102 protein-coding genes, 1 tRNA gene and 4 pseudogenes (2 of these 107 only partly in view) are annotated in these 111,918 nt (G+C 70.2%); 45 read left to right on the top strand and 62 right to left on the bottom strand.

Annotated features, from left to right (window positions below; translation table 11 throughout):
* The 6 genes from FNV62_RS28505 to bldG all read right to left on the bottom strand — a co-directional run.
* A protein-coding gene (locus tag FNV62_RS28505) for a serine/threonine-protein kinase (RefSeq protein ID WP_143627524.1) crosses the window boundary here: on the bottom strand, positions 1 to 71 show its 5' portion. Its footprint begins 2,158 nt before the window's first position; the window shows 71 of its 2,229 coding nt (coding positions 1-71); its start codon is at positions 69 to 71; its stop codon lies beyond the left edge, outside the window.
* 157 nt (positions 72 to 228) lie between these two features.
* Complete coding sequence (locus FNV62_RS28500; RefSeq protein ID WP_388148747.1) at positions 229 to 1,758, bottom strand: methyltransferase; 1,530 nt, start codon at positions 1,756 to 1,758, stop codon at positions 229 to 231.
* 387 nt (positions 1,759 to 2,145) lie between these two features.
* The gene (locus FNV62_RS28495) at positions 2,146 to 2,730 is read right to left on the bottom strand and encodes a hypothetical protein (protein WP_054237422.1); all 585 of its coding nucleotides are present in this window, start codon (positions 2,728 to 2,730) and stop codon (positions 2,146 to 2,148) included.
* A gap of 212 nt (positions 2,731 to 2,942) precedes the next feature.
* The gene (locus FNV62_RS28490; protein ID WP_054237421.1) at positions 2,943 to 5,348 is read right to left on the bottom strand and encodes a sodium-translocating pyrophosphatase; all 2,406 of its coding nucleotides are present in this window, start codon (positions 5,346 to 5,348) and stop codon (positions 2,943 to 2,945) included.
* A 299-nt stretch (positions 5,349 to 5,647) separates the two neighbouring features.
* Entirely contained in the window at positions 5,648 to 6,082 is a 435-nt protein-coding gene (locus FNV62_RS28485; protein ID WP_054237420.1) for an ATP-binding protein, read from the bottom strand.
* Positions 6,083 to 6,199: 117 nt separating this feature from the next.
* Positions 6,200 to 6,541 (bottom strand): anti-sigma factor antagonist BldG, encoded by a 342-nt coding sequence (gene bldG, locus FNV62_RS28480; protein ID WP_010986038.1) that lies wholly within the window; start codon positions 6,539 to 6,541, stop codon positions 6,200 to 6,202.
* A gap of 80 nt (positions 6,542 to 6,621) precedes the next feature.
* On the opposite strand from bldG, the gene FNV62_RS28475 reads away from it, so the two are divergent.
* Positions 6,622 to 9,075, top strand: coding sequence for a DEAD/DEAH box helicase (locus tag FNV62_RS28475; protein ID WP_164331776.1), 2,454 nt, complete (start codon positions 6,622 to 6,624; stop codon positions 9,073 to 9,075).
* Here FNV62_RS28475 and FNV62_RS28470 read toward each other — a convergent pair.
* The 7 genes from FNV62_RS28470 to ssd all read right to left on the bottom strand — a co-directional run bounded on the left by FNV62_RS28470 (position 9,041) and on the right by ssd (position 14,147).
* Positions 9,041 to 9,487 (bottom strand): Rv3654c family TadE-like protein, encoded by a 447-nt coding sequence (locus FNV62_RS28470; protein ID WP_097285650.1) that lies wholly within the window; start codon positions 9,485 to 9,487, stop codon positions 9,041 to 9,043. The genes FNV62_RS28475 and FNV62_RS28470 overlap by 35 nt on opposite strands.
* Positions 9,484 to 9,963 carry a TadE family type IV pilus minor pilin gene (locus FNV62_RS28465; protein WP_143627518.1) on the bottom strand — a complete coding sequence of 160 codons (480 nt, stop codon included), beginning with the start codon at positions 9,961 to 9,963 and terminating at the stop codon, positions 9,484 to 9,486. Before FNV62_RS28465 ends, FNV62_RS28470 begins: the two co-directional genes overlap by 4 nt.
* A complete protein-coding gene (locus tag FNV62_RS28460; protein ID WP_054237417.1) occupies positions 9,950 to 10,156 on the bottom strand; it encodes a DUF4244 domain-containing protein in 207 nt (68 codons plus the stop codon). Before FNV62_RS28460 ends, FNV62_RS28465 begins: the two co-directional genes overlap by 14 nt.
* 61 nt (positions 10,157 to 10,217) lie before the next feature.
* Positions 10,218 to 11,000: a type II secretion system F family protein gene (locus tag FNV62_RS28455; RefSeq protein WP_143627516.1), complete on the bottom strand. Its 783-nt coding sequence runs from the start codon at positions 10,998 to 11,000 to the stop codon at positions 10,218 to 10,220.
* On the bottom strand, positions 10,997 to 11,830 hold the full coding sequence (locus FNV62_RS28450) for a type II secretion system F family protein (RefSeq protein ID WP_225900879.1): 834 nt from the start codon (positions 11,828 to 11,830) through the stop codon (positions 10,997 to 10,999). Before FNV62_RS28450 ends, FNV62_RS28455 begins: the two co-directional genes overlap by 4 nt.
* A 32-nt stretch (positions 11,831 to 11,862) precedes the next feature.
* A complete protein-coding gene (locus tag FNV62_RS28445; RefSeq protein ID WP_143627512.1) occupies positions 11,863 to 13,056 on the bottom strand; it encodes a TadA family conjugal transfer-associated ATPase in 1,194 nt (397 codons plus the stop codon).
* Positions 13,053 to 14,147 carry a septum site-determining protein Ssd gene (gene ssd, locus FNV62_RS28440; RefSeq protein ID WP_075033559.1) on the bottom strand — a complete coding sequence of 365 codons (1,095 nt, stop codon included), beginning with the start codon at positions 14,145 to 14,147 and terminating at the stop codon, positions 13,053 to 13,055. The genes FNV62_RS28445 and ssd overlap by 4 nt, the downstream gene beginning before the upstream one ends.
* 596 nt (positions 14,148 to 14,743) lie before the next feature.
* Between ssd and FNV62_RS28435 the strand changes: the two genes are divergently transcribed.
* Complete coding sequence (locus FNV62_RS28435; protein WP_097285646.1) at positions 14,744 to 15,577, top strand: HAD family hydrolase; 834 nt, start codon at positions 14,744 to 14,746, stop codon at positions 15,575 to 15,577.
* Between the two features lie 359 nt (positions 15,578 to 15,936).
* Here FNV62_RS28435 and FNV62_RS28430 read toward each other — a convergent pair whose 3' ends face one another.
* Complete coding sequence (locus FNV62_RS28430; RefSeq protein ID WP_143602465.1) at positions 15,937 to 16,761, bottom strand: oxidoreductase; 825 nt, start codon at positions 16,759 to 16,761, stop codon at positions 15,937 to 15,939.
* A gap of 101 nt (positions 16,762 to 16,862) precedes the next feature.
* Here FNV62_RS28430 and FNV62_RS28425 point away from each other — a divergent pair, with 101 nt between their 5' ends.
* Positions 16,863 to 17,843: an ATP-binding protein gene (locus FNV62_RS28425; RefSeq protein WP_054237410.1), complete on the top strand. Its 981-nt coding sequence runs from the start codon at positions 16,863 to 16,865 to the stop codon at positions 17,841 to 17,843.
* Here FNV62_RS28425 and FNV62_RS28420 read toward each other — a convergent pair.
* Positions 17,833 to 19,101 carry a hypothetical protein gene (locus FNV62_RS28420; RefSeq protein WP_054237409.1) on the bottom strand — a complete coding sequence of 423 codons (1,269 nt, stop codon included), beginning with the start codon at positions 19,099 to 19,101 and terminating at the stop codon, positions 17,833 to 17,835. The genes FNV62_RS28425 and FNV62_RS28420 overlap by 11 nt on opposite strands.
* A 334-nt stretch (positions 19,102 to 19,435) precedes the next feature.
* Between FNV62_RS28420 and FNV62_RS28415 the strand changes: the two genes are divergently transcribed.
* The 6 genes from FNV62_RS28415 to FNV62_RS55865 all read left to right on the top strand — a co-directional run bounded on the left by FNV62_RS28415 (position 19,436) and on the right by FNV62_RS55865 (position 28,131).
* On the top strand, positions 19,436 to 21,859 hold the full coding sequence (locus FNV62_RS28415) for a bifunctional SulP family inorganic anion transporter/carbonic anhydrase (RefSeq protein ID WP_144315688.1): 2,424 nt from the start codon (positions 19,436 to 19,438) through the stop codon (positions 21,857 to 21,859).
* Between the two features lie 422 nt (positions 21,860 to 22,281).
* Positions 22,282 to 24,282 carry an acetate--CoA ligase gene (gene acs, locus FNV62_RS28410; protein ID WP_181360910.1) on the top strand — a complete coding sequence of 667 codons (2,001 nt, stop codon included), beginning with the start codon at positions 22,282 to 22,284 and terminating at the stop codon, positions 24,280 to 24,282.
* A 505-nt stretch (positions 24,283 to 24,787) separates the two neighbouring features.
* Positions 24,788 to 26,188, top strand: coding sequence for a Na+/H+ antiporter NhaA (gene nhaA / locus FNV62_RS28405; RefSeq protein ID WP_143602462.1), 1,401 nt, complete (start codon positions 24,788 to 24,790; stop codon positions 26,186 to 26,188).
* A 189-nt stretch (positions 26,189 to 26,377) separates the two neighbouring features.
* Positions 26,378 to 26,854 (top strand): phage holin family protein, encoded by a 477-nt coding sequence (locus FNV62_RS28400; protein ID WP_054237407.1) that lies wholly within the window; start codon positions 26,378 to 26,380, stop codon positions 26,852 to 26,854.
* Entirely contained in the window at positions 26,851 to 27,801 is a 951-nt protein-coding gene (locus FNV62_RS28395; RefSeq protein WP_054237406.1) for an alpha/beta fold hydrolase, read from the top strand. The genes FNV62_RS28400 and FNV62_RS28395 overlap by 4 nt, the downstream gene beginning before the upstream one ends.
* Positions 27,802 to 27,951: 150 nt before the next feature.
* Complete coding sequence (locus tag FNV62_RS55865) at positions 27,952 to 28,131, top strand: hypothetical protein (protein WP_075033566.1); 180 nt, start codon at positions 27,952 to 27,954, stop codon at positions 28,129 to 28,131.
* A 60-nt stretch (positions 28,132 to 28,191) separates the two neighbouring features.
* On the opposite strand, the gene FNV62_RS28385 is transcribed toward FNV62_RS55865, so the two are convergent.
* The 3 genes from FNV62_RS28385 to nth all read right to left on the bottom strand — a co-directional run bounded on the left by FNV62_RS28385 (position 28,192) and on the right by nth (position 31,406).
* Complete coding sequence (locus FNV62_RS28385) at positions 28,192 to 29,391, bottom strand: MarP family serine protease (protein ID WP_097289113.1); 1,200 nt, start codon at positions 29,389 to 29,391, stop codon at positions 28,192 to 28,194.
* Between the two features lie 13 nt (positions 29,392 to 29,404).
* Positions 29,405 to 30,064 carry an NUDIX hydrolase gene (locus tag FNV62_RS28380; RefSeq protein WP_054237516.1) on the bottom strand — a complete coding sequence of 220 codons (660 nt, stop codon included), beginning with the start codon at positions 30,062 to 30,064 and terminating at the stop codon, positions 29,405 to 29,407.
* A gap of 280 nt (positions 30,065 to 30,344) precedes the next feature.
* The gene (nth, locus tag FNV62_RS28375; protein WP_097285641.1) at positions 30,345 to 31,406 is read right to left on the bottom strand and encodes an endonuclease III; all 1,062 of its coding nucleotides are present in this window, start codon (positions 31,404 to 31,406) and stop codon (positions 30,345 to 30,347) included.
* 303 nt (positions 31,407 to 31,709) lie between these two features.
* Between nth and FNV62_RS28370 the strand changes: the two genes are divergently transcribed.
* Positions 31,710 to 32,384, top strand: coding sequence for a Crp/Fnr family transcriptional regulator (locus FNV62_RS28370; protein ID WP_006382668.1), 675 nt, complete (start codon positions 31,710 to 31,712; stop codon positions 32,382 to 32,384).
* A 166-nt stretch (positions 32,385 to 32,550) separates the two neighbouring features.
* Here FNV62_RS28370 and FNV62_RS28365 read toward each other — a convergent pair whose 3' ends face one another.
* The 4 genes from FNV62_RS28365 to FNV62_RS28350 all read right to left on the bottom strand — a co-directional run bounded on the left by FNV62_RS28365 (position 32,551) and on the right by FNV62_RS28350 (position 34,985).
* Entirely contained in the window at positions 32,551 to 33,381 is an 831-nt protein-coding gene (locus FNV62_RS28365; protein ID WP_054237403.1) for an MBL fold metallo-hydrolase, read from the bottom strand.
* Positions 33,378 to 34,247: an NUDIX hydrolase gene (locus FNV62_RS28360; RefSeq protein WP_097285640.1), complete on the bottom strand. Its 870-nt coding sequence runs from the start codon at positions 34,245 to 34,247 to the stop codon at positions 33,378 to 33,380. The genes FNV62_RS28365 and FNV62_RS28360 overlap by 4 nt, the downstream gene beginning before the upstream one ends.
* A 109-nt stretch (positions 34,248 to 34,356) precedes the next feature.
* Positions 34,357 to 34,827 carry a RidA family protein gene (locus FNV62_RS28355; protein ID WP_054237401.1) on the bottom strand — a complete coding sequence of 157 codons (471 nt, stop codon included), beginning with the start codon at positions 34,825 to 34,827 and terminating at the stop codon, positions 34,357 to 34,359.
* The gene (locus tag FNV62_RS28350) at positions 34,824 to 34,985 is read right to left on the bottom strand and encodes a DUF4177 domain-containing protein (protein ID WP_143608830.1); all 162 of its coding nucleotides are present in this window, start codon (positions 34,983 to 34,985) and stop codon (positions 34,824 to 34,826) included. Before FNV62_RS28350 ends, FNV62_RS28355 begins: the two co-directional genes overlap by 4 nt.
* A gap of 94 nt (positions 34,986 to 35,079) precedes the next feature.
* Here FNV62_RS28350 and FNV62_RS28345 point away from each other — a divergent pair, with 94 nt between their 5' ends.
* Together FNV62_RS28345 and FNV62_RS28340 are read left to right on the top strand one after the other, a co-directional pair.
* Entirely contained in the window at positions 35,080 to 36,057 is a 978-nt protein-coding gene (locus FNV62_RS28345) for an ArsA family ATPase (protein ID WP_054237400.1), read from the top strand.
* A complete protein-coding gene (locus tag FNV62_RS28340; protein ID WP_143602460.1) occupies positions 36,054 to 37,487 on the top strand; it encodes an ArsA family ATPase in 1,434 nt (477 codons plus the stop codon). Before FNV62_RS28345 ends, FNV62_RS28340 begins: the two co-directional genes overlap by 4 nt.
* Before the next feature lie 234 nt (positions 37,488 to 37,721).
* Here the strand turns inward: FNV62_RS28340 and wblA are convergent, their stop codons facing one another.
* The gene (gene wblA / locus FNV62_RS28335) at positions 37,722 to 38,060 is read right to left on the bottom strand and encodes a transcriptional regulator WblA (protein ID WP_028799159.1); all 339 of its coding nucleotides are present in this window, start codon (positions 38,058 to 38,060) and stop codon (positions 37,722 to 37,724) included.
* Between the two features lie 408 nt (positions 38,061 to 38,468).
* Between wblA and FNV62_RS28325 the strand changes: the two genes are divergently transcribed.
* Entirely contained in the window at positions 38,469 to 40,772 is a 2,304-nt protein-coding gene (locus FNV62_RS28325) for a transglycosylase domain-containing protein (protein WP_054237398.1), read from the top strand.
* Between the two features lie 199 nt (positions 40,773 to 40,971).
* On the opposite strand, the gene FNV62_RS28320 is transcribed toward FNV62_RS28325, so the two are convergent.
* Positions 40,972 to 41,436 carry a GatB/YqeY domain-containing protein gene (locus tag FNV62_RS28320; protein ID WP_060901596.1) on the bottom strand — a complete coding sequence of 155 codons (465 nt, stop codon included), beginning with the start codon at positions 41,434 to 41,436 and terminating at the stop codon, positions 40,972 to 40,974.
* 154 nt (positions 41,437 to 41,590) lie between these two features.
* Between FNV62_RS28320 and FNV62_RS28315 the strand changes: the two genes are divergently transcribed.
* The 3 genes from FNV62_RS28315 to FNV62_RS28305 all read left to right on the top strand — a co-directional run bounded on the left by FNV62_RS28315 (position 41,591) and on the right by FNV62_RS28305 (position 43,717).
* Positions 41,591 to 42,517, top strand: a complete 927-nt coding sequence (locus FNV62_RS28315; RefSeq protein ID WP_097285638.1) for a metallophosphoesterase — start codon at positions 41,591 to 41,593, stop codon at positions 42,515 to 42,517.
* A gap of 297 nt (positions 42,518 to 42,814) precedes the next feature.
* Positions 42,815 to 43,615 carry a Pr6Pr family membrane protein gene (locus FNV62_RS28310; protein WP_143627508.1) on the top strand — a complete coding sequence of 267 codons (801 nt, stop codon included), beginning with the start codon at positions 42,815 to 42,817 and terminating at the stop codon, positions 43,613 to 43,615.
* Positions 43,616 to 43,643: 28 nt separating this feature from the next.
* A tRNA-Pro gene (locus FNV62_RS28305) sits at positions 43,644 to 43,717 on the top strand.
* Positions 43,718 to 43,809: 92 nt separating this feature from the next.
* On the opposite strand, the gene FNV62_RS58050 is transcribed toward FNV62_RS28305, so the two are convergent.
* The 9 genes and pseudogenes from FNV62_RS58050 to FNV62_RS28260 all read right to left on the bottom strand — a co-directional run bounded on the left by FNV62_RS58050 (position 43,810) and on the right by FNV62_RS28260 (position 53,247).
* A complete protein-coding gene (locus tag FNV62_RS58050) occupies positions 43,810 to 44,469 on the bottom strand; it encodes a transposase family protein (RefSeq protein ID WP_225900878.1) in 660 nt (219 codons plus the stop codon).
* A gap of 774 nt (positions 44,470 to 45,243) precedes the next feature.
* Positions 45,244 to 45,729, bottom strand: a pseudogene (locus tag FNV62_RS55860) (L-tyrosine/L-tryptophan isonitrile synthase family protein); the annotation flags it as partial.
* 115 nt (positions 45,730 to 45,844) lie between these two features.
* Complete coding sequence (locus tag FNV62_RS28290) at positions 45,845 to 47,608, bottom strand: ABC transporter ATP-binding protein (RefSeq protein WP_143602456.1); 1,764 nt, start codon at positions 47,606 to 47,608, stop codon at positions 45,845 to 45,847.
* A gap of 1 nt (position 47,609) precedes the next feature.
* Complete coding sequence (locus FNV62_RS28285; RefSeq protein WP_143627506.1) at positions 47,610 to 47,921, bottom strand: hypothetical protein; 312 nt, start codon at positions 47,919 to 47,921, stop codon at positions 47,610 to 47,612.
* Between the two features lie 33 nt (positions 47,922 to 47,954).
* Positions 47,955 to 48,908 carry a hypothetical protein gene (locus FNV62_RS28280; RefSeq protein WP_143627504.1) on the bottom strand — a complete coding sequence of 318 codons (954 nt, stop codon included), beginning with the start codon at positions 48,906 to 48,908 and terminating at the stop codon, positions 47,955 to 47,957.
* On the bottom strand, positions 48,905 to 49,639 hold the full coding sequence (locus FNV62_RS28275) for a flavoprotein (RefSeq protein WP_107309102.1): 735 nt from the start codon (positions 49,637 to 49,639) through the stop codon (positions 48,905 to 48,907). The genes FNV62_RS28280 and FNV62_RS28275 overlap by 4 nt, the downstream gene beginning before the upstream one ends.
* Before the next feature lie 4 nt (positions 49,640 to 49,643).
* Entirely contained in the window at positions 49,644 to 50,624 is a 981-nt protein-coding gene (locus tag FNV62_RS28270; protein WP_054237392.1) for an LLM class flavin-dependent oxidoreductase, read from the bottom strand.
* Positions 50,621 to 51,940, bottom strand: a complete 1,320-nt coding sequence (locus FNV62_RS28265; RefSeq protein WP_143602453.1) for a M16 family metallopeptidase — start codon at positions 51,938 to 51,940, stop codon at positions 50,621 to 50,623. Before FNV62_RS28265 ends, FNV62_RS28270 begins: the two co-directional genes overlap by 4 nt.
* The gene (locus FNV62_RS28260) at positions 51,937 to 53,247 is read right to left on the bottom strand and encodes a M16 family metallopeptidase (protein ID WP_054237390.1); all 1,311 of its coding nucleotides are present in this window, start codon (positions 53,245 to 53,247) and stop codon (positions 51,937 to 51,939) included. The genes FNV62_RS28265 and FNV62_RS28260 overlap by 4 nt, the downstream gene beginning before the upstream one ends.
* A gap of 189 nt (positions 53,248 to 53,436) precedes the next feature.
* Here FNV62_RS28260 and lxmK point away from each other — a divergent pair, with 189 nt between their 5' ends.
* The 5 genes from lxmK (at position 53,437) to FNV62_RS28235 (ending at position 56,527) form a co-directional block, all read left to right on the top strand.
* Entirely contained in the window at positions 53,437 to 54,594 is a 1,158-nt protein-coding gene (lxmK, locus tag FNV62_RS28255; protein WP_054237389.1) for a class V lanthionine synthetase subunit LxmK, read from the top strand.
* The gene (locus FNV62_RS28250; RefSeq protein WP_143602452.1) at positions 54,591 to 55,568 is read left to right on the top strand and encodes a T3SS effector HopA1 family protein; all 978 of its coding nucleotides are present in this window, start codon (positions 54,591 to 54,593) and stop codon (positions 55,566 to 55,568) included. Before lxmK ends, FNV62_RS28250 begins: the two co-directional genes overlap by 4 nt.
* A gap of 11 nt (positions 55,569 to 55,579) precedes the next feature.
* Positions 55,580 to 55,903, top strand: a complete 324-nt coding sequence (locus tag FNV62_RS28245; protein WP_143627502.1) for a hypothetical protein — start codon at positions 55,580 to 55,582, stop codon at positions 55,901 to 55,903.
* A gap of 114 nt (positions 55,904 to 56,017) precedes the next feature.
* Positions 56,018 to 56,218: an LxmA leader domain family RiPP gene (locus tag FNV62_RS28240; RefSeq protein WP_079089964.1), complete on the top strand. Its 201-nt coding sequence runs from the start codon at positions 56,018 to 56,020 to the stop codon at positions 56,216 to 56,218.
* Between the two features lie 108 nt (positions 56,219 to 56,326).
* Positions 56,327 to 56,527: an LxmA leader domain family RiPP gene (locus FNV62_RS28235; protein WP_054237385.1), complete on the top strand. Its 201-nt coding sequence runs from the start codon at positions 56,327 to 56,329 to the stop codon at positions 56,525 to 56,527.
* A 258-nt stretch (positions 56,528 to 56,785) separates the two neighbouring features.
* On the opposite strand, the gene FNV62_RS28230 is transcribed toward FNV62_RS28235, so the two are convergent.
* Positions 56,786 to 57,106, bottom strand: a complete 321-nt coding sequence (locus FNV62_RS28230) for a transcriptional regulator (protein ID WP_054237384.1) — start codon at positions 57,104 to 57,106, stop codon at positions 56,786 to 56,788.
* Positions 57,103 to 57,546, bottom strand: a complete 444-nt coding sequence (locus FNV62_RS28225) for a hypothetical protein (RefSeq protein ID WP_143627500.1) — start codon at positions 57,544 to 57,546, stop codon at positions 57,103 to 57,105. The genes FNV62_RS28230 and FNV62_RS28225 overlap by 4 nt, the downstream gene beginning before the upstream one ends.
* A gap of 495 nt (positions 57,547 to 58,041) precedes the next feature.
* Here FNV62_RS28225 and FNV62_RS28220 point away from each other — a divergent pair, with 495 nt between their 5' ends.
* Genes FNV62_RS28220 through FNV62_RS28210 form a run of 3 tightly spaced genes read left to right on the top strand, consistent with a single transcriptional unit; the run spans position 58,042 to position 60,687 of the window.
* On the top strand, positions 58,042 to 58,443 hold the full coding sequence (locus tag FNV62_RS28220; protein WP_225900408.1) for a helix-turn-helix domain-containing protein: 402 nt from the start codon (positions 58,042 to 58,044) through the stop codon (positions 58,441 to 58,443).
* A 28-nt stretch (positions 58,444 to 58,471) separates the two neighbouring features.
* Positions 58,472 to 59,485, top strand: coding sequence for an ABC transporter ATP-binding protein (locus FNV62_RS28215; protein WP_143627498.1), 1,014 nt, complete (start codon positions 58,472 to 58,474; stop codon positions 59,483 to 59,485).
* On the top strand, positions 59,482 to 60,687 hold the full coding sequence (locus FNV62_RS28210; RefSeq protein WP_097285628.1) for an ABC transporter permease: 1,206 nt from the start codon (positions 59,482 to 59,484) through the stop codon (positions 60,685 to 60,687). Before FNV62_RS28215 ends, FNV62_RS28210 begins: the two co-directional genes overlap by 4 nt.
* Positions 60,688 to 60,797: 110 nt before the next feature.
* On the opposite strand, the pseudogene FNV62_RS28205 reads toward FNV62_RS28210, so the two are convergent.
* The 4 genes and pseudogenes from FNV62_RS28205 to FNV62_RS28190 all read right to left on the bottom strand — a co-directional run.
* A pseudogene (locus tag FNV62_RS28205) lies at positions 60,798 to 60,953 on the bottom strand (aminopeptidase P family protein); the annotation flags it as partial.
* Between the two features lie 1,338 nt (positions 60,954 to 62,291).
* Complete coding sequence (locus tag FNV62_RS28200) at positions 62,292 to 62,750, bottom strand: hypothetical protein (protein ID WP_054237379.1); 459 nt, start codon at positions 62,748 to 62,750, stop codon at positions 62,292 to 62,294.
* Positions 62,747 to 67,063: a DUF6531 domain-containing protein gene (locus FNV62_RS28195; RefSeq protein ID WP_225900407.1), complete on the bottom strand. Its 4,317-nt coding sequence runs from the start codon at positions 67,061 to 67,063 to the stop codon at positions 62,747 to 62,749. Before FNV62_RS28195 ends, FNV62_RS28200 begins: the two co-directional genes overlap by 4 nt.
* Positions 67,047 to 67,409, bottom strand: a complete 363-nt coding sequence (locus tag FNV62_RS28190) for a hypothetical protein (protein ID WP_054237378.1) — start codon at positions 67,407 to 67,409, stop codon at positions 67,047 to 67,049. The genes FNV62_RS28195 and FNV62_RS28190 overlap by 17 nt, the downstream gene beginning before the upstream one ends.
* A 57-nt stretch (positions 67,410 to 67,466) precedes the next feature.
* Here FNV62_RS28190 and FNV62_RS28185 point away from each other — a divergent pair, with 57 nt between their 5' ends.
* Positions 67,467 to 67,676: a hypothetical protein gene (locus FNV62_RS28185; protein ID WP_143627495.1), complete on the top strand. Its 210-nt coding sequence runs from the start codon at positions 67,467 to 67,469 to the stop codon at positions 67,674 to 67,676.
* Positions 67,677 to 68,293: 617 nt separating this feature from the next.
* Here FNV62_RS28185 and FNV62_RS28180 read toward each other — a convergent pair.
* A pseudogene (locus FNV62_RS28180) lies at positions 68,294 to 69,246 on the bottom strand (LacI family DNA-binding transcriptional regulator); the annotation flags it as partial.
* On the opposite strand from FNV62_RS28180, the gene FNV62_RS28175 reads away from it, so the two are divergent.
* Complete coding sequence (locus tag FNV62_RS28175; protein ID WP_225900406.1) at positions 69,173 to 70,213, top strand: serine/threonine-protein kinase; 1,041 nt, start codon at positions 69,173 to 69,175, stop codon at positions 70,211 to 70,213. The pseudogene FNV62_RS28180 and the gene FNV62_RS28175 overlap by 74 nt on opposite strands.
* A 278-nt stretch (positions 70,214 to 70,491) precedes the next feature.
* On the opposite strand, the gene FNV62_RS28170 is transcribed toward FNV62_RS28175, so the two are convergent.
* A complete protein-coding gene (locus FNV62_RS28170) occupies positions 70,492 to 70,656 on the bottom strand; it encodes a hypothetical protein (RefSeq protein WP_164331770.1) in 165 nt (54 codons plus the stop codon).
* Positions 70,657 to 70,776: 120 nt separating this feature from the next.
* Between FNV62_RS28170 and FNV62_RS28165 the strand changes: the two genes are divergently transcribed.
* Positions 70,777 to 71,247 carry a GNAT family N-acetyltransferase gene (locus FNV62_RS28165; RefSeq protein ID WP_225900405.1) on the top strand — a complete coding sequence of 157 codons (471 nt, stop codon included), beginning with the start codon at positions 70,777 to 70,779 and terminating at the stop codon, positions 71,245 to 71,247.
* A gap of 98 nt (positions 71,248 to 71,345) precedes the next feature.
* Here the strand turns inward: FNV62_RS28165 and FNV62_RS58045 are convergent, their stop codons facing one another.
* Positions 71,346 to 71,420, bottom strand: coding sequence for a 50S ribosomal protein bL37 (locus FNV62_RS58045; RefSeq protein ID WP_101896790.1), 75 nt, complete (start codon positions 71,418 to 71,420; stop codon positions 71,346 to 71,348).
* Between the two features lie 233 nt (positions 71,421 to 71,653).
* Between FNV62_RS58045 and FNV62_RS28160 the strand changes: the two genes are divergently transcribed.
* The 3 genes from FNV62_RS28160 (at position 71,654) to FNV62_RS28150 (ending at position 73,242) form a co-directional block, all read left to right on the top strand.
* Positions 71,654 to 72,067 (top strand): cytidine deaminase family protein, encoded by a 414-nt coding sequence (locus FNV62_RS28160; RefSeq protein WP_097285625.1) that lies wholly within the window; start codon positions 71,654 to 71,656, stop codon positions 72,065 to 72,067.
* 332 nt (positions 72,068 to 72,399) lie between these two features.
* Positions 72,400 to 72,669, top strand: a complete 270-nt coding sequence (locus tag FNV62_RS28155) for a hypothetical protein (RefSeq protein WP_063818465.1) — start codon at positions 72,400 to 72,402, stop codon at positions 72,667 to 72,669.
* A 219-nt stretch (positions 72,670 to 72,888) separates the two neighbouring features.
* A complete protein-coding gene (locus FNV62_RS28150) occupies positions 72,889 to 73,242 on the top strand; it encodes a hypothetical protein (RefSeq protein ID WP_143627491.1) in 354 nt (117 codons plus the stop codon).
* A 39-nt stretch (positions 73,243 to 73,281) separates the two neighbouring features.
* Here the strand turns inward: FNV62_RS28150 and FNV62_RS28145 are convergent, their stop codons facing one another.
* The gene (locus FNV62_RS28145) at positions 73,282 to 74,556 is read right to left on the bottom strand and encodes a glycoside hydrolase family 3 protein (protein ID WP_164331768.1); all 1,275 of its coding nucleotides are present in this window, start codon (positions 74,554 to 74,556) and stop codon (positions 73,282 to 73,284) included.
* Positions 74,557 to 75,417: 861 nt separating this feature from the next.
* Here FNV62_RS28145 and FNV62_RS28140 point away from each other — a divergent pair.
* Positions 75,418 to 75,810: a hypothetical protein gene (locus FNV62_RS28140; protein WP_097289108.1), complete on the top strand. Its 393-nt coding sequence runs from the start codon at positions 75,418 to 75,420 to the stop codon at positions 75,808 to 75,810.
* 112 nt (positions 75,811 to 75,922) lie between these two features.
* On the top strand, positions 75,923 to 77,869 hold the full coding sequence (locus FNV62_RS28135; RefSeq protein WP_144078815.1) for an NAD(P)-binding protein: 1,947 nt from the start codon (positions 75,923 to 75,925) through the stop codon (positions 77,867 to 77,869).
* A 461-nt stretch (positions 77,870 to 78,330) separates the two neighbouring features.
* Here FNV62_RS28135 and FNV62_RS28130 read toward each other — a convergent pair whose 3' ends face one another.
* Positions 78,331 to 80,205, bottom strand: a complete 1,875-nt coding sequence (locus FNV62_RS28130) for a S9 family peptidase (RefSeq protein WP_143627490.1) — start codon at positions 80,203 to 80,205, stop codon at positions 78,331 to 78,333.
* A gap of 152 nt (positions 80,206 to 80,357) precedes the next feature.
* Here FNV62_RS28130 and FNV62_RS28125 point away from each other — a divergent pair, with 152 nt between their 5' ends.
* The gene (locus FNV62_RS28125) at positions 80,358 to 81,263 is read left to right on the top strand and encodes an SURF1 family protein (protein ID WP_143627488.1); all 906 of its coding nucleotides are present in this window, start codon (positions 80,358 to 80,360) and stop codon (positions 81,261 to 81,263) included.
* On the opposite strand, the gene FNV62_RS28120 is transcribed toward FNV62_RS28125, so the two are convergent.
* From FNV62_RS28120 to FNV62_RS28105, 4 genes are all read right to left on the bottom strand, one after another.
* On the bottom strand, positions 81,233 to 82,456 hold the full coding sequence (locus FNV62_RS28120) for a hypothetical protein (protein WP_225900404.1): 1,224 nt from the start codon (positions 82,454 to 82,456) through the stop codon (positions 81,233 to 81,235). The genes FNV62_RS28125 and FNV62_RS28120 overlap by 31 nt on opposite strands.
* On the bottom strand, positions 82,453 to 83,028 hold the full coding sequence (locus tag FNV62_RS28115) for a SigE family RNA polymerase sigma factor (protein ID WP_054231405.1): 576 nt from the start codon (positions 83,026 to 83,028) through the stop codon (positions 82,453 to 82,455). Before FNV62_RS28115 ends, FNV62_RS28120 begins: the two co-directional genes overlap by 4 nt.
* Positions 83,029 to 83,698: 670 nt before the next feature.
* On the bottom strand, positions 83,699 to 84,757 hold the full coding sequence (locus FNV62_RS28110) for an aspartate-semialdehyde dehydrogenase (RefSeq protein ID WP_097285618.1): 1,059 nt from the start codon (positions 84,755 to 84,757) through the stop codon (positions 83,699 to 83,701).
* Between the two features lie 34 nt (positions 84,758 to 84,791).
* Complete coding sequence (locus FNV62_RS28105) at positions 84,792 to 86,069, bottom strand: aspartate kinase (RefSeq protein WP_054231382.1); 1,278 nt, start codon at positions 86,067 to 86,069, stop codon at positions 84,792 to 84,794.
* A gap of 298 nt (positions 86,070 to 86,367) precedes the next feature.
* Here FNV62_RS28105 and FNV62_RS28100 point away from each other — a divergent pair, with 298 nt between their 5' ends.
* Together FNV62_RS28100 and FNV62_RS28095 are read left to right on the top strand one after the other, a co-directional pair.
* Entirely contained in the window at positions 86,368 to 87,165 is a 798-nt protein-coding gene (locus tag FNV62_RS28100; RefSeq protein ID WP_225900402.1) for a response regulator transcription factor, read from the top strand.
* Positions 87,162 to 88,457 (top strand): sensor histidine kinase, encoded by a 1,296-nt coding sequence (locus FNV62_RS28095; protein WP_097285617.1) that lies wholly within the window; start codon positions 87,162 to 87,164, stop codon positions 88,455 to 88,457. The genes FNV62_RS28100 and FNV62_RS28095 overlap by 4 nt, the downstream gene beginning before the upstream one ends.
* On the opposite strand, the gene FNV62_RS28090 is transcribed toward FNV62_RS28095, so the two are convergent.
* On the bottom strand, positions 88,423 to 88,923 hold the full coding sequence (locus FNV62_RS28090; RefSeq protein WP_143627486.1) for an SgcJ/EcaC family oxidoreductase: 501 nt from the start codon (positions 88,921 to 88,923) through the stop codon (positions 88,423 to 88,425). The genes FNV62_RS28095 and FNV62_RS28090 overlap by 35 nt on opposite strands.
* 208 nt (positions 88,924 to 89,131) lie before the next feature.
* Between FNV62_RS28090 and FNV62_RS28085 the strand changes: the two genes are divergently transcribed.
* The gene (locus tag FNV62_RS28085; RefSeq protein ID WP_144316525.1) at positions 89,132 to 89,839 is read left to right on the top strand and encodes a sulfite exporter TauE/SafE family protein; all 708 of its coding nucleotides are present in this window, start codon (positions 89,132 to 89,134) and stop codon (positions 89,837 to 89,839) included.
* A gap of 219 nt (positions 89,840 to 90,058) precedes the next feature.
* On the opposite strand, the gene FNV62_RS28080 is transcribed toward FNV62_RS28085, so the two are convergent.
* Complete coding sequence (locus FNV62_RS28080; protein ID WP_054231379.1) at positions 90,059 to 90,583, bottom strand: MarR family winged helix-turn-helix transcriptional regulator; 525 nt, start codon at positions 90,581 to 90,583, stop codon at positions 90,059 to 90,061.
* Positions 90,584 to 90,678: 95 nt separating this feature from the next.
* On the opposite strand from FNV62_RS28080, the gene FNV62_RS28075 reads away from it, so the two are divergent.
* Positions 90,679 to 91,146: a cupin domain-containing protein gene (locus FNV62_RS28075; RefSeq protein WP_060899735.1), complete on the top strand. Its 468-nt coding sequence runs from the start codon at positions 90,679 to 90,681 to the stop codon at positions 91,144 to 91,146.
* A gap of 41 nt (positions 91,147 to 91,187) precedes the next feature.
* The gene (locus FNV62_RS28070; RefSeq protein WP_060899734.1) at positions 91,188 to 92,084 is read left to right on the top strand and encodes an alpha/beta hydrolase; all 897 of its coding nucleotides are present in this window, start codon (positions 91,188 to 91,190) and stop codon (positions 92,082 to 92,084) included.
* A 13-nt stretch (positions 92,085 to 92,097) separates the two neighbouring features.
* Here the strand turns inward: FNV62_RS28070 and FNV62_RS28065 are convergent, their stop codons facing one another.
* The 3 genes from FNV62_RS28065 to FNV62_RS28055 are packed head-to-tail and all read right to left on the bottom strand — an operon-like array spanning position 92,098 to position 93,748.
* Positions 92,098 to 92,757, bottom strand: coding sequence for a DUF5063 domain-containing protein (locus FNV62_RS28065; RefSeq protein ID WP_060899733.1), 660 nt, complete (start codon positions 92,755 to 92,757; stop codon positions 92,098 to 92,100).
* Positions 92,750 to 93,349, bottom strand: coding sequence for a recombination mediator RecR (gene recR, locus FNV62_RS28060; protein WP_054231375.1), 600 nt, complete (start codon positions 93,347 to 93,349; stop codon positions 92,750 to 92,752). The genes FNV62_RS28065 and recR overlap by 8 nt, the downstream gene beginning before the upstream one ends.
* A gap of 57 nt (positions 93,350 to 93,406) precedes the next feature.
* Entirely contained in the window at positions 93,407 to 93,748 is a 342-nt protein-coding gene (locus FNV62_RS28055; protein ID WP_075033091.1) for a YbaB/EbfC family nucleoid-associated protein, read from the bottom strand.
* A gap of 316 nt (positions 93,749 to 94,064) precedes the next feature.
* Here FNV62_RS28055 and FNV62_RS28050 point away from each other — a divergent pair, with 316 nt between their 5' ends.
* Positions 94,065 to 94,805, top strand: coding sequence for an SLATT domain-containing protein (locus FNV62_RS28050; protein ID WP_143602438.1), 741 nt, complete (start codon positions 94,065 to 94,067; stop codon positions 94,803 to 94,805).
* Positions 94,806 to 95,040: 235 nt separating this feature from the next.
* On the opposite strand, the pseudogene FNV62_RS28045 reads toward FNV62_RS28050, so the two are convergent.
* The 4 genes and pseudogenes from FNV62_RS28045 to FNV62_RS28030 form a co-directional block, all read right to left on the bottom strand.
* Positions 95,041 to 95,352, bottom strand: a pseudogene (locus FNV62_RS28045) (phosphate ABC transporter substrate-binding protein); the annotation flags it as partial.
* 119 nt (positions 95,353 to 95,471) lie between these two features.
* Positions 95,472 to 97,424 (bottom strand): serine/threonine-protein kinase, encoded by a 1,953-nt coding sequence (locus FNV62_RS28040; RefSeq protein WP_143602437.1) that lies wholly within the window; start codon positions 97,422 to 97,424, stop codon positions 95,472 to 95,474.
* A gap of 84 nt (positions 97,425 to 97,508) precedes the next feature.
* Positions 97,509 to 97,997, bottom strand: coding sequence for a MarR family winged helix-turn-helix transcriptional regulator (locus FNV62_RS28035; protein ID WP_054231371.1), 489 nt, complete (start codon positions 97,995 to 97,997; stop codon positions 97,509 to 97,511).
* A complete protein-coding gene (locus FNV62_RS28030) occupies positions 97,994 to 98,650 on the bottom strand; it encodes a type 1 glutamine amidotransferase family protein (protein ID WP_225900401.1) in 657 nt (218 codons plus the stop codon). The genes FNV62_RS28035 and FNV62_RS28030 overlap by 4 nt, the downstream gene beginning before the upstream one ends.
* A gap of 200 nt (positions 98,651 to 98,850) precedes the next feature.
* Between FNV62_RS28030 and FNV62_RS28025 the strand changes: the two genes are divergently transcribed.
* From FNV62_RS28025 to FNV62_RS28015, 3 genes are all read left to right on the top strand, one after another.
* Entirely contained in the window at positions 98,851 to 100,206 is a 1,356-nt protein-coding gene (locus tag FNV62_RS28025) for an aspartate aminotransferase family protein (protein WP_143627482.1), read from the top strand.
* Between the two features lie 353 nt (positions 100,207 to 100,559).
* The gene (locus FNV62_RS28020; RefSeq protein WP_075033086.1) at positions 100,560 to 101,255 is read left to right on the top strand and encodes a GntR family transcriptional regulator; all 696 of its coding nucleotides are present in this window, start codon (positions 100,560 to 100,562) and stop codon (positions 101,253 to 101,255) included.
* Between the two features lie 158 nt (positions 101,256 to 101,413).
* Entirely contained in the window at positions 101,414 to 102,064 is a 651-nt protein-coding gene (locus tag FNV62_RS28015; RefSeq protein ID WP_054231368.1) for a hypothetical protein, read from the top strand.
* Between the two features lie 160 nt (positions 102,065 to 102,224).
* On the opposite strand, the gene FNV62_RS28010 is transcribed toward FNV62_RS28015, so the two are convergent.
* A complete protein-coding gene (locus FNV62_RS28010; RefSeq protein WP_097285611.1) occupies positions 102,225 to 104,057 on the bottom strand; it encodes a bifunctional metallophosphatase/5'-nucleotidase in 1,833 nt (610 codons plus the stop codon).
* 380 nt (positions 104,058 to 104,437) lie between these two features.
* Positions 104,438 to 105,721, bottom strand: a complete 1,284-nt coding sequence (locus FNV62_RS28005; protein WP_054231366.1) for an adenylosuccinate synthase — start codon at positions 105,719 to 105,721, stop codon at positions 104,438 to 104,440.
* Between the two features lie 191 nt (positions 105,722 to 105,912).
* Between FNV62_RS28005 and FNV62_RS28000 the strand changes: the two genes are divergently transcribed.
* A complete protein-coding gene (locus FNV62_RS28000; protein ID WP_205523163.1) occupies positions 105,913 to 106,863 on the top strand; it encodes a diacylglycerol kinase in 951 nt (316 codons plus the stop codon).
* A 195-nt stretch (positions 106,864 to 107,058) separates the two neighbouring features.
* Here the strand turns inward: FNV62_RS28000 and eutC are convergent, their stop codons facing one another.
* Positions 107,059 to 107,799 carry an ethanolamine ammonia-lyase subunit EutC gene (eutC, locus tag FNV62_RS27995; RefSeq protein ID WP_225900400.1) on the bottom strand — a complete coding sequence of 247 codons (741 nt, stop codon included), beginning with the start codon at positions 107,797 to 107,799 and terminating at the stop codon, positions 107,059 to 107,061.
* A 14-nt stretch (positions 107,800 to 107,813) separates the two neighbouring features.
* Complete coding sequence (locus FNV62_RS27990) at positions 107,814 to 109,208, bottom strand: ethanolamine ammonia-lyase subunit EutB (protein WP_143627478.1); 1,395 nt, start codon at positions 109,206 to 109,208, stop codon at positions 107,814 to 107,816.
* Between the two features lie 217 nt (positions 109,209 to 109,425).
* Between FNV62_RS27990 and FNV62_RS27985 the strand changes: the two genes are divergently transcribed.
* Positions 109,426 to 110,946 (top strand): APC family permease, encoded by a 1,521-nt coding sequence (locus FNV62_RS27985; protein ID WP_143602432.1) that lies wholly within the window; start codon positions 109,426 to 109,428, stop codon positions 110,944 to 110,946.
* Positions 110,947 to 110,986: 40 nt separating this feature from the next.
* Here the strand turns inward: FNV62_RS27985 and FNV62_RS27980 are convergent, their stop codons facing one another.
* Positions 110,987 to 111,502 carry a GbsR/MarR family transcriptional regulator gene (locus FNV62_RS27980; RefSeq protein WP_054231361.1) on the bottom strand — a complete coding sequence of 172 codons (516 nt, stop codon included), beginning with the start codon at positions 111,500 to 111,502 and terminating at the stop codon, positions 110,987 to 110,989.
* Positions 111,503 to 111,576: 74 nt separating this feature from the next.
* On the opposite strand from FNV62_RS27980, the gene FNV62_RS27975 reads away from it, so the two are divergent.
* On the top strand, positions 111,577 to 111,918 hold the beginning of the coding sequence (locus FNV62_RS27975; RefSeq protein WP_275902436.1) for an ABC transporter ATP-binding protein. Its footprint extends 624 nt past the window's final position; only the first 342 of its 966 coding nucleotides appear in the window; it begins with the start codon at positions 111,577 to 111,579; its stop codon lies beyond the right edge, outside the window.

The following is a 111,918-nucleotide window of genomic DNA, read 5'->3' as shown; positions in this document are numbered from 1 at the left end:
AGCGTCCGCAGCAGCCGGTACCGGCCGCCGATGATCCTGCCCTCGCCCTGATCCGGCGTCTCCCCCGCCATGGCGCCTCCCCCGAGACAGCGCGCCTCCCCCCGAGGACGCATGGAACTTGTCTCTTGAAGGTAGCTTCGCACGCACCACTGACAGGAGCCCTTTTACCGACCAATCCTGATCAATATTGCGCAATCCCGTCAGAACAGGCACATGCGACTCAGCCCTTCACTCCGCGGGCTCGAGGAACCCCTGTTCCACCAGCAGCCGGATCTGCGCGGGCGTCCGGTCACGCAGCAACACCGGGTCCTCGCCGACCAATTGGGCGATGGCGTCCAGGATCCGCCCGGCGCTCAGCGTGCCGTCGCACACGCCCGCGAAGCCCGCGCCGACCGTGTCCACCTTGGTGGCCCGGCGCATCCCGCGGTGCTGGCGCAGCACCACGTGCTCCGGGTCCTCGGCGCCGGGCAGCCCGACCTGCTCCTGGACGACTTCGGCCACGAGCCTGAAGTGCCCGTCGAGCAGGGCAGCGTCGTCGCTCGCCCGCAGGTAGTCGACGCGGTCGAAGTGCGCGCGCACGGTCTCGCCGAGCGGCTGCTCGATGGAGTGCGGCCACTCCTCGACCGTGATCGAGGGCTCGGCGGCCGCCGTTCTGCGCAGCGTGATCCATCCGAAGCCCACGGCCTTGACCTTGCGGGCCTCGAACTCGTCCAGCCAGGCGTCGTACCGCGCCTGGTACTCGGCGGGGTCGTCGCGGTGGTCGCCCGCGTCGCGCAGCCACAACTCCGCGTACTGCGTGACGTCCTGCACCTCGCGCTGCACGATCCAGGCGTCACAGCCGCGCGGCACCCAGGAGCGCAGCCGGTCCTGCCACTCCTCGCCCTCCACGTGCTGCCAGTTGGCCAGGAACTGCGCGTACCCCCCGTCGCTGAGCCGGTCCCCCGCCTGCTGAACGAGCGTGCGGCACAGATCGTCCCCGCCCATCCCGCCGTCGCGGTAGGTGAGCCGGGCGCCGGGCGAGATCACGAAGGGCGGGTTCGAGACGATCAGGTCGTACGTCTCGTCGTCCGCGATCGGTTCGAAGAGGGAGCCCTCGCGCAGATCGGCCGCCGGGGCACCGGAGAGCGCGAGGGTGAGCGCGGTGATGTGCAGGGCGCGCGGGTTGAGGTCGGTCGCGGTCACCCGCGTGGCGTGCTGCGCGGCGTGCAGGGCCTGGATCCCGGAGCCGGTGCCGAGGTCGAGCGCGGAGGAGACGGGTGTACGGACGGTGATGCCGGCCAGGGTCGTGGACGCGCCGCCCACACCCAGGACGACGCCCTCCTCCCGGCTGCCGATGCCGCCCGCGCCGCCGACGGCGCACCCCAGGTCGGACACGATGAACCAGTCCTCGCCGCCGGGCCCTCCGTACGGCCGGATGTCCACGGTCGCGGCCACCTCGTCCGCGCCCGCCCGGGTCAGCCAGCCGCTCTCCAGGCAGTCCTGCACCGGCAGCACGTCCGCCACGCGCGCGTGCGGCACGGGCTGCTGGAGCAGGAGCAGCCGTACGAGCGTCTCCAGCGGTGCGTCCCCGCGGGTCGCCCGGAGCGCGGGCACGGTCTCGCTGCGCGCCAGCGCCGCGTATGCGGGGGCGCCGAGCAGGTCGAGCAGGCCGTCGGCGGTGAAGGAGGCGCCGAGCAGGGCGTCCCGCAGCCTGGCGGCGACGTCGGCGCGGTCGGACGAGGGCAACGGTGACAGGCTGGTGTGACTCACGTCCCCCATTGTGTCCGTTCCCGCCGAAAGCGACGTACATCTGTGGACAGAGCCCGTGCGAATGTGGACAAGCCCGCACGAGGAGCCCTGGGGGCTTTGCAGGGGGAGTCCTGGGGACTCTGCAGGGGAGCCGTGGGGCGCTTTGCAGAGGAGCCGTGGGGCGCTTGTGCAGGGAGCCGTGGGGCGCTTGTGCAGGGAGCCGTGGGGCGCTTGTGCAGGGAGCCGTGGGGCGCTTGCGCAGGGAGCCGTGGGCCATGCGTCGCCGAGAGCCGTGGGCTTGTGCCGGGAGCCGTGAGGCACGCGCCACGGGCCCGGTACGCGCGCGTACCGGGCTCTTTCCGGGTGCCGGACCGAATCCCGCTCTGCGGTCGCTCTCCGGGCGCTCCTCGGGGGGGGTCAGCCCTGGGTGGTCGCCGGCGAGGCTGACGCGGAGGCGGACTTGCAGCTCACCTGCTTGGCCATCGCCTTGCCGACGTCGCCCGCTTCGAGCTCCTTCAGGGCGTCGGTCCCGGTCTTGCTGAGCTTCTCAAGCTGCTTGGCGACGCCGTCGAGGCCGTCCGCGAACTTCGCCTGGTCCTTCGTGTTCAGCGCGTCGGACTGCTTCCCCAGATCGGCGTAGGAGGCGGAGAGGGCGTTGAGCTCCTTGACCGCGTTCTCCTGCTTGGTCTTGCCGCTGTCCACGTCCGGCGGGCCGGCCTTCTCGATGGCGGCCGCCATCGCCTTGTAGGCGTCGGAGATGTCCTGGAAGCCCTTGGAGTCGGCCTTCTGCACGTCCGCCGGTGCGCTCTGGTCCGTGGTCTCCTTCTGGATCGCGGTGTTGGCGGCCGCGATCTTCTGGACCTGCGGGTGCACCGCGTCACAGACCTGCTTCGCCCAGGGGTCCAGCTTGTCGTCCTTGCTACTACTACCGCTGCTGCATGCCGACAGCGCCAGCACCAGTACCGCACCGCCGGACAGTGCGGCCGTGAGCTTCTTGTTCACCGGTTTGGTCCCTTCCGTGGCTCTCGGCCCCGGAACTTACACGTCGCATGGGCGCCGCCCCTATGGCGAATTTCCGATTTAGCCCCTATTGCAGCTATTTGCGCCATGCGAGAGAAGGCTCACGACATAGGCGTCAACACACCCGAACGACGGGCGGACGGCACGTCGCTGCGTGCCGCCCGCCCGTGGGGACCTGCCCAAAGACCCGAACGCTACGAAACCACCGCGGCGTCGTGAGACTTGGACACTCGTTCCGCGTTGCCTTCGTCACCCACGGCGATCCCGCGCCGCTTGGAGATGTACACCGCGCCCACGATCACGAGGATCGAGAGTGCCGCGATCAGGATGCGCATACCGAGGTTCTTGTCGTTGCCGTACGAGAACTTCACGACCGCGGGTGCGATCAGCAGCGCCACCAGGTTCATCACCTTGAGGAGCGGGTTGATCGCGGGGCCCGCGGTGTCCTTGAAGGGGTCGCCGACGGTGTCGCCGATCACCGTGGCGGCGTGGGCCTCGCTGCCCTTGCCGCCGTGGTGGCCGTCCTCGACGAGTTTCTTCGCGTTGTCCCACGCACCGCCGGAGTTGGCGAGGAAGACCGCCATCAGCGTGCCGGTGCCGATCGCGCCCGCCAGATACGAACCGAGCGCGCCGACGCCGAGCGTGAAGCCGATGGCGATGGGCGCCAGGACGGCGAGCAGGCCCGGAGTGGCCAGCTCCCGCAGGGCGTCCTTGGTGCAGATGTCCACGACCCGCCCGTACTCCGGCTTCTCCGTGTAGTCCATGATCCCGGGGTGCTCGCGGAACTGCCGCCGCACCTCGTAGACCACGGCCCCCGCGGACCGGGACACCGCGTTGATCGCGAGGCCCGAGAACAGGAAGACGACGGCCGCGCCCGCGATCAGGCCCACGAGGTTGTTGGGCTGCGAGATGTCCATCATCAGGTTCAGCGGCGCACCAGGACCGGAGACCTTCTCGCCCACGTCGTTCGCGGCCGTGAGGATCGCGTCCCGGTACGAGCCGAAGAGCGCCGAGGCCGCGAGGACGGCCGTGGCGATGGCGATGCCCTTGGTGATGGCCTTGGTGGTGTTGCCCACCGCGTCCAGGTCGGTGAGCACCTGGGCGCCCGCGCCCGTGACGTCGCCGGACATCTCGGCGATGCCCTGCGCGTTGTCGGAGACCGGACCGAAGGTGTCCATGGCGACGATGACGCCGACCGTGGTGAGCAGACCGGTTCCGGCGAGCGCCACCGCGAACAGCGCGAGGATGATCGACGTACCGCCGAGCAGGAAGGCCCCGTAGACGCCGAGGCCGATCAGCAGGGCGGTGTAGACGGCCGATTCCAGGCCGATGGAGATACCGGCCAGGACGACGGTGGCCGCGCCGGTGAGCGAGCTCTTGCCGATGTCCCGTACGGGACGACGGGTGGTCTCGGTGAAGTAGCCGGTCAGCTGCTGGATGAGCGCGGCCAGCACGATGCCGATGGCCACCGCGATGAGCGCAAGAATCCGCGGATCGCCGTCCTTCGCCTTGATCGCCGCGTCCGTGACGCCGTCGAGGTCGGCGTACTTCCCCGGCAGGTAGACGAAGACGGCCACCGCCACCAGCACCAATGAGATCACCGCGGAGATGAAGAAGCCGCGGTTGATCGCGGACATGCCGCTGCGGTCGGAGCGTCGGGGTGCCACCGCGAAGATGCCGACCATCGCGGTGAGGACGCCGATCGCGGGCACGATCAGCGGGAAGGCGAGCCCTGAGTCGCCGAACGCCGCCTTGCCGAGGATCAGCGCGGCGACGAGCGTGACGGCGTACGACTCGAAGAGGTCCGCGGCCATGCCGGCGCAGTCGCCGACGTTGTCGCCCACGTTGTCGGCGATGGTCGCGGCATTGCGCGGATCGTCCTCCGGAATGCCCTGCTCGACCTTGCCGACCAGGTCGGCGCCGACGTCGGCGGCCTTGGTGAAGATGCCGCCGCCGACACGCATGAACATGGCGATCAGCGCCGCGCCGAGACCGAAGCCCTCCAGGACCTTCGGCGCGTCGGCCGCGTACACCAGCACCACACAGGAGGCGCCCAGCAGACCGAGCCCCACCGTGAACATGCCGACGACGCCACCGGTGCGGAAAGCGATCTTCATGGCTTTGTGCGAGACGGCGGTGAGATCCTTTTCGGGTTCGCCCTTGGCCGGAGTCGCTTCCCTTGCCGCGGCGGCCACGCGGACGTTGCTTCGTACGGCGAGCCACATGCCGGTATAACCGGTGGTCGCCGAGAACACCGCGCCGATCAAGAAGAAGATCGATCGTCCGGCGCGCTGATTCCAGTCGTCCGCGGGCAGCAGCATGAGCAGGAAGAACACCACGACGGCGAATACACCGAGCGTGCGCATCTGCCGCCCCAGGTAGGCGTTCGCGCCTTCCTGGACCGCCGCCGCGATCTTCTTCATGCTGTCGGTGCCCTCGCCGGCCGCGAGCACTTGCCGTACCAGCACCCCGGCGACCGCCAGGGCCGCCAGGGCCACGGCACCGATGACCATCACGATCAAGCGATTGTCATTGGTCAGTACTGCGGCTGCGAAGGTTGTGGGATGGTCAAACTGATGAGGGGTAGAAAGCCCCGCCATTCGTCCTCCTTGACGCCTGTGCTGAGCTCAAGATGTGGACGGATTGTAGGTACCGGAACCTGATCAAAACAGTGCCCGGTAAACGGAATTCGCCTTCACATGCCCATCAGCAAATGATCGACGGGCTTCCATGGGACCCAAAAGAAGTAATGCCCCAAAAGCGTTGACGCTTGATCCAATAATCGCTTGATTGATCGTGAATCAATTCACGAAAAGGCGGGAGCGGGTCCCGGCCGGGAGCGGGCATACAAAAAGGGCCCTGCCGAGCAGGGCCCTTCGAGTGTGTTGCGGGGGTGCGATCAGGGAACGAGCGCGGCCGGCGGCGTGGTCGGCCAGCTCATCTTGATCACTCCACCATGCTCACCGGCGGTGACTTCGACATCGTCGACGAGGCCACTGATGACCGCGAGGCCCATCTCGTCCTCCTCGGCATCCATGTCCGGATCACCCGAGGCACCGGGCGCCGTCTCACCGGGCGCCGAACGCGGCGCCTCGTCGCCGACCTCGATGGAGAACTGCTTCTCCTCCTCGATCAACGTCACCCGCACCGGCGCCGAGATGCCGCTGCTCTGGTGCAGTCCGACGGCACGAGTACAGGCCTCGCCGACGGCGAGTCTGACCTCGTCGAGGACGGCCTCGTCCACTCCAGCCCTGCGCGCCACCGCTGCCGCCACCAGTCGGGCGGTCCTGACGTGCTCGGGCAGCGCGCTGAAGCGGAGTTCAACGGTGGCCATGCATCCCCCTCAACTACGGGCGTGCTGTCAGGGGGCCGGGCCGCCGAGGCCCGGTCCCCCGTCCATTGCTTCTACCGTCTCGGACGCCACATCACTCGTGATGCCCAGAAGACGGGGTCAGTCGGTGGCCGCTACCGCTTCCTCGACCGAGGTGTGGATGGGGAACACCTTGGTGAGACCGGTGATGCGGAAGATCTTCAGAATGCGCTCCTGGTTGCAGACCAGTCGCAGCGAGCCCTCATGGGCACGCACACGCTTCAGGCCGCCCACCAGCACGCCGAGCCCGGTGGAGTCGAGGAAGTCCACGCCCTCCATGTCGACGACAAGATGAAAATTGCCGTCGTTCACCAGCTCGACCAGCTGCTCGCGCAGCTTGGGCGCGGTATATACATCGATTTCGCCACCGACCTCGACGACCGTACGATCGCCGACGGTACGGGTCGACAGGGACAGGTCCACGGATCCTCCAGCACCTTGCTATCGAGCGGTCATCCCAAGGGACACCTCGGCAGAGCCCCCGGGACGGTTCGCCAGCCGCGATGGCATTCAATCACTTACCGGCAGGCGTGCACGACGCCTTGGCCCCATTGTCCGTCACGCCAGTGACACACTCGGTGCCGATGGCCAAGAATCATCGATCCGATCGACCCTCGACGGACACCGCTTCCCGCCCCGATCCGGGCACTGTCCTGGACCGGCTCGCCTCGGGGCCGAGCCGGGCTTCGCGCATCACTCATACGGAGCACTTGCCCCCGCGGGCGGGTCGCCATGCCGTGTGGCCCGACCGGATCCGTCCAGAGGTCATCGCCGCGGTGCAGGCCGCGGGCATCGAACACCCCTGGGCCCACCAGGCGCTGGCCGCCGAGCACGCCCTGGACGGCGACTCCGTGATCGTCGCCACCGGCACCGCCTCGGGAAAGTCCCTGGCGTACCTCACACCGGTCCTGACGGCCCTTCTGGACGGCTCCGAGGCTCCGAACGGCCGGGGGGCCACCGCGCTCTATCTGGCCCCCACAAAGGCCCTCGCAGCCGATCAGCGCCGTTCGGTGAAGGAACTTTCACAACCTTTGGGCAATGCGGTTCGCCCAGCCGTGTACGACGGCGATACTCCGTTCGAGGAACGCGAGTGGGTACGGCAGTACGCCAACTACGTCCTGACCAACCCCGACATGCTGCATCGCGGGATATTGCCCTCCCATCCCCGCTGGTCCTCCTTCCTCCGCGCCCTGAAGTACGTCGTCATCGACGAGGTCCACACCTACCGCGGCGTCTTCGGCTCCCACGTGGCCCAGGTACTGCGCAGGCTGCGCCGCCTGTGCGCCCGCTACGGCTCCTCCCCCGTCTTCCTGCTGGCCTCCGCGACCGCCGCGGAGCCCTCGGTCGCCGCCCGTCGGCTGACCGGTCTCCCGGTCGTCGAGATCGCCGACGACGCCTCCCCTCGCGGCGAACTCGTGTTCGCCCTCTGGGAGCCCCCGCTCACCGAGTTGCACGGCGAGAAGGGAGCACCCGTTCGGCGTACCGCCACCGCCGAGACGGCCGACCTCCTCACCGACCTGACCCTCCAGGGAGTGCGCTCCGTCGCCTTCGTACGATCCCGCCGCGGCGCCGAGCTGATCGCGGTGATCGCCCAGGAGCGCCTCGCCGAGATCGACCGCTCACTGGCCCGGCGCGTGGCCGCCTACCGCGGCGGCTACCTCCCCGAGGAACGCCGCGCCCTGGAGCGCGCCCTGCACTCCGGAGAACTCCTCGGCCTCGCCGCCACCACGGCCCTCGAACTCGGCATCGACGTCTCCGGCCTGGACGCCGTCGTCATCGCGGGCTACCCGGGAACCCGGGCCTCCCTGTGGCAGCAGGCGGGCCGCGCCGGCCGCTCGGGGCAGGGCGCACTCGCCATCCTCGTCGCCCGCGACGACCCGCTGGACACCTTCCTCGTGCACCACCCAGAGGCCCTGTTCGAACAGCCGGTGGAATCCACCGTCCTCGACCCCGACAACCCGTACGTCCTCGCCCCGCACCTGTGCGCCGCCGCCTCCGAGATCCCCCTCACCGAAGAGGATCTGGAGCTCTTCGGCCCGGCCGCCGCGGATCTGCTGCCACAGCTGGAGGCCGCGAAGCTGCTGCGCCGGCGAACCACGGCGTGGCACTGGACCCGTCGGGAGCGGGCCGCCGACCTGACCGACATCCGCGGCGAGGGCGGCAGTCCGGTGCAGATCGTCGAGGCCGGGACCGGGCGGCTGCTCGGCACGGTCGACGCGGGCTCCGCGCACACCACGGTCCACGAGGGCGCGGTCCACCTCCACCAGGGCCGTACGTACCTGGTGAAGCATCTGGACCTGGAGGACTCCGTCGCCCTGGTCGAAGAGGCCAACCCGCCGTATTCGACGGTCGCCCGCGACACGACGTCCATCTCCGTCCTGGAGACGGACATCGAAGTCCCCTGGGGCGATGGCCGGTTGTGCTACGGCTCCGTCGAAGTCACCAACCAGGTCGTCTCCTTCCTGCGTCGTCGTGTCATCACCGGTGAAGTGCTGGGCGAGTCGAAGCTCGACCTCCCTCCTCGTACGCTCCGCACGCGCGCCGTCTGGTGGACGGTCACCGAGGACCAGCTGGACGCGGCCCGGATCAGCCCGGAGATCCTCGGCGGCGCCCTGCACGCCGCCGAGCACGCGTCGATCGGCATGCTCCCGCTGTTCGCCACCTGCGACCGCTGGGACATCGGCGGCGTGTCCATCCCGCTGCACCCTGACACGCTCCTGCCCACGGTCTTCGTCTACGACGGCCACCCGGGCGGCGCGGGGTTCGCGGAGCGCGCCTTCCACACCGCCCGCGCCTGGCTCATCGCCACCCGGCAGGCCATCGCGTCCTGCGAGTGCGAGGCCGGCTGCCCGTCCTGCATCCAGTCCCCCAAGTGCGGCAACGGGAACGAGCCGCTGCACAAACGAGGCGCCGTGCGGCTTCTCACGGAGCTGCTGCGGGGCGCGCCGGAGGGCTAGGCGCCGGCTCCTGTGGTCTCGCGGGACCGGCTCTGGACCTGACCTCCACGTCGAAGGGGCCGCCGCCCGACGCGGCCGTGACGTCCGAGATCTCGCCCTCCACGGCGCACCGCACCAGCCGGGCACGCTGGGCCCGCGCCACCCGGTCCGCCTGGGCGCAGGCCGCCGTGCCGCCGTCCGCCCAGTGGTCCGCCGCGGCGAGCGCGGCCAGGTCGGCCGCCCCCGCCGCGCGGTGCCGGACCACGACCGCCTGTCCCATGGCCAGGACGGCCCCGAACACGACACACAGCACGGCGATCGCCCCGACGGTCCAGACAGTGGCCGATCCTCTGTCCGAGCAACGGATCCGGTAGGTGTGCCATCTGTTCCGAGCGGCCGTCCGCGCGACGTGACCGCGGCTCCAGGCCGTCATCCCCTCACCACCCCCACCGTCTCCTCCGCCAGCGCCACGGCCTCGTCGCTGAGCTCCAGCGACAGTCCGTCCGGTCCCGGCGCGCTCGCCTCGACCGTGACCCGGACGAGGTCGCCCTCCCGGGTCACCGTGACCCTGGCGCCGCGCGGTGCCGCGCGGCGGGTCGTCGCCAGCACCGTGTCCGGCGGGTCCTGGCGGGCCGCCGCGCGGGCGCCCGCCCTGGCCGCGTCCACGCACTGGATCTGCGCCGACGCGGCGAGCAGGGCCCAGACGAGCGCCATTCCGACGAGCACCAGCGAGGGCAGCACCACGGCGGCCTCGGCGGTCACGAATCCCCTGTCCCCGCTCCGGTCCCAACTCCGACTCCGGTCCCAACTCCGACTCCGACTCCGGCTTCGGTCCCGATCCCGATCCCGATCCCGATCCCGATCCCGGTCCCGGTCCCGGCCCGCCGTCCCGCGTTCACATCGGCGCATTGAGCGCCCGCCCCACGATGCCCTGCAACTCCTCGCCTACCTGGCCGCTCGTCACCACCTTGTAGAGCACCGCCGCGAAGGCCACCGCCGCGAGGACACCCACCGCGTACTCGGAGGTGACCATTCCCGCGTCCCTGCGCGCCGCCAGACCCAGCAGCCACGCCCGCATCCGTACGCCCACCGTCTTGCACATCCCAACCCCCGTAAGGTTCGAACCTGTTGATCGTCCGTCGTTCACCGCACGCCGCCGCCCGTCATCCGCCACCCCCTCCCAACACCCCGTCCGCCAGCCCGATCACCACGGGCAGGACGCCCATCGCGAGGAACGCGGGAAGAAAGCACAGCCCCACGGGCGCGGTGACCATGACGGCCGCCCGGCGCGCCCGCGCCGTCGCGGTGCGGCCCCGCTCGGCGCGGGCCTCCATGGCGAGCCGCCCGACCGGCACGGCCGCCGGTACGCCCGACTCACCCGCCCGTTCCAGCAGCCGTGCCAGCGCCCCAGCGCCCGGGAGCGACGCCAACCTCCGCCATGCCTCGACCGGTTCGCCCCCGAGCCGAACCTCCGCCGAGCCCCGCGCGAGCCGCTCCCCCACCGGTCCGCCCAGGGCCTCACCCACCGCCTGCGCCGCGACCACGGGGTCCGCCCCCGCCGCGATGCAGGCGGCGACCAGGTCGGCCGCCAGGGGGAGTTGCCGGGCAGCCAGCGCCACGTCGTACTCCTCCACCGGCCCCGGTCTGCGTCGCTGCCGCCACCGCCAGGCCCCGAACCCGGCCAGCAGCCCCACCACAACCCCGGCAAGACCCCCGACCAGCACCCAGCCGGCGCACCCCGCGCCCGCCACCGGCAGCCACCGCCGCACGACGTCCCGGACCGCGAAGTGCCGCCTCTCGGACATCCTCTCCAGCGCCAGCAGCTCGGTCAGCCTTCTGCGCGCCCGTCGCTCACGCCGCGCCGCGCCGAGCGCTCGCGGCAGCCACCCCACCGCCAGCGCCCCGCACACGAGCGCCCCCAGCCTGTGGACAGCTTCCGTGCTCATGCCGCCTCCGCTCCCCTCACGATGCGCAGCGCCCACCACAGCCCCACGCCCTCCAGCACCCCACCGACCACCAGACAGCCCAGGCCCGGCCCGCTGTGCAGCAGCACGTGCAGCGGATCTGCGCCCAGCGCGGTACCGAGCAGAAGGCCCAGAACCGGCAGTCCCGCGAGCATCACCGCCGTGGATCGCGATCCCGCCAATTGGGCGCGCAGATCGGCCCGTTGGTCCCGCTCCGCGCACAGGGCCCCTTCCAGGCGGTCAAGCCCCGCCGCCAGGCCCGCGCCCCGGTCCACCGCCACCCGCCAACACGCGGCGAGCCCCACCAGCCCGTCGGCCCCCGGCTGCCATGCCGCGTCGGTGAGCGCGCCCGGCACATCACCGCCGAACCTCGCCGCCGCCAGCACCACCGCCTGCGCCTCGCCGAGCCCGCCCGAGTCGTGTGCGGCTCTCCGCAGTGCCTCGCCCGGCTGATGCCCGGCCCGCACCTCGCCGGCCAGTGCCCCGCACAGGGCGATCACCGCCTCACCCCGACGCTCCCCCGCGCGCCGCGTCTCCCCGGCCCGCCGTACTCGGCGGAGCAGCGGCATCCCGGCCGCCCCGAGGAACAGCGGCACGACGGACGCGCCCAGTACCGCGATCACCAACCCGGCGACCAGTGACCACCCTTCGGGACGCAGCCGCGCGCGCAGTCGCCGCCACTCGGCCCGTGCCCGCTCCCGCGCCGGCGGTCCGGTGGCCACCACCCCGCCACCCGCGCACAGCAGCCGTGCCCTACGTGTCCCCGCGTCCCAGCCGCCCATCAACCAGGCCGCCGCCCCGGCACACGCCATGGCCGCCCCCACCGAGATGTCACCGGCCCCCGTCACAGCCCACTCCCCTCGGTCCCGTCCCGGAGCAGCCCCCGCAGCCGCTCCCACCCCCGCTCGTACGCGAACGCCTCCGCGCCCCATCGCAGCGCGGGCACCGTCACCACCAACCCCGTCGCATCGCGCTCCAGGACATGCACCTCGGCGATCCGCCGCCGCCCGGCCCGGTCTCGTACGAGATGCAGGACCACGGACAGCGCCGCCGCCAACTGGCTGTGCAGCGCGGCCCTGTCGAGCCCTGCCGCGGTACCCAGGGCCTCCAGACGGGCCGGTACCTGCGCCGCCGCATTCGCGTGCACCGTGCCGCAGCCACCCTCATGGCCGGTGTTGAGCGCCGCCAGGAGCGACACGACCTCGGGTCCGCGCACCTCGCCGACGACCAGCCGGTCCGGTCGCATGCGCAGGGCCTGGCGGACCAGATCCTGCAGCGCCACGAGTCCGACGCCCTCCTGGTTGGCCGGCCGCCCCTCCAGCCGCACCACATGGGGATGGTCGGGCCGCAGCTCCGCCGAATCCTCGGCCAGCACGATCCGCTCCCCGGCACCGACCAGCCCCAGCAGCGCGCTCAGCAGGGTCGTCTTGCCGCTTCCGGTGCCACCGCTGATCAGGAACGACAGCCGGGCGTCCAGCAGGGCTCTGAGTACCCGGTCCCCGCCGGGCGGGACTGTTCCCGCCTTCACCAACTCGTCGAGGGTGAAAGCGCGCGGCCGTACGACCCGCAGCGACAGGCAGGTGGAGCCGACGGCCACCGGGGGCAGCACCGCGTGCAGGCGGGTGCCGTCCGGAAGCCGGGCGTCGACCCAGGGACGGGCGTCGTCGAGCCTTCGCCCGGCCACGGCCGCGAGGCGCTGCGCGAGGCGTCGTACGGCCGCCGCGTCCGGAAAGGACACGCTCGTCAGTTCCAGGCCACCGCCCCGGTCCACCCACACCCGGTCCGGCGCGGACACCAGGACGTCGGTCACCGACGGGTCGGCGAGCAGTGGTTCCAGCGGCCCACTGCCGACCAGCTCGGAGCGCAACCGCTCGGCGGCGCCGAGGACTTCGGCGTCGCCGAGCACTCGCCCCTGCTCGCGCAGGGCCTGTGCCACGCGCGCGGGTGTCGGCTCCGACCCGCTCTCGGCGAGCCACTGCCGTACGCCGTCCAGCAGTCCCGTGCCGGACCCCACGCCCGTGCTCGCCTCCCGGCTCATACGCCCCCGCCTTCCACCGGAACCCGCTGCCAGAAGGCCGTGCAGAACCGGGCGAGCGGTCCCCGCGCCGCTCCCCCGGGTGGCACACCGGCGTCCAGCGGCGCGGATTCCGCGGGCACCTCGCCGACCAGCGGCAGTCCGAGCAGGCGGGCCACCTCGCGGTCGTCGAGGCCCGGCGCATAGGGGCCGCGGACCGCGACACGCAGATCGCGCAGGACCATGCCGACCACGGACGCCACCCGTTTGGCCGCCGCGACGGCACGCAGATCGGCGGGAACGACCAGCAGTCCGAGGTCGAGCTGGGCGAGGGCTTCCGCGACTCCTTCGTCGACGCGGCGGGGCAGGTCGACGACCACGGTGCCGCCGCGCCGTCTGGCGGCGGCCAGGACCGCGCGGACGGCCTGCGCCGGGATGGTGACGGAGTCGCCGCGGTCCCAGCTGAGGACGCGCAGCGCGTGCAGCTCGGGAAGGGACTCCTCCAGGGCGCCGCCGCCGACCCTGCCGCGGGAGGCGGCGAACGCCGGCCAGCGCAGGCCTTCGGCGGCCTCTCCACCCAGGAGTACGTCGAGTCCGCCACCCAGGGGATCCGCGTCCACGAGCAGGGTGCGGCGTCCCTCGCGCGCAGAGGTGACGGCGAGCGCGCAGGCCAGCGTGGAGGCTCCGGCCCCGCCGCGGCCGCCGATCACGCCGACGGTGAGCGCGGGTCGGCCGACTCCCTCGGCCACGTCGGCGATGCGGTCGACGAGCCACTGCTCGCCGTCCGGAAGCATCAGGACGTGGTCGGCTCCGATCTCGACAGCCCGTTTCCAGACGCCGGAGTCGTCCTGGTCCCGGCCGACCAGCACGACTCCGCGTCGGCGCGCTGCTCCGCGTACGCGCCGCGCCGCGTCGTCGCCGACCAGGACGAGGGGTGCCGCCTCCCAGCTGCCGCGGCCCTCAGGCACCCCGTGGTGGACCTCCGGCCTCGCGCCCGCCGCGGCGCACAGGCGCAGCAGGTCGTCGAGGAGTTCGGCGTCCTCCGTGACGATCAATGGTCCGCCCTGCCGCCCGTCGGCGGCGGGTGGCAGGTCGTGTGTGATGGCTCCCGCCACGATCTCCAGCCCCCTTCGCTGCTCCTTGCGCGGAGCTCGCAAGGTCCTCCGCGGACCCGCGATTCCCGCTCGTGTGAAGAACCGGCACGCGGCCTCCATATGAACGGCCGATACGAACCGGCCAAACGCGTCCGACAAACGGAACCCGCCATGAACTTGCCGCGAGGAACTCGCCGCGAGCGGGACGCGCTGGAATCACGGTGCAGCGATCCAGAAAATCGTGTGGATCTTGGTCGATAACTGTGGACAACTCAGTGGTTGTGAATATCGCCTTCACCCATACCGGTGAGTCGCCTGTGACTTCCGCAGAGCAGCCTCACGGATACGCAGAGTGACGAATCACGGGCACGCGGAAGGAACGGCCACAGCGGTGACAACGGGGTCCCGGGGCCGTGCGAAAGAGGGGAAAAACCCATCCGGACATGCGACGACCCCCGCCGGGGGGGAGAGCGGGGGTCGTCCCCACGGCCGACTCGGGGGGGGAGGAGCCGGACCGGGTTAGCACGGTCGCGAACGATCCGTGACTTCCATGGTGTACCCGAGAGCCCTCTCAGGCAAACCCACGCGCCCCACACTAGCCCGAATGGTGGGCGCATATGCTCGGGCTCGTGGAAAACCACTCCTTGCCTCGCACGGCAGCCTTCTTTGACCTGGACAAGACGGTCATTGCGAAGTCGAGCACGCTCACGTTCAGCAAGTCGTTCTACCAAGGCGGGCTGATCAACCGAAGGGCCGTGTTGCGCACCGCATATGCCCAGTTCGTGTTCATGGCGGGCGGCGCGGACCACGATCAGATGGAGCGGATGCGCGCATACCTGTCCGCGCTGTGCCGGGGCTGGAACGTCCAGCAGGTCAGGGAGATCGTCGCCGAGACGCTGCACGACCTGATCGACCCGATCATTTACGACGAGGCCGCCTCCCTCATCGAGGAGCACCACAGCGCCGGGCGCGACGTCGTGATCGTCTCCACGTCCGGGGCGGAGGTGGTCGAGCCGATCGGAGAGCTGCTCGGCGCGGACCGGGTGGTGGCCACGCGCATGGTCGTCGGCGAGGACGGCTGCTTCACCGGGGAAGTGGAGTACTACGCGTACGGTCCGACGAAGGCCGAGGCGGTCAAGGAGCTGGCCGCGTCCGAGGGGTACGACCTCGCGCGCTGCTACGCCTACAGCGACTCCGCGACCGACGTTCCGATGCTGGAGGCCGTCGGCCATCCCCACGCGGTGAATCCGGACCGTGCGCTGCGGCGCGAGGCGCTTGCCCGCTCGTGGCCGATTCTGGACTTCCACCGGCCGGTCCGGCTCAAGCAGCGGCTGCCCGCGCTGTCGGTGCCGCCGCGTCCGGCGCTCGTCGCTGCGGCCGCGATAGGAGCGGCGGCGGCCACGGCGGGGCTCGTCTGGTACGCGAGCAAACGGCGCACGACGGTGGTGTGAGCGCGTCACGCGTGTGCGTGCGGCACATCTACGTCCCGATTCACTCCCATTTGAACCTAAAAGTAAAGAAGTGCAGTCAGGGGTTCCGCTTCCTCTGGACCAGGAGTAGAAAGGGTTTAACGGCCCGCGAGACCAAGGATATCCGAAAGGATCACCTTCAAACGCAACCAAGGCCCCACGGACCGCGCATGGACATCGAGCACCCACGCGACGTCGACCCGTCGATTACGGGCCAGCCGCACCAGGTGACGGGCAGGAGTTCCCGACCTGATGGGCAACATATCGAGGACGCTTGGTAACCCGGTGAGCATGCCAGCGGCGGTACGAAAACTCGTACCGCCGCAACCCTGTCCGGGGACTTACGCCGCGCCGCGCTGAAGCGCCTCGCAGACGGCTGTCGACTCCCTGGCTCCCAGTTCAATCGCTCTGCCGCAGTGGGCGATCCAGGTCGCCATGCCCTCCGGGGTGCCGGAGACATAGCCTTCCAGTGCCGCCAGGTAGGCCGCGCGGCCCGGCTCGGCGTGACCGACCTCCGCCGGGCAGACGGATTTGGGGTCGAGGCCGCTGCCGACCAGGACGATGCGCTCGGCCGCGCGTGCAACCAGGCCGTTGTGGGTGCCGAAGGGGCGCAGGGCGAGCAGTTCGCCGTGCACGACGGCAGCCGTCACCAGGGCCGGCGCCGAACCACCCGCGATGATCAGCTGCGAGAGCCCTTCGAGTCGGCCGGCCACCTCGGTCGCGTCCGGCAGGGGCAGGTCGACGAGCGGCTCGTCGACCGGTTCGCCGTCCTGGCGGGGCCGGCCGACGGTGTCCTCCTCGCCCGCCGCCGCGACGAGGTGCAGCCGGGCCAGCACCCGGAGGGGCGACTGTCGCCAGATGGACAGGAGTTGGCCCGCCTCGGCGGTCAGCCGCAGGGCCGCGCCGACCGTGCGGGCCTCGTCGTCACCACTGAAGTCGGTGCGGCGGCGTACCTCTTCGAGGGCCCAGTCGGCACCGGACAGCGCCGCGGAACCACGGGCGCCCCGCAGTGCGGCCTCGGAAGTGATCTCGTTGCTGCGGCGCCGCATGATCCGGTGTCCGTAGACCCGGTCCACCGCTTTGCGGACGGACTCGACGGATTCGGCCACGCCGGGCAGCGAGCCCAGGGCCGCGAGCGGATCGGCGGTCGCGCCTGTCGTACTCATGAGTACGACCCTACGCACCCCGGCGGCCCACCCCACGAAGGAGTGGTCTTCTTCACGTCACCAGGGCACTGTGCGCAATCACCCCACTACCCTTGGTGAACATGAAAATTGCTTTCGTAGGGAAGGGCGGCAGCGGCAAGACGACCCTGTCCTCCCTCTTCATCCGCCACCTCGCGGCCTCGGGATCGCCGGTCGTCGCGGTGGACGCCGACATCAACCAACACCTGGGGGCCGCCCTCGGCCTCGACGAGGCGGTGGCCGCCGGGCTGCCCGCCATGGGCCCGCGGCTAAAGCTGATCAAGGACTACCTGCGCGGCTCCAATCCACGGATCACGTCCGCCGAGACGATGATCAAGACGACCCCGCCCGGTGAGGGGTCCCGCCTGCTGCGGGTGCGCGAGAACAACCCGGTGTACGACGCCTGCGCACGGCCGGTGGAACTCGACGGCGGTGCCGTCCGTTTGATGGTCACCGGCCCGTTCAGCGAGGCCGATTTGGGAGTGGCGTGCTACCACTCCAAGACCGGTGCAGTGGAGCTCTGCCTGAACCATCTCGTGGACGGCCAGAGCGAGTACGTCGTCGTCGACATGACGGCGGGCTCCGACTCCTTCGCGTCCGGCATGTTCACCCGCTTCGACATCACGTTCCTCGTCGCCGAGCCGACCCGGAAGGGGGTCTCCGTCTATCGGCAGTACAAGGAGTACGCCCGCGACTTCGGAGTCATCCTGAAGGTCGTCGGCAACAAGGTGCAGGGCCAGGACGACATCGACTTCCTCCGCGCCGAGGTCGGCGACGACCTCCTGGTCACAGTCGGGCACTCGGACTGGGTGCGTGCCATGGAGAAGGGCCGCCCACCACGGTTCGAGCTCCTGGAGGACGCCAACCGCCGCTCCCTGCGCACCTTGCAGACCGCCGCCGACGCCACGTACGAGCTGCGGGACTGGGAGCGCTACACGCGCCAGATGGTGCACTTCCACCTGAAGAACGCGGGCAGTTGGGGCAACGAGAGGACCGGGGCCGACCTGGCGGCGCAGGTCGACCCCGGTTTCGTGCTGGGAGAGGGACTGGTGGCTACGGCTTGAGGGCCGGCGCCCCGGGGATGCCCTTCGGGGCCGGGGCGGGGCGGCCCGACAGGAAGGACGCCCAGCCCTGCTTCGGGACCTCTCCGACGTTGAGGCCGCGCAGCCTGTCCAGCGTGGCCGGGTCCTGGGCGTCGAGCCAGTCGGCGAGTTGCCGGAAGGAGACGCAGCGGACGTCGGGCTTGTTGCAGACGTTCTCCACGACCTGGTCGATGGCACGCATGTAGGTGCCGCCGTTCCAGGACTCGAAGTGGTTGCCGATGATCAGCGGCGCGCGGTTGCCGTCGTAGGCGCGGTCGAAGCCCTTCAGCAGGCCGTCACGCATTTGGTTGCCCCAGTACTCCTGCTTGTCGGGGTCGCCCTGGGTCCGTGTACCCGACTGGTTGACCATGAAGTTGTAGTCCATGGTGAGCTGCTCGAAGGTGTGCCCGGGGAAGGGGACCAGCTGCATCGACAGATCCCACAGGCCGTTCTTCTTCTTGGGCCATACCTGGTTGTTGACGCCGCTGGTGTCATAGCGGAAGCCCAGCTGCCGGGCCGCCTTCATGAAGTTCTTCTGGCCCTCCAGGCACGGGGTGCGGGCGCCGATGAGCTCCTTGTCGTAGTCGAAGGGCAGCGGAGCCGCGTTCTTCATGGCCGCGTTGGTCTTCCAGGACTTCACGAACGCCTTCGCCTGGGCGATCTCGCTCTTCCACTCGGCGACCGACCACTCGCCGACACCGCCGTCCGCGCCACAGAAATGGCCATTGAAGTGCGTGCCGATCTCGTTGCCCTCCAGCCACGCACCGCGTAGCTGCTCGACGGTGTCCCTGATGCCCTTCTCGTCGTTGAAGCCGATCTCCGAGCTACCCGGCGAGTGCTCCGGCGGCTTGTACAGCTCGCGCTTGTCCTCCGGCAGCAGGTACACGCCGCTCAGGAAGTACGTCATCGTCGCCCCGTTGGCCTTGGCGACGTTGCGGAAGTGCGAGAAGAGCTTCTGACTGTCCTCGCCGGCGCCGTCCCACGAGAAGACCACGAACTGCGGGGGCTTCTGACCGGGCTTCAGCCGCTCGGGCTTGGGCAGATGCGGCTGCGCTCCGGTGTACGCGGTGGAGCCGTCGCCGATCAGGCGGACCGCGCTCTGGGGCGCCGGCGCCCCCGCCTCGTTCGCGCCGTGCGCGCCTTCGTTGGAACCGGTGGTGCCGGTGGCGCAACCGGCGAGCGCCGTGGCGCAGGCCGCGGCGACTGCTGCGCCCGCGGCGATCCTCTGGGTGGTGGCCATCTCCGCCCACCTTCTTCCTTCTGTCAGAGCAACGCCACTTTGGGCGTTCTAGGGTGCTGTGCGGTGAAATGCCGACAGCGCCGTCAAGGTCGCACGAGGCCGAGATCGAATAAATACGACAAGCCGATAAAAAGCTCGCTTCACCCACGTGAGTGATTTACTGCCCCATTTGCCACTAAAGTCCGCACATGGGCTTTACTCTGGATTACGATCCGTTTACCGAGCGTTGAAAGTCCCGCCACTGCACGCCGTGACCCACGGCCGCGATCTGCCCCCGTCCTCCCTGGACGGGGACCACCTGTTCCGCGACCGCGCTGCCCCGGAGGAGACGGGAATGTCTGCCTGCGTCCCCACCCGCGCCGCCGACTCGACTCGGCCCAGGCGCACCCACCAACCCCACAGCCCCCCGCCGACCCCGCCCCGCCGATTCCGTATCGCGGGCGCCGATCTGTCAGCCTCGATCGCGGTCTTCCTGATCGCCCTGCCCCTGTCCCTCGGCATCGCGCTCGCCACCGGCGCGCCGCTCCAGTCCGGCCTCGTCGCCGCCGCCGTGGGCGGAATCGTCGCCGCCCGGCTCGGCGGCTCACCGCTCCAGGTGAGCGGGCCCGCCGCCGGGCTCACGGTCGTCACCGCCGAGCTCATCCACCGCTACGGGTGGCGTGCGACCTGCGCCATCACCGTCCTCGCCGGAGTCGCCCAGCTTGGTCTGGGATGCCTGCACGTGGCCCGCACGGCGCTCGCCGTCAGCCCCGCGATCGTGCACGGCATGCTCGCCGGCATCGGTGTGACCATCGCCGTCGCCCAACTGCACATCGTGCTGGGCGGCACCCCACAGAGCTCCGTGTTCAACAACCTGCGCGCGCTACCCGCCCAGTTGGTGCACGTTCACCCCGCGGCGGTCTCGATGAGTGTGCTGACACTGACGCTCCTCTTCGCCTGGCCACGGATTCCCGGACGGGTCGGACACGTCCTGCGTACCGTGCCGGCCGCGCTCGTCGCCGTCGCGGGGGCCACCCTGACCGCCTCACTCACCGGGCTGGTCCTGCCCAAGGTCGACCTGCCGTCCTGGAGCAGTCACGCCCTGGCCGGGCTGCCCGAGGGGCCGGTGCTCGGGATCGCCGCCGCCGTCCTCACCGTCACGCTGGTGTGCAGTGTGCAGTCGCTTCTCGGCGCCGTGGCCGTGGACAAGCTGGTGGCGAGGCGGCCCGCGCAGCAAACCCGGGTGGGCCGCTCCGACCTGAACCGGGAGTTGCTCGGTCAGGGCGCCGCCAATGTCATCTCCGGCGCGCTCGGCGGACTGCCCGTCGCCGGGGTCGCCGTGCGCAGTTCGGCGAATGTGCAAGCCGGTGCCGTGAGCCGGAACTCCACGATGCTGCACGGCGTTTTCGTAGTAGTTGCCGCGCTGCTGATGGTCCCGATCCTGGAGCTGATCCCCCTCGCATCGCTCGCCGCCCTGGTGATGGCCGTCGGCATCCAGATGGTGTCCCTGCACCACATCCGCACGGTCACCCGCCACCGCGAAGTGCTGGTGTACGTAGTCACCACGCTCGGCGTCGTGTGCCTCGGTGTTCTCGAGGGTGTGGTGTTGGGGGTCTCCGTGGCCGTCGCCGTCGCCCTGCACCGGCTCGCCCGCACGCGCATCACGCATGAAGAGAGAGAAGGAGTCCATTACGTACGAGTGCGAGGGCAGTTGACGTTCCTCGCGGTGCCTCGGCTCAGCCGCGCCCTGCACCTGGTACCTCAAGGGACGCATGTGGACCTGGAGTTGGACGGCTCGTTCATGGACCACGCGGCATACGAGTCCCTGCAGGACTGGCAGAACGCGCATGTCGCGCGAGGTGGCTCGGTCGAGTTGACCGGGCGATCCGGCACCCGGATCGCCGAGCCCGCGGGCCCCTCCCACTGCCGCTGCCGCCCCTGGACGCCATGGCGCAACCACCACTGCGAACCCTCCGCCGGTCCGCAGCCCGCATCCGGCGACGACCGGTCGGATGGGGCGGGCCCGGCAGACGGGTCGGAGGGGCCGGACGGTGCGGCCGGTGCATCCGGAACCACCGGGCGCGATGGCCGCAGCGGGCAGAGTGGGCATCAACTGGCGCGTGGAATCAGCGCGTTCCAGCGCAACACCGCGCCCCTGGTGCGGGGTGAGCTGGCACGGCTGGCGCGGGAAGGGCAGCGGCCGTCGCAGCTGTTCCTGACCTGTGCCGACTCGCGGCTCGTCACGTCGATGATCACCTCCAGTGGTCCGGGCGACCTGTTCGTCGTACGCAACGTGGGCAACCTCGTGCCGAAGCCCGGGGAGGAGAGCGGGGACGACTCGGTGGCCGCGGCGATCGAGTACGCGGTGGACGTGCTGCATGTGCGATCCATCACGGTCTGCGGGCACTCCGGATGCGGGGCCATGCAGGCCCTGTTGAACGCGGAGCCCGGCGGGGCGCAGACCCCGCTCAAGCGGTGGCTGCGGCACGGGGTGCCCAGTCTGGAGCGGATGGCCGCCAAGGACCGTCCCTGGGCCCGGCTCGCCGGGCGGGCGCCGGCCGACGCGGTGGAGCAGCTGTGTCTGACCAACGTGGTGCAGCAGTTGGAGCATCTGCGGGCGCACGAGTCCGTGGCACGGGCCCTGCGGGAGGGCGCGCTCGAACTGCACGGGATGTACTTCCACGTCGGAGAGGCGCAGGCGTATCTGCTCGTCGAACGCGACGACGGCGAGCTGTTCGATCACGTGGGGGCGACGGAGGATCTACGGCACCCCGCCTGACCTCGCCACCCGTGTGACCTCGGCGTGGTGCGCGGCCCCGCTCGGCGGGGGTGCGTGCCACGCCGTGCGTAGGGATGCGGTGGGTGCAGTGGGTGCATGGGCGCGGGGCACCCTTGCCGGGAGCGGGAAGCCGAGAGCCGGGTGCGGGGGCCTGGCGTGGGGGGCCGGGCGTGAGGGGTGGATGTAGGGGGCCGTACGTTAGGGGCCGCGACACGCCCGGGCGTCTCGTGTGTCACGGCATCCACGTGGGGGGCGGTCGCGGGAATGGTTACCGGGTGAACCCGCGAGCCCGTCCGTACGTGGCTCGGAGTGCGTACCCCATGCGTGCCTGGTGCGTACCTCTGAAGGGACCTCAGCTCCTCGATAGGTCTAAACCAATTTGAGGTCGGCCCTTGTCATCGAGGCCCCCGGTCTGATGAGCTGTGGCCTGGGACACAACGGACACCCTGGGAAAGGGAGATGTCGTGAGCAACGAAAGCCTGGCCAACCTGCTGAAGGAAGAGCGCAGGTTCGCGCCGCCCGCCGACCTGGCGGCGAACGCCAATGTCACCGCGGAGGCGTATGAGCAGGCCAAGGCTGACAGGCTCGGCTTCTGGGCCGAGCAGGCCCGCCGGCTGACCTGGGCCACCGAGCCGACCGAAACGCTGGACTGGTCGAACCCGCCGTTCGCGAAGTGGTTCGCCGACGGGAAGCTGAACGTCGCGTACAACTGCGTCGACCGGCATGTGGAGGCCGGGAACGGCGACCGGGTCGCCATCCACTTCGAGGGCGAGCCCGGTGACAGCCGGGCGATCACCTACGCCGAGCTCAAGGACGAGGTGAGCAAGGCCGCCAACGCACTGATCGAGCTGGGCGTCGGGAAGGGCGACCGGGTCGCCGTCTATCTGCCGATGATCCCCGAGGCCGTCGTCGCGATGCTGGCGTGCGCACGGATCGGTGCGGCGCATTCGGTCGTCTTCGGCGGATTCTCCGCGGACGCGATCGCCACGCGCATCCAGGACGCGGACGCCAAGCTGGTCATCACCTCCGACGGCGGTTACCGGCGCGGCAAGCCGTCCGCGCTCAAGCCGGCCGTCGACGACGCGGTGAGCCGGGTCGACGGGGTCGACAAGGTGCTGGTGGTCCGCCGTACCGGCCAGGAGGTCGACTGGACCGAGGGCCGCGACGTGTGGTGGCACGAGATCGTCGAGCGGCAGCCCGCCGAGCACACGCCGGAGGCTTTCGACGCCGAGCAGCCGCTGTTCATCCTCTACACCTCCGGGACCACGGGGAAGCCGAAGGGCATCCTGCACACCTCGGGCGGGTACCTCACCCAGGCCTCGTACACCCACCACGCCGTCTTCGACCTCAAGCCGGAGACCGACGTGTACTGGTGCACGGCCGACATCGGCTGGGTCACCGGGCACTCGTACATCACGTACGGGCCGCTTTCGAACGGTGCGACGCAGGTGATGTACGAGGGGACGCCGGACACGCCGCACCAGGGGCGGTTCTGGGAGATCGTGCAGAAGTACGGGGTGACGATTCTCTACACGGCGCCCACCGCGATCCGTACGTTCATGAAGTGGGGGGACGACATCCCCGCGAAGTTCGATCTCAGCAGCCTGCGGGTGCTGGGGTCCGTGGGCGAGCCGATCAACCCCGAGGCGTGGGTCTGGTACCGCAAGCACATCGGCGGTGACCGGACGCCCATCGTGGACACGTGGTGGCAGACCGAGACCGGCGCGATGATGATCTCGCCGCTGCCGGGAGTCACCGAGACCAAGCCGGGGTCGGCGCAGCGGCCGTTGCCGGGTATCTCGGCGACCGTGGTCGACGACGAGGCGCGGGAGGTTCCCAACGGGGGTGGCGGGTACCTGGTGCTCACCGAGCCGTGGCCGTCGATGCTGCGCACGATCTGGGGCGACGACCAGCGGTTCCTCGACACGTACTGGTCGCGGTTCGAGGGGAAGTACTTCGCCGGGGACGGGGCGAAGAAGGACGACGACGGGGACATCTGGCTCCTCGGGCGGGTCGACGACGTGATGCTCGTGTCCGGGCACAACATCTCGACGACCGAGGTCGAGTCGGCGCTCGTCTCGCATCCTTCGGTCGCCGAGGCGGCGGTGGTCGGTGCGGCGGACGAGACGACGGGGCAGGCGATTGTCGCGTTCGTGATTCTGCGGGGGACCGCTTCCGCGGAGGATGCCGGACTGGTGGCGGATCTGCGGAATCACGTGGGGGCGACGCTGGGGCCGATCGCCAAGCCGAAGCGGGTGTTGCCGGTGGCCGAGCTGCCCAAGACTCGGTCCGGGAAGATCATGCGGCGGTTGTTGCGTGACGTGGCGGAGAACCGGGAACTGGGGGATGTCACGACGTTGACGGACTCCACGGTGATGGATCTCATCCAGGCGAAGCTGCCGGCGGCGCCGAGCGAGGACTGAGGGTTTTCCTCACCCACGCGCCTCTTGGGGGTGTGGGGGCCCTACGCGCCCCCGCACCCCCACCTTGCACCCTGCGGGGCTCCGCCCCAAACCCTGCAGAGCTCCGCCCCTGCGCCCTGCCCGGAGTTCCGCCCTGCCCCCCCAACGCAGCGGTGCCGCCATCCCTGGGCCCCCGCGCCCGCACCCCACGCCGGGCTCTGCCCTTGCACCCACAACGCTGCCGTGCCCCTAGCGCTGGGCCCCCGTCGGCGCCTCATCGTGGGAGGTCTCGGCACGGCCGTGAGCCAACGCGTCCAGCCTCGTCGGTGCCGAGGCGCGCCCCCGCGCGTCTGCGCGACCGCTCACCCCTCTTGCGCACCATATGTCCGTAACACGAAATATCTCGCCGTAATGGCAAGGTAAAGTAGTGGCCTCAGGGTGTGCCGGGAAGTCTGGTCGGCGGCGTCGTCAGCGATCCCGCGTGACGGCCGTCAGCAAACAGCCGTAACGACCCGGAGGTCCCGCCGTGGCGACGACGCCCAGCGCCAACAACCGCAAGCTCCTCGGACGGCTGTCCCTGCCCGAGCGGAACTTCGTCGCGGAGGCGTTGCGGACCGAGACCGTCGGTGGGGTGCTGTTGCTCGTCGCGGCGGTTGCCGCGCTGGTGTGGGCCAACACGCCGCTGCGGGACAGCTACGCGAGCGTCAGCCATTTCCACCTCGGGCCCTCCGCGCTCGGGCTGAACCTGTCCGTTCAGCACTGGGCGGCGGACGGACTGCTGGCCGTGTTCTTCTTCGTCGCCGGTATCGAACTCAAGCGCGAGCTGGTGGCGGGGGATCTGCGCGATCCGAAGGCCGCGATACTGCCCGTCGTCGCGGCCGTGTGCGGAATGGCCGTGCCCGCGCTGGTCTACGCCCTCACCAATGCGATCGGGGGCGGATCCCTCGGCGGGTGGGCAGTCCCCACCGCCACCGACATCGCCTTCGCCCTCGCCGTACTGGCCGTGATCGGCACCTCCCTGCCGTCCGCCCTGCGCGCTTTCCTGCTCACCCTCGCCGTCGTCGACGACCTGTTCGCGATTCTCATCATCGCGATCTTCTTCACCGACCACATCGACTTCGGCGCGCTGGGCGGGGCCGTCGTCGGGCTCGGCGTGTTCTGGGTACTGCTGCGCAAGGGCGTACGCGGGTGGTACGTGTATGTGCCGCTCGCTCTCGTCATCTGGGGGCTGATGTACAACAGCGGCGTCCACGCCACCATCTCCGGCGTCGCGATGGGGCTCATGCTGCGCTGCCACCCGCACGAGGGCGAGGAGCACTCACCCGGGGAGCACATCGAGCATCTTGTCCGGCCCCTTTCCGCCGGGCTCGCCGTGCCGCTGTTCGCGCTCTTCAGCGCCGGGGTCGTCGTCTCCGGCGGGGCGATCGGTGACGTGTTCACGCGCCCCGAGACACTCGGTGTCGTGCTGGGGCTCGTCGTCGGGAAGGCCGTGGGCATTTTCGGGGGGACCTGGCTGGCCGCCCGGTTCACCCGGGCCTCGCTCAGTGAGGATCTTGTCTGGCCCGACGTCTTCGCCGTCGCGTCCCTCGCCGGAATCGGCTTCACCGTCTCCCTCCTCATCGGCGAACTCGCCTTCAAGGACGACCCGGTACTCACCGACGAAGTGAAGGCCGCGGTACTGATCGGCTCGCTCATAGCCGCCGTACTCGCCACGACGCTGCTGAAGGTACGCAACGCCAAGTACCGTGCGCTGTACGAGGCCGAGGAGCTCGACGAGGACAGCGACGGCATCCCCGACATCTACGAGCAGAACAACCCGGCGTACCACCTGCGGATGGCCGAGATCTACGAACGGAAGGCCGCCGAGCACCGAAGGCTTGCCGAAGTGGCAGCCGGGGCAAGCGAGGAGAACGACGGTCCGGCATGATCTGAGCAGAGCCGGATGGTCAGGACTCGACGGTGAGGGCCGGATGGTCGGGGCCGGATGGTCGGGGCCGGGCGGTCCGCAGTAGACGGTACGGGCACTGGAGCAGCCAGGCCGTGCCGGCACCGTTGGCAGCCGGACCGTACAGAGCAGCCCGTACACAGCAGGCACATACAGAAGAGGGAGTCCGCGATGAGCGCACCCGACGGCAGCCCGGTCGGCGCCGAACGCAGCATCGGCCAGTTGTTCGCCTCGGCGACGACCGAGATGTCCGCACTGGTGCACGACGAGATCGCGCTGGCGAAGGCGCAGCTCAAGCAGGACGTCAAGCGCGGCGCGGTCAGCGGCGGCGCGTTCTCCGCGGCCGGAGCGGTGCTGATCTTCTCCCTCCCGATGCTGAACTTCGCCCTGGCGTACGGCATCCGGACCTGGAGCCACTGGAATCTCGCGATCTGCTTCGTCCTGTCGTTCGCCGCGAACGTGCTGGTCGCCGGCTTCCTCGCGCTGATCGGCCTGGTCTTCGCGAAGAAGGCGAAAAAGGGCAAGGGCCCGCAGAAGGTCGCCGCCTCGGTCAAGGAGACCGCGGGTGTGCTCCAGAACGCCAAACCCCACCCCCGGACCGCCCCTGTGAGTGATGCGGTCGAGGTTGTGGCACGCTCGACGTCATGACGGACCCCGCCACCCCTTCGGCGCAACCCACCTCAGTCGTGCGGCTCGACGTCCCCGGCGGGAGAGAAGTGACCCACCGGGACGTCGCCGCCAACGGCGCGCGCTTCCACATCGCCGAGATGGGCGACGGGCCGCTCGTCCTGCTGCTGCACGGCTTCCCACAGTTCTGGTGGACCTGGCGCCGGCAGATGGTGGCGCTCGCGGACGCGGGCTTCCGGGCCGTGGCCATGGATCTGCGCGGCGTCGGCGGCAGCGACCGCACGCCGCGCGGTTACGACCCCGCCAACCTCGCGCTCGACATCACCGGGGTCGTACGGTCCCTCGGTGAGCCCGACGCCGCGCTGGTCGGACACGACCTGGGTGGCTATCTGGCGTGGACGGCGGCCGTGATGCGCCCCAAGCTCGTCCGCCGCCTCGCCGTGTCGTCCATGCCGCACCCTCGGCGCTGGCGCTCGGCCATGCTCTCCGACGTCAAGCAGTCGGCGGCGGGTTCGTACATCTGGGGTTTCCAGCGGCCCTGGATCCCGGAGCGCCAACTCGTCGCCGACGAAGGCGCTCTGGTGGGTCGTCTGGTGCGGGACTGGTCGGGGCCGCGACAGCCGGACGACGAGGCCGTGGAGACGTACCGCCGCGCCATGTGCATCCCGTCGACGGCGCATTGTGCGATCGAGCCCTATCGGTGGATGGTCCGTTCGATGGCACGACCGGACGGGATCCAGTTCAACCGCCGTATGAAGCGGCCGGTTCGGGTGCCGACGCTGCATCTGCACGGATCGCTCGATCCGGTGATGCGGACGCGGAGTGCGGCCGGTTCCGGGGAGTACGTCGAAGCGCCCTACCGTTGGCGACTGTTCGACGGTCTCGGACACTTCCCCCACGAAGAGGACCCGGTGGCGTTTTCGACCGAATTGGTCAACTGGCTGAAGGATCCCGAGCCTGACCGGTGACCCGTCGGTGACTGTCCGATTGCGGCCCGTGGCCCGCCCGGTATGCGGACGCGAACGCCTGTCCTACGAACAGCCAAATGCCTCGCGCATAGGCCAATTGGGGGGCTTGGGCGAGGTTATCGACCTTGGGGCAGGGGCAGACGTCGAGGTATGGGCTGGACGCACGACTACAGTGACGCACCACGCAACCGCCGCTCGGCGACGGGCCTGAGCTCCCATCAGAGGGGCACCCCGCAGTTGCCGGGCGCGGACCCCCAAGTGGGGATCCCGCGCATTTTGCGCCGCCGGGCCCGCTGGGTTTCGGTACGGCTGCGTCACCCACGAGGCTGAGGCCCCGCACACCGGCGCTCGTCACCCTTCGCTCTCAAAGCGGCCCGTCACCCTTCGCTCTCAGAGCGCGCAGCTGTCGCTGTTCACCTGCTGATCGGCCGCACGCCCCTTGGTGGCGTCCGGCTGGACCTCGTCCGCGGTGAGCGCGTACCCGGTGTTGGCGTCGTCGAGGGACTTCGCGAAGACCACCCCGTACACCTTGCCGTCGGGCGTGAGCAGCGGGCCGCCCGAGTTGCCCTGGCGCACGGTCGCGTAGAGCGAGTAGACGTCGCGGCGCACGGTTCCGCGGTGGTAGATGTCCGGGCCGTTGGCCGTGATGCGGCCGCGCACGCGCGCGGGCTGGACGTTGTACGCGCCGTTCTGCGGGAAGCCGGCCACGATCGCGTTGTTTCCGCTGGTCGCGTCCTTGGCGGTGAACTGGAGGGCGGGCGCGTCCAGGTTCGGTACGTCGAGTACGGCGATGTCGCGCTCCCAGTCGTACAGGACGACCTTGGCGTCGTACTTCCTGCCCTCGCCGCCGATCTGGACGGTGGGCTCGTCGACCCCGCCGACCACGTGCGCGTTGGTCATCACGCGGCGGTTGCCGAAGACGAAGCCGCTGCCCTCGAGGACCTTGCCGCAGCTCTGCGCGGTGCCCATCACCTTGACGATGGACTTCTGGGCGCGGATGGCGACGGGGCTGTTCGCGAGCGCCGGGTCGGGGGGCTGGACGTCGGTGATGGGTTCGTTGGCGAACGGGCTGAAGACCTGCGGGAAGCCGTTCTGCGCGAGGACCGAGGAGAAGTCGGCGAACCAGGTGTCGGCCTGGGAGGGCAGGGCGCTGGAGACGCCGTGGAGCACCTTGGAGCCGCGGACCTCCTTGCCGAGCGTCGGCAACGTCGTGCCCGCGAGGGCCGAACCGATCAGCCAGGCGACCAGGAGCATCGCGACGACGTTGACGAGGGCGCCGCCGGTCGCGTCCAGGGCGCGGGCCGGGGACCAGGTGATGTACCGGCGCAGTTTGTTGCCAAGGTGGGTGGTGAGGGCCTGGCCGACGGAGGCGCAGACGATCACGACGATCACCGCGACCACGGCGGCGGTCGTACTCACCTTGGAGTCGTCTGTCAGGGCACCCCAGATGACGGGGAGCAGATAGACGGCGACGAGGCCGCCGCCCAGGAAGCCGATCACCGACAGGATGCCGACGACGAAGCCCTGGCGGTAGCCCACGATCGCGAACCACACGGCGGCGACCAGCAACAGGATGTCCAGCACGTTCACGGGGGCCACCCTGTCATGCGCGCCAGTCGAGCGGGACCTGGTTCTCGCGGTCCCAGGGCAGCTCCCAGCCCGCGTAGTGCAGCAGACGGTCGATGATCCCCGCGGTGAAGCCCCAGACCAGGGCCGATTCGACCAGGAATGCCGGACCTCGGTGGCCGCTGGGGTGCACGGTCGTCGCGCGGTGGGCGGGGTTCGTGAGATCCGCCACGGGGACCGTGAAGACCCGGGCCGTCTCGGCCGGATCGACCACGCCGACCGGGGTCGGCTCGCGCCACCAGCCCAGGACCGGGGTGACCACGAAGCCGCTCACCGGGATGTAGAGCTTCGGCAGCACGCCGAAGAGCTGGACGCCGCTCGGGTCGAGTCCGGTCTCCTCCTCGGCCTCCCGCAGCGCGGCCCGCAGCGGCCCGTCGGCCTTCGGGTCACCGTCCTGCGGGTCGAGGGCGCCGCCGGGGAAGGAGGGCTGCCCCGCGTGCGAGCGCAGCGAGCTGGCGCGCTCCATCAGCAGCAGCTCGGGACCGCGGGCGCCCTCGCCGAAGAGGATGAGCACGGCGGACTGCCGCCCCGCGCCGTTCGCCGGCGGCAGGAAGCGGCTCAGCTGGAGCGGTTCCACGGTCTCCACGGCGTGCACCACCGGGTCGAGCCAGGCGGGCAGACCGTCCTTGGTCACCACGACCCGGCCGTTCTGCGAGTCGGGGCCTTCGTGTGTGCGGTGGTGTGCGCCGGGGCCGTCGTACGTGCGGTGTGAGCCCTTCTCGTTCCGTGTGCTGTGCGTACCCGTCTCGTTCTGCGTGCCGTGCGTGCCGGGTTCGATCTGTGTGCCGTGCTTGCCCGTCTCGTTCTGCGTGCGGTGTGTGTCCGGCTCGTCGTGCCTGCTGTGCGTGTTGCTCGCGTGCGTCATCGCCACCCCCGTTCTGCTCTCCCCAACGCCGGGCGGCGCCGTGTTCGTTCCGTCATCCGGCGCCCAGTGGGGGTGCCGGGATGCCGCCCGCGTCCAGGTAGGACTGCGGCGGGTTGAGGCGCTGGCCTGGGAAGCCGCCCTTCTCGTACTTCAGGAGCTTGCGCGCCTTCTCCGGGTCCGTCTCGCCCTCCCCGTACGCGGGGCAGAGCGGGGCGATGGGGCAAGCGCCGCACGCGGGCTTACGGGCGTGGCAGATGCGGCGGCCGTGGAAGATCACGTGGTGCGAGAGCATCGTCCACTCGCTCTTCGGGAAGAGCGCGCCGACGGCGGCCTCGACCTTGTCCGGGTCGGTCTCGTCGGTCCACTGCCAGCGGCGCACGAGCCGGCCGAAGTGGGTGTCCACGGTGATACCGGGGCGCCCAAAGGCGTTGCCCAGGACGACGAAGGCGGTCTTGCGGCCCACGCCGGGGAGCTTGACGAGGTCTTCGAGGCGGCCGGGGACCTCGCCCCCGAAGTCCTCCGCCAAGGCCTTGGAGAGCCCTATCACCGACTTGGTCTTGGCCCGGAAGAAACCGGTCGGACGGAGGATCTCCTCGACCTCCTCCGGATTCGCCGCGGCGAGGTCCTCGGGCGTGGGGTACTTGGCGAAGAGCCCCGGGGTCGTCTGGTTCACCCGCAGGTCGGTCGTCTGGGCCGACAGGACCGTGGCGATCACCAGCTGGAAGGGGTTCTCGAAGTCCAGCTCCGGGTGGGCGTACGGGTACACCTCGGCGAGCTCACGGTTGATGCGGCGGGCGCGGCGCACGAGAGCGGCGTGGGACTCGACGATCGCCTTCTTGGGAGCGGGTTGGGCGGGGGCGACCTTCTTGGCCACGGTCTTGGCAGGCGCCACTTTCTTGGAAGCGGCCGTCTTGGCAGGTGCCGCCTTCTTGGCGACCGTCTTGGCAGGCGCCGCCTTCTTGGAAGCAGCCGCCTTCTTGATCGTGGCCGTCGCCTTCTTGGCCACGCCTGTCGCCTTCCCGCTCGCGGCTGTCGCCTTTTGGGCAGCCTTCTTCGCGGCCTTCTTCGCGACCGGCTTCACCGGTGTCGATTTTGCCGCTTTTGTCGTTTTCATACCTTCGGCGGAACTCTGTTCGCCCACAGCGGAATCGCGACGTACAACCACCCGCCCAGCCCCCTTGGCCTGTGCTCTCACCGGCGATTTGGACACCCGGCCAGCCTAAAGCCCCCCACCGACATCCGCCCCGGACCCAGAAGATCAGCCCCCAATTGGCCCCCTGCCGCACTGCCCGGCACGCCAGTGCGGCAGACTTGTGACTGATCACACTGTTTGGACCGTCCAGCAAGATGGGGAGCACGCTCCCCTGGTATCACGGGGGAGCAAGATCCCCTGAGCAGGTCGACAAGGAGAGAACTCGTGGACGACGTTCTGCGGCGCGCCCCGCTCTTCGCGGCGCTCGATGATGAGCAGGCCGCGGAGCTCCGCGCCTCCATGAGTGAGGTGACCCTCGCACGCGGCGACGCTCTCTTCCACGAGGGCGACCCCGGGGACCGCCTTTACGTGGTCACCGAGGGCAAGGTGAAGCTCCACCGCACCTCACCCGACGGCCGCGAGAACATGCTGGCCGTCCTGGGCCCCGGTGAGCTCATCGGCGAGCTGTCGCTGTTCGACCCGGGCCCGCGCACGGCGACCGCCACCGCGCTGACCGAGGTCAAGCTGCTCGGCCTCGGGCACGGCGACCTCCAGCCCTGGCTGAACGCGCGGCCCGAGGTGGCCGCCGCGCTGCTGCGCGCCGTCGCCCGGCGGCTGCGCAAGACCAACGACCAGATGTCCGACCTGGTCTTCTCGGACGTGCCCGGCCGCGTGGCCCGCGCGCTCCTGGACCTCTCCCGTCGCTTCGGCGTGCAGTCGGAGGAGGGCATCCACGTCGTGCACGACCTCACGCAGGAGGAGCTGGCCCAGCTGGTCGGCGCGTCCCGCGAGACGGTCAACAAGGCCCTGGCCGACTTCGCGGGCCGCGGCTGGCTCCGACTGGAGGCCCGCGCGGTCATCCTGCTGGACGTGGAGCGCCTCGCGAAGCGCTCGCGCTGACCGCACCGCGCGCCGGCTTTCGACGCACCTGAAGGGCCTCGCCGCACAGCGGGGCCCTTCTCGTATCCCCGGCATCCCCGGTTCTCGTAGGGCCGATTCTCGTAGGGCCGGTTCTCGTCACCCACCGCCCGGACGCCCCCGGACGCTCCTGGACGCCCCCAGGCGCCTAGATGAGGCCGTGTTCCCGGAGGTAGTCCATCTGCGCCCGGACCGACAGCTCCGCCGCCGGCCACAGCGAGCGGTCCACGTCCGCGTACACGTGCGCGACGACCTCGGCCGGCGACCGGTAGCCGTTCTCGACCGCCGTCTCGACCTGGGCCAGGCGGTGGGCCCGGTGGGCGAGGTAGAACTCGACGGCGCCCTGGGCGTCCTCCAGGACGGGCCCGTGCCCCGGCAGCACGGTGTGCACGCCGTCGTCCACGGTGAGGGACCTGAGCCGCCGCAGCGAGTCCAGATAGTCGCCCAGACGGCCGTCGGGGTGGGCCACGACGGTCGTACCGCGGCCGAGGATGGTGTCACCCGTCAGGACGGCCCGATCGGCCGGGAGATGGAAGCACAGCGAGTCGGCGGTGTGACCCGGGGTCGGTACGACACGCAGTTCGAGCCCGCCCACGGCGATGACGTCCCCGTGCGCCAGCCCCTCGTCCCCGAGCCGCAGCGCCGGATCCAGCGCCCGCACCTTCGTGTCCGTCAGTTCCGCGAACCGCCCGGCGCCCTCGGCGTGATCGGGGTGCCCGTGCGTCAGCAGGGTCAGCGCCACCCGCTTCCCCGCCTTCTCGGCGGTGTCCACGACATTGCGCAGATGTACGTCGTCCAGGGGCCCGGGGTCGATCACCACCGCCAGGTCGGAGTCCGGCTCGGAGACGATCCAGGTGTTGGTGCCGTCCAGGGTCATCGCGGACGCGTTGGGAGCGAGCACGTTGACGGCGCGCGGGGTGGCGGAGCCGGAGAGGACCCCGCCTCGCGGCTGGCCGGGGAGGGCTGCGGCGTCGGTCATGCGGGGGCTCCACCGGTCGGGATGTGCTTGGTGAACTCGTCGTGGCCCGGCCAGGCGAGGACGACTTCGCCCTTCTCCAGGCGGGCCTTGGCCAGGACGGGGGTCAGATCACGGGCGGGCGCGGCGGCGAGGACGTCGGCGGCGCTGTCGTACGGGATGAGCTGGCGCAGGGTCGCGACGGTGGGCGGCATCATCAGGAGCTCGCCCTTGTCGTACCCGTCCGCCGCGTCCGCGGGGCGGATCCAGACCGTGCGGTCGGCCTCCGTGGAGGCGTTGCGGGTGCGCTGGCCCTCCGGGAGTGCGGCCACGAAGAACCAGGTGTCGTAGCGGCGGGTCTCGAACTCTGGGGTGATCCAGCGGGTCCAGACGCCCAGGAGGTCGGACCTGAGCACGAGTCCGCGGCGGTCGAGGAACTCGGCGAAGGAGAGGTCACGGGCGACCAGGGCCGCGCGCTCCGCCTCCCAGTCCTCGCCGGTGGTGTCGCCGACCACGGTGTCCGGGGTGGGCCCGGCCAGCAGGACACCGGCCTCCTCGTACGTCTCGCGGACCGCCGCGCAGACGACGGCCTGGGCGGACGTCTCGTCGGTGCCGAGCCTGTTCGCCCACCACGCGCGCGTGGGGCCCGCCCAGCGGATCTGGTGCTCGTCGTCGCGTGGGTCCACGCCGCCGCCCGGATACGCGTACGCGCCTCCGGCGAAGGCCATGGAGGCGCGTCTGCGCAGCATGTGCACCACGGGGGTGGTGGGGGTGTCCTTGAGCAGCATGACGGTGGCCGCGCGCTTGGGGGGTACCGGGATCAGGGTGCCCTCCGCGAGCGCGCGGATCCGCTCGGGCCACTCCGGTGGATACCACTGCCCATTCGCCATGGCCGGAGGCTATCCCGAGCCGGGCGAATGTTCGAGGGGCCCATGGGGATCCCCGGGCCGGGGGGTGGGGGCGGCGGGGGCGAAGAAAACCGCCACCGGTCCCGACCGCCTACGCCTCCGTCAGCTCCACCTGGATCTCGACCTCGACCGGGGCGTCCAGCGGGAGGACGGCCACGCCGACCGCGCTGCGGGCGTGGACGCCCTTGTCGCCCAGGGCCGCGCCCAGGAGCTCGCTCGCGCCGTTCAGGACACCCGGCTGGCCGGTGAAGTCCGAGGCCGAGGCCACGAAGCCGACGACCTTCACGACACGCGCGATGCGGTCGAGGTCGCCCGCGACGGACTTGACCGCGGCCAGCGCGTTCAGCGCGCAGATGCGGGCCAGGTCCTTGGCCTCCTCGGCCGTGACCTCCGCACCCACCTTGCCGGTGAGCGGAAGCTTGCCGTCCACCATCGGCAGCTGCCCCGCCGTGAAGACGTACACGCCGGACTGCACGGCGGGCTGATAGGCGGCCAGCGGCGGTACGACGCCCGGCAGCGTCAGACCGAGCTCCGCGAGCTTCGCCTCGACGGCGCCGCTCATGCCGACCTCTCGCGCTTCAGGTAGGCCACCAGCTGCTCGGGGTTGTTCGGCCCGGGCACGACCTGGACGAGCTCCCAGCCGTCCTCGCCCCAGGTGTCCAGAATCTGCTTCGTGGCATGGACGAGCAGCGGCACGGTTGCGTATTCCCACTTGGTCATGTCGCCGACTGTAGTCGTTGCCGCGGGGGTCTCGCGCGCACGTTGTCCACAGCCTCCTGCGTAGTACGGCGGCGGACTGGTTAGGCTCGAAGACGTGAGCAGGCTCCAGGTCGTCAGCGGCAAGGGCGGTACCGGCAAGACCACGGTAGCCGCGGCCCTCGCGCTCGCCCTCGCGACCGAGGGCAAGCGCACCCTCCTCGTCGAGGTCGAGGGCAGACAGGGCATCGCGCAGCTCTTCGAAACAGAAGCGCTGCCCTACGAGGAGCGGAAGATCGCCGTCGCTCCGGGGGGCGGGGAGGTGTACGCCCTCGCCATCGACCCCGAACTGGCCCTTCTGGACTACCTCCAGATGTTCTACAAACTGGGCGGCGCCGGCCGGGCCCTGAAGAAGCTCGGCGCCATCGACTTCGCGACCACCATCGCGCCCGGTCTCAGGGACGTGCTCCTCACGGGGAAGGCGTGCGAGGCCGTCCGCAGGAAGGACAAGAGCGGGCGGTTCGCGTACGACTACGTCGTCATGGACGCGCCACCCACGGGCCGCATCACCCGCTTCCTGAACGTCAACGACGAGGTCGCGGGACTCGCCAAGATCGGGCCGATACACAATCAGGCGCAGGCCGTGATGCGCGTCCTGAAGTCGCCTGAGACGGCGGTGCACATGGTGACGCTGCTGGAGGAGATGCCCGTCCAGGAGACTGCGGACGGCATCGCCGAGCTGCGGACGGCGAAGCTGCCGGTGGGACGGATCATCGTGAACATGGTGCGGCCCGCGCTCCTGGACGACGTCGACCTGGAGCTCACGGGCGACGTCGCGCGCAGCGCCATCGCCAAGTCGCTGTCCGCGGCCGGGCTCGGCGGCGCCCGCCGCGGCGGGAACGCCGAGCGGCTCGTCGGGCCTCTCCTGGAACAGGCCGAGGAGTACGCCGAACGGCACACCCTGGAGCGCGAGCAGCGGGCAGTCCTGACCGAGCAGGACCTCCCGCTGCACGAACTCCCCCTGCTCGCCGAGGGAATGGACCTGGCGGGCCTGTACGAGCTCGCCACGGAACTGCGCACTCAAGGGATCTCATGAGTCTGGACCCGGCCCGCGTACTCGACCTCGACCCGCTGCTCGACGACCCCGACACCCGCATCGTGGTGTGCTGCGGCTCGGGCGGCGTCGGCAAGACGACCACGGCGGCGGCCCTGGGGCTGCGCGCCGCCGAGCGGGGCCGCAAGGTGGTCGTTCTCACCATCGACCCGGCACGCCGACTCGCTCAGTCGATGGGCATCGACTCCCTCGACAACGTCCCACGCCGGGTGAAGGGCATCGACGACTCCGCGGGCGGCGAGCTGCACGCCATGATGCTCGACATGAAGCGCACGTTCGACGAGATCGTCGAGGCGCACGCGGACGGCGAGCGGGCGGCCGTGATCCTGAACAACCCCTTCTACCAGTCGCTTTCGGCGGGCTTCGCGGGCACGCAGGAGTACATGGCGATGGAGAAGCTGGGGCAGTTGCGGGCCCGGGACGAGTGGGACCTGATCATCGTCGACACGCCGCCGTCCCGCTCGGCGCTCGACTTCCTGGACGCGCCCAAGCGGCTCGGATCCTTCCTCGACGGACGGCTGATCCGGCTCCTGACCGCGCCGGCGAAGCTGGGCGGGCGTGCGGGGATGAAGTTCCTGAACGTCGGGATGTCGATGATGACCGGCACCCTGGGGAAGCTGCTGGGGGGACAACTCCTGAAGGACGTGCAGACGTTCGTGGCGGCGATGGACACGACGTTCGGGGGCTTCCGTACGCGCGCGGACGCCACGTACAAGCTGCTCCAGGCGCCCGGGACGGCGTTCCTGGTGGTGGCGGCCCCGGAGCGGGACGCGCTGCGCGAGGCCGCGTACTTCGTGGAGCGGCTGGCGGCCGAGGACATGCCGTTCGCCGGTCTCGTACTCAACCGGGTGCACGGCAGCGGTGCCGCCCACCTCTCCGCCGAGCGGGCGCTCGCGGCCGCGGAGAACCTCGATGCCGAGGCCGCGGAAGATCTTGAATCCACGGCTGTAGAAAATCTTGACGACGCCCGCATTGTGGATCAGGAGGGCGGGAAAGCTGGACTTCGTAACTCTCCCGACACGTACGGCAGTTCAGAATCTCCCGCTTCCGAGACATCAGCTCCCGACGGCTCCGAAGGTCCAGCCGGCTCCGACGGTTCCGATGAAGGCTCCCCCGCCGCCACGGACAGCACAGACGCCACGGACAGGACCGACGCACCGACCGACACTCCGCCGCACGGGCACCGGACCGTCGAACAACTCACCGCAGGCCTGCTGAGGCTGCACGCCGAGCGCATGCAGCTGCTCTCCCGCGAGCAGCGCACGCGTGACCGCTTCGCCGCGCTCCACCCGGAGGTGGCGGTTGCCGAAGTGGCCGCACTGCCCGGCGACGTACACGATCTCGCAGGACTGCGGGACATCGGAGACCGGCTCGCGGCCAACCGGCCGGAGCTGCCTGAAACCGACGCCTGAGCGGCGCCGTCCACGAGCCCGGGGCCGGGTCTGAGTCATGTGCTCTGAGTCATATGCGCTCTGAGTCATGTGCTCTGAGTTCTGAGCTCGTGGTCATGAGCTCATGGTCATGAGCCCGTGGCCGACCCGAGATGGCCTGAGGCAAGTGGGTCCCGAGGCGGTGAGTGGGTCTGAGGCGGCGGGTGGGTCCGGCGCGGGCCGAGGTGGCCGCGCGGGACGCCCTCCGTGGCGCCCTCAGCCCACCGCCGCGTAGCGCTCGTACACCTCTTCCTCGTCGAGGGGCAGCAGGCCCGCGCCGCGCTCGTACTCCGTACGCGCGGTCTCCAGCAGGCGACGCCACGAGGTGACGGTGGGACGCCTGCGCAGCAATGCGCGACGCTCCCGCTCCGTCATGCCACCCCACACGCCGAATTCGACGCGGTTGTCGAGCGCATCGGCAAGGCACTCCGTGCGTACCGGACATCCGGTGCACACTGCCTTCGCCCTGTTCTGCGCTGCTCCTTGAACGAACAGTTCATCCGGATCGGTAGTGCGGCAGGCCGCCTGCGCACTCCAGTCGGTTACCCAGCCCATACCGGCGCCGTCCTCTCCCGAATCGAGGCTCCCCCACGGCGGCAGCGGCATATTCACCGCCGCCAGTTGAGGACGTTACGGAAGGCAGGCACAGCGCAACACCCCCTGCGGGCCCAATCTTGAATGGCCCGAACGGACTATGCGTAAGCGGCAGATCACCCGGGGGAGTGAGCGGCGGACATACGTGAGTATCCCGGCAAACCGGGACAGTTCAGTTGAGTCACAACGGACGCCTGGTGACGCATGAGGCTGATTCGGACACGACCTCCCCAAAAAAGTTGGGGAACCTCCGGAACGATTCGGGGTCGCCGGACGTATTGATACGTGGCCATACTGCTGTGACAGTTGAGAGCAGCTTAGGCCAAGGCATATACGCGTGTCCGGCGAATGAGAACGTAGGCTGCCCCTATGCCAAAGAAGCGCTCGGGCGGTGGTCTGTCGCCAACGCAACAGGCCGCCAAGTTCCTCGGTGTCAGCGTGCTCGCTGGAGCAGTCATGGCCGGAATCGCGCTGCCCGCAGCGGGCGCGCTCGGTCTCGCGGCCAAGGGTTCCGTCCAGGGGTTCGACGAGATTCCCGACAACCTGAAGAGTCCCGCGCTGAGTCAGCGCACCACCATCCTGGACAGCAAGGGCGGTCAGATCGCGACGGTGTACTCGCGCGACCGCACGGTGGTCGACCTCAAGGACATCTCGCCGTACATGCAGAAGGCGATCGTCGCGATCGAGGACTCCCGCTTCTACCAGCACGGCGCGATCGACCTGAAGGGCGTCCTGCGCGCCCTGAACCAGAACGCGCAGAACGGCGGGGTCGCCCAGGGCGCCTCCACGCTCACCCAGCAGCTGGTGAAGAACTACTTCGTGGAGGAGGCCGGCGACGACCCGACGAAGGTCGCCCAGGCCACCCAGCAGACCCTCGGCCGCAAGGTCCGCGAGCTCAAGTACGCGATCCAGCTGGAAGAGAAGCTCGGCAAGAAGAAGATCCTCGAGAACTACCTGAACATCACGTTCTTCGGCGAGCAGGCCTACGGCATCGAGGCCGCCGCCCAGCGTTACTTCTCCAAGCCCGCCAAGGACCTGAACCTCCAGGAGTCGGCGCTGCTGGCGGGCATCGTCCAGTCGCCCAGCCGGTACGACCCGGTGAACGACGAGGCGGAGGCCACCAAGCGCCGCAACACCGTGCTGCAGCGCATGGCCGAGGTGCACGACATCTCCCAGCAGGAGGCCGACCAGGCCAAGGAGGCGAAGCTCGGCCTGAAGGTCAGCCAGCCCAAGAACGGCTGCATCACGGCGGTCAAGGGCGCGAGCTTCTTCTGCAAGTACGTGGAGAACGTGTTCCTCACCGACCCGGTCTTCGGCAAGACCAAGGAGGCCCGGGCGAAGCTCTGGAACCAGGGCGGCCTGACCATCCGTACGACGCTCGACCCGCAGGCGCAGAAGTCGGTGCAGTCCTCGATCAAGTCCCACGTCAACAAGTCGGACTCGGTCGCCACGGCGGCCACCCTGGTCGAGCCGGGCACCGGGAAGATCGTCGGCATGGGCCAGTCGAGGCCGTACGGCTACGGGAAGAACGAGACGGAGTACAACTACTCGGTCGACCGTGACATGGGCGGTTCGAACTACGGCTTCCCGACCGGTTCGACCTTCAAGCCGTTCGTGGCCGCGGCCGCGCTGGAGGAGGGCCGGCCGGCGACCCAGCAGTACCCGTCGCCGTACGAGATGGCCTACCCCAGCCCCGTACAGACGTGCAGCAGCAAGCCCTGGACCAACCTGACCAACGAGAAGCTGTCGAACGAGAGCACCGAGGAGAAGGGCCCGTACGCGCTGAAGACGGCGATGGCCAAGTCGGTCAACACCTACTTCGTGCAGATGATCTCGGACATCGGCATCTGCCCCGTGGTGAAGATGACCGACAAGCTGCACGTCGTGCAGGGCAATGGCGACAAGCTGCCCGAGGTGCCCGCCATCACCCTCGGCTCCAAGGGCATCTCCCCGCTGACCATGGCGAGCGCGTACGCGACCTTCGCCTCTCGGGGCATGTACTGCACGCCGATCGCCATCGAGTCGATCACCCAGAAGGCCGACGGCAGGGAGAAGTCGCTCGAGGTCCCGAAGTCGACCTGCTCGCGGGCCATGTCCGAGAAGACCGCGGACACCGTCAACACGCTGCTCCAGGGCGTGATCGACTCCGGAACGGGTCAGCAGGCCGGCCTCTCCGACCGCGACAACGCCGGTAAGACGGGTACGACGGACGAGCGCAAGAACGCCTGGTTCGTCGGGTACACGCCGAACCTGTCGGGCGCGGTCTGGGTCGGCAGCCCCAAGCAGAACGTCAAGATGACCGGCATCCGCATCGGCGGCGTCTACCACGACCTCGTCTACGGCGGTCAGGTACCCGGCCCCATCTGGAAGGACGCCATGACCGGCGCCCTCGTGGGCAAGGACTCCCCGTCCTTCAACCTCGTCGACATTCCCGACGAGAAGCCCAAGGACAACGGCCATGGCCCGACCGACGGGAACAACGGCGCCAACGCGAACGGTGGGAACACCACCAACGGCAACACCGTCAACGGGAACACGATCAGCGGCAACACCATCAGTGGCGCCACCGGCGCCACCGGTAACACGAACGGTGGCGGGTTCCCGACGCCGACGTTCTCGCTCCCCTCGGGCTTCATCCAGGGTCAGAACGGCAACGGGGGTCGTCACGGGTAACCCACCCCGTCACGACCGCTGACAGAGAACCGCACAGCACAGCCGTCGGCCTCGGCGCTCCCCTGATGGGGAGCACCGAGGCCGACGGCTTTTGGTGGGCGGGGTGGTGCGGGTGCGGGTGTGGGTGCTCGTACAGGTCCGGGTACCGCGTCTACTACTGGTTCTGGTCTTCCACCACTGGTTCCGGTCCCTCTCGGACTCAGCCCGCGAGCAGCTTCTTGACCACGGCGGCGACACGGCCGCCCTCGGCCAGCCCCGCGACCTTCGGGTTCACGATCTTCATGACCTGGCCCATGGCACGCGGCCCCTCGGCACCCGCCGCCCTGGCCTCCTCGACGGCCTGCCCGACGATCTGCTGGAGCTCCTCGTCGGACAGCTGCTTGGGCAGGTACGTGGCGAGGACCTCCCCCTCCGCCTTCTCCCGCTCGGCCGACTCGGGACGCCCGCCCTGCGCGAAGGCGTCCGCGGCCTCGCGGCGCTTCTTCGCCTCGCGGGTGATCACCTTCTGTACTTCGTCGTCGGAGAGCTCGCGCTTCGTCTTGCCGGCGACCTCCTCCTTGGTGATCGCGGCGAGGGTCAGCCGGAGCGTCGCGGAGCGGAGCTCGTCGCGCTCCTTGATGGCGGCGTTGAGGTCTTCCTGCAGCTTCGACTTGAGCGTGGTCATGCCGTCGATTGTCGCAGGTGTGGTGCGGCGGTCGCCTGCTGATTTCAGTGCCGTGCCCCGGGACGCGCCGTCGGATGGGCGCGAGACTGTCCACAGGTTCGAGGTTGTCCACAGGGCGGCACGCGGGGCTGTCGGGGTCTGACACGATGGACGTATGCGCGCGCGATACGGAGTACCCCTGGGAATCACGGCGGTGGGCGCCGCCGGACTGTTGTACGCGGCGGGTTTCGAGGCCCGCTCGTTCCGCCTCCGACGGGTGACGGTCCCGGTCCTGCCACCAGGCATGCGGCCGCTCCGCGTCCTCCAGGTCTCCGACATCCACATGGTGAGCGGTCAGCGCAAGAAGCAGCGCTGGCTGCGCTCCCTGGCCGGGCTGCGCCCCGACTTCGTCATCAACACCGGGGACAACCTCTCCGACCCGGAAGGCGTCCCCGAAGTCCTGGACGCCCTCGGCCCGTTGATGGAGTTCCCCGGTGCGTACGTCTTCGGTTCGAACGACTACTACGGCCCCAAACTCCGCAACCCCGCCCTGTACTTGCTGGAGAAGTCCCAGGGGCGCCACGGTCTGAACGGCAACAAGCCGGCCGTGGGCGTCATCCACAACCCGTGGGAAGACCTGCGCGACGGCTTCGACACGGCGGGCTGGCTGAACCTGACGAACGCCCGGGGGACGCTCAAGATAGAGGGCGCCGAGATCGAGCTGACCGGCCTCGACGACCCGCACATCAAGCGGGACCGGTACGCGCGGGTGGCCGGCGGCCCGTCGGAGTCGGCCGACTTCTCGATGGGCGTGGTCCACGCCCCGTACCTGCGTACGCTCGACGCCTTCACGGCGGACGGCTACCCCCTGATCCTGGCCGGTCACACCCACGGCGGCCAGCTGTGCCTCCCCTTCTACGGCGCCTTCGTCACCAACTGCGACCTGGACACCGACCGTGTGAAGGGCCTGTCCACGCACACGGCGGAGGGGCGGACGTCGTACATGCACGTCTCGGCGGGCTGCGGTACGAGCCGCTACACGCCGGTACGGTTCGCGTGCCCGCCGGAGGCGTCACTGCTGACGCTGGTCGCTCGGCCGTAGGCCGGACGGCGGTAGACCGGACGGCGGTAGATCGGACGGCGGTAGATCGGACGGCGGTAGATCGGACGGATGCGGGTCGGCCGGAGTGTGGCGGTCGGGCGTAGTGGGCGAGTGTGCGGGGGGGCGATCGGAAGCGGCGCCCAGGACGACGGCCGCCGTGCGGGTAGATCGGGTAGATCAGAGCTTGATGTTGATGTTGTTGATGATGATGTTGGTGGGGCGTGGGTCCACGCTCGGCCGTCACCCGCCCGGGTGACCCATATCGCCCGATTCGCCCCCCATGCTTAGCGTGGGGGCATGATCCCCCCGATCCCCAGGGACATACCCGACCTGCCCGCGATACCGGGCATCCTCCCGCAGCCCCCCTCCCTCGTCCCGGCGACGGCAGTGGTGGCCCCCGTGCGCCGCCCCTTGGTGGCCTTCTTCCGCTTCCTGGTCGCCCTTGTCGCGGCCGCGGGCGCGGCCATCGAGATGCGCCTGGGCAGTCCGCTCCACGTGCTCAGCTACTTCACCGTCCAGGCCAACCTGCTGGTGGCGGTGGTCTTCGTCGCCTCGGCCCGGCGGGCACGGACGGCGCGTCGCCCGCTGCCCGCGGTCCTCATGGGCGGCACGCTGCTCTACATCTCGATCACGGGCCTGGTCTACCACCTGATCCTGGCGGACCCCTCCAGCGGCTTCTCCATGACCGGGGGCATCGCCCCGCACACCGGCTGGCAGGCGGTGTCGAACCAGATCCTGCACACGGTGATCCCCATCGCCGCGGTGATCGACTGGCTCCTGCTGACCCGCCCGGCGCCGTTCGCCGTCCGGCATGCGACGACGTGGCTTGTCTACCCTCTCGTCTACCTGGTCTTTTCCCTCGTCCGCGGAGAGATGCTGCCGCCGGGCACCCCGGCGCGCTACCTCTACCCCTTCGTGGACGTCGACCGGCACGGCTACGTGGGCATCCTCGGCAACACCGCGATCCTCGGCGTCGCCTTCTACGCCCTCGCCCTCCTCGCCATCGCCCTGGACCACGTCCGCCCCGACCCGTTCCGCCACGGCAGCCGACGCCCCGAAAACCGGATTTCGTCTCCGGGCACCGGTGGGCTAAAGTAAACGACGTCGCCGCGAGAGCAGTGACAATCGGGGTGTAGCGCAGCTTGGCAGCGCGCTTCGTTCGGGACGAAGAGGTCGTGGGTTCAAATCCCGCCACCCCGACAGCTATAGCACCAGGTCAGGCCCGGTTTCCGGAAACGGAAACCGGGCCTGATGCGTTCTCCGGACCGCCTCGGGAGTGAGCGGGGAGTGGATCATGAAAATCTCACTCCCCGGGAGTGAGACAAAGTGGAGTAGCGCCGGAGTGCAGCAACGCCGGCAGCGCGGTTCGCGCGCACCCTCGCAGAGCACAGGCAGGCTTGGTCAGCGGCCGACCGGTGACCGTACCGGCACACCGAGCGTGCACCTCGCTGGCCCGATCCCCCTCGGCCAACTCGACGATATCCACATAGTTGTGGTGCCGAGCGATGACGCCGAGCGTGTAGCACGGCTCCCCGGCGGCTGGCGTACGAGTCGCCCTTGCGTAGCGCGAAGTCGTCGACCCCGAGGACCCGCACGCTGATCTGTGGTAATTCCGGTAACGCCCGGAGGAGTTCAAGGAGCTTGCCCTTGGCGACGCTAATGCTCAGCGCGGCTGCGAGCCGCGCACCCGGCCGGCCTGCCAGACACGCGGCGATCGACGTGAGCAGCGTGCGCAGCAGCGGCGTGTACCGGGCATGCGAGCTGGTCAGCCCTTCGATCTGCTCGGCGAACGTCACTGCCGGACACTGCGGATTGAGGCACTTGAACCGGCGCACCATGAGTTCGACCACCGCCGGGGCTCCGCCGACGGGCGCGTCAGCGAGCCGGCGCGCGTACCGGCCGTGCACACGCCACGACACCACCCTGCATCTTGGGCACCTCGCCGTCGGCACTGCGGAGTGAGCGCAGAACGTGACCGTTCCGGCCGCACGCTCGATCGACTCGACCACCACACCGGCTAATGCGGCAGCAACCGCCGCAAACCCCCTGAATCGCACACCGGGTAGATGCCCAGATCAGGCAGGTGACGTCACAAGATCCCCGACAGAGCCGAATTAAGTGACCGCTGACAAGAGCGGAGCGGTGACAATCACGAGTGCGATCTCGCTGAACTTCCTGGGTTGGCCGTCAGAGCTCCTTCTGGGAGCCGTTTGGGAGCCAACCCGCTCCCGATACCCCCCTCCACACCATCCGACCCCAATCGGAACCACGCCGCCGCCCAGCACAAGCGCCATCCGTGCAGGCCAGATCAGCGACCGGCCCTCATCGGGACGAAGAGGTCGTGGGTTCAAATCCCGCCACCCCGACAGAGAAATATCAGGTCAGGGGTCTGATTCGCTCAGCGAGTCGGGACCCTGAGTGGTTCCGGGGACCATTTTGGGAGCCGTCTGGGAGCCGACCTCAGAAAGCGGCTCCCAGACGGCTCCCCAGCCAGGCCCCATCCCGGCCCTTGCGCGCGTGCGTTTCCTCCTCGCGGGATGCGCGATCTTGAAGACGTGGCGATCGAGCGGAGCTACCCGCCCAGAGCCCGGATGGTCATCTGTTCCGACGGTCACCTCTACGTCGACGACGTCGCCGGTGCCACCGCCACCACATATCGCCAGGCTGCCGCCGATGGCGGCGGTTCCAGGACGGCTTGCGACATGGTTCGGCGGGTCTGCTGGGTCCTGCTCGAAGTGGCTGGGGCTGCCGTCGCGCTGGATCAGCCGGCCCAGCTGAGCTGCCTTGGCTCGGGGCATGAGGGTCCAAGTGCCATCGGTACGGCATCGGGCCACCGAGTGCCAGGGGGTGGTCCAGGCGTCGGGGGCGTCGAGGAGGCGGATACCGAACTTGGGAGCCCCGATGGGCTGGGTGTGGATGGACAGACGTACGGCGTGGGGGTGGTGCTCGGCGATCAGGTCGCCCCAGGCCCGGCTGTGCTGGATGACGCCGTACACGCGCTGCCGACACTCGCGCTGGAGGGCCGAGCGGGTGCCGGGGTAGGCAGCGGTGTCCTCGGCGGGGAAGCGGGTGATGCCGCGATAGAGGGCGAGGGCGTGTTCGTTGGCGCGGATCTCGGCGCGCAAGGCGTCGACGGTGGGGGCGTAGCACTCGTGAACCATGGTGTCATGCGGGAGGTCGCCTAGTACGTCCCGCAGGTCGAAGACGGACACCGTCAACCACCCCGCCACCAGGACATATACCCAACGAAAAAGGAACCCAGCACTAGTGCGGAAGCGTATCCGCCCCGGGTCGGCCGGCGGCGGCGCCGCCCCGGCCGGCCCGGTCTCACGTCCCCACGACCGTCTGGCTCGTGACGAGCTCCCGGTAGGGCTCGCAGCGCTCCATCAGGTCGTCGTGGGTACCGGAGTCGGTGAGCGCACCGGCCGTGACCATGACCACGTGGTCGGCGTGGCGGACGGTGGAGAGTCGGTGGGCCACGACCAGGACGGCTCGGGTGGCGGCCAGGTCGTCGACGACATGCCGGAACCGCTTCTCGTTGATGCTGTCCAGCTGCGACGTCGGCTCGTCGAGGAGAACGACGTCGGCGTCGGTGAGCAGCGCGCGGGCCAGTGCGAGGCGCTGCCGCTGCCCGCCGGACAGGTCGTTCTCGCGGCCCAGGACGGTGTCCAGGCCGTCCGGGAGCGCGTCGACGTCCTCACGCAGGCCGACGGCGTCGAGTGCCTCGGCGAGGTCGTGGTCGGCGGCCGGGCGTCCGCGGCCGAGCTGGAGGTTCTCCCGGACCGACCCTTCGAGCAGGGTGAACTGCTGGTCGACGTAGGTGATCCGGCGGCGCAGCTCGGGCAGCGGCCAGGCGCGTACGTCGTGGCCCAGGAGGCGTATCCGTCCGGCATCGGCGTGCATGAACCGGTCGATGAGGGCGAGCGCGGTGGACTTGCCCGCGCCCGACGGGCCGACGAGCGCGGTCAGGCCCGTGCGTGGGGCGGTGAAGGAGAGCCGGTCGAGGGTGGGCGGCCCGCCCGGCCCGGCATAGGAGTAGGCCACGTCGTCGAAGGACACCGCGGCCTCGCCGGGCAGCGGCTCGGGGGCGGTGACTCCGAGGACCGCATCGTCGGTCTCCTGCGGCAGGGCGAGGAGTTCGTTGAAGCGGGCCTTCGCGGCGAGTCCGGCCTGGAGCCGGCCGACGCCGGTGGCGACCATCGTGACGGGCGAGACGAGCTGGAGGAGGTAGAGCAGGAACGCCGCGAAGTCCGGCGTCGACAGCTCGCCGTGCGCGATCCGCACCCCGCCGCCGATGATCACCGAGACCAGTGCGATCTGCTGCCCGAGCCCCATCACGGGTGAGATCAGCGACTGCAGCCGGGCCCCTGTCAGCGAGGTGCCGGTCAGCTCCTGCGCGTCCTCGCCCAGCTGCGCGGCGGACCGGCCCTCCGAGCGGTACGCCTTGATCGTCGCGAGCGCGGCGAGGTGTGCCGTGAAGCGCTGGGCGAGCCCGCCGATGGCGGCCTGCTGATCGATGACGTTGCGCTTCACCCGGATGAGGACGACGCCGATCGCAACGCCTGCGACGGCGAACGACGCGATGGTGATCAGCACCAGCAGCCAGTCCAGGACGGCCATGATGACGAGGGTGGACACCACCGTCAGGGTGGCGAGCGGCAGTTGGACGACACCGACGTCGATGACCGCGCGCAGCAGCATCGCGTCGGAGGTGATCCGCGCGACGAGGTTGCCGGCGCCCTGCGCCCGTACGGTGTTCACTGGCAGGCGCAGCGTGTGGTCCATGATGCGGCCGCGCAGCCGCAGGATCATGAACTCGCCGAGGCGCGCCAGCAGATAGCCGGATCCGGCCGAGGCGAGGGCCGCGCCGAACGCGGCACCTGCCATCAACGTGACCGGCCAGGTGATCGACGCGTCCCGGGCGAAGGCGTCGATGACGTCCTTGACGATCAGTGGCACGGCCAGCGTGCCCGCCGCGGACACCACGGCCAGCAGCAGCGCCGCCGCGAGCTGCAGCGGGCTGCGGCGCACGATGTCGGCGCCGATACGGACCGTGGCGGCGGGCGCCGGGGCGTCGCGGTGTCGTCCCATCTCAGTGCTTCGCCGCCAGCGTCACCAGTTCGACGGCTTCCGCGAGGCCCAGCTTCGGCACGGCGCGGCGCAGTTCGCGGATCGCGTGGGTGGAGGTGTCACCGGTGGGCACGCCGGCCTCGGCCAGGTACTGCCGCGCCCAGCGGATCTTGAGGTCGTCGTCGCTGTGGGCGGAGGCCTCCAGGATGGACAGCGCCCGGCGCAGGCCGGGCGCGTCGGCCGGGTCCGCGCCGGCCAGTGCCTCCTCGATGGCGCCGCGGGCGGCGTCGAGGTCGTGCAGGACAACGAGGTTGAGGTGCTTGGTGGAGCGCATGGCGGGATCCCTTCGGGTGGCGGGTGCGGTGGTTCAGGCCGTGCCGTCGAGTGCGGCGTGGCCTTCGGTGTCGATATAGCGGGGCAACGTGGTGGCGTACAAATCGAGTTCGGCGTGCCACCCGACGTAGGCGGCGAAGTCGTGCGCATGCGTCATGATGCGCAGCACGGCCGCCCTTCCCGTGGTACCGGGATCGGCGCCCGCTCCGTATCCGTCGAGCAGGGCGGCGGGCAGGTCGGTCAGGACGGGGCGGTGCAGCGCCCTTGCGGCCGTGGTCATCCGCAGTTCCAGGAACTCGCCCAGCAGCCAGCCGAGATCGAATCCTGCGGGGCCGCGGGTGATGTCCTCGCCGGTGAACAGCGCCGCGTCAGTGCCGGCCGGGCTGGGCACGAGGCCGCCGGTGCTCGGCGCCCCGTGCAGGAGGGTGCCGCCGCCGGGGGAGGGCTCGGTGAGGGCGTGGCACCAGGCCCGTACGGTCTTCCAGCGCGCGTCGCCGAGGCGGTCGCGCAGCACGCCGTGCAGCTGCCGGGCGCAGCGCGGGCCCGTGCCGCTGTCCATCCATGAGGCGAGCCGTGCGGGGCCGCCGGGGCCGGTCCGGTCGGTCTCTGCGGTTCCGCCCGGAGCCGTGTGCAGAGCTCGGAGCAGGCGGCCCGTGCCGTGCAGGACCGCTGCCAGGTGGGCGGTAGCGGCGGGGGTGAGGTCCGTCCACAGGAGTTTGGCGACGGAGTCGGCGCCCGGTGCCGGGTAGTGGAGGGCGTCGGACTCCGTGGTGGGCAGCGCGAGGCAGACCCCCGGGGAGGACAACGGCGGCAGGGAATCAAGGGCGGCACGGGCCCCGGGCGTGGGTCCGGTCAGCGGTGTGGGGCGGTCGGCGCCGGGGCGGCGGACCCACAGGTAGCCGCCCGCGGGCAGCCGGTGGATCGCCGTACGCAGGAACCCGGTGGCGAACGCGTCGACCAGCGGAGCCGTGAGCGGGGTCGTCGTCATGCCCTGGTCGCCTCCGCACGGTCCGCACACCCGGTACGGTCCGTTTCCCCGGTACAGTCCGGGGCCTGCGTGGCCCGGGCCTGTCCGGCGTCCCGCGCGTTCCCCGTGGCTTCGGTGCCGTTCGCGGCCGCCAGCCGTGCGCGCAGTTCCTCCAGCGCCGGGATGACCTCCGTCAGCGGGGCGGCCGTCATGGCGCCCGGCTTCCCCGTCGTCATGCTCATCCCGGGGTGGGGCCGCACCACCGTGACGTTCGGCCGCTCGGCCAGGGCCCGCGCGTGCTGCTGCCACGCCGGCGAGGTGATCGCGCCGGGTGGCAATGCGGGCGCCAGTGCCACGGGCACCTGGGCGCACTGCAGGGCGAGCATGGCGGGGGTGTCCGCGGCGCCCAGCGCGAGGCGGCTGGTGAAGTGGAACGTCGCCGGATGCACGATGACCGTGTCGGCCCAGTGCGCCAGCTCGACGTGCGGTGCGCTCGTCTCCGGTTCGTCCGACCAGACGTCGAGCTCGGGCTGCTTCCCGCCGAAGACCGACAGCGTGGTGGGCGTGACGAACCGCGTGGCGGACCGCGTGATGACGGTCCGCAGCTCCACGTCCGGATACGAACTGCGCAGCCAGTGCAGCCACATCGGCATGAACATCACGCCGAGCGCACCGGTGCCGATGTAGAGCAGCCGGCGTCCGGTGAATGCTGGCGGCGCCTGGTTCGGCAGTGCGGAAGCGGCGTCGTTCATGGCGTCATCCATGGGTGCCGTCCACGGCGGTGAGGATGTCGGTCAGGTCGGTGATCGCGGCGCCCAGACCGTGTGCGTTGAGTACGCCGCACAGGTTGAGGATGACCTCGCCGACGCCGTGTGCGCGGTAGACGTCCAGTCCGGCGGCGATCTCCTGCGGCGTGCCGCTGACGAACGTGCCTGATTCCACCAGGAGTTCGGCGCCCTTGCGGGGGTGCGAGGCCTCGGCGGGGATGCCTGCCTGGCGCAGCATGTCCGTGTAGTGCGGTGCGCTGAGGTGGGCCCGCGCGGCGGCGAACGCCGTATCGACCATGTCGCGGCCGGGCCGGGCCACCGCCGCGTGCACGACGGTCGCCACCCGCGGGACCGGCCGTCCCGTCTCCGCCGCGCCATCCCGCATCGCGGGCAGCAGCACATCCCGTACGTAGGCGGGCGGCGTCAGCCAGGTGATGGCGACGTCCGCGACCTGCCCGGCGGCGCGCGCCATCGCGGGCCGCAGCACGCCGAGCCCATACTCGACGGGCGGGGAGCTCATCGTCGGCAGGGAGGTGTGCGTGCTGTACTCGTCGGTGTCGGCGTGCACGACCTGGCCGTCGACGAGCGCGCGCATGGTGGTCAGGTACTCGCGCGCGGCCGTGACCGGCTTGGGCAGCGGTCCGGACCGTACCGAGCGCTGGAAGTCCGTCGAACCGGGGCCGATGCCTGCGACGTACGGCAGCCCGGACAGCTGGGCGACGGAGCGGGCCTGCACGGCGGCGTCGTAGGGGTGGCGCAGCGGCGAGAGCGCCACGGACGAGCCGAACGGGATCTGGAGGCCGGACCCAGCGAGGGCGGCGAAGACGTGGTGGGTCTCGATGCCCAGGGACTGGCCGAGCCACAGCCGCCCCCTGCCGCGCTGCTGCAGCAGCCGTGCGAACGGCACGACATGGGCGACGTGGCTGGCCTGGAGCGGGTAGACGACGCTTGTCGTGTGCGGGGAGTTCACAGGGAGGGGTCCGTATCGGTGAGGTGTGCGGTGTCGCCGAGGACGATGCCGTGGTAGTCGGCGGGGTCGTAGAAGCGGGCCGCTGCCGCCGCGACGTCCTCGACGGTCACCCGGGTGAGCGCGTCGAGGAAGTGGGCTATACGGTCCGGCTCCTGACTAAGCGTCAAAGACATCAGGAGGCTGCCCGCCCACGCCTGCTGCGAGGAGGTGGCGAGCGCGGTCATGCCCGTCACGTAGCGGCGGGCCGCCTCCACCTCGGCCGCGGACGGCGGTTGCTCGGCCATCAGCCGCAGCTGGGCGTGGATGCGGCGCAGCGTCTCCGGTGCGGAGGCGGTCGCGGTGTCCGCCTCCAGCGAGATCACCAGCTGGTCCAGGTGGTCGCGGAATGCGGCCTCGCAGCGGTACGCCAGCCCGCGCCGCTCGCGCACGTCGGCGACGAGACGGGAGGAGAAGTAGCCGCCGAAGACGATGTTGGCCAGGGTCAGGGCGGCGAAGTCGGGGTGATCACGGCCGATCGCCGGTCGCACCAGCCGGATCTGGGACTGCACCGCCCCGGGCCGGTGCACCCAGGCCGTGCCGGGCCGGCGCAGGACGGGCAGCTGCGGTGCCGTACCTGGGTCCTGTCCGGGCGATAGCGCCCGCCAGGGCTGCAGCGCCCGCGCCGCCTCGGCGACCGCGGCCTCGGGGGCCAGGTCGCCGACCAGCACGAGGAAGGCGTTGTCGGGGCGTACGACCGTGCGGTGCGCGTGGCGTACGTCGTCGGGGCCGACCGCGGCGATGGCGTCCCCGCGCGGTACGTCCTGCATCCGGGGCAGGTCTCCGTAGAGCTGGTCGAGCAGTGCTTCGGAGGCGATGACCTGGGGCTGCCTGCGGGTGGTGGCGATCTGGCGCCGCGCGCGGTCGCGTGCCGCGTGGACGGCGTCGTCGGCGTGCGCGGCGCCGGTGAGCGAGTCGGCGAGGACGGCGAGCAGCGTGGGCAGCGCGGCGGCCGGGCCGGAGCCGGTCAGGCCCAACCAGCGGGACGTGCGGGAGGCGGCGAGGGCTGCGCCGGAGACCGCCAGTTCGTCGGTGATGGTGTGCCGGGAGCGCCGCGGCGTGCCGTGCAACAGCGTCGCGGCGAGCAGTTCGTGGACGGCGCCGGTGTGGGACGAGGCGGCGTCCAGCGGTATCGCCAGCCGGAGTTCGGCCATCGGGATGGACGGGTAGCGGACGGCCACCACGCGCAGCCCGGACGGCAGCCGGACGTCCGCGGTCGGCGGGATCGTCAGCGGCGGTACGGGCCCGATGGGGGGCAGCAGTGCGGCGGTGCGGGTCATCGGGCGTCGCCTCCGGCGGATACGAGGGACCGGGCGGTACCGGGCACGAGGCTGAGCACGCCGCGCCGCTCGGGATGCAGGTTCGCCGCTGCGGCGGCCACCCCCGCCGCGTCGACGGCGGCGAGCCGGTGGGCGAGCTCGTCGACCAGGTGCGGGGCGCCGAAGAGCAGTTCGTAGGTGCCCAGCGCGCGGGTGCGGGCCACGATGTTGTCGAAGCCGCGCCATGTCGCGGAGGTGAGCAGGGCCCGCGAGCGGGCCAGTTCGCGCTGCTCGGGCCCGGTGGCCGCGAGGCCGGCGAGCTCCGTGTCGATCGCGTCCAGAAGCTGCTCGGTGGTGGTCTCGCGCGGGTGCATCGCCACGCACACGAACGTCTCCGGATCGCGTGCCCGCAGTGGCCCGAACAACCCGCAGCTCGTGCTGATGTCGGTGGCCAGCGGCGCGCGGTGCACGAGGCGATGCTTGAGCCGTGAAGTGTCCCGGCCGGTGAGGAGCTCGCCGAGCACCATGTGCGCGAGATAGCCGTCGAGGCCGGTGCCCGCGTCGGGCATGCGCCAGCCGATCGCGGTCGCCGCGAGCGCGGCGTGCGGATCGGGGTGCGTCCCGGACCGGGCCTGCTGCGGCACCGGTTCGGCCAGTGCGGGCGGCGCCGGTACGGGCCGGGCGGGGATGGCTGCGAAGTGCCGGGCGACGAGGTCGGCGGCGTGGCCGGGGTCGACGTCGCCGCAGATGGTGACGACGGCGTTGCCGGGCGCGTAGTACGTGTCGAAGAAGGCCTGGCACTCGGCGACGGTGGCCGCGTCGAGATCGTCGAACGCCCCGTACCCGTTATGGGCGTTGGGATGGGTCCGGTAGAGGACGGCGGGCAGCACGGTCCACGGGAAGCCGCCGTAGGGCTTGTCCGTGACGGATTGCCTGATCTCCTCCTTCACCACGGCCGTCTGCGTGCGCAGCGTCTCCGGCGTTATGCGCAGCGCCCGCATCCGGTCGGCCTCCAGGAACAGCACGCGCTCCAGGGCCTGCGCCGGCACGACCTGGTAGTAGTCGGTGTGGTCCTGGTGCGTCGAGCCGTTGGCCGTGCCGCCGGAGGCCTGCACGTGCCGGAAGTGGTCGGCGGGGGCGACATTCTCGCTTCCCTGGAACATGACGTGTTCGAAGAGGTGCGCGAAGCCGGTGCGGCCGAGCGGCTCGGAGCGGAATCCGACGTCGTAGTGCACGGCGACCCCGACGGACGGCGCGCCGTCCAGCGGCTGCACCACGAGGCGGAGGCCGTTGGGCAGCGTCGAGCGGTACAGGGAAGGGCGGGACATGCCGGTCACCCTAGGACCGCATTACCGCGGAAAAGAAATACGGGATTTCCATTTCTTTTTCGCCGAGTCGCAATATGGCACATAGTCGCAGGTCAACGGCATGTTGGCGATCCTCAAGGCAAAGGAATAAACAAACTTGTGAGGTTTCTTCGTGGTGGGCGGGAGGTAATCTATTTAGCATTCCGCCGCGTGACAGATAACAATGGAACGGCACTCGGGGAAGCCAAGCAGACCCGGGCCCGTTACGATCCCCTCGCCCTCGACAAGGCGCCCCAGGTGGCGCGGCTGCTCGATCGGCTCGGCCTCGGCGCGTTCGAGCCCGACGAGCTGACCTCGCACGTCGGCCGCAATGACAACTGGTCCGGACCGTCCACCACCGGCGACCGGGTCTTCGTCAAGCAGCTCAGCGGACCGTCCCTGGAGGACGCCCGCCGCCGCTTCGAGCGCCTCCTCGCGTTCGAGACGCTCGCCGCACGCGCCGGTGACGACGCGCTCGCGGGGCCGTCCCTCCTCGGTTCCGACGAGGAGTCGCTGCTGGTCGCCTTCGAGCTGATCGACGATGCGCGCTCCGGTTCCGAACTGGCCGCAGACGACAGCTTCGACGCCGGTCTGTGCCGGCGCGCCGGACAGATCACGGGTGCGCTGCACGCGCTGCCCGCCGACACCACGCTGCTGGATGGGGCCGCGCACGCGCTGCCCGCCACCGACAAGATGCGCGCCCTGCCGCTGCACGCCTTCACCGGTGCCACGTTCGGCGAGCTGGAGACCTGGCGGCTGCTGCAGACCGACCGGGAGCTGTTCGACGCGCTGGTCGCGCTGCGCGAGCGGGAGGCCGCGCTCGCGGACCGCCGGCCCATCCACGGCGACATGCGGCTCGACCAGTTCCTGTGGGCGGACGGGCGGCTGTGCCTCACCGACTGGGAGGAGTTCCGGCTCGGCGACCCGGCGCGCGACATCGGCGCTTTCATCGGCGAATGGCTCTACTTCGCGATCCGCGGCATCCCCAAGTCCCTAGGGAACGAGCCCGACTTCAGCTTCGAACACGAGACCACGCACGAGGAGATCCTCGCCCACGGCGTGCGGGAACTCGACCGCTACCGGCCGCGCATGCAGGCCTACTGGGCGGGCTACCGCACGGCCCGCAGTGCGGCGGACTCCGCGGACGAGTCGCTGCGGGCCCGTGCGATCGCCTTCGCGGGCTGGCACATGTTCGACCGCATGTTCGCCACCGCCATGGTCGGCGGGCGCGTCCTGGCCGCGGACCGGGCCTGCGCGGGCATCGGCCGCACCATCCTGCTGTCCCCCGACAACTTCATCGACGTCCTCGGACTGGGAGAGCAGCCGTGAACCTCACCATCGACAGCCTGGCACCCGCCCTCGCCGCCGTCATGGCCACCGTCTCCGTCACCCCTGACGGACGGCACGCCACGATCGGCGACGAGAAGCTCGACGCCGATACGCCGCAGAAGCTGGCTCAGCAACTGAGCGGCATGCTCTACCAGTTGGTGCACGCCGGCCGCGACAAGCCGGAGACCAGCCGGCCGCGCACCCTGCGCGACCCCGACTTCGACCGGACGCTCGCCGAGGCGATGCCGCACACCAGCACGCTCGCCCGCGCGACCGTCCTCGAACGGGCCGCCGACGGCAGCCTGCTGGCCTCCCTCGACGGCCTGCGCGTCGTACTGCCCGGCGACGTCCTCACCACGGAGCTGCCGGAGTCACTCCCCGCGCAGGTCGCGATCCGGATGCCCGCCGCGCGCCCCGCCCTGTCCACCGGCTTCTTCCTCACGGACGGCTCGGCGGGCACCGGCACGGGCGGACCGCACACCCTGCGGATGTACGTGCACGTCGCCACGGCCGACGCCGCGCCCACGGTGTGGCACGGCGTCCTGTCGTACTTGGAGGAGCGGTCCGTGCCCTACCGGGCGAAGATCACCTCGTCGCCACAGATGTTCCCGCGCCGTGACGCCCTCGTCGTCTACCTCGGCCCGCAGGGCCGGCAGGCAGCTCCGGGCCTTGCGGCCTGCGCCGCCGCGCTGCCCGGACTGGGTCGCGCGACCTCGCCGTTCGCGCACGAGGTCGCGCCGGGCGTGGCCGTCGCGTGGGAGCCGCAGGACCAGCGGCCGGGCACGCGGTCGCTGAGCTTCGGTGAGCACCGCAGCGGCGCGCTCGCCGAGGCGCTGGTCAAGCACGCGGTCCGGACGGACGGGGTGGGGCGCTCCGCGACCGTCGAGGAGTCCTTTCTGAACGCCGGGATCGACCCGCTCGCCCCCGGCCGCAACCTCGCCTCACCGCCCCTGCCCGGCCTCGGCCTGATGTAGAGCGCGCCGTCGTGCGATGCCACACACCGCCGGCGTCGCTGCGCCGCCACGCCGTGCTCCGGTACCTCAGCGGAGCGGAGGCCGCGGAGGTGCTGTGCGGCCGGCTGCGTGTCTGCCGCGACTGTTTCGACCAGTGGTGCCAGACCTTCCTCGGCTCCGCGGCACGCGGGCTCGCGGAGCCCGAGGACGTACTGGCCGCGGACGCCGAGGAGTTGCGGCAGGTGCTCGGTGAGGCGCAGGAGGAACTGACGGTGTGGGAGCGGCTGGCCGTGGCCGCCATTACTTTTCCTCCTTCCGAAACATCGCAGGTCAGGGGCGTAAAAGCAGAAAGATGACGGTAATTTTCGCCCCCCGCGGACCACTTGTTCCGTGTTGGAATCGAGCACGCCGGACAGGACCGGGACGTCGCGATGACGACCCGCTCCGACCGAATACCGAAGGGGAATCACGTGAACACCGCTGACCAGCTCATCGCCGGTTACACCGCCTACACCGACGCTGCCGACTTCGGCGCCTCCGCCGGTGGCCAGGCCCCCGCGACCACGCCGACCATCCTCAGCGTCATCGCCGAGTCCACCCCCGCCTGCGGTGGCGCTGTGAGCGCTGTGAGCGCCTCGGCCGTCGGCTTCACCGCGCACTGGGGCTGCTGACACCCGCTCAAAAAGCGCCGGGCATCCTCTGGTTGAGGCGTTCCGGCAGTTTGCTGCACGACCCGAGCAATCCATTCACACCATGCAGACCAGTCAAAGGGGTCCCTCATGAACACCGCTGACCAGCTCATCGCCGGCTACACCGCCTACACCGACGCCGCCGACTTCGGCGCCTCCGCCGCGGGCGAGGCCCCGGCCACCACGCCGTCGATCATCACGGCGTCGTCGCCGGAGTGCGGCGCGTTCTCGATCTCTGCCGCGAGCGGGATCCTGACCAGCGTCTCCATCACGCACGGCGCCGGCTGCTGACCCGACTCGTACGGGACGTGGGGGCTGCCGCCGGGAATGCGGCAGCCCCTACGCGTCGTGGTGGGTCCGGACCCACTCGGCGCCGGGACCATTCGCCGCTGGGCCTCACCCGGCGCCCTCCCGGCAGGACTTGCCCTGTAGCCGCGGCGCGAACCGTGCCGGTCGCACACGCGCCGCGAGACCGGCCGCCGTACGTCGTGGGTCACCCCCGGCCTCGACGTACGGCGGCCTTTTGCGTGCCCGGGCGCCGGCTGCGCGTCAGTCCTGCGCCTGCGCGCGGGCCTGGTCCGCGATGCTCTGGAGCGCCATGAGGTGCGCGGCGAGGCGGCGCCGACCGTCGAACGTGAGCGCCAGCCAGGTGCGAGGACGCTTGCCGACATAGCCCTTGCGCACGGACACGTACTCCGCCGTCTCCAGCGCGGCCACCGTCTTGCTCAGCGCGGAGTCGGACATCTGCAGCCGCTCGCGAACCGTCTTGAAATCGGCTTCCGCACAGCCGGAAAGGAACGCCACGAGCGCCAGCCGGGTGGGGTGCTGGATCGTCGGGTCGAGGCTGGACCCGGTATCCGGAACGGTCATGCCGCGGTCCCCTTGCGGGCGCTCGCCATCTGCACCCAGGTGAGGATGCCGAGCCCGGCGCCGAAGACGCCGATGAAGCCGGGGAAGCCGAGGAACGCCCAGGCGATGCCCCCCGCGACGATCGGCAGCGCGACCGCCGACTGCCGCCTCGCGCGCTCGCGGGTGCTGCCGGCGGGCCACGGTGTGATGCCGCCCGCGCGGCTGGAGGCAATGGTCAGGGCCAGGAAGATGGCGAGGCAGAGGGCGGCGCCGAGCAGATACGCCCAGGTGTGGGGATGCGCGTCGTAGAGCGCGAGGCAGCCGAAACCGGCGGCGAACAGCACGCCAGTCACCGGCGGACGCCAGGCCGGTACCGGGCGCGGCCGACGGGCGGCGGCCAGTGCCGAACGGGCCGTGGTGAGCGCGGCGTCGGCGTCGGCAGGAGAGGTCGACTCAGTCATGACGCCATCGTGGCATGTACTTTCCTCAATGGCAAGTACTTTCGTTACAACCGGTGCGCATGTGGTCCGTCTTGTCAAGGGCGCAAGAGGCCAATAGGGTGATGTACGTCAGTGACGGGCTTGACCACCCGTGCTGCATCGCCATCGATCCGGCCCTTCTAGAGCCGGTCGCAGTTGGTAACCGGGGGTTTCACCATGCATCGCGTCATGTCCATCACGCGTATCCGCGATTCACGCATCCGTGCACCGCGCTTCCCTTCACCGCCACGGCTGAACTGACGGTCTTTCTGCGCCGTAAAGCATTTCCCACTCCGACGTGATCGCGCTGCGCGGTCGCGCGAAAAGGGCTGCCCAAAAGCGCGCGGAATCGACTTCGCGGCAACGGAAATTTTGCCGCGCCATTCAGCTCAACTCTTCCTCAATTCGCTTCCCGATCCGGTGTGTTGCCGGAGAGGGTGGCACTATTCGATCACCCGCCCGAAGGGAAAGAGAATCGTGGCACGCCCACCCGTCATGCCTCCGGAAGAAAAAGCCAAGCTCGTTCTCCATCTCCTCTCCGGCGAACTCTCCGTCTCCCAGGCCGCCCGCCAGGCCGGCGTCTCGGAGCAGGCCATCGGCAATTGGAAACGTCAGTTCATCGCGGCCGGCAGCCAGGGGCTGGAGGGCGGTGACCGGCAGAGCAGCGAGCGGGAGCGCAAACTCAACGCCCAGATCACCGAGCTGAAGACCGCTCTCGGCGAGGTCTACGTCCAGCTGCGCGCCCGCCGAGCGGCGGTGGACTTCCATGCGGTCCCTTCGCAGACCTCGAAACCGTACGGCGTGACTGCGGGCTCAGCGTTTCGAGGTTCTGCCGCATCCTCGGGATACCGCGAAGTACTTACTCCCGCCGGGGACTGACGTAACGCCAGTTGTAAGGAAGAGTTCTATGCACCACGCACCAGGCGCCCTGGAAGTGGATTCCCTGACCAAGCGGTACGGGACCCAGGTCGCACTCGATGGAATGTCGTTCTCGGTGAGTCCGGGCGAGGTCTTCGGATTCGTCGGCAGCAACGGCGCCGGAAAAACCACAACGATGCGTATCGCGGTGGGTGTCCTGGACACCGACCGCGGCGAGGTCCGGTGGCGCGGAAAGCCCGTCGACGCCGAATCCCATGCCGTGATCGGCTATATGCCGGAAGAGCGCGGCCTCTATCCGAAGATGACGGTGGCGCGGCACCTCGTCTATCTGGCACGGCTGCACGGACTGTCCCGCGCGGACGCCGTCACCGCCATGCAGACCTGGACCGAGCGGCTGGGTGTGGACAAGTACCGCGACCGGACGGTCGACTCGCTGAGCCTCGGCAACCAGCAGCGCGTCCAGCTGGCCGCCGCCCTCGTCCACGACCCCCAAGTCCTGCTGCTCGACGAGCCGTTCTCCGGCCTGGACCCGCTCGCCGTGGACACCATGAGCGCCGTGCTGCGGGAGAAGGCCGCCGAGGGGGTCCCGGTGCTCTTCTCCAGCCACCAACTCGACCTGGTGGAGCGGCTCTGCGACCGGATCGGCATCGTGCGGTCCGGGACGACCGTGGCGTGCGGCTCCGTCGAGGAGCTGCGTGCCCGCGGCAGCGCGGGGGTGTACGTCGAGATCGACGGCGCCCCCGACGACTGGGCGAGCGGCGTCGCGGGCGTCGAGGCGCACCGTCCCGAGGGCAGCGGCACGGTCGTGCACCTGAACACGGAGGCCGACGAGACGGAGCTGGTCCGCCGGGCCCTGTCGGTGGGCCGGCTGCGGACGTTCCAGCGCCGGCAGCCCACGCTCACCGAGCTGTTCCGCTCCTACGTGGCGGCGGAACCCCACGACGCCGGCGAGCACGAAAACGGGAACGGGAACGAGCCGGAGCATCCCAGCAAGGCCCGCAAGCGCGCGAGGCGCGGGAAGCGCGAGAAGGTGACAGCGTGAGCAAGCAGCAGGCCAGGGCTGCCCGTTCGTCGGCGTCGGCGGCAGTGCGGCTGGTCACCGGCCGGGAGATCGCCGCCCGCGTCGCCAACCGCTCCTTCGTGATCGGCACCATCGTCAACATCGCGGTCATCATCGGACTGCTGGCCGTCTTCGGCCCGTCCTCCGACGACGACCACCACACCACCGTCGCCGTCACCGGCATCGCCACGAGCGCCCTCACCCCCGCCGGGAACCACGCCGCGAGCGGCGCCACGCACTGGCACGCCGTCGCCGGCGAGGCGGCGGCCCGCCGGCAGGTGGTCGGCAAGGACGCGGACGCCGCACTCGTGGTGCACGGCAGCGAGGTCCTGATGCTGGTGCGCGCCGACACCTCCCAGGAGGCGCGCGCCGCGGCCACCGCGGCCGTCCAGCAGTGGGCCACCACCCGCGCCCTGAACCGTCAGCACGTCGACGTCGAGCGGCTCCGGCAGGACGTCGCCGCATCCCTGCCGCGCACCCAGAGCGTCGACGGCCGGGGCAGCGGCAGCGCGGGGCCGGGCACCGCGATCGGCATCGTGACGATCCTGTTCTTCCAGCTCTTCGGCTACGGAATGATGGTCGCCCAGGGCGTCGTGGAGGAGAAGTCCACCCGCGTCGTCGAGGTGCTGCTCGCGACGCTCACCCCGCTGCGGCTGATGGTCGGCAAGGTGCTGGGCATCGGCACGGCGGCCGTGCTGCAGACCGCGGCCTTCGGGGCGGCCACATTCGTTGCGGTGCGGTTCGCTCACGTACTGCCCGCGCAGTTCCCGGCGGCGTCCGCGATCCTCGCCGCCGTCGGCTGGTTCGTGCTGGGCTTCCTCTTCTTCGCGTTCCTCTTCGCGGCGGCCGGCTCACTGGTCTCCCGCTCCGAAGAGGTCGCCACCGCCGTGATGCCGGTGCTGATGTCCACGATGGTGCCGTACGGCGTGGCGGTCGCCGCCACACAGGACCTGAACGCCTCATGGGTGCAGATCGTGCAGTACATCCCGCCGTTCTCGATGCTGATCATGCCGCTGCAGGTCAGCGTGCACGGCGCGGGCTGGGGTGCCAACGCGGTCGCGGCGCTGCTGATGGTCGCCGCCGCGGCCGGGCTCGCTGTGCTGGCCGGGCGCGTCTACGAGCGGTCGATCTTGCGGGTCGGCAGCGCGGTCCGCTGGCGCGAGGCGCTGGGGAAGGCCGCCTGAAAAGCCGGTCGGTGGGCGCGTGACGTCGTGGGAGCGTGACGCCTGAACACGGCGAAGAGCCCGTGCCCCGTGGACATCCACGGGGCACGGGTCCAAGTCGTCCGCAGCGCTCAGCCCTTGAGCTGCGCCATCCACGCCTTGACGTCCGAGGACGTGCGGGGCAGGCCGGCTGACAGGTTCCGGTTGCCGTCCTCGATGACGAGGATGTCGTCCTCGATCCGGACGCCGATGCCGCGGTACTCCTCCGGCACGGTGGTGTCGTCGGCCAGCACATCCACGAGTGACTCAGGGATCGCTTGTCACTGCGGCACTGGGCTGGCCATAGGTTCAGCCTGACTACGTAGAACCGCCTTCGACGTCCAGATCCCAAGCGGCTCCAGCACGTGGCGTGTGCACAGGAATTCGCCGAGTACGCGCGCCCTATCGTCGGGCTCATCGCCCGGCGGACGTCGAGCGCCGCCTCCCGCTGCTCGACCAGGCCGAGCATGAGGAGCTTGCGCATGCCGGAAGTGATGTGGGCGCAGCGCGCCGAGATGCCGACTCGGCAGTTGCCGTCGATGCTGCTCCCGTCCGTCAGGGCGATGCTCTTGGCCGAGTCCGGGCCGCGAACGCCCCTCATCGGCCGGCCTTGTCCTTGGAGACGACCGACGAAGCCGAACTGGCTGGTCATGTCGGTTGCGCGGCTTATCCCCCGGCATGTAGAGCGCGAAGGGCGAGGACGCGCATGTGGCAGCGGTGCACGGCCGATGGCCTTAGCGGCGCGGTCGGGCCGATTCAAGCGGTCGCGAAAATCCGGGTTCATATCGGCATCGCGCCACTGGTTCAAGAGCCCATACTCGCAAAGTCGCAGGTCAGAAGCCATTAACGGGGACGGCTAACAGGAAAGACTGAAGGGGCACCACAGCGGCTGCCGACACATTCGCGAGAACTCGAATCGGCTCCCCGCGCGGTGCAGTCTCCTCCGTGTCCCGGGGCGCCACCGGACACGGCCAACGGACTTGCGCGGCTAACTCCCTGCCGGTCGATGGTTCCTTCCCCAACTCACCGCGTGCTTCTGCATGCCCGAGAAACAGAGGTTTGCCATGTCCATCACGAGCACCCACCCGGATGACCCGCAGCCGCACACGCCGGAGGCAACTCCCGCTGAGCAGCCGTGCGCACAGAACGGCCTCGCCTGGGCCACGGTCGGGCTGTCCGCCGCCTGCTTCACTGCCGGGGTGGTCCTCTCCCTGACAGGCCACGAGGAAACCGGCCGGGCCCTCATCACAGCAGGGTCCTTGGGACGAGGAGTCAACACCCGGAAGTAGGGCGGGGTCGCGGCGCGGGCCACTGCTGCCGGACGCATCCCGTCTGGCGGCAGTGGCCGACCTCCGCGGAAATACGCGGGGCATCTTCGACCAGACAGGACCTCAGCCCGGTCGCAGGCTCCACGGCCTCGGGTCGGAACGCCGGGCCGTGGCTGAGTTCGCCGGCCGCCGTCTCGCCGAAGCACCGAACCAGAAGCCGGTGCCTTGAGGCGCGTGCGAACGCGGTTGCCCCGTTGACGCCTGCGTGCTGGGAGATTCGGTCCAGGTGGTGTTGTGGGACCACCGACGCCGTCTCCGTCAGCTCGTGCCGCCCCACACCGCTTCCAGGTCCCGGCAGCGGACCAGGATGCTCGCGTCGGTCAGCGCGATCTCGTGTGTGCAGCCGCCGTCCTCGTCCGGAAGGATTTCGTCGAGGAGGACAGCGTCGACCAGCATCCAGTCGATGGAGTGTTCATAGTCGACGGAGAAGTGCGTCACGCCCGAGTAGGTGATACGCAGGCCGGAGTCGTGCTTGAACTTGTTGGGCGCGAAGTCCAGGACCAGGCCGCCGCTCTTGTCGGTGGCGAAGTGGACCCCGGCCAGTTCCAGATCCTTGACACAGCGGGTCGCGCCCGCGATGTCGTAGTGGCCGGGGTCGGTGGCGAAGGACCGGGCGCCCGGGGGCAGGTCGGCGCGCAGACGCGGCAGTTCGGCCAGATAGGCCCCCGGATCCACGGAGAACCCTCCGTCGTCCCAGACGGCCGTGACGTACTTCATTTGCATCCTTCCGCGGCGAGAGGCGGTCGCCTCCATTTGTCTCCGGTGATGTCCTCGGTCCCCTTGGGGCTGATGCGGCCGACCTTCCGCAGCTCGTAGATCATCCGCCCCTTGATGGCATTCTCCACGCCGGGCGGGACCTCGACTTCCGAAGCCTTGATGCCATGTTTGTTGAACCAGCCCTGGCTGTTGTAAAGCCCGACTTCGCGCATGGACTTGTCGTAGACGTGGATCTCCACGTCCCTTCCCTTGTTGCCCACCGGGAAGATGTCACGCCGGCCCGTGTACCCCTGCCCGAAGTCCAGTGGGTTCTTCGGCCCCGACGGCCCCTTCCCGGCAAGCCCGAGGGGGTCGGTCCAACCCAGTGGGTTCGGAACGTAGGCGTGGTGATCGGGTGCGGGGACGAGACCCAGCGGATCAGCGCTGATGTACCGCGCCGTCTCCGGGTCGTAGTACCGGTGAAGGTTGTAGTGCAGGCCCGACTCGGGATCGGCGTACTGGCCGGGAAAGCGCAGGGGACAGTCCACCGGCGACGCATCCTCCCCCGGAGCCGGGAGGCGAGTGCCCCACAGGCTGGTACGGCGCTGCCAGACCAGATCTCCCGTTGCGTCCACCAGTTCCGTGGGCGTGCCCACCGCGTCGGTGACGACGGTATACAGCTGGGCTCTGTGCTCAGGAGCCGATTCCTCCGCCAGCCGCGCCAGGAAGGACGTGTTGCCAGTTGACGCGGTTGGTCTGTGGCTCGTCTGGGCGACCGGGCGAGGATCGTCAGTCGCGTAGTCCCAGGTGGTGACCCAGCCGTCAGGCGTGGTCTGCTCGGCCAGGCACAGGTCGTCCCAGACGAAGTCCGTACGGTCGGCAACGGAACCGTCGTCGGCCACACGGTGCTTGGAGACGCGTCGGCCGAACGGATCGTACGCGTAGTGCCAATGGCTGCCGTCCGGAGCGACCAGGTCCATGAGACGGTCCTCAGCGTTCCACGCGTAGCTCCAGACACGGGTCTGGCCGTTCAGGAGCTTGCGGGTCCTCCTGACGAGGCGGCCTTCGGCGTCGTACTCGTACGAGGTGCGACCGGCCGAGCGGACGAGCGTTCCGTCGAACCGGCGTTCACCGCCTGCCTCTTGGTCCGGCGACGTGGCGTGCACTAGGTTGCCCGCCGGATCGTACGCGTAACTTTCCGTCCAGCCGTGGGCGCGGACGCCGCTGACCCGGCCCATGACGTCCAGGTCGAAGCGGCGGGTGCCCGACGTCAGTTCCCGGATCTCGGTCACACAGCCGTCGGCCTGGTGGGCGTAGGTGCGGTGTTGGAGGAGGCGGTCCGCGCCGGACACCAGGGAGGCGGAGGTCGCGGTCAGAGTCTGCGCTGTCAGCAGCCCCACCGCGCTCCAGCTCTGCGTCAGCGTCACCTCCGCGCCGATGTGGCGCTCTGTCTCGCGGCCCGCGGCATCGTGCACGAAATCCAGCGTGCCCGCACGCGAGCGCAGGGTGAGAGGGCGCCCGGCCGGGTCGTACGTCCACTCCGAGACCAGCCCGGACGGCGTCACCCGTCGGGTGCGGAGCCCGAGGGCGTCATGGACATATGTGGTCGTGCCGCCGTTCACGGTCTCCGTCAGAACCCGGCCGAAAGCGTCACGCGTCAGCACGACTTCGGCGTCCGCGTTGGCCGCGCGGCACAGACCGCCGTCAGGGCCGTAGCCGAACGTGGTGACGTCACCCGCGTCCGAGCGTTGCTCCACGACCCGCCCGAGCGCGTCCCGCGTGAAACTCAGGGTCTCTCCGGCGCCGTTGGTACGCGCCCGCAGACCACCGACAGCGTCGTGCGTGTACCTGAGGGTGCGGCCGTTGAAGTCGGTTTCCGTGGCCAGGCGGCCGGCCTCGTCATAGGTGTACGACCAGGCCAGACCCAGTGGGTTGGTGACGGATGTGAGGCGGAGTTCACTGTCGTAGGCGAATGCGTACTGTGCGCCGTCCGGGTCCGTGCGGGAGGCCGGAGCGCCGAAGTGGGTCGCTGTGTGGCGAGTGGTGTGGCCGGCGGGATTCGTGTGGGTGAGCAGGTTGCCCTCGGCGTCCCACGTCCACGACTCGCGTGTGCCATCAGAGTGTTCGCGCCAGGAGGGCCTGCCCTCGATGGTCCAGCCCATGCGGGTGGTGTGGTCCAGAGGGTCGGTCGTTTCGACGATTCGGCCGAACGCGTCGCGGCGGACCGTAGTCGTGTGGCCCAGCTCGTCGGTCAGGGCGAGGGGCAGGCCCGCCGCGTCGTAGGCCACCGTGCGTGTGTGGCCGAGAGCGTTCGTGATCGCCGTCGGGCGGCCTTCCGCGTCGCAGGTGTATCGGGTCTGCGCGCCGACCGGGTCGACCGTCGTCAGCAGGTTGCCCCGCTCGTCGTACGTGTGTCGCCAGACCGCTCCACCAGGCTCGACGAGTTCCGTGGGCAGGCCGAGCGCGTTGTAAGCGGCCCGTGCCGACGACCCGTCGGGCAGGGTGAGTTCGGTGAGGTTGCCCGTCTCGTCGTAGCGGTATCGGGTGGTGTGGCCGAGCGGGTCGGTGACCGTAAGAGGTTGGCAGCCGTACTCGTCCCACTGGGTGCGGGTGACGTTGCCGAGCGGGTCGGTCTCCTCTTCGACCAGGCCCTCCGTGTTGTGGCGGTGGGTGGAGGCGCGGCCCTGGGAGTCCGTGTACGTCGTCGTGCGCGCCGTGTCGTCGTACGTCAGCGTCCCGGAGAGGATTCCGTCGACGCCCTCGGTGCGGACGACTCGGCCGCGCTCGTCGTAGACGTAGCCGAACCAAGTGCCGTTCCGGTCGGTCCACTTGGTGACCCGGCCATCGGCGTCGTACGCGAACCGCAGTGGTTCCCCACTGGAGTTGACGACCTCCGTGAGGTTGCCGGCGCCGTCGTAGCCGTAGCGCATGACGACCGTGCCCTCGTCCGGCACGTTCCGTGTGTAGCGGGACGGGGATTCGTCGAGCAGGCGCAAGGCGGTGATGCGGGGGCCAGTCGTGTCGACGGCGACGTAGTAGCCGCCGGAGTGGCGGAGGCCGAACGGGACGCCCTCGTCGTCGCGTTCGACGTCGATGCGGTTGCCGTTGCGGTCGCTCCAGGAGTCCAGTGCCAGGTGGAAGACGCCGAAGGTGGGGGAGGGGACGGGGGCGGCGAAGGTGCGGACGACGCCGGTCGCCGGGTCGGTGACGGTCATCGCGCTGTCCGGCTTGCCGTCCCATTCCAGGGGCCAGCGCACGCCCTTCACCGGCATCGTCGGGACGCCCGGTTCCGGCACCGGGTAGACCAGGCGCATGCCGTCCGCCGCCGCGAACACCACGCCCTCGCCGTCGATCTGGAGGCACTCGTCGAGGGTGGAGATCCAGGTCGGGCCGAAGCAGACCCCACCCCGGTACGAGGACAGATGGGTGCGCGTGAACTCCAGCGGCAGGCTCCCCGGCAGCGCCAGATCGGTCTGCGTCATCAGCATCGCGCCGGTCGCCACGTCGATCGGCTCGCCGACGCAGGGGGTGCGGTCGGCGTTGCGCGCGGCCGGGCCGAGTTCGACCAGGTCGGGGCGGAGCGAGGGCGGTCGGAGCAACAGCGGTGTCGTGTCGCTGAACGCGCCCTCGATGCCCGCCTTGACGACCCCGCCGCCCGCGCCCAGGGCGCCACCGAAGATCATGCCGTCCTTGGCGGCCTGGTTGACCTCGTCGAGGCTGAAGCCCTGTTGCAGGCCGGTCGCGATCTTCAGGGGCTGGGCCACAGCCAAGTCGACGGTCACCGACTCGATCCCGCCGAAGGCCGCGGCCACCAGCGTGCCCGCGGCGATCTCGGCGATCGTCGTGGAGACGGCCACGCCGAGACCGGCGCCGAACTCGATGACGAGGTCGGCCGCCGCGACGGCCGCGCCGGAGGCCAGGCCCGCGGTGAAGAACGCCAGCGCGACCCCGCCCGCGATCACGGCGGCGTCGATGCCGATCTGCGTCCAGAGCTTGTTGATGGCGTCGTCGATCGCGTCGGCGAACTTGTCGAGCGCCGTGGCCATTTGGCGCCCGGAGTCGGCCAGGTCCTTCAGCCAACCGCTGTCCTTGCCCTTGGCGCTCTGCGCGTAGCGGCCCCAGAACTTGTCGAACGCCTCGATCGACTCACCCGTGTTGTTGTGGATGATCGACGACGCGCTCTGCTGCACCGGGCCCCGTACGTCGTCCACGGCGTCCGCGAAGGTGCGCCAGGCCGTCGCCGCCGACCGCAGCTTCCCGGAGTCGGCCTCCGGCCACCACAGGCCCAGATGGAGCAGGATCTTCCGGGCCTCGTCCTCAACGCTCACCGGCACCGTCCGTCTTCGGGACCTTCACCTCGGTGAACATTCCGGCGATCAACTCGTCGTTGTCGACATGACCGTCCGCCATGTCCGCCATGGCCTCGTGAATGCTCGTCAGCCCGAGCACCAGCGTGCCCGCCGCACCCTCGATCTTCTTCTGCAGCGGCTTGTAGGAGTCGCCGAACTCCTTGCCCTGCTTGTCGTTCCCCCAGGGCTCGCCCAGCCCGTCGAGGGACTTCACGAGCGCGGTCAGCGCCTTGCCCAGATCGACGGCGGCCGTCTGGAAGTCCGGTGCCGCCCGTTTGATATCGGCGGTCTTGATGTCGAGGACCTTGGCCGGGTCCTTGCCGTCGCCCATCGACGCCTCCCCCGTTCGCAACTGCGGCCTTCGACCCTAGGGGAGACAGGTCAAGAGATGGTCATACAGAAGGCACGTGAAGGTAATGCAGCGTCGGTGGAAATACGCACCACCGAGGGCGAGTTCATCGTCTTCGGCCAACTGAGAGACAGCGTCTGTCTCTTGGTGGCCATGTCTGACGACATGGCCGGGCGGGCCGGTAACGCCTTGCCCTCCACCATCGCAAGCATGGTCGAGGAGACCCAGGCGATCGCCGGTTCCGTGTAGGCCGACCGCAGTCTGCGCAGACAGACACTCGGGATGCGCGAACGAGCGAGCTTGGGTCGCCGCAGTCGTCTGTCCGGCAAACCGGACGGGCCCTGCCGGAGATCACCGCTGCCTGTCCCTTGGCGATGCCGCGTGCGACTGACGTGCAGCGAGAAGTCGTAGACGTGCGTGCCGTCGCCCTTGGGAAGGCTGTCGACCGACCCGGTGGTGGCACGTCTTCACATGACCGAGGGGTTTCTGTGGACCGCTCGCGCTCGACGAGCCTGCCGGTCCGCCCGGTGCCCTCATCCCAGAGCGGGCGGGCTGGGCCTCAGCGAAGCTGACGTTGGTCACAGCTCATGGACGAACCGCGTACGCCGTGCGAGTCCCGTGGCACCGCTGACGGCCTGGGCTACGAGGCGAGGTAGATCATTCCCCTAGGACCGCTCTGTTCCTTCTCTGCACAGACCTGTTGTTCCCCAAGGGAAAGATTCTTGACGATGACCTCCCGCGGCCTGCCCCTTGTTCGGGCTGCAACGGCGAAGGTGTTGGAGGCAGAACCCAGGCCGTCCAGGTCGTCCGTCGTAGGAGGAAATCCATGGTGTCCCCCGACAATGTTGCGGGACACCATAGAGCTATCAGAGCGCCATCTCGCGTGCGCGCAGGAGCTCGTTGAGTACGCGCACTGGCGACGTCGGACCCGTGGCCAGTCGGGCGTCGAGCGCTGTCTCCCACTGCTCGGTCAGTCCGAACATGAGGCGTTTTCGCATGCCGGAGGTGACGTGGGCGTAGCGCGCCGAGACGGAGCCGTCGACGTGGCCCATGCGTTCGTCCATGAGGACCTTCTCGGTGCCGAGGTCCTCCATCATGGTCCGGTGGGTATGGCGCAGGCCGTGGGGTGTGAGGCCCTTGGCGATCGGGAGCCAGCAGGCGTCGGCCCGGTTGCTGGCTCCGCGTCCTCGGGCCGGGACTCCTGGCCACGGCTCGCCGAGGATCGGCACAGGGCGGGGCTCCTGCGGTGCCTTCTTCGGGTACCAGCCCGAGACCGCAGGAGTGAACAGCCAGGTCCCGAAGCCGTTTCGACGCCAGTGGGCAGCGCGCACCGACACCACGCCGCCCCGCACGAACCCCAAGTCCGAGACGGCCTGTTCCACCCTCGCCCGCTTGGCTTCGGTGACGCGGTCGGGGTGGTTAAGGACGTTGGACACCGTGCCCGTGGAGACTTCGGCACGGCGTGTTTCGGCCTGGTGCGGGCGACGTGGTTGGCGACCAGGCCCGACAGCCAGTCCGGTGCATCGATCTTGCGGTAGCTGTCGTCCTTGGGCGGACAGCGCACGAGCTCGCCGGTGTCGAGTTCGTACAGTTGCCACTCGACGCGGACGGAGCCGGGGCGGGCGAACTCCGTCTCCAGGCCCACGATTTCGCCCCAGCGCATGCCGGTGTGCCCCTTGAGGACGACGGCGACGAACTCGTCGTCGCGGCCGGAGAGCAGGGCAGCCCGTTCGGCGGTCAGCAGGATGCCGAGTGCGGAGCGTGCTGATGAGCACGTGAAACACGCACTTGCCGCGAGAGGACGGCCCCGTCCGGACCGTACGGGGAGTGACACTGCGGGCAGTCTCGCCCTGGCCCGTAACCGTGCGTTCACTCCCAGTCGGACCACTTCAACGCGAGTTCCATTCACGGAAGTGCTACGGAAGTTGGCCCTGCGCCTGGATATTGACTCGGTGGCCGAACCATCCAAGCCAAGACCGCATGATCCCCTTGTGGTCGGTGGCAGATATGCAGTAGACGGGTTGGTAGGTTCCGGAGGGATGGGGTCCGTCTACCGAGCGAAGGATCAACTGCTTGGGCGCGTCGTTGCCATCAAGTCACTTCGACGAGACCTCTCGGATGATTCGAGACTTCCGCTAATTCTCCGTGACGAGGCTAGGACCGTTGCGACGCTTAACCATCCCGCGATCGCAGGAGTACACGACTTCGTTGAGAGTGATGAAGGCAACTTCATCGTCATGGAGTACGTATACGGTGAGAATCTTATGGCTGTGCTCCGACGGGGGCGGGTTAGCCCGATGGAAAGCGTCGCATTGCTGCGAGTGGTTCTCGACGCCTTGAAGCATGCACACGAGTCAGGGATCATCAACTGCGACATCAAGCCCGGCAACATTATGTTGACCCCTGATGGAAGAGTAAAGGTCCTCGATTTTGGCGTCGCGAGCCTCGTCGAGAACCCGCGCCAGGGAGTACACAGCACGGAAGGGTCCATCGTTGGCACGCCGAGCTACATGTCCCCCGAGGCCATCCGAGGCGAAGCGCCGACCCTGCACCGGGATCTCTATGGAGCAGGCGTAACCCTCTACGAACTGCTCACCGGGCGGCAGCCATTCCATGGCATGGGATCGGCGTACAAGATTTTCCATGCGATAACTTCACTTCCGGTACCGCCACCGTCATCCGTAAACCCACTGCTCGACCCCGCCGGCGATTCCGTATTACTGAGAGCCCTACGTCTGCTCACGCATCGCTCGCGCGAGAGTCCTGCGTCTGGGCGCACGTGTTAGATCACACAAGCGGTCGCCACTAAGGGTGACCACGAGACCGCCTCCAGCGCTGTCTGCATGCCCGCTGCGTCCTGGAAGCGATCTGCAGGATTTCGCCCCATGTCTATGAGGAACCGACCGTTGTGTCCGACGAAACCCGGCCGCCTTCGGATTCTGAGGGTTCAAATCCCGCCACCCCGACAGCTGAATAGCAGGTCAGAGGGCCCTTACCGGATCGGTAAGGGCCCTCTGGCGTTGCTGCGTGCCGATCTGCGTGACTGTCGATTCCTGCGCGCCTACTACCGCTGCTGGACGGCGCCGCAGATGCCGTCCATGGCCACGGCGCCGGTCTGGATCACGGGCCGGATGACCGACGAGTCGGGAGATCTCTTCCAGCGGGACACCCCCGGTCGGAGAGCAGAGACACAACCTCGGACGCGGTCACCGTCCGGCGTGCCAGTCACGCTCCGGATCGTCTGTGTCGCATACGCTGCGAAGACGTCCGACCTGGCGTCCTCGGTCACGCGTACGCACCTTCACGCCGGTTCGGATGGCGCGGCTGCCCGATGCGGAAGGGGTGTGGCATGAGGTCCCCAGGTGTGCACCTACGGGAGATCACCGACGCAAACCGGGATGCCGTACGTGCCCTCCGGGTCCGACGTGACCAGAAGCAGTTCGTCGCCTCTGTGTCCAGGTCGCTCAAGGAGGCGGCGAAGAAACCGGAGGCCAATCCCTGGTATCGCGCCGTGTACCGTGGCGACGAGCCAGTCGGCTTCGTGATGCTGTCGTGGAAGCCGCCGTCCGGTCTTTTCCAAGGGCGGCATTTCATTTGGCGCCTACTCGTCGACAAGCGGTACCAGCGACGAGGGATCGGCCGAGAGGCGCTCACGCAGATCGCCGCCCTGGTTCGCGCGGACGGCGCCACCGAGCTGCTGACCAGCTACGAGCCCGGCGACGGCGAACCGTTGCCCTTCTACCAGGAGTTCGGGTTCGAGCCCACCGGGGAGATGGACGACGGTGAGATCGTTCTGCGGCTCACCTTCCCCGCTCAGTGAGCTCACGCGGGAAACCGCGGACGGCTGCGGGGGCCCCAGTATTGACCTCGATCCGGGTGGCGACGACAAGGGACCCCGCGGCCCTCTGCTCGGTCGGCTCAGGCGTTGGGACGCTTGCCGTGGTTGGCCTTCTTCTTCTTACGGCTGCGTCGCTTGTTCCCTCGCTTGGCCATGGCACATATCTCCCTAGTCCAGTGCTTTCTACGGCTTCGCCAGTCTAGATTTGGTCCGGTATGTCCGCATCAGGGGTGCAGCGGGCACAGCGCCACCTGTTCGCCGCCCTGGACCTGGGCGAGGACAAGCTCACCCGGGTCGGCGACTGAGCCAAGGCCAACATCGTCGAATTCGCTTGCGGACCATCGTCACTCGGGTCAACGTCGCCTGACACCTGACGAAGGCAGAGACGATGACCACGCAGATCCACCCCGTCGACCACGAACTCATCGAGGCCGCGGCGCACGTCGCTCGCACGCGCTGCCAGGGCGACAACCACACCATGGCGGCCGCGGCCCGTGCCCGGGACGGCCGGATCGTCACGGCGGTGAACGCCTACCACTTCACGGGAGGACCCTGCGCCGAGTTGGTCGTCATCGGCGCGGCAGCCGCCCAGGGCGCCTACGAGCTGGACACGATCGTTGCCGTGGGCGACCGCGACCGGGGAGTTGTCCCCCCGTGCGGCCGGTGCCGTCAGGTCCTTCTCGACTACTTCCCTGCCCTCAAGGTCATCGTCGGCGAAGACGACCGCATCCGAACCGTCCTCATCACCGACTTGCTCCCCGAAAGCTACATCTGGGCCGATCACCAGCTCGACGCCGAGTAGCCGCGCGTCGTACGCCGCCCCCGCGGAGTGCGAAACCCCTCCATGCGCGTCCTGGTCGTGTGGCGCAGCCCGTGAGGTGGGAGACCCTTCGTGGGATTTCGGCCGACGCGGCAATCCAAAAGGGCGCCGTCGACGTACTGATAAGAGAGCTGCAACCCGGGGATACGCCCCGGTCGGCTGGTTCCCGTGCAGAGGGGATCTTGGCTGCAAGACGTGCTCCCGTCTGTGCGAGGCAACGCCGGCGACCGCGCCGCTCCTCCCCTTCGGCTGCGGCTGTCCCTCTCGTGCCGCTAAGAGGTGCGCGAGACGATGGAGGAGAAGGTGCATCCATCATGCGAGCACAACGCGCGAGGCGTCTCGCCGCGGTGTCCGCGGTCGGCGTTCTGATGGCCGGCGGCGCTGCGATCGGCGCAGCGGGCACGGCCGCGGCAGCAGCCCCTGCCGTGCACACTCAGGTGACCACCAACTGGTGCGGCGGCCACGACGACTGGGGCGGACGCTGCTTCGACCAGCGCTTCGACCACCACGGGTTCCGCTTCGATCACCGCTTCGACCACCACCGCTTCTTCAACAACGGAGGTTTCGTGATCATCGTGCTCTAGTACTCCCTTGCCCTCCCTCGTCTGTCCTCCCTTGTCGAGTCAGTGCGCGTCGGTGCGCGCCGCAATGTCGCGATCGTTCGCCCCGGGAGAGGCACTGGGAGAGGCACTGGGAGAAGTCAACCGCCGCTGTCCATTCCCGTCGTATGACTGGCCTGGCATGCTCTCTACGCTGCTGGAACGAGTCGCACAGCCGACGTGGCGAGGGATGGGTCTTCGGTCATGGACACCTTTGAATGGGCAGTGGCGATCCTGGCCGTGACGATCTGCTTCGGGCCCGGCCTGGCGGCCGTGACGACGGCCTGGCTGTTCCCCTGGCTCAGAGGCTCGATTGCACGGCCACGCCTTTGGGGCTGGGGCGAGCTGATGCTCGGCCTCTTCTTCGCCATGCAGCTCATGGACCAAACGGTCGTTTCCACCCCCCACAGCGGCGACGTGCTCTTCTACGGAGGATTGGCATTCGGCATCGCCGGCCTGTATCTGATGATGCTCGTCCGGAGTCCGGGCACACCTCCTGAGGTACAGGTACCGGCGCAGCCGTACGGCAGCGAAGTGCAGCTACCTCCCAGGCAGTAGCCGACCTGAGTCGGCCCGCCACGATCAGGACGACCGGGCTCAGGAGCAGAGATTCACGTGCCGGACGGCCAGGACGTGCCCCGCCGCGTCGATGAGGCGGCTGCGGGAGAGGTGTCCGCCGGTCACCGCATTGGTGATCGCCGTGGCGATCGAGGACGTTTGGGAGCTGACGTTGCTCCCCAGGTCGAACAAGACCATGTCGGCGCCGGAGCGCAGGGCCTGGACGGCGGCGGCGGGGACGCTGAAGCCGGCGGCGGAGATCGCCTTGGCGCTGAGCGAGTCGGTGACCACCAGCCCCTTGAATCCCATCTTGCCGCGCAGCTCGGAGCTGATGGCGGTGGGTGACAGGCTCGCCGGATTGGTACCCAGGCCCGGCACGATGTTGTTGGAGACCATGATGGCCGGGGCACCGGCCTTGATGGCCGCTGTGAACGGCGGGATGCCCACCTTCTGCAGGGTGGACCAGGGCAGGGTGCGGGCGGGGCCGAAGTCGGAGTTGTAAGTGGAGCCGCCGAGGCCCGGGAAGTGCTTGACGACGGGTATCACGCCGCCGGCGCGCAACCCGTTCATGTACGCGACACCGGCCTTGGAGACCACCGAGGTGTTGCCGCTGAAGGACCGCCATCCGTCGGGGTTGGTATGGCTGGGGGCGACGTTCCTGCCGTCGACGTCGACGACCGGCGCGAGGTCCATGTTCACCTGGGCGGCCGCCATCTTCTTGGCGACCTTCGTGACGTTCTGCTGGATCTGGGCCGGGGTCCAGTGCGCGCCCATGTACGCGGGCCAGGGCAGGGATCCGACGAGGTTCGCCATGCGCTGGATGCCGCCGCCCTCCTCGTCGGTCATCACCAACAGGCCCAGGTGGCCGGGTACATGGGACTTCAGGGTGGTCAGCCGGGAGCCGAGGTCGGACGGCGCCTTGCTGCCGAACAGCAGCACACCGCCCGCACCGGCGCTCACCTCGGACGTGGCGTCGGACACCGAGGTCTCCGACACCGGGACGGCGATGGTCAGCATGGCCAGCCGACGGTTCGACCACCCGGCCAGCTTCGAGCTGTTGGTACACGCGGTGGCGGCGGTGGTGAGGGCCGGAGCGAAGGTCGAGCGGGAGTGGGAAGGCGTGGCGGACGGGGCGAGGGACACGCCGGGACCGCTGGAGTGCGGGGACGCCTTGGAAGTGCCCGTGTCACAGCCCACCAGGAGCATCGCCGCCACGGCGGCGGCAGCGCTCAGTCTTCGTGCGTTCCTGGCCCGGCCGGGGAGCCGCGGCGGTGCTGTCGCTCTTCTGCGGTCACGGTACGACGGGTGATTCATCGCCCGGCCTCCTTCGGGAAGGCGCGACGGTACCCGTCGCGCTGAGGGCCGTATGACCATGAGGTGGGCTTTACGAGGCGTGACAGGCGCACCAGCCCGCACTTGTTCGCTGGTCCACGGTCGGAGTACCAGGATCTCGCGCCTCGGAGCCGGACGAAAGTCCAGCCGCCGTGAGCCAGGACTTGTCTTCGAGGGCGCTTCACCCGGGTCGCAGCGCGGTTCGCCGGGGGACGGGTGTGGGGCCAGGGCGCCCTCGGGCCGGGAAACGGCAGGTCGGGGGGGGCTTCCGGCGACCAGCGAGCTGGTAGATCTTGTCCAGCGGGAGCCTCGGTCGGAGCTGCGGTCGTGGTGTGAGGGGTACGTCCCGCTGCACGGCGACACGCCCGTTCGTTCAGTAGCCGGCGCCTCGCCGCGTGTGACCGGGGCCGTGTCCGGGCGTCACCAGGTAGCGAGCTTTTGAGAACGTGTGTACGAGCTTCCCGTCGGCGTCACGAGCGAAGCCGTCGGTCAGGTCCCGGACGAATCTCCGGGCCGCCCCCGGACAGGCCGGGGATGCAACCATTCCCTTCAGAGCTGGAACCCCCGGAAGCCGACCGCGCGTTGGAGACCCCAACCGCGGGCACTGACAACGGACCTGCCGGTGATCGATGGTATGGGTGCGCGTTCCCGAATCGAGAGCGCCGGCCGACCGGTCACGGACGTAGCGCCTGCTCTGGCCGGCCTTCGCTGTTGCGCCGCCGCCCATCTCGAACCACTCGCCACGGGGATCGTCAACTATCGTCTGCGGCTGTAGACATACGTTCGACAAGGAGAGCCGATCCGTTGAACCGAGCCTCGGCCGACAGGTCTCGTACGGTGGCGATCGGTGCCGCCGCGTCGCGGCCCTGCACGCTAGTCGTCTGCCGTGGATGTTGTTGCGGCGATCCGCGGAAGTATCCCGACGACGATCACGCCTGGCAGTTGGAGCGGTTGCGGGCCGGGGCCGAGGCGTCCGGGGGACGGTTCGTGGTGCGGACCGTGGACTGTCTCGGACCCTGCGACCAGGCCAATGTCGTGGTCGTGCAGCCCTCGGGGGACGCGCGGCGCCGGGGTGCGCGGGCGATCTGGATCGGGTTCGCGATGGGGGACGACTGCACCGAGGAGCTGGTGAGTTGGGCGTCCGCCGGAGGGCCGGGGATCGCCGAACCTCCGGTCGCGCTGGAGTTGCAGTTCGTCCGGCCGCCGCGCGAGGCACGGGCCCGTACGCGTCGCTGAGGCGATGTCGGTCAGCAGGCCGCACTCTGGAACCACACCTCCCCGTGCGGCACTCTTCTCCCTCGTGGGGACCCTTCCGTATCAAAGCCCGTCGACCGACACGACCCAGCACATGGTGGTGGCCGGTGACGACGCCCTGGCGCACCGGCTGGCCGCCGAACTGCGGGGTGTCTACGGCGAACGGGTGACCCTCGTCGTGCCGCCCACCCAGCGCAGTGTGCGCCCGCCGGTGGTCGGGCGGGCGCGGGCCTCGACTCTGTTCGACCGGATGTCCGCGGCGGTGAACCGGGCCGCGGGCAACGGGGAGGGTCCGCCCAACCGGACGGCCGAACCAGCCGGTTCCGAGCGGGTGTTGGAGGCCACCGAACTCACCGAGTCCGTACTCGCCGAGGCGGGTGTGGAACGGGCCGCCGCCCTCGCGCTCGTCCATGACGACGACGAGACCAACATCCGGGCCGCGCTCACCGCGCGCCGCCTCAATCCGCGGCTGCGGCTCGTCATACGGCTCTACAACCGGCGCCTCGGGCAGCACATCGAGGAACTCCTCGATCAGGCCTCGGCGTTGGCCATGGCCATGGCCGACGGTGAGGGAGACGGTGGCGGCGGGAGCGGGGGGCTCGGGTTCGACGCCTCCACCACCGTGTTGTCCGATGCCGACACCGCCGCACCCGCGCTCGCCGCGACCGCCGTCGCCGGGACCAGCAAGGTCGTCCAGACCGATGGGTTGATGCTGCGGGCGGTGGAGCGGCCGCCGCCGGGGCCCGGCGAGGTCGCCGATCCCGGGCTGTGCACGCTCGCGCTGCTGTCCGCCACCACCAACGACCCCGCCGGGGCCGACGGTTCGGAGAGCAGCGGGTCGCAGGGCCCTCGGCTGCTGCCCGACGAGCGGGCCGTGGCGGCGGCCACCGGGCGCGGGACCGTCGTCCTGGAGACGGTGTCGTACGCCGCGTCCGCGCCGTCCGCCGGGCGCAGTGTCGTGCCCTTCGGCTCGCTGCTGTCGCGGCGGCTGCGCTGGTCGTTCGCCGGGCTGGTGGGGTGTGTGGTGGGGCTGGCGGTCGCGTCGATGCTCGTCACCGGGGAGCCCCCGCTGCAGGCGACCTATCTGACGCTGCTCGATCTCTTCGCCATCAACAACCCCGCCATCGGTGAGCCCATCGGGCGACAGATTCTTCAGCTCTTCTCCGGGCTCGTCGGGTTGCTGCTGCTGCCTGTGCTGCTCGCCGCCGTGCTGGAGGCGCTCGGTACGTTCCGCAGCGGGTCCGCGTTGCGCAAGCCGCCGCGGGGGCTGTCCGGGCATGTGGTGCTGCTCGGGGTCGGGAAGATCGGGACGCGGGTGCTGACGCGGCTGCGGGAGCTGAACATTCCGGTGGTGTGCGTCGAGGCCGATCCGGAGGCGCGGGGGCTGGCGCTGGCGCGGCGGTTGCGGGTGCCGGTGGTGTTGGGGGATGTGACTCAGGAGGGTGTGCTCGAAGCCGCGAAGATTCATCGGGCGCATGCGCTGCTCGCGTTGACCAGCGCGGACACGACGAATCTGGAGGCCGCGTTGTACGCCCGTGGCGTGCGGCCCGATCTTCGGGTCGTGCTGCGTTTGTACGACGACGACTTCGCCACCGCCGTGTACCGGACCCTGCGGGCCGCGCATCCGCAGGCGCTGACTCGGAGTCGTAGCGTGTCGCATCTGGCGGCGCCCGCGTTTGCCGGGGCCATGATGGGGCGGCAGATCCTCGGGGCGATTCCGGTGGAGCGGCGGGTATTGCTGTTCGCGGCCATCGTGGTGGGTGGGCATCCGCAGTTGGAGGGGCGGACTGTGGGGGAGGCGTTTCGGGCGGGGGCGTGGCGGGTGCTTGCGTTGGACACGGCTGCGTCGGGGGGACGGCGGGGTGGTAAACCGGTGTCCGCCGTGGGGGGTGGTGGGGGCGAGCGGGGTGGTTCCGGGCTGGTCTGGGATCTGCCCTCTACGTATGTGCTTCGGGCGGAGGATCGGGTGGTTTTGGCTGCGACTCGGAGGGGGCTGGCGGAGTTGTTGGGGCGGCGGCGACGGGAATCGGCGGGTACGTAGGTTTTTGGTCTCGGGGGTGGCTGATGCCGGTGCCGGTGCCGGTTCTGGCGCGGGGAGTGGGGTGGGGGGTTTCTTCGCCCCCGCCGCCCCTACCCGTCCCATCCCTCTGGGGCTCCGCCCCAGCCCCCGCCAGGGGGCTCCGCCCCCACACCCCCCGCGGGGCTCCGCCCCTGCACCCCGCTAAAAACGCCGTCCCCAGACGCCTGCGGGACTCCCGCCCCGGACCCCGCCGGGGGGCTCCCCTCCCCCCCACGCACACACGGGGCTCCGCCCCGGATTCCCTCGGGGCTGCGCCCCAGACCTCACCAGGGGGGCTCTGCCTTCGGACTCCCTCAGGGCTCCGCCCCGGACCCCGCCGAACGACGCCACCTCCGGACTCCCTCTGGGCTGCCCCGGACCCCGCCAGGGGATCCTGCGCCCCGCCAAACAACGCCGGGGGCGCGCGGTTTGTTGGGGGTGGGTTAGTGGGGCAGGTGTCTGGTTGCGAAGTCGAGTTCGAGCTTTACCTGTTTGATGCGTTCGTCGACGACCAGGGAGCCGTGGCCCGCGTCGTAGCGGTAGACCTCGTGGATGGCGCTGCGGGCGGTGAGGCGGGATACGTAGTTGTCGATCTGGCGGATGGGGCAGCGGGGGTCGTTGACGCCGGCCGAGATGTAGACGGGGGCCTTGACCGCGTCGACGTAGGTGAGGGGGGAGGACGCCTCGAAGCGTTCGGGGACCTCCTCGGGGGTGCCGCCGAGGAGGGTGCGGTCCATCGCCTTCAGGGCTTCCATCTCGTCGTGGTACGCCGTCACGTAGTCGGCGACCGGGACGGCGGCGATGCCGAGGGTCCACGCGTCCGGCTGCGTACCGAGGCCCAGAAGGGTGAGGTAGCCGCCCCAGGAGCCACCCGTGAGGATCAGGCGGGCGGGGTCGGCCAGGCCCGACGTCACCGCCCATTCCCGGACCGCCGCGATGTCTTCGAGCTCGATCAGGCCGACCCGGTGCTTGAGGGCGTCCGTCCACTCCCGGCCGTAGCCCGTGGAGCCTCGGTAGTTGATCCGGACCACCGCGTACCCGTGGTCCACCCAGGCCGCCGGGCCCGCCGCGAAGGAGTCGCTGTCGTGCCAGGTCGGGCCGCCGTGGATGTCGAAGACGGTGGGCAGGGGGCCCGTCGTGCCCGCCGGCTTCTGGATGAGCGCGTGGACACGGCCGCCGGGGCCCTCCACCCACACGTCCTCCACGGGGACCGAGCCCGGGGACTTCAGGCCCGGGGGATCGAGGACGATCTCGCCCGTCGTCGAGCGGACCACGGACGGCTCGGCCGCCGAGGACCACAGGTACTCCACGGTTCCGTCGGGGCGGGCCGTCGCCCCGGAGACGGTGCCCTGCGGGGTGGGCACCTGGACCAGCTCGCGGGACGCCAGGTCGTAGCGCCACAGGTCGCTGCGGGCCTCGAAGCTGTGGGCGATGAGCAGGGCCGAACCGTCGGGGTACCACTCGGCCGCCACGTCGCCCGGGAGGTCCAGGGCCAGGTCCGTCTCCTCCCCCGTCGACACGTCCCACACCAGCGGCTCCCAACGGCCGCGCCGCTGATGGCCGATGAGGAGGCGGGTGTCGCCGTCGACGGGGGCGAAGCCGAGCACTTCCAGGCCCAGCTCGACCGTGCCGCCCTTGGTGTCGTCCAGCTCGGCGACCGTCGAGCCGTCCGGGCGCAGCACCCGCAGCGCCGAGTGCATCGCGTCGCCGTGCTCGGTGTGCTCGACGGCGATCAGGGAGCCGTCGTGCGAGAGGTCGCCCACGCCCGCCGACTCCCGGTGGCGGTAGATCTCCACCGGCTCCTCGCCGAGGCGGACCACGTGGATCGTCGAGCCGTCCTCGTCCGTCGAGCGGCCCACGACCGCCGTCCGGCCGTCCCTGCCGATGGCCAGACCCCCGGGGTAGGAAGGCTCCAGACCCGGAGCGGCGGGGGCGTCGGCCTCAGCAACACCGTCACCGGCATCGAGGCCGCCGTCGCCGTCGCCGGAATCCGCGCTCTTGGGAGCGGTGAAGCGCTGGCGGCGCCAGATGCCGAACTCGTCCCCGTCCTTGTCGTCGAACCACCAGATCCACTCGCCGTCCGGGGAGAGCACCCCGTCCGTCGTACCGTTCGCCCGGTTCGTGACCTGGCGCTGCTCCCCCGTCCCGCGGTCCCACGCGTACAGCTCGTACGTCCCCGTCGCGTTGGAGACGAACAGCGCGCGGTGCGGGGCGTCCTCCGCCCAGTCGGGCAGCGACACCCGCGGCGCCCGGAAGCGCTTCTCCCAGTCGGGCATGGCTGCCTGCTGCTGCTCGATGGACCCGTTGCTCTCAGTCATGGCCCCATAGTGCCTGGCCCGACCGACCCCGCGCTGGCGAGGTCCCCAGCCTGTGGATAACTTCGCCGAACGCGCCGAACCAACTTCGAAAGAGCACCGGCATGAGGGGCCCCGAAGCCCCGGCGTCGCGCGCGGCACCGTACCTTTAAGTCGTGTACCGGTTCCTGCTGACGCCCCGCTGGTGGGGGATCAACGTCTTCGTGCTGTTGGCCATCCCCTTCTGCATCTTCATGGGGTCGTGGCAGTTGAGCCGGTTCGAGGCTCGGGTGCAGGACCACCGCGCGGCCGGTGAGCAGGCCGCCGCGGCCAGGACGGAGGCGGCCCGTCCGCTCGCCCGGCTGCTGCCCGTGAGCACGGAGACCTCCGGAAAGCAGGCCACCGCGACCGGCCGGTACGGCAAGCAGCTCCTCGTGCCGGGCCGCGAGCTCGACGGCGAGCGCGGGTTCTACGTGCTGACGCTGCTGCGCGTCGACGGCGGCAAGGCACTGCCCGTCGTACGGGGCTGGCTGCCCGGAAGCGCCGACCCGGCGAAGGCGCCCGCCGCCCCGACCGGTGAGGTCACCGTCACGGGTGCGCTCCAGGCGTCCGAGAGCCCGGGGACGAACGGCGTCACCGCCGCCGGGGGTCTGCCCGCAGGGCAGACCGGCGCGATCAGCTCGGCCTCACTGGTGAACCTGGTGCCGTACGAGGTGTACGACGCCTGGATCACCCTCGCGAAGGCCGACAGCGGGATGCGTGTGGTGCCCGCGACCGAGCCTCAGGGCACCGGCCTGGACCTGAAGGCGTTCCAGAACCTCGGTTACACCGGTGAGTGGTTCGTCTTCGCGGGCTTCGTGGTCTTCATGTGGTTCCGGCTGCTGCGCCGCGAGGCGGAGTTCGCCCGGGACGCGGAGCTGGGACTCGTCCCGGAGCATGACGAAGAAGAAGCCACGGTCACCGAAGCCACCGCCCGAGCCGAAACCGCTGGCGACACCACCGCCGAAACCACTGCCGACGCCACCGCCCAAGCCGCTGCCGCCGGCGCCCCTCAGGACGCCGACAACATCCCCGTCCGGTAGATCGTCCCGGCGCACGCGTTGGGCACGGTCGTCGTGGCCGTCGCCGCGCCCGTCTCCGCCGTGTACGACACGGTGACGCTGCCGTCGGCCAATCCGCCGTCCTCCCTCACCATCTGGGTCGAGGTGCCGGTGCCACCGGTGCCCGTGGCGGTGCCGCCCGTGCTGGGGGCGCCGTCCGTGGTGGTGGTCGGGGTCGGCGAGGGCTGACCGCCGCCGGTGGTCGGACAGGTCTCCGAGGGCACCCAGGCGAACTTCACGACGTACGAGGCGCTCGGCTTCAGCACCACCGAGGCGACCTCCGTGGTGGGGTCGGGCAGCCCGGAGGCCGCGTCGCCCGCCACATGCGTCACCACGCTGATCTTGGCCGAGTCCGCGGCGCCCTGCGCGAGGGTGCCGAGCGTGCCCGCGCCGCTGACGGTGCAGCTGGTGGCGGAGACGTTCGAGACGCTGAAGGAGCCGTAGACCGCGCCGGTGGCGTCCGGGGTGCCGACGGTGCTGGTGCCTCCGCCGAGCTGCGCCGGTGTGCACGCGGGCGAGATCGGGGCCGAGGCCGAGGGATCGGGGCCGCCCGTGGCCGACCCGGTGTTCGCCCCCTTGCCCTTGTCGGGCGTGCCGGTCTGGCTGCCGTTGCCCTTGTCCTTGGAGGTGCCTGTGCCGCCGCCCACGGAACTCTCGCCGCCGTCGGGGCCCTTGCCCTGGCTGGTGCCGCCCTGGGCCTGTGAGCTGTTGCCCGCTATGGACGGGTCGGCGTTCGACCCGGAGGCGTTCGAGACGTGCACGAGGGCGGGGACGGCGGTGCCGATGAAGAGCGCGGCGGCGGCCACGCCGACGATGGCCTGACGCTTGCGGGCCCGTCGTGCGGGGACCGCGCGGCGCAGGTGCTCCAGCGTGCCGTCGGTGGGTTCGATCTCCTGGACGGCCTGGTGCAGCAGCCGGCGCAGCGCCAGCTCGTCCGAACCGAACCCGTCCGAACCGAACCCGTCGGAGCCCAGCTCGTCCGAACCGGACCCGTCCGAGCCCAGTGCGTGCGGGCCCTGCGGGTGGGGGCCGTTTGCGTCGGGGCCGTGGTTCACAGTTCCGTTCCCAGCTTGCTGCTCGTGCTCGTGCTCGTCTTCGGCGGGCGTGGGCCGGTGTGTCGGCTCATGCCACTCGTAGGGCTCGTGTCGGTCGTGGTTGTCGCGTCGCTGGCTCATGCCGGGGCCTCCATGGCGACACGGAGCGCCGCGATACCGCGCGAGCCGTACGCCTTGACCGACCCGAGCGATATCCCGAGGGTCTCGGCGACCTGGGCCTCGGTCATGTCCGCGAAGTAGCGCAGGACGAGGACCTCGCGCTGGCGGCGCTGCAGGCCCTTCATCGCCTTGATCAGGGCGTCGCGCTCCAGCTGGTCGTACGCGCCCTCCTCCGCGCTCGCCATGTCGGGCATCGGCTTCGAGAGGAGCTTGAGGCCGAGGATGCGCCGACGCAGCGCGGAGCGCGAGAGGTTGACCACGGTCTGACGCAGATACGCGAGCGTCTTCTCGGGGTCACGGACGCGTTTGCGCGCCGAGTGCACGCGGATGAAGGCCTCCTGGACGACGTCCTCGCAGGAGGCGGTGTCGTCGAGCAGGAGCGCCGCGAGGCCCAGCAGCGACCGGTAGTGGGCGCGGTAGGTCTCGGTGAGATGGTCCACCGTGGTGCCGGCGGCCATGCTGTCTTCAGCGCCGTCGCGCTGACTGGGTATGCGGGCGGGCCGCGCTGCGGGCATGGGCGCGATCACCGGCATGCCGCCGGGCACGCCGGGGCTGCGGAGTCGGCGGGGTGGACGCAGGGACGTGCCCCTGGTCTGTACCGCGGTGAATTCGAGAACCTCTGCCACGCCAGTTGGACACGCTTACCCCCGCCAGGGTTGTACGCGACAGGCATCACATTCGCTCCAGGGTTCACACCGGCCGAAGCACCCGTGTTCACACCGGCCGAAGGACCCGCTCCCACGCACCCCACGACGCCTGTCCCCACGAACCGCACAACGCCCGTCCCCACACACCGCACAACGCCCGCCCCCACGCGCTCCACAAGACCCGCCCCCACGCACCTCGCAACGCCCGCCGGACCATGTGCCGGAACGCCTGCCGACGCGACCGGTAGCGCGCCTGGCAGTGCATTGAATGCCCTCATGCGTACTAGCTCATCCCCTATGCCCCGTTATGCCGTGCCGCCCCCGGACACCCGTTTAGGGCGACCGCAAAGACGCTCCCCGCCCTCCGCGCGGTTGCGGAGAACGGGGAGGGAAATCTTCGAACGCCAAGCGGGTCCTGTACAAGTGGTCCGGACCATTATTCCGGCCACACAACTGACACAGATCCTACAAACGAATCCGGTCATGGCCAGGGAGTTTTTGCCCCCTGGACACCCTGGGCAGGGAAACCCACCGGCCGGTCACCTGACGCGGCCGTCTAGAACAGCTCCGCCGCCACCAGTTCCGCGATCTGCGCCGTGTTGAGGGCGGCGCCCTTGCGGAGGTTGTCGCCGCAGACGAAGAGTTCGAGGGCGGTCGGGTCGTCGAGGGCCCGACGGACGCGGCCCACCCAGGTCGGGTCGGTGCCGACGACGTCCGCGGGGGTGGGGAACTCGCCGGCGGCCGGGTTGTCGAACAGGACGACTCCGGGCGCGGTGGCCAGGATCTCGCGGGCCTTGGCCACGGTGACCCTGCCCTCGAAGCGGGCGTGCACGGTGAGGGAGTGCGTGGTCACGACCGGGACGCGGACGCAGGTCACGGCCACGGGCAGGGCCGGCAGCCCGAGGATCTTGCGGGACTCGTCCCGCACCTTCATCTCCTCCGAGGACCAGCCGTCCTCGCGCAGCGACCCGGCCCACGGGACGACGTTCAGCGCCACCGGCTCCGGGAAGGGGCCCGTGTTGTCGCCCACGACCCGACGTACGTCACCGGGGGTGGTCCCCAGTTCCGTACCGGCGACGAGGGACAGCTGCTGACGCAGGGTGTCGACGCCCGCGCGCCCGGCGCCGCTCACCGCCTGGTACGAGGAGACCACCAGCTCGCGCAGGCCGAACTCGGCGTGCAGCGCGCCGAGCGCCACGATCATGGAGAGGGTGGTGCAGTTCGGGTTGGAGATGATCCCGCGCGGGCGCACGCGCGCGGCGTGCGGATTCACCTCGGGGACGACCAGTGGCACGTCCGGGTCCATCCGGAACGCGCCCGAGTTGTCGACCACGATGACGCCCTTGGCCGCGGCGATCGGCGCCCACTGCGCGGCCACCTCGTCGGGGACGTCGAACATCGCGACGTCGACCCCGTCGAAGGCGGCCTCGTTGAGCGCCACCACCTCGACCTCCTCGCCGCGCACGGCCAGCTTGCGGCCGGCCGAGCGCGGGGAGGCGAGCAGGCGGATCTCGCCCCAGATGTCCGCGTGCTGGGACAGGATCTGGAGCATGACCGTGCCGACGGCCCCGGTCGCGCCCACGACCGCCAGCGTCGGTCCTGCCGGCCTGGTCATCAGCGGCGGCCAGTGCCGCCGTACGAGAGGACGGTCATCGTCCGGTGCCTCCGTAGACGACGGCCTCGTCGCTGTCGGAGTCGAGTCCGAAGGCGGTGTGCACCGCGCGGACGGCCTCGGAGACGTCGTCGGCACGCGTGACCACCGAGATGCGGATCTCGGAGGTGGAGATCAGCTCGATGTTCACCCCCGCGTCGGACAGCGCCTCGAAGAAGCCGGCCGTGACACCCGGGTTCGTCTTCATACCCGCGCCGACGAGCGAGATCTTGCCGATCTGGTCGTCGTAGCGCAGCGAGTCGAAGCCGATCACGTTCTTCGCCTTCTCCAGGGCGTCGATGGCCTTGCGGCCCTCGGTCTTGGGGAGGGTGAAGGAGATGTCCGTCAGGCCGGTGGAGGCGGCGGACACGTTCTGCACGACCATGTCGATGTTGATCTCGGCATTGGCGATGGCACGGAAGATCGAGGCGGCCTCGCCCGGCTTGTCAGGGACACCGACGACCGTGACCTTGGCCTCGGAGGTGTCGTGAGCGACACCGGAAATGATGGCCTGCTCCACCTTCTGGTCCCCTTGCTTGATCGGTGCGCTGCTGACCCAGGTGCCCTGCAGCCCGCTGAAGGACGAGCGCACATGGATCGGGATGTTGTAGCGGCGGGCGTACTCCACACAGCGGTGGAGCAGCACCTTGGAGCCGGAGGCGGCGAGCTCCAGCATGTCCTCGAAGGAGATCCAGTCGATCTTCTTCGCCTTCTTCACCACCCGCGGGTCGGCGGTGAACACGCCGTCCACGTCGGTGTAGATCTCGCAGACCTCGGCGTCCAGCGCCGCGGCGAGCGCGACGGCCGTGGTGTCGGACCCACCGCGCCCGAGCGTGGTGATGTCCTTCTTGTCCTGCGAGACGCCCTGGAAGCCGGCGACGATGGCGATGTTGCCCTCGTCGAGCGCCGTCCGGATGCGGCCCGGCGTGACATCGATGATCCGCGCTTTGTTGTGGACCGAGTCGGTGATGACGCCTGCCTGGCTGCCGGTGAAGCTCTGGGCGCTGTGGCCCAGGTTTTTGATCGCCATCGCCAGCAGGGCCATGGAGATCCGCTCTCCGGCGGTCAGCAGCATGTCGAACTCTCGTCCGCTGGGCATCGGAGATACCTGCTCGGCGAGATCGATCAGCTCGTCCGTCGTGTCGCCCATCGCGGAAACGACCACGACCACCTGGTGGCCGTTCTTCTTCGCTTCCACGATTCGCTTGGCGACGCGCTTGATGCCCTCGGCATCGGCTACGGAGGAGCCTCCGTACTTCTGCACGACAAGGCCCACGTGCGCTCCTCGCTCAATCCGTCTCTGTACCGCACAACTGCGGTCGGCTCAGTCTAACGAGCGGCCGGATTTCCCTTCCGGAGTGTCGAATCGTGAGATGTCCCGCTCACGACGTGATCACTCCGGACCGTCGAGGTCCACCGGGAGTCCACCGGAGTCGTCAGATCCACCGGTTTCGGCAGGGTTCCTCCGGCCGCTCCGAGCGGCACCTGCCCGCCCACACGCCCCGCCACTCCGGAAAGTGCCCCGTGTCACACGACGTCGCCGTGTCTTAACTCTCAAGCACTAAGGTTCGGCTGTGCGCGTACTCCTGGTGGAAGACGATGAGCCGGTCGCCGAGTCACTGCGTCGAGGACTGCTGCGCTACGGCTTCCAGGTCGAGTGGGTGACGACCGGCCACGCGGCGCTGGCCCACCAGGGCCCGTACGACGTCGTCCTCCTCGATCTCGGCCTGCCCGACACCGACGGCCTCGACGTCTGCAAGGCGCTGCGGACCCGCGGTGACGTGCCGATCATCGTGATCAGCGCGCGCAGCGACGAGACCGACCGGGTGGTGGGCCTGGAGATAGGCGCCGACGACTACGTCTCCAAGCCCTTCGGCGTACGGGAGGTCATCGCGCGAATAAGGGCGGTGATGCGGCGCGTCCGGCCCCGTACGGAGACGTCGGCGGGCCCCGACCGGTACGGGCCCCGGCTCACCGTCGACCGCAAGGCCGCCCGGGTCCGCCTCGACGGCGTCGAGGTGGCGCTCGCGCCCAAGGAGTACGACCTGCTCGCGTTCCTCACCGAGGAGCCGGGCGCGCTGATGTCACGCGAACAGATCATGGAAGCGGTCTGGGACGCGAACTGGTTCGGCCCGACGAAGACGCTCGACGTCCATGTCGCCGCGCTCCGGCGCAAGCTCGCGGGGGCGATCACCATCGAGGCGGTACGGGGGGTCGGGTTCCGTCTGGAGGTCGTACGGGATCCGGTGCCGGACTTGAAGACGGCCTCGACCTCGGAGACTGCCCCGACCTCTGACTCGGCCTCCGACGCGGCCTTCGGCTCGGACCCGCAGTCGGCCCCCGCTCCGGATCAGGGCGCGCCCGGCTCATGATCCGGCAGCTCATCGTCAGTTACGTCCTGCTGGTGGCCGTCGCACTGACCGCGTTCACCGTGCCGGTGGCCTTCACGCTGACCTCGCAGCTGCGCGGCGACACCGAGGCCTCGGTGCGTCGGGAAGCGAACACGATGGCGCTGATGCTGGCGCAGGGCGACCCCGCCTCACGGGCCGCGCTGGACCGGCTGGCGACCGCGTACGCCGACCGGACGCCCGGCCACGTGGACGTCCTCCCGGCCTCCGGCACGGACGGGACGGACACGGCGCGCTGGGGCGACGGCGCGCTGCGGGTGACGGTCCCGGCGATCAGGGACAACCACATCGTGGGCGCGGTGCGCGTCACGTACCCGACCTCCGATCTGACCGCCCGGCTGTGGCGGATCTGGGGCTTCCGGGCGATCCTCGCCGTCGGTGTGCTGGCGGTGGCCGCCGGGCTCGGCGCGCTGGTGGCGCGCCGGCTGACCCGGCCGCTGCGGCAGCTCAACGAGATGGCGAGCAAGTTCGGCGACGGGGATCTGACCGCGCGCTCGCCGGTGACCGGACCGCCGGAGACCCAGCGCCTCGCCCGCACCCTGAACTCGGGCGCGGAACGCCTGGACACCCTCATCGACTCCCAGCGGATCTTCGTCGCCGACGCCTCCCACCAGCTCCGTACCCCGCTCACGGCGTTGCGCCTGTCCCTCGACAACATCGCGGACGGGGTCGAGGACGCGTTCGTGCGCGAGGACGTGGACCAGGCCACCGCCGAGGTCGTCCGGATGAGCCGGCTGGTGAACGGACTGCTCGTGCTCGCCCGCGCCGAGGCGAAGGTCTCGGCGGCCGAGGCGCTGCCGCTGCGGGAGCTGGTGGAGAACCGGCTCGCGGTGTGGCGGCCGGCCGCCGAGGAGCGCGGGGTGACCATCGCGCAGGAGGGGGAACTCGGCGGCCGGTCGCTCGTGCTGGCCAGTCCCGGGCACCTCGACCAGGTCCTGGACAACATCCTGTCGAACGCCCTGGAGGTCTCCCCGGACGGTTCGGTGATCACCGTGAAGGTGGCGGTCCGCCCCGACGAGGTGGTGCTCTCGGTCCTGGACCAGGGCCCCGGCATGTCCGACGCGGAGAAGGCCCGCGCCTTCGACCGCTTCTGGCGCGGCCAGGGCCTGACCGGGCGCTCCGGGTCCGGGCTCGGCCTCGCCATCGTCAAACAGCTGGTGGCGGACGACGGCGGGACCGTGGCCCTGCGCGACGCGCCCGGCGGCGGGCTGTGGGTGGCCGTCAGCCTTCGGGCATCACCGAGGAGTGGTGGTTGACGATCAGCCACTTGCCGCCGCGCTTCTCGTACTCGTACGTGTAGCGGGCCTCGACGGTGCGCCTGGCGCCGGTGTCCGGGTCGGTGAGCGTGAACTCGTACAGGCCGGTGTCGAGGGCGGAGTTCTCGTCGAGGACGTTGACGATCGTCTCGATCTTCTTGCCGACCGGCTTGTTCGCGAGGAAGTGCTCGAAGTAGTCGACGATCTCGGCGTGCGTGTCGCGGATCCTGTTGGAGACGGTGGGCAGCAGGACGGCGTCGGAGGCGTAGCGGTCGGCCACCTTCTCCGGGTCGCCGGTCTTCAGCGCGGCGTTCCAGCCGTCGAACAGTGCGGCGATCCGCGCCTTGGTCGGCGGCTTCTGCGGGACCGCGCCGGCCGATGTGGTGATGCCGATGCTCACGGCGGTCGCGGCGGCGAGGGTGGAGGCGGTGATGACGGCGGCGCGCTTGCGTATCCGGCGCTTCATGAGAACTCCAGTGCGGTGGGGGTACGTGCGGTGGGAGTGCTCCGCTTGCCGCGGGAGCGACTCCAGGCTCTCTTCGCGCTGGTTAGGGGCCGTCCAGCGGACGTGCAGGGCTGATCCAACTCCCGGCCAACTCACGCTGCGCGAGGGGGTGGTGACGGGCCTGTGGGAGAGCCGGGTGGGGTAAGGGACATGGGTGACGGGTGAGTTGATGCTGGGCGGGATCGTGCTGGTGGGGTCCTGTGTGCAGTGGCTGACCGGGATGGGCTTCGCGCTCGTCGCCGTGCCGGCGCTGGTGCTGCTGCTCGGGCCGGCCGAGGGTGTCGTCCTCGCGAACTGCGCCGCCGGGGCGATCTGTGTCGTGGGGCTGGCCGGTGGGTGGCGGCGGGTGCGGCCACGCGCGATGGTGCCGTTGTGTCTGGCGGCGGCGCTCACCGTGCCGGTGGGCAGCTGGGTCGCACGGCGGCTGCCGCCGGCCGAGCTGTTGGTCTTCATGGGCGCGCTGGTGACGGTGGCCGTGGTCGTGGTCATGCGGGGCGCCCGGCTGCCCGCGCTGCGTGGCACGCGGGGTGCGGTGGCCGCGGGGGCGGCGGGCGGGTTCATGAACTCCGCGGCGGGGGGGGGGGGTCCGCCGGTCTCCCTGTACGCCCTCAACGCGGGGTGGACGGTACGGGAGTTCGTGCCGAACGCGCTGTTCTACGGGGTGGTGGTGAACGCCTTCTCGGTGGCCTCGAACGGCGTTCCGCATCTTGGGTCGGCACAGTGGGGGGTCGTGGTGACGGGGATGGTGCTGGGGGCCTCGATCGGGAGGGTGCTTGCCGAACGGGTGCCGGAGCGGCGGGCGCGGGTGCTCGTGCTGTTGCTGGCGTTGATCGGTGGGCTCACCACGTTGGGGGAGGGGTTGTGGGGGCTGGGGTGACCTGTGACGCGGCGGAGCGCCGGGGGGGGGCGGTTCGCGGGGCGCCTGGTGCCTGTGGTGGGGCGGGGCCGTGGCGGTGCGTCGAGCCCGTCGCCGCTGGATCAGGCGTGGGCCGGGCAAGGGAGCCGCTGCTCGATCCGGGCGTAAGCGACGGGCTTGCGACGCACCGCCACGGCCCCTCGCGTCGCATTGCGGCTGCGGGTGCGGTGGCTGCGGGGGTCAGTCGTTGCGGAGTGTCGTGGGCTTGCGACCGGGCGTTGCCGAGCGGGGTGGGGTCGTGCGCATGTGGGTGCGGACCCGGCCCAGTACGTCGCTGAGTGTGGTGATGTCGGAGCGGTTCAGGGGTGTGACGAGGAGCCTGCGTACGACCGCCACGTGGCCCGGCATCACTCGGCCGAGGAGCTCCTTGCCCTGTGGGGTGGCGGTGACGTTGACGCTGCGTTCGTCGTCCGCCGAGGGTGCCCTGGCGACCAGTCCCGCCTTGGCCAACTGGGCCACCTGGTAGGTCAGTCCGCTGCGACTGTGGACCAGGCGGTCGGCGATGTCGGTCATCCGCAGCTGCCCCTCGGGGGCCTGCCCGAGCACGGCGAGGATCTGGAACTGGGTGTAGCTGAGGCCGCCCTCGTCGCGCAGCTGCTGGTCGACGGCGTGCTGGAGCAGGCTGCCGACCTCCATCAGGGCGAAGTAGGCGGCCAGTTGCTCGGGATCCAGTCGCTCGGGATCGGGGGGCGGGGTGTCGGGCATGACCAAGAGTTTACTTGCTGCGAATTCGAAGCAGAAGTAAGGTCACCATGTGCTTCGAATTCGTAGCATCTGCCACAGCGAAGGGGAGACTGGTCATGAGCATGGCTTATCTCGCGCAGGCCGATCAGCAGCAGAAGCTCGAATGGCTCGACGGCGGCGTCTTCGCCGTGTTGCTGGACAGCGCGGCCACCGACGGGCAGCTGACCGTCGGGCGGTTCAGCGTCACCAAGGGCGAGGCGCCGCCGTACCACGTGCACACCCGTGAGGACGAGGTCTTCATGCTGATCAAGGGGACCGCGCTGGTCTGGTCCGACGATCAGGAGATGGAGCTGTCCGAGGGCGGCATCGTCTATCTGCCCAAGAACGTCCCGCACGGCTACCGGATCACCTCCGACACCGCCGACCTTTTGATGATCTGCACCCCGGGCGGCATCGAGGGCATGTTCCGGCACGCCGGACGCGATCTGGCCACCCCTCGGCCCGAGGGCTTCCGGATCGAGCCGGAGCTGCTGGCCGAGGCCGCCGACAAGTACGGGCAGATCGTCCTGGGACCGCCCCGCTGACCGACGCCCGCCCCGCCCCGCTCACCGATGAGAGGTCCCTCATGACTCAGCAGCAACGCCAGACTCTTGACGAGCTCCTGCGGCACGCCCCGTTCGACATCGGAGGTGAACTCGGCGAACAGCGCGCCCTTTTCCACGAGATGATCGCGTCCGTGCCGCCGCCCGAAGACGTCACGGCCACGCCGGGCCGGCTCGGTGGCATACCGGTCGTCACCGTGGAGACTCCGGGTGATGATTCCTCGGCCGTGGTGCTCTACTTCCACGGCGGCGCCTACGCCCTCGGCTCGGCCGGCGACTCCGTGGGCCTGGCCGCCGACGTGGCCCGGCGGGTCGGGGTCCGTGCCGTGTCGGTGGACTACCGGCTGGCACCGGAGCATCCGTTCCCCGCGGCCGTCGACGACGCCGTGGCCGCCTATCGCGCCCTGCTCGCGGACGGGACCCCCAGCTCCGAGGTCGCGTTCGTCGGTGAGTCCGCGGGCGGCGGGCTGGTGGTGGCGACGCTCGTCGCGCTCAAGGAGGCGGGGCTGCCGCAGCCGTCGTCGGCCGTGGTCTTCTCCCCCTGGGCCGATCTGACCCTGTCCGGGGACAGCCTGACCGGCAAGGCCGACGTCGATCCCGCGCTGACCGCCAAGGGGCTGCAGATCCGCGCCCGCGACTACCTGGGCGAGACCGACCCCGCCACGCCCCTGGCCAGCCCGGTCTTCGCCGACCTGACGGGGCTCGCGCCCCTGCTCATCCAGGTCGGTTCGCACGAGATCCTGCTGGACGACGCCGTACGACTGGCCGCCCGCGCCGCCGAGCACGACGTGGCGGTCGAGCTGCAGGTCTGGCCCCAGGTCCCGCACGTCTTCCAGGGGTTCGCCGCGCTGCTCGACGACGCCGACGCCGCGCTGACCTCCGCCGCCGCCTTCACCCGGGCACACTGGCCCGCCGGTTGACCCCGGACCGGGACTACTTGGACGACCTGATGCCGAGCGGCCCGCCGATCTCCTCGGCCATGACCCGGCCCGCCTCCTCCGCGAGGACCTCCTCGCCGAGGTCCTGGTCGGTGTCGAGGCCGTTGAGGTCGTCCAGGGGCTGGTTCAGGCGGACGTGGGCCACCAGGGACTGGAGGGCGCGCAGGGCCGCCGAGGTGGTGGACCCCCAGTTGGAGAAGTAGGAGAACTGCCACCACCACAGGGCCTCGGTGGTGCGGCCCGCGCGGTAGTGGGCCATGCCGTGGCGCAGATCGGTGATGACGTCCGCGAGGTCGTCCGAGATGCGGCAGGCCACCGGGGCCTTGCGCGGTTCGTACGGGTCGAACACCTCGGAGTAGACGTCGATCGGGTCCAGCATGACCGCGAGGCGCTCACGCAGGTCGTCGACGTCCGGCTCCGGACCGAGGTCCGGCTCGTAGCGCTCGTCGGGGACGATGTCCTCGTGCGCGCCGAGACGGCCGCCCGCCAGCAGCAGCTGGGACACCTCCAGAAGGAGGAAGGGCACGGCGGAGTCCGGCTCGTCGCCCTTCGCCACTTCGGTGACGGCGACGATGAAGCTCTCGACCTGGTCCGCGATCTGAACCACGAAGTCGTCCGGGTCCTGGCTGGTCGCGTGCAGCGTGGCGTCAGACATCTAGGAGTCGTCTCCCCTCGAAGGCGCGGCCGAGTGTGACCTCGTCCGCGTATTCCAGGTCGCCACCCACCGGGAGGCCGCTGGCCAGGCGGGTGACCCTGAGGCCCATGGGCTTGATCATGCGGGCGAGGTACGTGGCCGTCGCCTCGCCCTCCAGGTTCGGGTCGGTGGCGAGGATGAGCTCCGTGACCGTGCCGTCGGCGAGACGGGCGAGGAGTTCCCTTATCCGGAGGTCGTCGGGGCCGACGCCCTCGATCGGGCTGATCGCGCCGCCCAGCACGTGGTACTTGCCCCGGAACTCGCGCGTCCGCTCGACCGCGACGACGTCCTTGGGCTCCTCGACCACACAGATGACGGTCAGATCCCGACGCGGGTCGCGGCAGATGTTGCACAGATCCTCCTGCGCCACATTGCCGCAGGTCGCGCAGAAGCGGACCTTCGCCTTGACCTCCATGAGGCACTGCGCGAGCCGGCGGACGTCCGTCGGCTCGGCCTGCAGGATGTGGAAGGCGATCCGCTGCGCGCTCTTGGGACCGACGCCGGGCAGCCGCCCCAACTCGTCGATGAGGTCCTGGACCACGCCTTCGTACACGGACTGCCGCCCTTCCTGGAATCTTTCAGTACGTACGGTAGTTGGCCGCCGCCGGTCTTAGAAAGGCAGGCCGGGGATGCCACTGCCGCCGAGGCCCTGGGCGAGCGGGCCGAGCTTCTGCTGCTGGAGCGCCTGGGCGTTCTCGTTGGCCGCCTGGACCGCCGCGACGACCAGGTCGGCGAGGGTCTCGGTGTCCTCGGGGTCCACCGCCTTCGGGTCGATGACCAGCGCACGCAGCTCGCCCGAGCCCGTCACCGTCGCCGTCACCAGACCGCCACCCGCCTGGCCTTCGACCTCGGTGCGCGCGAGTTCCTCCTGCGCGTTGGCGAGGTCCTGCTGCATCTTCTGGGCCTGCTGGAGCAGCTGCTGCATATTGGGCTGGCCACCACCGGGAATCACGATCAGCTCCTGGTTCGTACGGCTGTCTGGACGGGGTTTTCCCGTTCAGCACGAGCCTACGTGGTTGGCGGGGCCGTCGCCCAAGCACTCTTTCGAGTGAGACGATCTCGAATCCTATACCTGATCAAGACCCTCTTCCGGGCGGAAAAGCGGCGAAACCCGGGCCATCGCCACCCATTGGGCGGTAGGAAGGGAGCGACGCTTCGGCACCACGCGTCACTTGACATCACACAACGTCACCAGACACAACGTCACCAGCACGATCCAACATCACCAGCTTCGTCCTTCGTCGTCCTTCGCCAGTAGGGAGTGCCGGGTGAGCCAGCCGGAGATGCAGCCCGAGGGGCCGCCCCAGGACGGGCGGGACGACAGGGCCGCGGGGACCCGGCCGGGTGATCTGACCGGCCGGGCGTTCCCGCTCGGGGACTGGGGGGAGCCTGCCGAGCGGCTCCATGAGCTGTACCGGTGGGTGGAGCGGGGGGCGCTCGACACGGCGTCCTGGTATCTCGCGGACCGGGTGTGGAAGCGGCGGGGGGCGCGGGTGCTGCGGGGTGGGGCGGCGGCGGGGGCGGTGGCCGGGGCCGCGCTTCCCCTGCTGGATCTCACCGGAGTGGTCGGCGGGGTCGCCCCCTGGGGGTATCTCGCGCTGCTGCTCGGGGTCGCGTGCGTGGCCGGGGACCGGTTCTTCGGGGTGACCTCCGGGTGGATAAGGGACGTGGCGACCGCGCAGGCCGTACAGCGGCGGTTGCAGGTGTTGCAGTTCGACTGGGCGTCGGAGAGTGTGCGGGAGGTTTTGGGGCCGACGGAGGGGACCGCCAGCGAGGCGGCGGATCGGTGTCTGGGGGTGTTGCGTCGGTTCTCGGAGGACATGACGGAGTTGGTGCGGGTGGAGACGACGGACTGGATGGTGGAGTTCCGGACCGGGGCCGCGCCGCTGGGGATCCAGTCGTCGCTGGCCGGGGTTCCTCGGGCGGAGGGTGCGTCGGCTGGGCGGCTGCCGTTACCTCCGGGCACCCGCCCGAACATGCCTCGCCAGCGACCCCCGGAGCCGCGCTAGCGTTCCCTCGCCCCCGCCGCCCCTACCCAACCCATCCCCAGGGGCTCCGCCCCTTCAACCCCACCGGGGCTCCGCCCCCGAACCCCCGATCGGCCTGAACGGCCTCGTCCTCAAACGCCGGACGGGCTGAAAGATGCGCGCCAGCGCCCCTTCAGGGGCGCGGGGAACTGCGCGACCAGCCCCCACCAGGCCGCAGCCGAACGAACCGGGCGGGCGGGGGGCGCGGGGCGAAGGGTCAGTTGGTGCCGCAGATTTTCAGGCCCACCGGGGTACCGCACGGTAGGTGGCCGTGGGTGCGGATGACGTCCTGGCCGTTGCCGCGGCTGATGTAGGTGAGGAAGCTGGAGGCGAGGGAGTCGGCGGGCGGCTGGCCGTAGGTGTAGGCGTACTCGATCTCCCGGTACGGGTAGGAGGACGTGCCGTGTTCCAGGTCCTCCACGGACGCGGTGTGGCCGTCGAGGGTGAGCTGGTGCAGGCCCTTGTACCCGGTGGCGAGGTTCAGTTCGCTGTAGCCGATCGCCCCGGGCAACCCGGCCACGGTGCTCAGCCACTCCATCGCGAGCCACTCCCCCGAGCCCAAGGTGCGGTCACCGTACGGCTCGAGGCGGGAACACCCGGCGTACGCCGGGTGAAGTTCGGCGGCCTTTCAACCGAACTGACGCCTCGTCATCCACTCTTCGTGTAAGTCAACGACTCACCCGAGCCCGTGTTCACCCGGCGCAGCCGGCCGTCGGACTGCAGGGTGATCTCGGAGGCGGCGCCCGGGGAGCAGGAGGAGATCGGTGCGCCGCCGGTGACTTCGGACGGCCCGATCACCAAGGGGCCGCCGGCGCCGGGGGCGGCGGTCAGTTCGGCCCGGAAGACGCAGTGGTAGGTGCTGCTGCCGGACGGACCGTCCGCGACGAGCGAGAGGACCGTGTCGCCCACCGCGCCCTGCTGGATGGTCAGTCGGCGGGTGTTGTGGCCCGTCGCGTTGTCGATGGAGGCGTCCCAGGTGCCGAGGAACCCCTCCGGGATCGCGCCGCCGCCCTGGGATGCCTGGGGCGAGGGCGAGTCGGAAGGGGAGGAGGAGGGAGTGGAGGGGGAGGACGGGGACGAGTCGGGCGAGGACGGGCTCTTGGACGCGGCCGAGGACGCCTTCGCGTCGTCGGTGCCCTTGGCCGGGCCGCCCTGCATCAGCGCGTAGACGGAACCGCCCGCGCCGAGCGCGACGACCAGCGCCACGACGATCAGGGCGGCGGTGGAGCGGCCGCTTCTGCGCGGCGGCTCGGGCTCGGGGACGCCCGCGGGGCCGTACGGCGTGGTGGGCATGCCCGGTCCGTACGGCGGCGTGGGGCCGTACGAGCCGGGCGCGCCCCAGCCGCCCTGCGGATGGCCGTACGCGGGCGGGCCCGTGGGGCTGGGGTGCTGCTGGGGATGGCCGTACGCGGGGTGCGCGGCGGGCGGTGCGGCCGGCGGGGGCGTCTGGTCGGCGCCCGCGATCAGCGTCGGGAGGTGGTCCGTCGAGGCCGGTCCTCCCGGCGGGGGCGGGGTGGCGGCGTGTTCCGGGGCGACCTCGGGAGCGGGAGCGGGGGTAGGGGCGGGTGCGGCCGAGGACTTGGACAGGTCCAGGGCCGCCGGGGCGGATCCCGGGGCCGGTTCCTGAGCGGGGGCGGCGGCCTGACGCGTGGGCGGCGCCGGAGCCGGTGCGGGGCGCTCGGCCGGGTTCTCCGTGTCCAGCAACCGCACGGCGTGCCGCCCGAGTTGGGCCACCAGCGCGCTGGGCAGCCACGGGTCGCGGGAGCGTCCTTCCACGACGGTGTCCTCCGCGCCGATGCGCTCCAGGATCTCGTCGAGGCCGGGGCGGGCGGCGGGGTCCTTGCGCAGACAGTGACGTACGAGGTCGGCGAGGCCCTCCGGTACGCCGTCCAGGTCGGGATCCTCCTGCGCGATGCGGAACATCATCGCGTGCACCCCGCTGTTCGCCGCCCCGAAGGGCAGGGCGCCGGTGGCGGCGTACGAGAGGACCGAGCCCAGGCAGAAGACGTCGCACGCGGGCGTGACGCGGTCGCCGCGGACCTGCTCGGGCGCCATGAATCCGGGCGAGCCGACGAGGGCGCCGGTGCGGGTGAGGCCGCCGTCGGTGACGGTCTCCAGGGCGCGCGCGATCCCGAAGTCGATGACGCGCGGGCCGTCGATGGTCACGAGGACGTTGGAGGGCTTGAGGTCGCGGTGGATGAGTCCGGCGGCGTGGATGTCCTTGAGGGCGTGGGCGAGTCCGGCCGCGAGGATGCGGACGGAACGTTCCGGTAGCGCTCCGTGGTCGTGGCCCACGACCGTCTGGAGGGAGGGTCCGGCGACATACCCGGTCGCGACCCACGGGACGGCGGCCTCGGTGTCCGCGTCGAGGACGGGGGCGGTCCAGAGGCCGCCGACCCGGCGCGCGGCCAGCACCTCCTGGCGGAAGCGGGCCCGGAACTCCTCCTGCGCGGCGAGTTCCTCGCGCACCAGCTTCACGGCGACGGTACGGCCCCGGTCGGAGCGGGCCAGATAGACGCGTCCCATGCCACCGGCACCGAGCCGCGCGAGCAGTCGGTACGCCCCGATCTGCTGCGGTTCCCCCGCCCCCAGCTTCTCCATCGTCGTGCCGCCCTCCCCCGCGCCTGTGCAACCGCCCGAGGCCGAGGATAGTGCGGCCCCACCGGGAGGTGGGTGGGGCGGTGTCTACGGTTCAGTAACAGCACCTGGCGTTTCCGTGACGTCCGTCGCGGCCCCGTCGATCTCGTCGAGAACCGCCGACAGTCGCTCCAGGATCCGTACGGTCTCGGCGAAGCCGTCCTCCCCGAGCGCCCGCGCCAGCCGGTCGGCGAGGGTCGCGTGGCCGGGGCCGATCGCGGCGACAGCGGTACGGCCGGCGGCGGTCGGGGAGAGCAGTTTGGCGCGGCGGTGGGCGGGGTTGGGCAGGTACTCGGCGAGGCCCTCGCCGACCAGCAGATCGGCGACGCGCTGGACGCTCTGCCGGGTGATGCCCATGACGCGGGCGATCCCGGCGACGGGGAGCGGCTCGGGGAGCACCGCGCCCAGCACCTGCCACCAGGCGGCGGTCAGCCCCGCGGGGCGGGCCAGTTCGTCCGCCACGGAGAGGAACTGGCCGTTGAGCCGGAAGACGCCGAGGGCGGCGCGGCTGAGGAGGTTCTGCCGTTCCCGGCTCATCGGGCGGCCTCCTCGGCGGCCCCTGAGGCTTTCTCCAGTACGGCGTACGCGGACGCGTCGGAGTCGTGGAACAGGCGGTACCAGGCGTCCAGGACCTCCCCCTCGTACACCCCGAGGAGGCGGAGGACCTCCCGGGCGAAGGCGACGGGCTCGGTCGGTCCGGCGGTGACGAGGTTGCCGTCGGTGACGGCGTCGGTGTCGGCGTACCGCCCGCCGCCCCGGTAGCCGGTGGCGGCGAGGTAGAAGGACACGGCACTGGTGTGGTCCCGGTCGTCGAGGAGCCCCTCGCGGGCGAGCCCGGCCGTCGCCCCGCAGATCGCGGCGACCGGCACGCCCGCGTCGAGGAAGGCACGGGCCTTGCGGGCGAAGGGGGCGAGGTCGTCGGAGGTGTCCCAGAGGTCGGCGCCGGTGAGGATCAGCAGGGAACTGTCCTCGGGGCGGAGTTCGTCGAGCGCGAGGTCGGGCTGGATCCGGAGACCGCCGATCGTCGTCACCGGCTCCCGGGTGGGGCCGACGGTCCGGATCTCGCGGCCGGCGCGGGCGAGATACGCGGTGGTGTGGCCGGTCTCCCAGTCGGCGTAGGTGTCGTAGACGGCGAGGTGGACGGGACCGCCGTGGTCGTTCATCGCGTTCATCGCGCTCGTTGCTTTCATCGCTCTCTCCTCGCGTGGGTCATGAGGGCGCCTGTGCGGTGGTGGCGGTGATGCGCTATGTCAGCATGCTGTCATTTAGACAGTATGCTGTCAATGAGTGGTTGTCGGCGGCCAAGCCCGACAGACTGTCGTGGAAAGCCCCCGGTCACAGACAGGACGCCGATGTCGCGCCCCCTCCGGGGACATTTACGCTTCGGCGCATGACCCCTCAGCCCAACCCCCAGGTCGGCGCCGCCGTGAAGGCCGCGGACCGCGCGCACGTGTTCCACTCCTGGTCCGCTCAGGAGCTCATCGACCCGCTCGCCGTCGCCGGCGCGGAGGGGTCGTACTTCTGGGACTACGAAGGCAAGCGGTATCTGGACTTCACCAGCGGGCTCGTCTTCACCAACATCGGCTACCAGCACCCCAAGGTCGTCGCCGCGATCCAGGAACAGGCCGCGACCCTGTCGACGTTCGCGCCCGCCTTCGCCGTGGAGGCCCGTTCGGAGGCGGCCCGGCTGATCGCCGAGCGGACCCCGGGCGACCTGGACAAGATCTTCTTCACCAACGGTGGCGCCGAGGCCGTCGAGAACGCCACGCGCATGGCCTGGCTGCACACCGGCCGTCCGAAGGTGCTCTCCGCGTACCGCTCGTACCACGGGGCCACCTCCACCGCGATCAACCTCACCGGTGACCCGCGGCGCTGGCCGAACGACAGCGGCGCGGCGGGCGTCGTCCACTTCTGGGCGCCGTTCCTCTACCGCTCCCCCTTCCACTCCGACAGTGAGCAGCAGGAGTGCGAGCGGGCGCTTCAGCACCTGGAGGACACGATCGCCTTCGAGGGGCCGGGGACCGTCGCGGCCGTCATCCTCGAGACGATTCCGGGGACCGCGGGGATCATGACGCCGCCTCCCGGCTATCTCGCCGGGGTGCGGGCGCTCTGCGACCAGTACGGGATCGTCTTCATCCTGGACGAGGTCATGGCGGGGTTCGGGCGCACGGGGAAGTGGTTCGCGGCGGACCACTACGACGTGACGCCGGACCTCATGACCTTCGCGAAGGGCGTGAACTCGGGCTACGTTCCGCTCGGCGGTGTCGCGATCTCCTCGGCGATCGCGGAGACCTTCGCCCGGCGGCCCTACCCCGGGGGGCTCACGTACTCCGGGCATCCGCTGGCCTGTGCCGCCGCCGTCGCCACCATCAACGTGATGGAGGAGGAGGGCATCGTCGAGCAGGCCGCGCGGATCGGGGAGACGGTGCTCGGGCCCGGGCTGCGGGAGCTGGCGGCGCGGCATCCCAGTGTGGGTGAGGTGCGCGGTACGGGGGTGTTCTGGGCGCTGGAGCTGGTCAAGGACCGGGAGACCCGGGAGCCGTTGGTGCCGTACAACGCCGCCGGTGAGGCCAATGGGCCGATGGTCGCGTTCGGGGCGGCGGCGAAGGCGCGGGGGCTGTGGCCGTTCATCAACATGAACCGGACTCATGTGGTGCCGCCGTGCAATGTCTCCGAGGGGGAGGCGAAGGAGGGGCTCGCGGTGTTGGACGAGGCGTTGTCGGTGGCGGACGAATACACCGTGTGACGTGCGGGGGACGGCGCGCGGGGGGATCTCGCCCCCGCCGCCCCTACCCGTCCCATCCCCCAGGGGCTCTGCCCCTTCGACCCCGGGGTGGCTGGGTCGGCTGCGGGTGGGTGGGGGCTTGGCGCGCAGTTCCCCGCGCCCCTCGGGGCGGGACTGCGCCCCGCATCCCCCGGCCGAGCCAAGTTCGTCAGCTGACGCCCGGTGGGGGCTGGGCGCGCAGTTCCCCGCGCCCCTGGGGGCGGGGCTGGGGCCCGCGTTCTCCTGGCCCTGAGGGGCTCGTGTCCGCGTAAGGTGTCGTGCTTGTAGAGAAGCGCACGCACGTGCACCCGTACGCAATGAGGGAGCGAGAGGCCATGCCCGGCACCGGCGGCAACGGCGCCGTAACCCGCAGCACCCTGCGGCAGCAGATCGCGGACGCGCTCCGCGACGAGGTGCTGGCAGGCCGGCTCCGGCCCGGGCAGGCGTTCACGGTGAAGGAGATCGCCGAGCAGTACGGCGTCTCCGCCACCCCCGTCCGCGAGGCCCTCGTCGATCTGTCGGCCCAGGGCCTCCTGGAGGCGGACCAGCACCGCGGCTTCCGCGTGCACGAGTACTCGCCGGACGACTACCGCGGCATGATCGAGGCCCGGAGTCTCGTCACCGACGGGATGTTCCGGAGTCTCCTCGCCGGAGGCATGGCGCAGGCCGACGATCCGCGCACCCTCGCCGCCCTCGCCGGGGTCCGCCGCCGCGGTGAGGAGGCCCAGCGCGCCGCGACGGCCGGCGACCTGAACATCCTCATCGGCTACGACCTGCGCTTCTGGCGCGAGCTGAGCGCCCTGTTCGGCAACGCCTACCTCGCCGACTTCCTGCACCGCCTGCGCGTCCAGTCCTGGGTGTGCACGGTGCAGCACCTGCGCCGGGTGGAGGATCTGAAGGGCCACCTGTGGGCGGGCCACACGGAGCTCGTGGACGCGCTGGCCCGCCGCGACCCGGGCGCGGCGCACGCGATCGTCGCCGCGTACAACGAGCACTCCCTCGCCCTCATCGAGCGCCTGGCCGCCGGATGAGCGCGACGTGAGGTCGTGGCGGGAGGTGTGTGCGCCGGTGCGACAGGTGGGCGCTCGGGGTGTGGGTACGGGATCCGCACGAGGGGGACTGAGGACGGGTCCCACCCATTACGCTTCCCTGACCACCGTGCTTCCCAAGGAGCTAGAGGAGCCGTCTGTTGGCCTGTGACCTGTGGCTGGTCCCGCTCGTCGACGTGTTGTGCCACACCCCCGACAATCCCTTCGCCGAGGAGCTCGCGCTCTACGACAAAGCGCTGGGCGAGGCCGGACTTCCGCCGGTCCCGGTGTACGCGTACATGCCGGGGCTTTCCGGCGACGTGGCCCCGGTCGCCGGTTTCGACTACGACGCGCTGCACTTCCTGCGCCGGGCGTATCTGCTCCAGATGTGCGGCCTCGCGGTGACCCCGGTGGACGAACTGGGCGGCGACTACGAGCAGTTGCTGGAGATGTTCGAGACGAACGCCCAGCAGTCGCACCTCGTGTGGCACTACGACCACGCGGGCGCGTACGTCCCGGTCGACTTTCCGCACCCGCTCGCCAATGACGAACTCCTCGCCGGGGGCGGCCCCCTGGGCTCCTCCCAGACGCTGCTGCGTGAGCTGGAATTCGTGGCCCCGTCGATCGGTATCGACCCGGCGAACCCGCCGGCCGCCCCGCAGCCGCCCATGGCTCCCACGGAGCTGGAGGAACCGGCCGCGCCCGCCCCGTACGACGCGAGTCCGTTCGCGCGCGAGCGGCATGTGTGGCTCGGCCTGCACGCGGCGGCGACCCGCAGCCTCGCCCAAGGGTCGATGATCATCTTCAGCTGAGGCGCACGCTGCCCGCGGGAAAGGCCCAGGTCCCACCGGAGTCGGTGGGACCTGGGCCGCCTTGCTGTGTCGGTCGCGGACCGCCCCCCAGGTTCTGCCGTTGTCGTCGGAGAACTTGTGGGACCAGGCTCGCCTTGGACCGGAGTCCTTTGACTGGCTGTCAGCTGGCTGGGAACACCGGCGTCCCGTCCTGCGTCAGCTTCCAGTTGGTGACCGCGAAGTCGGCCGGGTCGAGGGTGCCCTTGGCCGTGACGTAGTCGATCATCAGCTGGCGGATCTCGTTGGTGGAGCTGTACGCGATGTCGGCGGCCGCGATGTGCGGGTAGCCGCTGCCGCCGTTGGCGCGGTAGTTGTTGACGGCGACGACGAAGACCTGGTCGTCGGCGACCGCCACACCCTTGTAGGTGAGGTTCTTGATGCGGGAGCCCTCGGCCTGCGCGATGTCGATGTCGTACTCGACACCTGCGGCGGTGTCGTACATGTAGTCCCAGAAGTTGTTGGCGTTGGTGAGGGTGGCCGTGTCCACCTTCGTGCCGGACGCGAACTGGTGGTAGTACTTCGCCGCGTACTCCAGGTAGTCCTTGAGCTGGGCGCCCGTGAGCTTCTTGCCGTACAGGGTGTTGTCGTAGATGTAGAGCCCGGCCACGTCGCGGATGGTGACGTTGCCCGCCGGGATGTCGGCGGTGCGGCTGAAGGGCGCGGCGACGGAGATCAGGGGGAGGGCGGCGTCGGCGGTGGACAGGCCGGAGGCCACCGTCGCCATCTGGACCTGGTGGATGAAGTCCATCACCGGGACGTCCTTCCAGCAGGCCTCGGCCGCGGAGAGGTCCACGGTGCAGGTGCCGACCGGAGTGTTGACGTACTTCACGACCAGGTCGTGGTCGGCCTTGAGGAGCCTGGTGATCTCCGGGTCCTCCTCGACGGTGTTGCTGTTGAGGGTCTGCGCCTTGGTGCTCGTCACCTTCCACTGGCCGTGGTGGAGTTCGAGCTCGAAGTCGAAGACGGTCAGGCGCATGCCCCAGCAGTACGGCTCGGAGAGGACGACGTCCTTGCCGGTCTCCTCGTTCTTCACCGTGTACGACGAGACCTCGACGTGCGTGTGACCGACGAGGATCGCGTCGATGCCGGGGACCTGCTGGGCGACGAGGTTCGAGGCGTTCTCGACGTACGGCAGCTCACTGCCGTACGACGAACTGCCGTCCAGGCCCGAGTGGTCGGTGAGGAACACGACGTCGCACCCGAGGGCGCGCATCCGCGGGACGTACTTCTTCGCCTGCTCGACGAGTCCGGTGAACGCCATCTTCCCGGAGACGTTGTCCTTGTCCCACAGGGCGATGCCCGGGTTGGTGAGGCCGAGGATGCCGACCTTGATGTCCGGGGCGCCGGGGACACAGATGCGCTTCACGGTGTACGGCTGGAAGGCCGGACGCAGCGTCTTGGCGTCCAGCGCGTTGGCGCCGAGCAGCGGGAAGTGACACTGCTTCTCGAACTTGCGCAGGGTCTCGATGCCGTAGTTGAACTCGTGGTTGCCGAGGGCGGCGGCGTCGTAGCGCATGTGGTTCATGGCGACGGCCATGGGGTGCACGGGGGCACGCTTGCCCTTGGCGGCGACGATGGGGTCCACACGGGCGTAGTAGTACGCCAGCGAGGTGCCCTGGATGATGTCGCCGGCGTCGACGAGCAGGACGTGGTTCTCGCCCTTGGCGGCGCGCTGCTGCTTGATGAGGGTGGCGACGCGGGCGACGCCGACCGAGTTACCCGCCTTGTCCTTGTACGTCGCGTCCGTGTAGTAGTCCCAGTCGAAGATGTGGCTGTGCAGGTCGGTGGTGCCCAGGATGGAGAACGACCAGGTACGGGGCGCCTTTTCGGGCTTGTGGTCCGCGGTCTGGGCCTGGGCCGGGGTCGCGGCGACAGCCCCCGCGACCGTGACGGCCGCCCCGGTGACGGCCGACTTCTTCACGAACTCCCGGCGGTTCATGGGATTGACGGGCATACGTGTCTCCTGGGACTGGCTGGGACTTGACTGACGGGAGCAACTGCGCGAGTCGTGCGGGGACTTCGGGCACTGCGGATGCGCCGGCTGCGCTACGTGCGCTGCGCGCACTCAGTGCACTACACGCGTAGATCGTCGTCGGGTCCCGGTCGGTCGGGAACCAGGAACAGACCATGTCCAGGTCAATTAACGGTCAGCTCGCCCTGCCCGACGGTCACTCCGTGCCAAGACGGCGCCCCCGTGAACCAGGGTGATGAGACACGTGTCGGTCGCACATTCCCTGGCGAACGCGAAGGCCGCCGCCCCCGGTTGGGGACGACGGCCTCTCACTGCATCCGAACGATCCGATCGGTCTGAACGGTCTGAACGGTCTGAACGGATCAGATGAACGAGTTGATCTCGATCGTCTCGTCGCGGCCCGGGCCGACGCCGATCGCGGAGATCTGGGCGCCGGACATGTCCTCCAGCGCCTTGACGTACGCCTGGGCGTTCTTCGGCAGGTCGGAGAAGGACTTCGCCTTGGTGATGTCCTCGGACCAGCCCGGGAGGTTCTCGTAGATCGGCTTCGCGTGGTGGAAGTCGGTCTGGGAGTACGGGAGTTCCTCGACGCGCTTGCCGTCGATCTCGTACGCCACGCAGACCGGGATCTCCTCCCAGCCGGTCAGGACGTCCAGCTTGGTGAGGAAGAAGTCGGTCAGGCCGTTCACACGGGTCGCGTAGCGGGCGATGACCGCGTCGAACCAGCCGCAGCGGCGGTCACGGCCGGTGGTGACACCGCGCTCGCCACCGATGCGGCGCAGCGCCTCGCCGTCCTCGTCGAGGAGCTCGGTCGGGAACGGGCCCGAGCCGACACGGGTCGTGTACGCCTTGAGGATGCCGATGACCCGGCTGATCTTCGTCGGGCCGACGCCCGAACCGGTGCAGGCACCGCCGGCCGTCGGGTTCGACGACGTCACGAAGGGATACGTGCCGTGGTCGATGTCGAGGAGCGTGCCCTGGCCGCCCTCGAAGAGCACGACCTTGTCCTGCTCCAGCGCCTGGTTCAGGATCAGGACCGTGTCCGCGACGTACGGCTTGAGCCGGTCCGCGTAGCCCAGCAGCTCCTCGACGACCTGCCCGGCCTCGATGGCACGGCGGTTGTAGAGCTTGGTCAGCAGCTGGTTCTTGACCTCGAGGGCCGCCTCGACCTTCTGGGTCAGGATCGACTCGTCGTAGAGGTCCTGGATACGGATGCCGACGCGGTTGATCTTGTCCGCGTAGGTGGGCCCGATGCCACGCCCGGTCGTGCCGATCTTCCGCTTCCCGAGGAAGCGTTCCGTCACCTTGTCGACAGTGACGTTGTACGGCGTGATGATGTGAGCGTTTCCGCTGATCAGAAGCTTGGAGGTGTCGACACCGCGCTCGTTCAGTCCGTTCAGCTCGGAGAACAGGACCGACGGGTCGACGACGACTCCGTTTCCGATCACCGGAGTGCACTCCGGCGTGAGGATTCCGGAAGGGAGGAGGTGGAGGGCGTACTTCTGATCGCCCACGACTACCGTGTGGCCGGCGTTGTTGCCGCCCTGGTAGCGCACCACATAGTCCACGGATCCACCGAGCAGGTCGGTGGCCTTTCCCTTGCCTTCGTCACCCCACTGAGCACCGAGCAGCACAAGTGCGGGCACAGGCGTACACCCCTTCCGGGCGGGGCATGTCCAAGGTCGGGGACGTACGCGGCTGGTTTTCGATACGGCTGCGTACGCCGGCGACCTCCTTTGGCCGCGACCGTCGGACCGGATGCCCCGGAATAGACGAAGCCCCTGGCGCAATAGCGCAAGGGGCTCTTGCACAAAGATGCTACCCGAGGAAGCGAGGCATGACCGAGGTGGCGGCTTCCGACCAGCTCCTTGTGGTCATCGACCCGGTCGCCCGTTGGACGGACGGCGAGTCTGTACGGATCGCAAAAGACGTGCTCAGCGCGGGTGCGACGACGAAAGTATGCCTCCCGGAAGGGCCCGAGGAATTTGCCCGGGCGCTGGCCCGGAGAGGTTCCCGGCGCCCGGTCGTGGTGGGCGACGACCGTGCCCTCTTGCGTGCTGTGTCCCTTTTGCACCGAAAGCGGGAGCTGGCCGGATGTGGGGTGTCGTTGGTGCCGGTGGGGGGTGTGCTGTCACTGGCGCGGGCACTCGGCGTGCCCGTCGGGGCCGTCGCGGCGGCCCGGGCCGTGCTCGACGGGGTCGAGCGGCGGCTCGATCTGCTGGTCGACGAGAGTGACGGGGTGGTGTTGGGGGCGTTGCGGATTCCTCCGGTGGGGGCGGGCGGGGGGATGAGGGGTGCCGAGGAGGTCGAGGTGGGGGGTCTCGGCGGTGTCGGCGGTTTCGGGGATGCCGAAGGTTCTGGGGGCTCCGGTGGCTCCGCGGGTTTCGGGAGTTTCGGGGGTGGTGCTTCCGGGCTTGGGGGGCATGCGTGGCTGCGGACCTGTCAGTCACTGGTCCGTACGCTCGCGGCGCGGCCCGCGCGCGTGGCGTCCGTGCCGGGGCCCGGGCCTTCGCGGCTGCGGGTCGAGGTCGACGGGGTCACCCTGGTCGATCTGGATCAGCCGGTCGAGGCGGTGTCCGTGACGCCCGGCGTCGCCGGGGGTGCGGAGGTGGAGGTTCGGCCGGTTTCCGTGGGGGCGGAGGCTTCGCCGTTGCGGGTGGTGGGGCGGCGGGTGACGGTGTCCGGGGCGGACTTTCGGTATCGGGCGGATTCCGTGGTGTCCGGGCCTGTGCGGACGCGGACGTGGACGGTTCGGGAAGGGGGGTGGGGGCTCACGCTGCCGAGCTGAGCCCCCGGGGGGTTTTCTCGCCCCCGCCGCCCCTACCCTCCCCCGAGCTCTCGGCTTCGCTCGAGCAGGCGGGACCCCCATCATCCCCGGGGCTCCGCCCCTTCGACCCCGGGGTGAGTTGTCGGCTGCGGGGCGGTGAGGGCTGGTCGCGCAGTTCCCCGCGCCCCTGAAGCGGGGCTTCGCCCCGCATCTTCGCTAAGGCAACGCGGGGGTGGACTCGTCCTTCAGGGATACGCCGGTGCGGCCGAGGTCGCGTGCTCTGCGCATCAGTGTCGCCAGCTTGGTCGCCGCGTCGGTGTGGGACAGGCCAAGGGGTGGACGGATGTTGGAGAGGCAGTTGCGGTCGGCGTCGGTGGTGCGACCCGGGCGCGGGTCGTACGTGAGATACGCGCCGAGCGAGTCCGCGGCGGACATCCCGGGCCGCTCCCCGATGAGGACCACGGCCATCCCGGCCCCCAACGCGTGCGCGATGTCGTCGCCGAGAGCCACCCGCGCCTGCTCGGCGAGTACGACGGGAGCGACACGCCAGTCGGAGGGCAGCCGCTGTGTCGTCGCGTGTACGACGGCCGCCGCGTGCTCGTGCACCGCCCGGCTGGACAGCCCGTCGGCCACGACGAACACCACGTCCCAGCCGTCGCGGGGCAGGTGCGCCCGGTCCACGTCGTGGAGCCTGCGTCCGAGGTCGGGGCGCTGGAGATAGGTGAGCCGGTCGGGGGCGGCGCTGCGCACCCGTATCGTCGCCGCACCCGCCAGCGCGGACGCCACCACGTCCGGGTCGAACGGCGAGTGCACCGCGTCCCGCGCGGCGGCGTGCGCGGCCTGCAGTTCGAGCCGGTGCCGCGTGGGCAACGCCGAGCCGGCCCGCCCGAGCCCGATCCGGGCCTGGGTGTGCCGGCGCAGGGAGTTCCAGAGGACGGCGTCCGAATCGGGTGCCATCACTTGACGTTCCGTCATGCCGCCAGCCCCCGCCCGATCGCCGTCAGCGGATGGCCCGTACCCGCCACGTCCCGTATCCCGCCACCTTCGTCCAGCAGACCGATTCGCCCCAGCCACGTCTCGAACTCCGGTGCCGGGCGCAGTCCGAGCACCTCGCGCAGGTACAACGCGTCGTGGTACGAGGCCGACTGGTAGTTGAGCATGATGTCGTCGCCTCCGGGGGTGCAGATCACGAAGGAGGCGCCGGCGACACCGAGCATGGTGAGCATCGTGGCGATGTCGTCGTCATCGGCGTCGGCGTGGTTGGTGTAGCAGATGTCGAGGCCCATGGGCAGGCCGAGCAGTTTGCCGCAGAAGTGGTCCTCCAGGGCCGCGCGGAGGATCTGGCGGCCGTCGTAGAGGTACTCCGGGCCGATGAAGCCGACCACCGTGTTCACGAGCAGCGGGTCGTAGCGGCGGGCGACCGCGTACGCCCGTGCCTCCACCGTCTGCTGGTCCACCCCGTGGTGCGCGTCGGCGGAGAGCGCGCTGCCCTGCCCCGTCTCGAAGTACAGGGCGTTGGAGCCGACCGTGCCCCGGGCCAGTGAGCGCGCCGCCTCGTAGGCCTCGTCCAGGAGCCCCAGCGTGACCCCGAACGAGGCGTTCGCGGCCTGCGTACCGGCGATGGACTGGAAGACCAGGTCCACCGGGGCGCCGCGTTCCATCAGGTCGATGCTGGTGGTCACGTGGCACAGGACGCAGGACTGGGTGGGGATGGAGTAGCGGTCGATCACTCCGTCCAGGAGGTCCAGCAGGTCCCGTACCGCCCGGGGGCTGTCCGTGGCCGGGTTGATGCCGATCACCGCGTCGCCGGAGCCGAGGAGCAGTCCGTCCAGCAGGGCCGCCGCCACGCCCGCGGGGTCGTCGGTGGGGTGGTTGGGCTGGAGGCGGGTGGCCAGGCGGCCCGGGAGGCCGATCGTGGAGCGGAAGGCGGTGACGACCTGGACCTTGCGGGCGACCGCCACCAGGTCCGCGTTGCCCATCAGTTTCGACACCGCGGCGGCCATCTCGGGGGTCAGCCCGGGGGCGAGTGCGGCGAGTGTCGCCGCGTCCGCCGCGTCCGACAGCAGCCATTCGCGCAACTCCCCCACCGTGAGGCCCGAGACGGGGGCGAAGGCCGCCGTGTCGTGGCTGTCCATGATGAGGCGGGTCACGTCGTCGGTCTCGTACGGGATCACCGGCTCGGCGAGGAACCGCGCGAGCGGGACCTCGGCCAGCGCCCACCGCGCGGCGACGCGCGCCTGCGCGGAGTCGGCGGCGAGCCCGGCGAGGCGGTCGCCGGAACGCTCGGGGCTCGCGGCGGCGAGCAGCCCCGCGAGACCGGCGAAGGTGTGCGTCCGGCCGCCGAGGGTGGCGGAGTAGGTGCTCATGCCAGGGACCGTACGGAGGGGCGCCGGGCGCGGTCCACGATCCGGCGCAGAGTTAACAAGGACGTTCGCTCCACCCGGACTCCTAAAGGTCTGGTTGACGCACATTTAACGTCCCGACCCGTGACAGGACTCATTTCTCGTGCAGCATTCCGGTTCGTAATCCACTCCGCCGCGCCCAGGGTGCGGACGGCGAGCGACCATGGGAAGGGGCCACTCGATGGCAGTGCAAGAGGGCGTGGTCCCTGAGGCGGCGGGCACCCCGGAGGCCCCCGGAGGCGCAGTTCACCGGCTCAAGCCGAACGCGATCGGACTGCTGGGCGTGGTCTTCATGGCCGTCGCCACCGCCGCCCCGATCACCGCCATGACGGGCAACGTGCCCTTCATGGTCTCCGCCGGCAACGGCATCGGCGCCCCGGCGAGCTACCTCGTCGCAATGGTCGTCCTGGCCATCTTTGCGGTCGGCTTCACCTCGATGGCGAAGCACATCACCTCCACCGGCGCCTTCTACGGCTTCATTTCCTACGGCCTCGGCCGCACCGCGGGACTCGCCTCGGGACTCCTCGCGACCTTCGCGTACGTCGTCTTCGAGCCGGCCCTGATCGGCATCTTCTCGACCTTCGCCACCGGAACCCTCAAGGACCAGACGGGACTTGACGTGCCCTGGTGGGCGTTCGCGGTCCTGATGCTCGCCGTCAACGCGACGGGCACGTGGTTCGGGGTGTCCGTCGCCGAGAAGCTGCTCGTCGTACTGCTGGCCACCGAGGTGACGATCCTGGCCGCCATGGCCGTCTCCGTCGCCCTGCACGGCGGCGGTCCGCACGGCTTCACCTTCGGCCCGGTCAATCCGGTCAACGCCTTCAAGGGGACCTCGGCGGGCCTCGGCCTCTTCTTCGCGTTCTGGTCGTGGGTCGGCTTCGAGTCCACGGCGATGTACGGCGAGGAGTCCCGCGACCCGAAGAAGATCATCCCCAAGGCGACGATGATCTCCGTCCTGGGCGTCGGCGTCTTCTACGTCTTCGTCTCCTGGATGGCCATCATCGGCAACGGCGAGAGCGAGGCCGTCACGGCCGCCTCCTCCTCGAACCCGCTCGCCCTGTTCTTCAACCCCACCGAGCACTACGTCGGCCACTGGGCCGTCGACGTCATGCAGTGGCTGATGATCACCGGCTCACTGGCCTGCGGCATGGCCTTCCACAACTGCGCCGCCCGATACATGTACGCACTGGGCCGCGAGGGCGTCCTCCCCTCGCTCCAGCGCACGATCGGCCGCACCCACCCCCAGCACGGCTCCCCGCACATCGCGGGCCTCGTCCAGACGGTCGTCAGCGCCGTCCTCATCGCCGCGTTCTGGCTGGCCGGCAAGGACCCGTACACCGGCACGTACGTCCTGCTCGCCATCCTCGGCACGATGGCCATCCTGGTGGTGCAGGCGGTCTGCTCCTTCGCGGTGCTGGCGTACTTCCGCAAGAACCACCCCGAGAGCAGGCACTGGTTCAAGACCTTCACCGCCCCGCTCATCGGCGGCCTCGCGATGCTCGGCGTGGTCGTCCTGCTGGTGTCCAACATGGGCGCCGCGGCCGGCACGGAGTCCGGCTCCCTCGTGCTGAAGGCGACCCCCTGGATCGTCGCCCTGATCGCGGCGGGCGGCGTGGCGTACGCGACGTACCTCAAGCGCCGCGCACCGCAGCGGTACGCCCTGCTCGGGCGGACGGTCCTGGAGGAGACCAAGGAGCGGTAGGACCAAGGAGCGGTAGGAGACATTTCTTCGGCGAGGGCTCTCAGCCCTCGCCGAAGTGCTGCTCCCGGTGGACCCGCCAGCGGTCCATCATCGACTCCAGCTCGCCCTCCATGAACTCGAAGAAGGCAAGGGTCTCCGCGAGCCGAGCGCCCGCCGGGGTGTCCGCGCCCAGGCTGACGACGCCTTCGCGCAGCGCGTCCTCCCAGCGCTTGATGATCGCCTCACGATTGGTGAGCGCCTCGTACCACTGGTCGCTGTGCACGCGGTACCGCTCCCGGCGCGAACCGGGTTCCCGCTCGCGCGACACCATGTGCACCTGCGCCAGATAGCGCACCGCACCGGAGACCGCCGCGGGGCTGATCCGCAGTTGCTCGCCCAGTTCGACCGAGGTCAGAGCGCCGGTGTCCGAGGCGAGCAGCGCCCCGAAGACCCGGGACGGCATCCGGGGCATCCCGGCCTCCACGAGTTGCGCCGCGAAGTGCTCGACGAACCGCGAGACCGCCTCCGCGTCCCGACCCACCGCTCCTGCCGCTCCCAGCGCCTCCGGCTCTGCCATCCCTCGATTATATCCGAGCGTTTATACAATTCGTTAACTTCACAAATTTCTGAAAGAAGCGTACGTTCTGGAGCATGACGAAGGGCAGGGCCAAGGGAATGACGAAGGCCACGACGAAGGCGATCACCGTCTCCGGGCTGCACAAGTCGTTCGGCGGGACACACGCGCTGGACGGTCTCGACCTGGACGTCGAGGCCGGCGAGGTGCACGGTTTCCTCGGTCCGAACGGCTCCGGGAAGTCCACCACGATCCGGGTCCTGCTGGGCCTGCTGCGCGGCGACGCGGGCGCGGCGCAGGTGCTCGGCCGGGACCCCTGGGCGGACGCGGTGGAGCTGCACCGCCGGGTCGCCTACGTTCCCGGTGACGTCACCCTGTGGCGCAACCTCTCCGGCGGCGAGGTCATCGACCTGTACGGG

Origin of the sequence: Streptomyces sp. RLB3-17 (genome assembly GCF_007113425.2) — a bacterium.
In the GTDB taxonomy this organism is placed as follows: domain Bacteria; phylum Actinomycetota; class Actinomycetes; order Streptomycetales; family Streptomycetaceae; genus Streptomyces; species Streptomyces mirabilis_D.
Note: the sequence above shows the minus strand (reverse complement) of the source record. Positions and strands in the feature narration are given on the sequence as shown.

What these genes read in the sequence shown, in the direction of transcription:
- FNV62_RS28500 (WP_388148747.1), bottom strand. Translation starts at nt 1,758, where the DNA reads ATGGGGGACGTGAGTCACACCAGCCTGTCACCGTTGCCCTCGTCCGAC.
- FNV62_RS28490 (WP_054237421.1), bottom strand. Translation starts at nt 5,348, where the DNA reads ATGGCGGGGCTTTCTACCCCTCATCAGTTTGACCATCCCACAACCTTC.
- FNV62_RS28485 (WP_054237420.1), bottom strand. Translation starts at nt 6,082, where the DNA reads ATGGCCACCGTTGAACTCCGCTTCAGCGCGCTGCCCGAGCACGTCAGG.
- FNV62_RS28475 (WP_164331776.1), top strand. Translation starts at nt 6,622, where the DNA reads ATGGCATTCAATCACTTACCGGCAGGCGTGCACGACGCCTTGGCCCCA.
- FNV62_RS28470 (WP_097285650.1), bottom strand. Translation starts at nt 9,487, where the DNA reads ATGACGGCCTGGAGCCGCGGTCACGTCGCGCGGACGGCCGCTCGGAAC.
- FNV62_RS28465 (WP_143627518.1), bottom strand. Translation starts at nt 9,963, where the DNA reads ATGCGCCGATGTGAACGCGGGACGGCGGGCCGGGACCGGGACCGGGAT.
- FNV62_RS28460 (WP_054237417.1), bottom strand. Translation starts at nt 10,156, where the DNA reads ATGTGCAAGACGGTGGGCGTACGGATGCGGGCGTGGCTGCTGGGTCTG.
- FNV62_RS28455 (WP_143627516.1), bottom strand. Translation starts at nt 11,000, where the DNA reads ATGAGCACGGAAGCTGTCCACAGGCTGGGGGCGCTCGTGTGCGGGGCG.
- FNV62_RS28450 (WP_225900879.1), bottom strand. Translation starts at nt 11,830, where the DNA reads ATGGCGTGTGCCGGGGCGGCGGCCTGGTTGATGGGCGGCTGGGACGCG.
- FNV62_RS28445 (WP_143627512.1), bottom strand. Translation starts at nt 13,056, where the DNA reads ATGAGCCGGGAGGCGAGCACGGGCGTGGGGTCCGGCACGGGACTGCTG.
- FNV62_RS28435 (WP_097285646.1), top strand. Translation starts at nt 14,744, where the DNA reads ATGCTCGGGCTCGTGGAAAACCACTCCTTGCCTCGCACGGCAGCCTTC.
- FNV62_RS28430 (WP_143602465.1), bottom strand. Translation starts at nt 16,761, where the DNA reads ATGAGTACGACAGGCGCGACCGCCGATCCGCTCGCGGCCCTGGGCTCG.
- FNV62_RS28425 (WP_054237410.1), top strand. Translation starts at nt 16,863, where the DNA reads ATGAAAATTGCTTTCGTAGGGAAGGGCGGCAGCGGCAAGACGACCCTG.
- FNV62_RS28420 (WP_054237409.1), bottom strand. Translation starts at nt 19,101, where the DNA reads ATGGCCACCACCCAGAGGATCGCCGCGGGCGCAGCAGTCGCCGCGGCC.
- FNV62_RS28415 (WP_144315688.1), top strand. Translation starts at nt 19,436, where the DNA reads ATGTCTGCCTGCGTCCCCACCCGCGCCGCCGACTCGACTCGGCCCAGG.
- FNV62_RS28400 (WP_054237407.1), top strand. Translation starts at nt 26,378, where the DNA reads ATGAGCGCACCCGACGGCAGCCCGGTCGGCGCCGAACGCAGCATCGGC.
- FNV62_RS28395 (WP_054237406.1), top strand. Translation starts at nt 26,851, where the DNA reads ATGACGGACCCCGCCACCCCTTCGGCGCAACCCACCTCAGTCGTGCGG.
- FNV62_RS55865 (WP_075033566.1), top strand. Translation starts at nt 27,952, where the DNA reads ATGGGCTGGACGCACGACTACAGTGACGCACCACGCAACCGCCGCTCG.
- nth (WP_097285641.1), bottom strand. Translation starts at nt 31,406, where the DNA reads ATGAAAACGACAAAAGCGGCAAAATCGACACCGGTGAAGCCGGTCGCG.
- FNV62_RS28365 (WP_054237403.1), bottom strand. Translation starts at nt 33,381, where the DNA reads ATGACCGACGCCGCAGCCCTCCCCGGCCAGCCGCGAGGCGGGGTCCTC.
- FNV62_RS28360 (WP_097285640.1), bottom strand. Translation starts at nt 34,247, where the DNA reads ATGGCGAATGGGCAGTGGTATCCACCGGAGTGGCCCGAGCGGATCCGC.
- FNV62_RS28355 (WP_054237401.1), bottom strand. Translation starts at nt 34,827, where the DNA reads ATGAGCGGCGCCGTCGAGGCGAAGCTCGCGGAGCTCGGTCTGACGCTG.
- FNV62_RS28350 (WP_143608830.1), bottom strand. Translation starts at nt 34,985, where the DNA reads ATGACCAAGTGGGAATACGCAACCGTGCCGCTGCTCGTCCATGCCACG.
- FNV62_RS28340 (WP_143602460.1), top strand. Translation starts at nt 36,054, where the DNA reads ATGAGTCTGGACCCGGCCCGCGTACTCGACCTCGACCCGCTGCTCGAC.
- wblA (WP_028799159.1), bottom strand. Translation starts at nt 38,060, where the DNA reads ATGGGCTGGGTAACCGACTGGAGTGCGCAGGCGGCCTGCCGCACTACC.
- FNV62_RS28325 (WP_054237398.1), top strand. Translation starts at nt 38,469, where the DNA reads ATGCCAAAGAAGCGCTCGGGCGGTGGTCTGTCGCCAACGCAACAGGCC.
- FNV62_RS28320 (WP_060901596.1), bottom strand. Translation starts at nt 41,436, where the DNA reads ATGACCACGCTCAAGTCGAAGCTGCAGGAAGACCTCAACGCCGCCATC.
- FNV62_RS28315 (WP_097285638.1), top strand. Translation starts at nt 41,591, where the DNA reads ATGCGCGCGCGATACGGAGTACCCCTGGGAATCACGGCGGTGGGCGCC.
- FNV62_RS28310 (WP_143627508.1), top strand. Translation starts at nt 42,815, where the DNA reads ATGATCCCCCCGATCCCCAGGGACATACCCGACCTGCCCGCGATACCG.
- FNV62_RS28290 (WP_143602456.1), bottom strand. Translation starts at nt 47,608, where the DNA reads ATGGGACGACACCGCGACGCCCCGGCGCCCGCCGCCACGGTCCGTATC.
- FNV62_RS28285 (WP_143627506.1), bottom strand. Translation starts at nt 47,921, where the DNA reads ATGCGCTCCACCAAGCACCTCAACCTCGTTGTCCTGCACGACCTCGAC.
- FNV62_RS28280 (WP_143627504.1), bottom strand. Translation starts at nt 48,908, where the DNA reads ATGACGACGACCCCGCTCACGGCTCCGCTGGTCGACGCGTTCGCCACC.
- FNV62_RS28275 (WP_107309102.1), bottom strand. Translation starts at nt 49,639, where the DNA reads ATGAACGACGCCGCTTCCGCACTGCCGAACCAGGCGCCGCCAGCATTC.
- FNV62_RS28265 (WP_143602453.1), bottom strand. Translation starts at nt 51,940, where the DNA reads ATGACCCGCACCGCCGCACTGCTGCCCCCCATCGGGCCCGTACCGCCG.
- FNV62_RS28260 (WP_054237390.1), bottom strand. Translation starts at nt 53,247, where the DNA reads ATGTCCCGCCCTTCCCTGTACCGCTCGACGCTGCCCAACGGCCTCCGC.
- FNV62_RS28235 (WP_054237385.1), top strand. Translation starts at nt 56,327, where the DNA reads ATGAACACCGCTGACCAGCTCATCGCCGGCTACACCGCCTACACCGAC.
- FNV62_RS28230 (WP_054237384.1), bottom strand. Translation starts at nt 57,106, where the DNA reads ATGACCGTTCCGGATACCGGGTCCAGCCTCGACCCGACGATCCAGCAC.
- FNV62_RS28225 (WP_143627500.1), bottom strand. Translation starts at nt 57,546, where the DNA reads ATGACTGAGTCGACCTCTCCTGCCGACGCCGACGCCGCGCTCACCACG.
- FNV62_RS28215 (WP_143627498.1), top strand. Translation starts at nt 58,472, where the DNA reads ATGCACCACGCACCAGGCGCCCTGGAAGTGGATTCCCTGACCAAGCGG.
- FNV62_RS28200 (WP_054237379.1), bottom strand. Translation starts at nt 62,750, where the DNA reads ATGAAGTACGTCACGGCCGTCTGGGACGACGGAGGGTTCTCCGTGGAT.
- FNV62_RS28190 (WP_054237378.1), bottom strand. Translation starts at nt 67,409, where the DNA reads ATGGGCGACGGCAAGGACCCGGCCAAGGTCCTCGACATCAAGACCGCC.
- FNV62_RS28185 (WP_143627495.1), top strand. Translation starts at nt 67,467, where the DNA reads ATGGTCATACAGAAGGCACGTGAAGGTAATGCAGCGTCGGTGGAAATA.
- FNV62_RS28175 (WP_225900406.1), top strand. Translation starts at nt 69,173, where the DNA reads ATGCCGAGTGCGGAGCGTGCTGATGAGCACGTGAAACACGCACTTGCC.
- FNV62_RS28165 (WP_225900405.1), top strand. Translation starts at nt 70,777, where the DNA reads ATGAGGTCCCCAGGTGTGCACCTACGGGAGATCACCGACGCAAACCGG.
- FNV62_RS28160 (WP_097285625.1), top strand. Translation starts at nt 71,654, where the DNA reads ATGACCACGCAGATCCACCCCGTCGACCACGAACTCATCGAGGCCGCG.
- FNV62_RS28155 (WP_063818465.1), top strand. Translation starts at nt 72,400, where the DNA reads ATGCGAGCACAACGCGCGAGGCGTCTCGCCGCGGTGTCCGCGGTCGGC.
- FNV62_RS28150 (WP_143627491.1), top strand. Translation starts at nt 72,889, where the DNA reads ATGGACACCTTTGAATGGGCAGTGGCGATCCTGGCCGTGACGATCTGC.
- FNV62_RS28145 (WP_164331768.1), bottom strand. Translation starts at nt 74,556, where the DNA reads ATGAATCACCCGTCGTACCGTGACCGCAGAAGAGCGACAGCACCGCCG.
- FNV62_RS28135 (WP_144078815.1), top strand. Translation starts at nt 75,923, where the DNA reads ATGGTGGTGGCCGGTGACGACGCCCTGGCGCACCGGCTGGCCGCCGAA.
- FNV62_RS28130 (WP_143627490.1), bottom strand. Translation starts at nt 80,205, where the DNA reads ATGACTGAGAGCAACGGGTCCATCGAGCAGCAGCAGGCAGCCATGCCC.
- FNV62_RS28120 (WP_225900404.1), bottom strand. Translation starts at nt 82,456, where the DNA reads ATGAGCCAGCGACGCGACAACCACGACCGACACGAGCCCTACGAGTGG.
- FNV62_RS28115 (WP_054231405.1), bottom strand. Translation starts at nt 83,028, where the DNA reads ATGCCGGTGATCGCGCCCATGCCCGCAGCGCGGCCCGCCCGCATACCC.
- FNV62_RS28110 (WP_097285618.1), bottom strand. Translation starts at nt 84,757, where the DNA reads ATGACCAGGCCGGCAGGACCGACGCTGGCGGTCGTGGGCGCGACCGGG.
- FNV62_RS28095 (WP_097285617.1), top strand. Translation starts at nt 87,162, where the DNA reads ATGATCCGGCAGCTCATCGTCAGTTACGTCCTGCTGGTGGCCGTCGCA.
- FNV62_RS28090 (WP_143627486.1), bottom strand. Translation starts at nt 88,923, where the DNA reads ATGAAGCGCCGGATACGCAAGCGCGCCGCCGTCATCACCGCCTCCACC.
- FNV62_RS28085 (WP_144316525.1), top strand. Translation starts at nt 89,132, where the DNA reads ATGCTGGGCGGGATCGTGCTGGTGGGGTCCTGTGTGCAGTGGCTGACC.
- FNV62_RS28080 (WP_054231379.1), bottom strand. Translation starts at nt 90,583, where the DNA reads ATGCCCGACACCCCGCCCCCCGATCCCGAGCGACTGGATCCCGAGCAA.
- FNV62_RS28075 (WP_060899735.1), top strand. Translation starts at nt 90,679, where the DNA reads ATGAGCATGGCTTATCTCGCGCAGGCCGATCAGCAGCAGAAGCTCGAA.
- FNV62_RS28070 (WP_060899734.1), top strand. Translation starts at nt 91,188, where the DNA reads ATGACTCAGCAGCAACGCCAGACTCTTGACGAGCTCCTGCGGCACGCC.
- FNV62_RS28065 (WP_060899733.1), bottom strand. Translation starts at nt 92,757, where the DNA reads ATGTCTGACGCCACGCTGCACGCGACCAGCCAGGACCCGGACGACTTC.
- FNV62_RS28040 (WP_143602437.1), bottom strand. Translation starts at nt 97,424, where the DNA reads ATGGAGAAGCTGGGGGCGGGGGAACCGCAGCAGATCGGGGCGTACCGA.
- FNV62_RS28035 (WP_054231371.1), bottom strand. Translation starts at nt 97,997, where the DNA reads ATGAGCCGGGAACGGCAGAACCTCCTCAGCCGCGCCGCCCTCGGCGTC.
- FNV62_RS28030 (WP_225900401.1), bottom strand. Translation starts at nt 98,650, where the DNA reads ATGAAAGCAACGAGCGCGATGAACGCGATGAACGACCACGGCGGTCCC.
- FNV62_RS28025 (WP_143627482.1), top strand. Translation starts at nt 98,851, where the DNA reads ATGACCCCTCAGCCCAACCCCCAGGTCGGCGCCGCCGTGAAGGCCGCG.
- FNV62_RS28020 (WP_075033086.1), top strand. Translation starts at nt 100,560, where the DNA reads ATGCCCGGCACCGGCGGCAACGGCGCCGTAACCCGCAGCACCCTGCGG.
- FNV62_RS28010 (WP_097285611.1), bottom strand. Translation starts at nt 104,057, where the DNA reads ATGCCCGTCAATCCCATGAACCGCCGGGAGTTCGTGAAGAAGTCGGCC.
- FNV62_RS28000 (WP_205523163.1), top strand. Translation starts at nt 105,913, where the DNA reads ATGACCGAGGTGGCGGCTTCCGACCAGCTCCTTGTGGTCATCGACCCG.
- eutC (WP_225900400.1), bottom strand. Translation starts at nt 107,799, where the DNA reads ATGGCACCCGATTCGGACGCCGTCCTCTGGAACTCCCTGCGCCGGCAC.
- FNV62_RS27990 (WP_143627478.1), bottom strand. Translation starts at nt 109,208, where the DNA reads ATGAGCACCTACTCCGCCACCCTCGGCGGCCGGACGCACACCTTCGCC.
- FNV62_RS27985 (WP_143602432.1), top strand. Translation starts at nt 109,426, where the DNA reads ATGGCAGTGCAAGAGGGCGTGGTCCCTGAGGCGGCGGGCACCCCGGAG.
- FNV62_RS27980 (WP_054231361.1), bottom strand. Translation starts at nt 111,502, where the DNA reads ATGGCAGAGCCGGAGGCGCTGGGAGCGGCAGGAGCGGTGGGTCGGGAC.